This window comes from Catenibacillus scindens (assembly GCF_014202115.1).
Taxonomy (GTDB): domain Bacteria; phylum Bacillota; class Clostridia; order Lachnospirales; family Lachnospiraceae; genus Catenibacillus; species Catenibacillus scindens.
On record NZ_JACHFW010000009.1, the window covers coordinates 1 to 115,343 of the forward strand.

98 protein-coding genes, 1 tRNA gene, 1 pseudogene and 1 other annotated feature (1 of these 101 running past the window's edge) are annotated in these 115,343 nt (G+C 46.7%); of the genes and pseudogenes, 24 read left to right on the forward strand and 76 right to left on the reverse strand.

Translation table 11 applies throughout. From position 1 onward, the window contains the following. Positions 1-185: 185 nt before the first annotated feature. Both HNP82_RS10980 and HNP82_RS10985 read right to left on the reverse strand, forming a co-directional pair. Entirely contained in the window at positions 186-482 is a 297-nt protein-coding gene (locus tag HNP82_RS10980; RefSeq protein ID WP_183774550.1) for a hypothetical protein, read from the reverse strand. 133 nt (positions 483-615) lie between these two features. Further along, positions 616-1,404: a hypothetical protein gene (locus HNP82_RS10985; RefSeq protein ID WP_183774553.1), complete on the reverse strand. Its 789-nt coding sequence runs from the start codon at positions 1,402-1,404 to the stop codon at positions 616-618. Positions 1,405-1,682: 278 nt separating this feature from the next. Here HNP82_RS10985 and HNP82_RS10990 point away from each other — a divergent pair, with 278 nt between their 5' ends. From HNP82_RS10990 to HNP82_RS11000, 3 genes are all read left to right on the forward strand, one after another. Next, a complete protein-coding gene (locus tag HNP82_RS10990; protein WP_183774556.1) occupies positions 1,683-1,862 on the forward strand; it encodes a hypothetical protein in 180 nt (59 codons plus the stop codon). A gap of 101 nt (positions 1,863-1,963) precedes the next feature. After that, positions 1,964-3,454, forward strand: coding sequence for a serine hydrolase domain-containing protein (locus HNP82_RS10995; protein ID WP_183774559.1), 1,491 nt, complete (start codon positions 1,964-1,966; stop codon positions 3,452-3,454). A gap of 17 nt (positions 3,455-3,471) precedes the next feature. Continuing rightward, positions 3,472-4,026 (forward strand): DUF3592 domain-containing protein, encoded by a 555-nt coding sequence (locus tag HNP82_RS11000; protein WP_183774562.1) that lies wholly within the window; start codon positions 3,472-3,474, stop codon positions 4,024-4,026. A 33-nt stretch (positions 4,027-4,059) separates the two neighbouring features. Here HNP82_RS11000 and HNP82_RS11005 read toward each other — a convergent pair whose 3' ends face one another. The 3 genes from HNP82_RS11005 to HNP82_RS11015 all read right to left on the reverse strand — a co-directional run bounded on the left by HNP82_RS11005 (position 4,060) and on the right by HNP82_RS11015 (position 6,399). Continuing rightward, positions 4,060-4,482 carry a hypothetical protein gene (locus HNP82_RS11005; protein ID WP_183774565.1) on the reverse strand — a complete coding sequence of 141 codons (423 nt, stop codon included), beginning with the start codon at positions 4,480-4,482 and terminating at the stop codon, positions 4,060-4,062. 44 nt (positions 4,483-4,526) lie between these two features. Continuing rightward, positions 4,527-5,657, reverse strand: coding sequence for a hypothetical protein (locus HNP82_RS11010; protein ID WP_183774568.1), 1,131 nt, complete (start codon positions 5,655-5,657; stop codon positions 4,527-4,529). Positions 5,658-6,009: 352 nt separating this feature from the next. Next, positions 6,010-6,399 (reverse strand): hypothetical protein, encoded by a 390-nt coding sequence (locus HNP82_RS11015; protein ID WP_243164743.1) that lies wholly within the window; start codon positions 6,397-6,399, stop codon positions 6,010-6,012. A gap of 98 nt (positions 6,400-6,497) precedes the next feature. Here HNP82_RS11015 and HNP82_RS18820 point away from each other — a divergent pair. Beyond that, positions 6,498-7,238 (forward strand): annotated as a pseudogene (locus HNP82_RS18820) (recombinase family protein); the annotation flags it as partial. 682 nt (positions 7,239-7,920) lie between these two features. Here HNP82_RS18820 and HNP82_RS11030 read toward each other — a convergent pair. The 3 genes from HNP82_RS11030 to HNP82_RS11040 all read right to left on the reverse strand — a co-directional run bounded on the left by HNP82_RS11030 (position 7,921) and on the right by HNP82_RS11040 (position 10,702). Next, positions 7,921-7,994 (reverse strand) — tRNA-Pro (locus tag HNP82_RS11030). A gap of 275 nt (positions 7,995-8,269) precedes the next feature. After that, positions 8,270-9,613: an IS4 family transposase gene (locus HNP82_RS11035; RefSeq protein ID WP_183774571.1), complete on the reverse strand. Its 1,344-nt coding sequence runs from the start codon at positions 9,611-9,613 to the stop codon at positions 8,270-8,272. Positions 9,614-9,910: 297 nt separating this feature from the next. Beyond that, a complete protein-coding gene (locus HNP82_RS11040) occupies positions 9,911-10,702 on the reverse strand; it encodes a sulfite exporter TauE/SafE family protein (RefSeq protein WP_183774573.1) in 792 nt (263 codons plus the stop codon). 272 nt (positions 10,703-10,974) lie between these two features. Between HNP82_RS11040 and HNP82_RS11045 the strand changes: the two genes are divergently transcribed. Both HNP82_RS11045 and HNP82_RS11050 read left to right on the forward strand, forming a co-directional pair. Continuing rightward, on the forward strand, positions 10,975-12,894 hold the full coding sequence (locus tag HNP82_RS11045; RefSeq protein ID WP_183774576.1) for a DNA gyrase/topoisomerase IV subunit B: 1,920 nt from the start codon (positions 10,975-10,977) through the stop codon (positions 12,892-12,894). 38 nt (positions 12,895-12,932) lie between these two features. Beyond that, positions 12,933-15,176: a DNA gyrase/topoisomerase IV subunit A gene (locus HNP82_RS11050; RefSeq protein ID WP_183774579.1), complete on the forward strand. Its 2,244-nt coding sequence runs from the start codon at positions 12,933-12,935 to the stop codon at positions 15,174-15,176. Between the two features lie 145 nt (positions 15,177-15,321). Here the strand turns inward: HNP82_RS11050 and HNP82_RS11055 are convergent, their stop codons facing one another. The 10 genes from HNP82_RS11055 to HNP82_RS11100 all read right to left on the reverse strand — a co-directional run bounded on the left by HNP82_RS11055 (position 15,322) and on the right by HNP82_RS11100 (position 26,503). After that, positions 15,322-16,581 (reverse strand): glucose-6-phosphate isomerase, encoded by a 1,260-nt coding sequence (locus tag HNP82_RS11055; protein WP_183774582.1) that lies wholly within the window; start codon positions 16,579-16,581, stop codon positions 15,322-15,324. Positions 16,582-16,601: 20 nt separating this feature from the next. Continuing rightward, a complete protein-coding gene (locus HNP82_RS11060) occupies positions 16,602-18,080 on the reverse strand; it encodes a lactate racemase domain-containing protein (RefSeq protein WP_183774585.1) in 1,479 nt (492 codons plus the stop codon). A gap of 29 nt (positions 18,081-18,109) precedes the next feature. Next, positions 18,110-18,946, reverse strand: coding sequence for a triose-phosphate isomerase family protein (locus HNP82_RS11065; protein ID WP_183774588.1), 837 nt, complete (start codon positions 18,944-18,946; stop codon positions 18,110-18,112). Further along, on the reverse strand, positions 18,946-20,133 hold the full coding sequence (locus HNP82_RS11070) for a diphosphate--fructose-6-phosphate 1-phosphotransferase (RefSeq protein WP_183774591.1): 1,188 nt from the start codon (positions 20,131-20,133) through the stop codon (positions 18,946-18,948). Before HNP82_RS11070 ends, HNP82_RS11065 begins: the two co-directional genes overlap by 1 nt. Before the next feature lie 79 nt (positions 20,134-20,212). Next, entirely contained in the window at positions 20,213-21,349 is a 1,137-nt protein-coding gene (locus HNP82_RS11075) for an ABC transporter substrate-binding protein (RefSeq protein ID WP_183774594.1), read from the reverse strand. Positions 21,350-21,367: 18 nt separating this feature from the next. Continuing rightward, positions 21,368-22,159 (reverse strand): ABC transporter ATP-binding protein, encoded by a 792-nt coding sequence (locus tag HNP82_RS11080; RefSeq protein WP_183774597.1) that lies wholly within the window; start codon positions 22,157-22,159, stop codon positions 21,368-21,370. Then, a complete protein-coding gene (locus HNP82_RS11085) occupies positions 22,135-22,923 on the reverse strand; it encodes an ABC transporter permease (RefSeq protein ID WP_183774599.1) in 789 nt (262 codons plus the stop codon). The genes HNP82_RS11080 and HNP82_RS11085 overlap by 25 nt, the downstream gene beginning before the upstream one ends. Positions 22,924-23,363: 440 nt before the next feature. After that, positions 23,364-24,518 (reverse strand): class II fructose-bisphosphate aldolase, encoded by a 1,155-nt coding sequence (locus tag HNP82_RS11090; protein WP_183774602.1) that lies wholly within the window; start codon positions 24,516-24,518, stop codon positions 23,364-23,366. Positions 24,519-24,523: 5 nt separating this feature from the next. Then, positions 24,524-25,675 carry an N-acetylglucosamine-6-phosphate deacetylase gene (nagA, locus tag HNP82_RS11095; RefSeq protein ID WP_183774605.1) on the reverse strand — a complete coding sequence of 384 codons (1,152 nt, stop codon included), beginning with the start codon at positions 25,673-25,675 and terminating at the stop codon, positions 24,524-24,526. Between the two features lie 3 nt (positions 25,676-25,678). Then, a complete protein-coding gene (locus tag HNP82_RS11100; protein WP_183774608.1) occupies positions 25,679-26,503 on the reverse strand; it encodes a sugar phosphate isomerase family in 825 nt (274 codons plus the stop codon). 332 nt (positions 26,504-26,835) lie between these two features. On the opposite strand from HNP82_RS11100, the gene HNP82_RS11105 reads away from it, so the two are divergent. Further along, the gene (locus HNP82_RS11105) at positions 26,836-27,864 is read left to right on the forward strand and encodes a LacI family DNA-binding transcriptional regulator (protein ID WP_183774611.1); all 1,029 of its coding nucleotides are present in this window, start codon (positions 26,836-26,838) and stop codon (positions 27,862-27,864) included. A gap of 71 nt (positions 27,865-27,935) precedes the next feature. Here HNP82_RS11105 and HNP82_RS11110 read toward each other — a convergent pair whose 3' ends face one another. From HNP82_RS11110 to HNP82_RS11120, 3 genes are all read right to left on the reverse strand, one after another. Beyond that, positions 27,936-28,616: a GntR family transcriptional regulator gene (locus tag HNP82_RS11110; protein ID WP_243164744.1), complete on the reverse strand. Its 681-nt coding sequence runs from the start codon at positions 28,614-28,616 to the stop codon at positions 27,936-27,938. A gap of 23 nt (positions 28,617-28,639) precedes the next feature. Beyond that, positions 28,640-30,037, reverse strand: a complete 1,398-nt coding sequence (locus tag HNP82_RS11115) for a 2-isopropylmalate synthase (protein WP_183774613.1) — start codon at positions 30,035-30,037, stop codon at positions 28,640-28,642. 238 nt (positions 30,038-30,275) lie between these two features. Beyond that, a complete protein-coding gene (locus tag HNP82_RS11120) occupies positions 30,276-31,481 on the reverse strand; it encodes an NADP-dependent isocitrate dehydrogenase (protein WP_183774617.1) in 1,206 nt (401 codons plus the stop codon). Between the two features lie 228 nt (positions 31,482-31,709). On the opposite strand from HNP82_RS11120, the gene HNP82_RS11125 reads away from it, so the two are divergent. After that, positions 31,710-32,612, forward strand: a complete 903-nt coding sequence (locus HNP82_RS11125) for a S8 family peptidase (protein ID WP_183774621.1) — start codon at positions 31,710-31,712, stop codon at positions 32,610-32,612. 44 nt (positions 32,613-32,656) lie between these two features. On the opposite strand, the gene HNP82_RS11130 is transcribed toward HNP82_RS11125, so the two are convergent. The 3 genes from HNP82_RS11130 to HNP82_RS11140 form a co-directional block, all read right to left on the reverse strand. After that, a complete protein-coding gene (locus tag HNP82_RS11130; protein ID WP_183774624.1) occupies positions 32,657-33,586 on the reverse strand; it encodes a nucleotidyltransferase family protein in 930 nt (309 codons plus the stop codon). A 154-nt stretch (positions 33,587-33,740) separates the two neighbouring features. Continuing rightward, a complete protein-coding gene (locus tag HNP82_RS11135; RefSeq protein ID WP_183774627.1) occupies positions 33,741-33,977 on the reverse strand; it encodes a helix-turn-helix transcriptional regulator in 237 nt (78 codons plus the stop codon). Positions 33,978-34,080: 103 nt separating this feature from the next. After that, entirely contained in the window at positions 34,081-34,647 is a 567-nt protein-coding gene (locus tag HNP82_RS11140; protein ID WP_183774630.1) for a class I SAM-dependent methyltransferase, read from the reverse strand. A gap of 279 nt (positions 34,648-34,926) precedes the next feature. Here HNP82_RS11140 and HNP82_RS11145 point away from each other — a divergent pair, with 279 nt between their 5' ends. The 3 genes from HNP82_RS11145 (at position 34,927) to HNP82_RS11155 (ending at position 36,790) form a co-directional block, all read left to right on the forward strand. Further along, positions 34,927-35,148, forward strand: a complete 222-nt coding sequence (locus HNP82_RS11145; RefSeq protein ID WP_183774633.1) for a chorion class high-cysteine HCB protein 13 — start codon at positions 34,927-34,929, stop codon at positions 35,146-35,148. Between the two features lie 157 nt (positions 35,149-35,305). After that, entirely contained in the window at positions 35,306-35,986 is a 681-nt protein-coding gene (locus HNP82_RS11150) for a DUF554 domain-containing protein (protein ID WP_183774636.1), read from the forward strand. Positions 35,987-36,040: 54 nt separating this feature from the next. After that, positions 36,041-36,790: a hypothetical protein gene (locus HNP82_RS11155; protein ID WP_183774640.1), complete on the forward strand. Its 750-nt coding sequence runs from the start codon at positions 36,041-36,043 to the stop codon at positions 36,788-36,790. A 47-nt stretch (positions 36,791-36,837) separates the two neighbouring features. Here HNP82_RS11155 and HNP82_RS11160 read toward each other — a convergent pair whose 3' ends face one another. From HNP82_RS11160 to HNP82_RS11170, 3 genes are all read right to left on the reverse strand, one after another. After that, complete coding sequence (locus HNP82_RS11160; RefSeq protein WP_183774942.1) at positions 36,838-37,071, reverse strand: hypothetical protein; 234 nt, start codon at positions 37,069-37,071, stop codon at positions 36,838-36,840. A gap of 217 nt (positions 37,072-37,288) precedes the next feature. Continuing rightward, positions 37,289-39,700 carry a leucine--tRNA ligase gene (leuS, locus tag HNP82_RS11165; RefSeq protein ID WP_183774656.1) on the reverse strand — a complete coding sequence of 804 codons (2,412 nt, stop codon included), beginning with the start codon at positions 39,698-39,700 and terminating at the stop codon, positions 37,289-37,291. Between the two features lie 827 nt (positions 39,701-40,527). Then, the gene (locus HNP82_RS11170) at positions 40,528-41,055 is read right to left on the reverse strand and encodes a hypothetical protein (RefSeq protein ID WP_183774659.1); all 528 of its coding nucleotides are present in this window, start codon (positions 41,053-41,055) and stop codon (positions 40,528-40,530) included. Between the two features lie 209 nt (positions 41,056-41,264). On the opposite strand from HNP82_RS11170, the gene HNP82_RS11175 reads away from it, so the two are divergent. Beyond that, entirely contained in the window at positions 41,265-41,756 is a 492-nt protein-coding gene (locus HNP82_RS11175) for a Fic family protein (protein ID WP_183774662.1), read from the forward strand. A gap of 233 nt (positions 41,757-41,989) precedes the next feature. Here HNP82_RS11175 and HNP82_RS11180 read toward each other — a convergent pair whose 3' ends face one another. The 3 genes from HNP82_RS11180 to HNP82_RS11190 form a co-directional block, all read right to left on the reverse strand. After that, complete coding sequence (locus tag HNP82_RS11180) at positions 41,990-43,177, reverse strand: phosphopentomutase (protein WP_183774665.1); 1,188 nt, start codon at positions 43,175-43,177, stop codon at positions 41,990-41,992. Between the two features lies 1 nt (position 43,178). Then, complete coding sequence (gene deoD, locus HNP82_RS11185; RefSeq protein ID WP_183774668.1) at positions 43,179-43,907, reverse strand: purine-nucleoside phosphorylase; 729 nt, start codon at positions 43,905-43,907, stop codon at positions 43,179-43,181. A 165-nt stretch (positions 43,908-44,072) separates the two neighbouring features. After that, a complete protein-coding gene (locus HNP82_RS11190) occupies positions 44,073-46,160 on the reverse strand; it encodes an elongation factor G (RefSeq protein ID WP_183774672.1) in 2,088 nt (695 codons plus the stop codon). A 210-nt stretch (positions 46,161-46,370) separates the two neighbouring features. Between HNP82_RS11190 and HNP82_RS11195 the strand changes: the two genes are divergently transcribed. The 3 genes from HNP82_RS11195 (at position 46,371) to HNP82_RS11205 (ending at position 50,212) form a co-directional block, all read left to right on the forward strand. Continuing rightward, positions 46,371-47,474 carry a prephenate dehydrogenase gene (locus HNP82_RS11195; RefSeq protein ID WP_183774675.1) on the forward strand — a complete coding sequence of 368 codons (1,104 nt, stop codon included), beginning with the start codon at positions 46,371-46,373 and terminating at the stop codon, positions 47,472-47,474. 4 nt (positions 47,475-47,478) lie between these two features. Continuing rightward, entirely contained in the window at positions 47,479-48,777 is a 1,299-nt protein-coding gene (gene aroA, locus HNP82_RS11200) for a 3-phosphoshikimate 1-carboxyvinyltransferase (RefSeq protein ID WP_183774679.1), read from the forward strand. 244 nt (positions 48,778-49,021) lie between these two features. After that, positions 49,022-50,212 carry an iron-containing alcohol dehydrogenase gene (locus tag HNP82_RS11205; RefSeq protein WP_183774682.1) on the forward strand — a complete coding sequence of 397 codons (1,191 nt, stop codon included), beginning with the start codon at positions 49,022-49,024 and terminating at the stop codon, positions 50,210-50,212. Positions 50,213-50,432: 220 nt separating this feature from the next. Here HNP82_RS11205 and HNP82_RS11210 read toward each other — a convergent pair whose 3' ends face one another. From HNP82_RS11210 to HNP82_RS11225, 4 genes are read right to left on the reverse strand one after another with little or no spacing between them, the layout of a single operon-like run. After that, positions 50,433-50,966 (reverse strand): hypothetical protein, encoded by a 534-nt coding sequence (locus HNP82_RS11210; RefSeq protein ID WP_183774684.1) that lies wholly within the window; start codon positions 50,964-50,966, stop codon positions 50,433-50,435. Further along, positions 50,957-51,592, reverse strand: coding sequence for a J domain-containing protein (locus HNP82_RS11215; RefSeq protein WP_183774687.1), 636 nt, complete (start codon positions 51,590-51,592; stop codon positions 50,957-50,959). The genes HNP82_RS11210 and HNP82_RS11215 overlap by 10 nt, the downstream gene beginning before the upstream one ends. Next, complete coding sequence (locus HNP82_RS11220; RefSeq protein WP_243164745.1) at positions 51,589-52,497, reverse strand: DUF5685 family protein; 909 nt, start codon at positions 52,495-52,497, stop codon at positions 51,589-51,591. The genes HNP82_RS11215 and HNP82_RS11220 overlap by 4 nt, the downstream gene beginning before the upstream one ends. A gap of 54 nt (positions 52,498-52,551) precedes the next feature. Continuing rightward, positions 52,552-53,532: a Gfo/Idh/MocA family protein gene (locus HNP82_RS11225; protein ID WP_183774690.1), complete on the reverse strand. Its 981-nt coding sequence runs from the start codon at positions 53,530-53,532 to the stop codon at positions 52,552-52,554. A 253-nt stretch (positions 53,533-53,785) separates the two neighbouring features. Between HNP82_RS11225 and HNP82_RS11230 the strand changes: the two genes are divergently transcribed. Together HNP82_RS11230 and HNP82_RS11235 are read left to right on the forward strand one after the other, a co-directional pair. Further along, the gene (locus tag HNP82_RS11230) at positions 53,786-54,019 is read left to right on the forward strand and encodes a DUF3006 domain-containing protein (RefSeq protein ID WP_183774693.1); all 234 of its coding nucleotides are present in this window, start codon (positions 53,786-53,788) and stop codon (positions 54,017-54,019) included. A 200-nt stretch (positions 54,020-54,219) separates the two neighbouring features. After that, entirely contained in the window at positions 54,220-54,729 is a 510-nt protein-coding gene (locus HNP82_RS11235; protein ID WP_330599549.1) for an SEC-C metal-binding domain-containing protein, read from the forward strand. A 96-nt stretch (positions 54,730-54,825) separates the two neighbouring features. Here the strand turns inward: HNP82_RS11235 and HNP82_RS11240 are convergent, their stop codons facing one another. From HNP82_RS11240 to HNP82_RS11295, 12 genes are all read right to left on the reverse strand, one after another. Continuing rightward, on the reverse strand, positions 54,826-56,514 hold the full coding sequence (locus HNP82_RS11240) for a M3 family oligoendopeptidase (protein WP_183774696.1): 1,689 nt from the start codon (positions 56,512-56,514) through the stop codon (positions 54,826-54,828). A 30-nt stretch (positions 56,515-56,544) separates the two neighbouring features. Then, on the reverse strand, positions 56,545-59,031 hold the full coding sequence (locus tag HNP82_RS11245; RefSeq protein WP_183774699.1) for a transglutaminase-like domain-containing protein: 2,487 nt from the start codon (positions 59,029-59,031) through the stop codon (positions 56,545-56,547). Then, positions 58,976-60,103, reverse strand: coding sequence for a DUF58 domain-containing protein (locus HNP82_RS11250; protein WP_183774702.1), 1,128 nt, complete (start codon positions 60,101-60,103; stop codon positions 58,976-58,978). Before HNP82_RS11250 ends, HNP82_RS11245 begins: the two co-directional genes overlap by 56 nt. A gap of 17 nt (positions 60,104-60,120) precedes the next feature. Continuing rightward, positions 60,121-61,062 (reverse strand): AAA family ATPase, encoded by a 942-nt coding sequence (locus tag HNP82_RS11255; protein ID WP_183774704.1) that lies wholly within the window; start codon positions 61,060-61,062, stop codon positions 60,121-60,123. 279 nt (positions 61,063-61,341) lie between these two features. After that, on the reverse strand, positions 61,342-62,139 hold the full coding sequence (locus HNP82_RS11260) for an ABC transporter ATP-binding protein (RefSeq protein ID WP_183774709.1): 798 nt from the start codon (positions 62,137-62,139) through the stop codon (positions 61,342-61,344). Next, entirely contained in the window at positions 62,140-63,075 is a 936-nt protein-coding gene (locus HNP82_RS11265) for an ABC transporter permease (protein WP_183774712.1), read from the reverse strand. 200 nt (positions 63,076-63,275) lie between these two features. Further along, complete coding sequence (locus tag HNP82_RS11270) at positions 63,276-64,358, reverse strand: ABC transporter substrate-binding protein (protein WP_183774715.1); 1,083 nt, start codon at positions 64,356-64,358, stop codon at positions 63,276-63,278. 313 nt (positions 64,359-64,671) lie between these two features. Further along, positions 64,672-66,084, reverse strand: coding sequence for an oxaloacetate decarboxylase subunit alpha (locus HNP82_RS11275; RefSeq protein WP_183774718.1), 1,413 nt, complete (start codon positions 66,082-66,084; stop codon positions 64,672-64,674). A gap of 23 nt (positions 66,085-66,107) precedes the next feature. Continuing rightward, complete coding sequence (locus HNP82_RS11280) at positions 66,108-67,268, reverse strand: sodium ion-translocating decarboxylase subunit beta (RefSeq protein WP_183774721.1); 1,161 nt, start codon at positions 67,266-67,268, stop codon at positions 66,108-66,110. Positions 67,269-67,355: 87 nt separating this feature from the next. Next, positions 67,356-67,790: an acetyl-CoA carboxylase biotin carboxyl carrier protein subunit gene (locus HNP82_RS11285; protein ID WP_183774724.1), complete on the reverse strand. Its 435-nt coding sequence runs from the start codon at positions 67,788-67,790 to the stop codon at positions 67,356-67,358. 18 nt (positions 67,791-67,808) lie between these two features. Continuing rightward, a complete protein-coding gene (locus HNP82_RS11290; RefSeq protein WP_183774727.1) occupies positions 67,809-68,612 on the reverse strand; it encodes an OadG family protein in 804 nt (267 codons plus the stop codon). A gap of 17 nt (positions 68,613-68,629) precedes the next feature. Beyond that, entirely contained in the window at positions 68,630-70,084 is a 1,455-nt protein-coding gene (locus HNP82_RS11295; protein ID WP_183774730.1) for an acyl-CoA carboxylase subunit beta, read from the reverse strand. A 175-nt stretch (positions 70,085-70,259) separates the two neighbouring features. Here HNP82_RS11295 and nudC point away from each other — a divergent pair, with 175 nt between their 5' ends. Continuing rightward, complete coding sequence (gene nudC, locus HNP82_RS11300; RefSeq protein ID WP_183774733.1) at positions 70,260-71,150, forward strand: NAD(+) diphosphatase; 891 nt, start codon at positions 70,260-70,262, stop codon at positions 71,148-71,150. On the opposite strand, the gene HNP82_RS11305 is transcribed toward nudC, so the two are convergent. The 7 genes from HNP82_RS11305 to pyk form a co-directional block, all read right to left on the reverse strand. Beyond that, complete coding sequence (locus HNP82_RS11305; protein ID WP_183774735.1) at positions 71,125-72,348, reverse strand: D-alanyl-D-alanine carboxypeptidase family protein; 1,224 nt, start codon at positions 72,346-72,348, stop codon at positions 71,125-71,127. The two genes, nudC and HNP82_RS11305, sit on opposite strands and share 26 nt — an antisense overlap. A 69-nt stretch (positions 72,349-72,417) precedes the next feature. Next, on the reverse strand, positions 72,418-73,236 hold the full coding sequence (locus tag HNP82_RS11310; protein ID WP_183774738.1) for a D-alanyl-D-alanine carboxypeptidase family protein: 819 nt from the start codon (positions 73,234-73,236) through the stop codon (positions 72,418-72,420). Between the two features lie 269 nt (positions 73,237-73,505). Further along, the gene (gene scpB, locus HNP82_RS11315) at positions 73,506-74,075 is read right to left on the reverse strand and encodes an SMC-Scp complex subunit ScpB (protein ID WP_183774741.1); all 570 of its coding nucleotides are present in this window, start codon (positions 74,073-74,075) and stop codon (positions 73,506-73,508) included. A 19-nt stretch (positions 74,076-74,094) separates the two neighbouring features. Further along, positions 74,095-74,838, reverse strand: a complete 744-nt coding sequence (locus HNP82_RS11320) for a segregation and condensation protein A (RefSeq protein ID WP_183774758.1) — start codon at positions 74,836-74,838, stop codon at positions 74,095-74,097. Between the two features lie 57 nt (positions 74,839-74,895). Further along, positions 74,896-76,254: an MATE family efflux transporter gene (locus tag HNP82_RS11325; protein WP_183774761.1), complete on the reverse strand. Its 1,359-nt coding sequence runs from the start codon at positions 76,252-76,254 to the stop codon at positions 74,896-74,898. 204 nt (positions 76,255-76,458) lie between these two features. Next, positions 76,459-77,634, reverse strand: a complete 1,176-nt coding sequence (locus HNP82_RS11330; RefSeq protein WP_183774764.1) for a D-alanyl-D-alanine carboxypeptidase family protein — start codon at positions 77,632-77,634, stop codon at positions 76,459-76,461. Positions 77,635-77,825: 191 nt separating this feature from the next. Then, a complete protein-coding gene (pyk, locus tag HNP82_RS11335) occupies positions 77,826-79,565 on the reverse strand; it encodes a pyruvate kinase (RefSeq protein ID WP_183774767.1) in 1,740 nt (579 codons plus the stop codon). Positions 79,566-80,016: 451 nt separating this feature from the next. On the opposite strand from pyk, the gene HNP82_RS11340 reads away from it, so the two are divergent. Then, entirely contained in the window at positions 80,017-81,054 is a 1,038-nt protein-coding gene (locus tag HNP82_RS11340; RefSeq protein ID WP_183774770.1) for a 3-deoxy-7-phosphoheptulonate synthase, read from the forward strand. A gap of 139 nt (positions 81,055-81,193) precedes the next feature. Here the strand turns inward: HNP82_RS11340 and xerD are convergent, their stop codons facing one another. From xerD to HNP82_RS11375, 7 genes are all read right to left on the reverse strand, one after another. Continuing rightward, entirely contained in the window at positions 81,194-82,078 is an 885-nt protein-coding gene (xerD, locus tag HNP82_RS11345; RefSeq protein WP_183774772.1) for a site-specific tyrosine recombinase XerD, read from the reverse strand. Between the two features lie 231 nt (positions 82,079-82,309). Next, positions 82,310-83,113 (reverse strand): stage II sporulation protein M, encoded by an 804-nt coding sequence (locus HNP82_RS11350; RefSeq protein ID WP_183774774.1) that lies wholly within the window; start codon positions 83,111-83,113, stop codon positions 82,310-82,312. Between the two features lie 134 nt (positions 83,114-83,247). After that, complete coding sequence (locus HNP82_RS11355) at positions 83,248-83,976, reverse strand: YebC/PmpR family DNA-binding transcriptional regulator (protein ID WP_183774776.1); 729 nt, start codon at positions 83,974-83,976, stop codon at positions 83,248-83,250. Positions 83,977-84,152: 176 nt separating this feature from the next. Then, positions 84,153-84,497: a type II toxin-antitoxin system PemK/MazF family toxin gene (locus HNP82_RS11360; protein ID WP_408609659.1), complete on the reverse strand. Its 345-nt coding sequence runs from the start codon at positions 84,495-84,497 to the stop codon at positions 84,153-84,155. 208 nt (positions 84,498-84,705) lie between these two features. Continuing rightward, positions 84,706-85,893 (reverse strand): alanine racemase, encoded by a 1,188-nt coding sequence (gene alr / locus HNP82_RS11365; protein ID WP_183774780.1) that lies wholly within the window; start codon positions 85,891-85,893, stop codon positions 84,706-84,708. Between the two features lie 21 nt (positions 85,894-85,914). Next, positions 85,915-87,453: an NAD(P)H-hydrate dehydratase gene (locus HNP82_RS11370; protein WP_183774782.1), complete on the reverse strand. Its 1,539-nt coding sequence runs from the start codon at positions 87,451-87,453 to the stop codon at positions 85,915-85,917. Positions 87,454-87,641: 188 nt separating this feature from the next. Beyond that, the gene (locus HNP82_RS11375) at positions 87,642-88,304 is read right to left on the reverse strand and encodes a redox-sensing transcriptional repressor Rex (protein WP_183774785.1); all 663 of its coding nucleotides are present in this window, start codon (positions 88,302-88,304) and stop codon (positions 87,642-87,644) included. A gap of 170 nt (positions 88,305-88,474) precedes the next feature. On the opposite strand from HNP82_RS11375, the gene HNP82_RS11380 reads away from it, so the two are divergent. The 3 genes from HNP82_RS11380 to HNP82_RS11390 all read left to right on the forward strand — a co-directional run bounded on the left by HNP82_RS11380 (position 88,475) and on the right by HNP82_RS11390 (position 93,174). Then, entirely contained in the window at positions 88,475-90,424 is a 1,950-nt protein-coding gene (locus tag HNP82_RS11380; RefSeq protein WP_183774788.1) for an ABC-F family ATP-binding cassette domain-containing protein, read from the forward strand. A 25-nt stretch (positions 90,425-90,449) separates the two neighbouring features. Then, a complete protein-coding gene (locus HNP82_RS11385; protein WP_183774790.1) occupies positions 90,450-92,549 on the forward strand; it encodes a glycogen debranching protein in 2,100 nt (699 codons plus the stop codon). Between the two features lie 94 nt (positions 92,550-92,643). Then, complete coding sequence (locus HNP82_RS11390; protein ID WP_183774792.1) at positions 92,644-93,174, forward strand: TetR/AcrR family transcriptional regulator C-terminal domain-containing protein; 531 nt, start codon at positions 92,644-92,646, stop codon at positions 93,172-93,174. Positions 93,175-93,188: 14 nt separating this feature from the next. Here the strand turns inward: HNP82_RS11390 and HNP82_RS11395 are convergent, their stop codons facing one another. The 14 genes from HNP82_RS11395 to HNP82_RS11460 all read right to left on the reverse strand — a co-directional run bounded on the left by HNP82_RS11395 (position 93,189) and on the right by HNP82_RS11460 (position 109,960). Next, positions 93,189-94,202, reverse strand: a complete 1,014-nt coding sequence (locus HNP82_RS11395) for a hypothetical protein (protein ID WP_183774794.1) — start codon at positions 94,200-94,202, stop codon at positions 93,189-93,191. A 28-nt stretch (positions 94,203-94,230) separates the two neighbouring features. After that, a complete protein-coding gene (locus HNP82_RS11400) occupies positions 94,231-95,592 on the reverse strand; it encodes a radical SAM protein (RefSeq protein WP_183774796.1) in 1,362 nt (453 codons plus the stop codon). Positions 95,593-95,824: 232 nt separating this feature from the next. Continuing rightward, positions 95,825-97,144, reverse strand: coding sequence for a hypothetical protein (locus HNP82_RS11405; RefSeq protein WP_183774798.1), 1,320 nt, complete (start codon positions 97,142-97,144; stop codon positions 95,825-95,827). Positions 97,145-97,441: 297 nt separating this feature from the next. Next, positions 97,442-98,665 carry a tyrosine--tRNA ligase gene (tyrS, locus tag HNP82_RS11410; RefSeq protein ID WP_183774801.1) on the reverse strand — a complete coding sequence of 408 codons (1,224 nt, stop codon included), beginning with the start codon at positions 98,663-98,665 and terminating at the stop codon, positions 97,442-97,444. A 145-nt stretch (positions 98,666-98,810) separates the two neighbouring features. Beyond that, positions 98,811-99,112: a binding site (T-box leader), on the reverse strand. 73 nt (positions 99,113-99,185) lie between these two features. After that, complete coding sequence (locus HNP82_RS11415; protein WP_183774804.1) at positions 99,186-99,875, reverse strand: P-II family nitrogen regulator; 690 nt, start codon at positions 99,873-99,875, stop codon at positions 99,186-99,188. Positions 99,876-99,886: 11 nt separating this feature from the next. Next, complete coding sequence (locus HNP82_RS11420; RefSeq protein ID WP_183774807.1) at positions 99,887-101,431, reverse strand: DUF1538 domain-containing protein; 1,545 nt, start codon at positions 101,429-101,431, stop codon at positions 99,887-99,889. Between the two features lie 634 nt (positions 101,432-102,065). After that, positions 102,066-103,109 carry a Gfo/Idh/MocA family protein gene (locus HNP82_RS11425; RefSeq protein ID WP_183774810.1) on the reverse strand — a complete coding sequence of 348 codons (1,044 nt, stop codon included), beginning with the start codon at positions 103,107-103,109 and terminating at the stop codon, positions 102,066-102,068. A gap of 233 nt (positions 103,110-103,342) precedes the next feature. Beyond that, positions 103,343-104,122, reverse strand: a complete 780-nt coding sequence (gene trpA, locus HNP82_RS11430) for a tryptophan synthase subunit alpha (RefSeq protein ID WP_183774813.1) — start codon at positions 104,120-104,122, stop codon at positions 103,343-103,345. Beyond that, entirely contained in the window at positions 104,115-105,299 is a 1,185-nt protein-coding gene (trpB, locus tag HNP82_RS11435) for a tryptophan synthase subunit beta (RefSeq protein WP_183774815.1), read from the reverse strand. The genes trpA and trpB overlap by 8 nt, the downstream gene beginning before the upstream one ends. 14 nt (positions 105,300-105,313) lie before the next feature. Next, positions 105,314-105,925: a phosphoribosylanthranilate isomerase gene (locus tag HNP82_RS11440; protein ID WP_183774817.1), complete on the reverse strand. Its 612-nt coding sequence runs from the start codon at positions 105,923-105,925 to the stop codon at positions 105,314-105,316. Next, entirely contained in the window at positions 105,912-106,721 is an 810-nt protein-coding gene (gene trpC, locus HNP82_RS11445) for an indole-3-glycerol phosphate synthase TrpC (protein WP_183774819.1), read from the reverse strand. The genes HNP82_RS11440 and trpC overlap by 14 nt, the downstream gene beginning before the upstream one ends. A gap of 59 nt (positions 106,722-106,780) precedes the next feature. Further along, on the reverse strand, positions 106,781-107,800 hold the full coding sequence (gene trpD, locus HNP82_RS11450) for an anthranilate phosphoribosyltransferase (protein WP_183774821.1): 1,020 nt from the start codon (positions 107,798-107,800) through the stop codon (positions 106,781-106,783). Then, positions 107,793-108,401 (reverse strand): anthranilate synthase component II, encoded by a 609-nt coding sequence (locus tag HNP82_RS11455; RefSeq protein WP_183774823.1) that lies wholly within the window; start codon positions 108,399-108,401, stop codon positions 107,793-107,795. Before HNP82_RS11455 ends, trpD begins: the two co-directional genes overlap by 8 nt. Next, a complete protein-coding gene (locus tag HNP82_RS11460) occupies positions 108,398-109,960 on the reverse strand; it encodes an anthranilate synthase component I family protein (protein WP_183774825.1) in 1,563 nt (520 codons plus the stop codon). The genes HNP82_RS11455 and HNP82_RS11460 overlap by 4 nt, the downstream gene beginning before the upstream one ends. Before the next feature lie 930 nt (positions 109,961-110,890). Here HNP82_RS11460 and queA point away from each other — a divergent pair. Then, positions 110,891-111,916, forward strand: a complete 1,026-nt coding sequence (queA, locus tag HNP82_RS11465) for a tRNA preQ1(34) S-adenosylmethionine ribosyltransferase-isomerase QueA (protein ID WP_183774827.1) — start codon at positions 110,891-110,893, stop codon at positions 111,914-111,916. Between the two features lie 26 nt (positions 111,917-111,942). Here queA and HNP82_RS11470 read toward each other — a convergent pair whose 3' ends face one another. After that, positions 111,943-112,641, reverse strand: a complete 699-nt coding sequence (locus HNP82_RS11470; protein WP_183774829.1) for an ATP-binding cassette domain-containing protein — start codon at positions 112,639-112,641, stop codon at positions 111,943-111,945. Between the two features lie 331 nt (positions 112,642-112,972). On the opposite strand from HNP82_RS11470, the gene HNP82_RS11475 reads away from it, so the two are divergent. Then, positions 112,973-113,806 (forward strand): YihY/virulence factor BrkB family protein, encoded by an 834-nt coding sequence (locus HNP82_RS11475; protein ID WP_183774832.1) that lies wholly within the window; start codon positions 112,973-112,975, stop codon positions 113,804-113,806. A 27-nt stretch (positions 113,807-113,833) separates the two neighbouring features. On the opposite strand, the gene HNP82_RS11480 is transcribed toward HNP82_RS11475, so the two are convergent. Continuing rightward, a protein-coding gene (locus HNP82_RS11480; protein WP_183774835.1) for a SpoIID/LytB domain-containing protein crosses the window boundary here: on the reverse strand, positions 113,834-115,343 show its 3' portion. 794 nt of this gene lie beyond the right edge of the window; 1,510 of the gene's 2,304 nt are visible here — the last part of the coding sequence; its start codon lies off the right edge, out of view; it ends in the stop codon at positions 113,834-113,836.

The window sequence follows — 115,343 nt, forward strand, 5'->3', positions numbered from 1 at the left end:
AGTGCGGGAAAATCCGTCAGAATCTTTTACTCTGGGGGTTCGTTTATTTTGCAGGATTTGGGATAAAAAAGGTTGGTAGAAAGTGCCGGACAACATGAAGACTGCGCAACAAATCGCTAAGCACTTTGGGGTCAGCAAACAGGTTATCCTGCAATGCCTCAAAAAACACGGCGTTAAATTGCGGACTAGATGGGATTACCCAAAGGAAAAATAAAGGAAACATTTTGCCAGTCGTCGGACGAGATTGGCCATCGATATAAAGTATCCAAGAGAACAATTGGCAAGCATATTAAGAATGCTCTGCATGAAGAGTTGGCAAAAGACAGTTCAGTTGTCGCAAAATTTGCGACAACTGCCGTCGCCAGAGCAATAAAGGCGGCCGCACCCCCATAAAACGCAGGACTGCCTCCAGTGGCCGCACATAGGATAAATATAATTGCCACTATTGAATAAAGAATGGCACTTATTTTCATATTATCCATGCAAGTTTTTCCTCTTAAATATCTTTGAATTAGGGCTTGTATGATTATCTTATTTTACTAATGATATTCAAACGTATTCTATTTTTCTATCCTGCCATGGTGAAATCTGTGTAAAATTAGCGCGAGAAACAGCTCATTTATGTGTGTCAGGGTAAGCGTATATCTCACCATTATCTGGATTTAAATAAAGAGTAACCCATTGGCCGACTTCATAATTCTTGCTATAGACGATGGGCAGGGTAACTTCTTTTTCCTGACCGTTGACTCTGACGAGACAGAATGCGTAAACATCGCCCTCGCTGTCTTTGCGGAATCCGTGGACTCGCGCAGCGATAGGCTGAAATTCTCCCGATTCGATTTTGCGGCGGGTGCGGCGGGCTCTATAGATACGCACGACCAAGAATATAACAAGAAGCGGCGCTGCAAAAAATAACCATACTGTGCTTTCGGAAAGGATATGTCGCTCCTGCGGCAAATGAAAGAGCAGCAAACCAAACAACACTGACGGCACAAAAATAACTATGCCAATAACCAGTAGCAAAACCAGACGAGCATGTCGGATTTTTTGTTTCTCCGCCAGACTCGTGACGAGTTGGAAATCCTCCTTCTGCGGATGGTAGCGCAGTTGGAGAATATCGCCCGCTTTTGGAAGGTCATATATGCGAGGGAATATCCAGCTTCGGTGCCAGTCTACACCCTGCCATTGGAATACGAGATCCAGTTTATATTGCCGCGGCTCTAAAACGCCATCTCTATCTTTCTTGTCGATTTTCTCAATACGGAGAACGCGGGCTGTTATCAGTTTCCACTTTCGCTGTTCCAGCCGTCTTATAATGCGCCACAGCAGGAAGAATACAATAATTATGGCAAAAGGGGAAATTGTCGGGAATATAATGTTCCAAAATGCCGTTGAATTGTCCACTGACTGCTCCTCCTCTCAGATGTACATATAATCATCCAAGATAATTATACCTTTGTACTTGGCAAAATTGCCACCATTTGAAAGTAAAACCCAGATAAACTTTTGGTAAACAGATATTCTCCTGGTGAGGATATGAATTTTGTGTGGACACAAGCCTTTAAAATTATAAGTTGCCAGGCTATTTCCTTTCTGGTACAATACAAGTTGTAAATGCCTATAAGGCTTAAGACATTATCAACACGCCTCAGAGGCTCCCGGGCAGATCGGAGGTAAATACAATGTACAAAACAGTGGTAATAAAGTATTCCCCCAAGGTGAAAGACATGGCCGCAAAAGTGGAAGAGGCGGCCAACAAAATGGAGCGGGAAGGGTTTGAACTGATCTCCTGCTCAATCATGCCTTCTTCTAAAGGTATTCTGGTTTTCAAGAAAACCACCGTGGTTGGATCAATAGAATAAAGTCTTTCTCAAATAGGCCGTTTTCAGGAGTACTGGGAACGTCCATTTGTTAAATTCACGCCAGATACATGTTAAATATAGGAGAAGGTCGATAATAGCTTATGTTGAAGAAACGAACGATAGCATTACTTTTGTGTTTCTGTGTTTTTTGCTGCCTGAGTATTTTGATAGCAGCACAGCCCGTCTATGCTCAGGATGGATACCAGAAAAATCCTGTTGATTACCGTGAGATTGATGACTATCTGCGATCCGCCGTAGACAATGCCCATATTCCCGGAATGTCCGTGACGATTGTAAACAAAGATGCGGTACTATTTTCCGGGAATTATGGAGACTGCGAAAGCAGCGAAACGCCCTTTTATCTGGGTTCGGTCAGTAAATCCTTTACCGCCGTCTGTATCATGCAGCTGGTTGAGCAGGGGAAAGTTGACCTGAATGCACCTGTCTCCGCATATCTGCCGGGTGCAACCGATGGTGACAGGATTTCAGTGAGCCAACTGCTGAATCATACAAGCGGTCTTGGCCAGTACCAGACCTTAGAAAATTATAAGATCGTGAACGAGCAGGGTGTGCATCATTACGCCAATGTAAATTATTCCCTGCTTGGCGAAATAATCGAGGCTGTCAGTGGTGAATCGTACAGTGATTACATAACGAAGAATCTCTTCGAGCCGCTGCAGCTTTCCCATACTGCCGCTACGCAGGACGAAAGCGAGAAAAATGGTCTGATTGATGGCTATACAAACTATTGGGGCTTCAACATCAAAACAAGCCACAAATATCCTTCCTCCAAGGATGACTGGATTACCGTCCCTGCCGGTTACATCTCATCCTCCACAGAAGACTTGGGGAAATACCTACAGATGTATCTGAATAGAGGAAGCGGCATTCTTTCAGAATCCAGCATCGATACGATGTTTTATGGGGATACCATCTATGTGGATGGCGACATCCCTTATTGGTACGGGTACGGGTGGACGCGTATCGAGGCTCCTCTTTCTGAGCCGGTTCTGCAGCACAACGGCCTTGTCGAAACCGGGAACGCCTGCATCTTTCTGCTGCCGGAAAGCAGCCTTGCGATGGCTGTTACGGCCAATGTAAACGATTATTTTGCAGCAAACGCCATGATAGATTCGCTGGGGTGGGGCGTGGCGCTCATGCTCCTGGGGGATGCGCCAAATGAAATATCGGGCAGCACGTATGCCCTGAACCATCTCTGGCTCAACCTGACTATGTTGGCTGTACTGACAATAGCAATCATTCCGTTATGCCGACTTTCCAAATACCGGGAACGCGTACTGCTACTGCGCGGCAACAAATTGCCGGGAGTGTACTCTTTGATTGGCTTGCATTTTCTTTTACCCGCCTTCCTGCTGATGGCTGTTCCAGTATTTTTGAAAATTCCCCTCTGGGTCGTTCAGGCTTTTGTTCCTGACGTTTTCTTGACCATTATTGTTTCTGCTGTACTGCTTCTGGCCGTAGGCTTTCTAAAGGGAGGGATTCTATGGGCGCACAAGAAGACAATACGAACAAGACAAGTCTCCGGAGGAGGCCATGGATCCTCCGGCTATGCGCCGGATTGTTCATCCTGATTTTTACAGTTGGTTTTATGCTCATCGGTGGAGGGATTCTCTATTCGGCCCATCAAGAAGAGGCCGGTTATACTGGCACCACAACAGGCACGGTTGTGGGATACGAAAGCAGGATGGGAGATGCTGATGATTCCTTCCGATATTTCTATGCGCCAATCGTCCGCTATAAAACAACGAAGGGCAGCCTCTGCACAGGGATTGGGAACGTATGGACATCCAACCGCCCATTTGAAGTTGGGGAACAAATAGATATCCGATATAACCCGACACAAACAGATGTAGTCAATGTAGAAGGCTACGGCGTTTCCGTGAGCTATAAGCTGGGCATTGCCTTTTTCCTGTTTGGCTCTGCAGTATCCGTGCTCCTGCTGATTTTCCTGATTTTGACAAAGCTCATCCGCGATCCGGATAAAAGGGAGCAGATCATGGGCAAACTAGTGGCCGCCATTATTGCGCTGCTTATTGCCGGAGTATGGTGTATGCTTGCAGGGATAAAAATCACGCTGGCTGTTTTTGGGCTGCTGGGGCTATATGCCCTTTTCCAGCATTATAAAAAGAGGAGGGAACCATAAAGTCCTCTCCTCAGCTTCTGGATCTCCGGATATTTATTTTGCGACCTTCTCCAGTGCCTCGCATATCTTCTGCATTCCCAGTTTCTGGTCTTTCACTTTTGCGGTTATGGTGTTATTCACCAGAGAAAGCTTGAGTTTCGTTTTTCCACTTTTCATTTTAATAATCCGCTGGGATGGTACGAGCCCCTTTTTTATCTTCACTTCATCAAACTGATTGAAAGGAATACAAATCTTTCCATAAATGTGTGAGATATCGAATGTTTCAAGGACGGCAATGACCAGTGACTTCTCCGTCACGCCCACATAACAGGATACATTGCTCAGTGCTCCCAGTGCCAGCATCTCCGCAGTTCCTGACATAAGCGTCCCCCATGCTTCTCCCTGATAAGTTTCCCCTTCCGGGCGGATAGATTCCAGCATTTGTTTCATGTCCGTATCATTCATCAGTAGTGCCATTTTTGTTAACCTCCTTGTTTAGACATGTTGTCGCAAAAATCAACTTAATATTCTCGGTAATACTCATGGTTTTGAATCACAATACCACTCAGAAATCCGTTATAAAATGTCAGATCCAAGTGCTTTGTATATTCGGCTCCTTCCAACTCATAAGTTACGTTGTAATTTTCATATCTGTCTGATGGCTCGCCATATTGATCGATCACGTCCTCCACCGTAGCCCAGCCAAGCATCAGGCCACCCGGAAGCTGGATGTCAGCTCCATAAAAGTCCAGGCTGCCGTTGGATACCGACAGACGTCCGACCGTTCCATCTTCGATCGGTACCGATGATTCCGATGTGTTATATACCGTGACTGAAATGCTTTGCTCCTTATCATTGGTCAACGACAGCTCCCGATTAGGAAATTCGCCATATGGTTGATCAGCTCCAGCTAATCGGCTGTCAGGATCCCCCTCTGACAGCGACCATCCATTTTCAAGGAAATCGGAAAGCCTGCATGGGATCGTGTACACATCGTCATCGATCTGGATAGCAAAACTGTCCCAGTTGTTTGGCAGTTCAGGATTGGGCAGGTACATTTCCCGACCGGAACCATCAAGGTCTTCCAGATATTCCAGCGTGACCAATACAGATGTATGGGGCAGATAGACTGCTTTGGCAATAATATCTTTTTCTCCTCTCAGCTGGATCCCCTCATCATATCGATCTTCGGTGATTTCGAATGAGTGCTTTTTACCTTCTGCATCCCGACCGCGCAGGTAATATCGTGTCGGGGCATCCCCCGTTCCGGATGATCTGTCAAGATCAAACTGATGGAGATAGGTTAAGAGCGGATGGTCAAGGTATGGCGCGTCCAAAACAATCGGACGTACAGCAAAGAATATGACTGCAGCACATAGGAAGATTCCAGCAAAATATCCGATAATATGTCTTATGCGTTTCTCTGACAGAAAGAATTTTACCAGACAGACAATTGCGATAATCAGCACAGCCAAACTCAGCGCGCTTCGGAAAGCCACCTTTTGAGCGAAACCGGTTATTCCTATCACCAAATCTGTATCATTGATAAACCAGTCTAGCGCAATTAGAAGGATAATTGGCGCAAAAATAATGACACAAAGTATTACAACAAAAAGCTTTATTCCTCTTTCATGTCTTTTATTTTTCTCCACTTTGCCTTTCTCCTATTTTTTATACAGTATAGCATCGTTGAGAGAAGGCAACTAGCGCATTTTTGTAAAATTTAAGTAAATACCCATTTTTACTGCCAATCCTGCCGTTTCCAAGCGTTCCGCTTTATTCCGAGTCTTTCCACTTTTCTCCAAACCCCCAAACCACAGCCCATTTGCGGTATATTGGGGGCAACAAAATAACTTCTCGGAATCTCAATAAATGAGATTCCAACCGAAACTTGACAACTAAATATCGTGCAGGGAAAGAAATTTACGAGAAATGGACATAAACATTGGACATAGCGGGTACTATGTCTTGAAAAATCTTATGAATTCGCTTAAGATATCATTATTAGGCGGCTAATCCTAATAATGATTCTTGAAATGCCTCGACGGATGGCATTTCCCAGGCATCAAGATGTTGGAGCATCATGATGCCGTAGAGGCGGCAGTACCACATCTTTGTAGAGCGGTGCCTGCCGTCTTCTAATTTATAGTCCTCTTTCTCACGCTTATTCGAGCGTTCCACGGAAGTCCTTCTGTCATATTCCTTTTCCCATGCTTTAGAGTCCCTTGGCGGTATGTTAAATAACCTTGGATTGTCATCGGTAAAGATATGTACGGTCCTTCCGTATTTCGCCGGTGAACAGGGATGTTCACAAAAGCAGCCACGTTTTCGGTTTGCTTTTGGGCATCGGTATTTGGCCCGATGCTTGGCAGCCTCATATCCATCTTTATGCATACGTAAGCCCATCTTACAGATTGGGACGCCATCCTCATCAATGGTGAAATCGTCCTTATAAGTGGCTTGCCCGGAACCGGGGCGACGATATCGATATTATGCGCATTTTACGCGAATGTGGAGTGCAGCTGGTCTCAGCGTCAGAAAGTATTGACGATAGCCCTTCCGGAATGTTGCTTCATGGCATCATGAGCTCTATTGCTGAATTTTATTCACAGAACTTAGCAACGGAGGTCAAGAAGGGCATGGGTGAGAAGATCAAGAGTGGCGGCACCGTTGGCCGTGCGCCACTGGGATATATTAATGTTCGCCACGTTGACGAAAAAGGGCGAGAAGATCGCACTGTTGTTCCTGATCCGGAAAGAGCACCGCTCATCAAGTTGGCTTTTAAGGAATATGCTACCGGAAACTGGACTCTGGTGGATCTGGCAGAACATTTAGCCGCCTGCGGGCTTACCACTCGCTCAACCCCGAAGATATCTTCTCGTCCAATTACAGTTAGTGCGCTCAGTAAGGTATTGGGCAATTCATACTATAAAGGCGTAGTTCACTATAAGGATGTAGACTACCCGGGAAACCACGAACCGTTGGTTAGCGAAGAAACATGGAACAAAGTGCAAATTATTCTTGCCTCAAAAGTCAACGGCGAGCGCAACTTTAAGCATCCACATTTCCTTAAAAGTACCGTTTACTGCGCATATTGTGGCGAGCGATTAATCATATGCAATGAGAAGAAAAAGAATAGTACTGTTTACCCTTATTTTGTCTGCGCTGGTCGCCACAGCAAACGGCATCCAGAGTGCAAGACCAGAGCGGTACTGATCGAAGTCGTAGAAAATAAAATTGAAGAGTTCTATGACACTTATCAGCTGCCGCCAGAAGTGAGATACATGCTGGAGAGCCAAGTTCAGGGGATAATCGCAGCAGAAAGAGAAAAATACAGTGAAGAGCTAAATGGCCTTAAAGGGCAAAAAGCCAAGCTGGAGAACAAACGGCAAAAATTGCTTGAAGCTCATTACAACAATGCAATCCCTATTGACCTGCTTAAAAGCGAGCAACAGAAGATCGCCAAAGAACTGGCAGCGATTGAGCACGAAATCCGCATCCACAATACTACTTTTGAGGGGCTCACAGAAAATCTTCAGCTAAGCCTGGACATGATTGAGGATTGCGGAAAGTATTATCGCAATGCCGATAACGCTACTAAGCGCCTTCTCAACCAGGCTATCTTCAAGAAAATCTATGTGAGCAACGCAGAAGATGATGAGTTAAAGATTGAGCCTCAGTTCCGAGCGCCATATGATCAGATACTGGAGCCCATTAAAGATGATCTAGCAAAGATCAACCGGACGAAACAAACCATGTCAGATAGACTTCAACAGTTTATCGAGACGGCAAAAGGCCACATCCAAGCAATCTTTGGATGTGGCCTTAATGCGGACAATAATTCCAATTTTATCGAGAATACTTCGAACCAATCAAAATTTTTTGGTCAGATTAGTTCGAGTAAGAATATTCTAGTCGGAGTGACAGGATTTGAACCTGCGGTCTCAACAACCCGAATGTTGCGCGATACCAAGCTTCGCTACACCCCGACAGCAAAGTTATGATATCACGTTCCAAAAATAAAATCAAGTATTTTTTACAATTTTTTGAAAATTTTTGAAAATTCGGTTACTATTCACAGTCCAATGTCATTTAGTTTACGATAAAAGAAGTCTATCTTCTTTGGAATAAAGCAGTGATCACATCCTTGTGACCATAATTCAGGGGAATCGGAGACATTTTACGGTTTGTGGTACGAATTTTTTGTACGACAAAAAGACAGGTTGCATATCTGCCTTTTCAAGAGGTATAATGATGATGATGTTTATGCAGCCCGATATAGGAAATATCGTGGTCTCCGGAAATGAGCAGTTTGAAGTCTTGAATATTGACGATCTCTCCGGATGGGGATCAATTCCCTTTGCAATAGTGACATCACATCATACTGGTCTTTCTCCGTGGTCAGACGGAGGAAGACCCTGCATATATGTGCGGCTATTGTAAAATTGACTTTATATTCATGTTTTGTGTCATGGGTTTCCAGTACCGTACAGTTGACCATGGTTTCCGTTATATTATAGGCAATGAGTTTTGCCCAGATCTCCTGTTCAATATACTGTGGTTTATAGGAATGGAAATTGCTCAACCCTATGGTATATTTCAGCTTTCTGAAAGAAGATTCAATCCCCCATCGGGCATAGTACAGCGCCTTGATACGTTCCGGCGGGAATTCATCACGAGGCAGGTTCGTAACGAGACATTCATAAGAAGACTCCTGGAGATGGAATCTTACAATCCGAAACGCAAGTTCATAGGTGTCATAACTGCCGTAAGGGATGTAATCAAAAGTAGCCGCCTGATCCACAAAGCGCTTGTAAGTGCCGGGATTGACCGGAACTTTTCTTGAATGACTTCGGACCAGAGTAACCCGGACATCGATGTCAAAAGAGTCTTCTTTCGGGAAATCGAAATTGCCAACCAGTCCTTTGGAGTGGATGTCTTTGGTACGGAACACAAAGAACTGTCCTTGTTCCATTACGTGTGCCATGTTGTTGTAAGAACAATAGCCGCGGTCGCCGATATAGACATTCTTTCTTTTTTCGGGGATTACGTGGCGGTCAACCATGTCACAGAAAGCCCCGAATTCATTTTTGTAATGGACAGGCTGGATCAGGGCATCCGTATAAGTGTGGGTTGTGAGATCATAAAAAGCATTCAAATGCATACTGTAGACGCCTCTGATGGAATTGCCGGGTGAGCAATAATACTCATCTGGTGAAAACGATGGAGAGCTGAAATACGAAAAAGTCGAACCGTCCGCAGCCAGAAAACGATAGTTGCCATCACGTAAAGTATCTGGGAGCAATTCCGTGACAGAGGAATTAAAAAGCCTGAAGACAGCTTCCAAGGCGTTCGGTTTCAGTTTCTGACGCTGCTGGTTAAGGGCAGAAGAAGTCGGCATGGAATCCGCATCAATTCCCCCAAAGTCAAGCATTTCCACTCTGGTGGAGGAAGAACCTTGTGAAACGAGAAAAGAAATAAGGCTTCGGGCAGAAATCTTTCGGGTTCTTTTGAAATCAACATCCGGATGCATGGCATATTCCGAAATATCAGAACAAATATGTTCTACAGACGATTCAAACAGATCTTTAATTTTTTGATGAATCATAGAGATGTGCCTCCTTGAAAAAGCGATATATTGCAAATTCAAGGGGCCGCTCTCGCTGCCTCTTAAATATAATCAACAGCGAGAGCGGCCGCACATTTTGGGTATTTTGTCAATACCCTACAAAAAAATGGTTAGACCCCTAATAGGTACTCTAACCATTCTGGACACAAGGTGTTAACTAAATGACATTGGACTGTGAATAGTAACAAAATTTGCGTAACAGTTAAGCCCGCTCCTGCGCTGGGCCGCGCTTACGCAAGCATATGCTATCCCACGCATTCCTGATAGCTGAACTGTTCACCCCAAATATTTTACCGCATTATAAATATTGATCAGGATGATCACCGCCATCAGCATAATGAAAAGCTTGTCCACTACCTTATCATTAATCTTCTTATTGATCGCTCTTCCACACATTCCCCCCAGTAGTCCTGCGACTGCCATTCCCAGAAGAAGAAGCCAGGAAAACTCAGGCAGCCCGGTGAACAGTGTCTGCAAAAAACTTGTTGCCTGAGAAAACAGTATAATATAGAGAGAATTTTGAGCGGCCACCTTTGTGGTCATAGAGAAGAAAAAATATAAAACAACAAGGTTAATGGGGCCGCCGCCAATACCCAGGAAGGATGACATGATCCCCAGGACAAAACCAATAATAAGACACACCAGTTTACTTTTAATATGATATGTATGTATTTTATCCTTCTTTACAGTATAGATCAACGTCCCCAAAGTGATAACGCCCAGAGTGATCGCCTGTACCGCCCCGGCAGTATTGGGGTCCGGAAACAGAGATTCCACCCACTGAAACAGACTTTTGCCTGCAACCCCTCCGACAGCCGCACCTACCGCCAAGGGGGTTCCTACCGCCATATCAATACTTGAAGAATGGGATACCCTTGAGCGGACAACCGAATAGCAAGACATGACAAGAACAGTGCATCCAGACAAAAAACCGATGGTCGATACACTCAACACGCCGAAAGCATCCAGTACCGGCTTGATGATAACCCCTCCGCCAATTCCGCAGATAGCTCCGATAATGGACGCGCCGAAACTTACCGCAAAAAAGATAATGTACACCAAAAACATTTTCCCCGCCTCTTTTCACAAATTTTTTGCAGCCTTTCAGCCATCAGAGATGGCACGGGCCAAACTATTATAAATATTGTAACATGTATACATGCGGAAGTAAAATACTATCCAGTAAAACGATTGCTTTCTTCTTTTAAAATATGTTATACTTTTGTTTATTGCCAAATCGTAACCATTCAGCCGTAGATTTTAAGATTCTCGCAGCTAACACAGTTTTACCGCCATATCCAGCGGCTGAATCGGCAGATTATATAAAGGAGACTTAAAACATGTCAAAAACTACATACGATGCAGACAGTATTGCCGTCCTTGAGGGCCTTGAAGCGGTCCGAAAAAGGCCGGGAATGTACATCGGAAGTGTTTCCCGAAAAGGTCTGAATCACCTGATCTATGAGATCGTCGACAACTCTGTGGATGAGCATCTGGCAGGTTTTTGCGACCAGATCTATGTTTATCTTGAAAAAGACGGTTCTGCCACAGTATCGGACAATGGACGGGGTATCCCGGTGGGAATGCACAGCAAGGGGATTTCCGCCGAGCGCGTCGTCTTTACCACTCTCCATGCGGGAGGCAAATTCGATGATTCCGTCTATAAAACAAGCGGCGGCCTCCACGGCGTAGGTTCTTCCGTAGTCAACGCCCTCTCCGCCTATCTGGATGTCCAGGTTGCCAGAGACGGCCAGATCTACCACGACCGATATGAGCGGGGTGTCCCGGTTATTGATCTGGAGGACGGCCTTCTTCCAGTCATCGGGCGTTCCAAAAAGACGGGAACGACTATCAATTTTCTTCCTGACAACGAAATTTTTGAAAAAACCCGTTTTAAGGAGGACGAGATCAAGAGCCGGCTCCACGAGACGGCCTACCTGAATCCAAAACTGACTATTATTTTTGAGGACCGCCGCCAGGAACCGGCAGAACATATTGAATATCACGAGGAAGACGGTATTATCGGCTTTGTCCGGGACTTAAACCGCAATAAAGAAGCGATCCATGATCCCATTTATTTTAAAGGGGAGTCCGAAGGCATCACTGTGGAGGCCGCATTTCAATATGTCAACGAATTTCATGAAAATGTCCTCGGCTTTTGCAACAACATCTATAACGCAGAGGGCGGCACCCACATTACCGGCTTTAAGACCATGTTCACCACAGTCATGAACAATTACGCCAGAGAACTTGGGATTTTAAAAGAAAAAGATGGAAATTTTACCGGCACTGACATCCGCAACGGAATGACAGCGGTTATTTCCATAAAACATCCGGCCCCAAGGTTTGAAGGCCAGACAAAAACAAAACTGGATAATCAGGACGCCGCTAAAGCTACAAGCAAAGTGACCGGCGAAGAGATCCGGCTTTACTTTGACCGAAATCTTGAAGTCTTAAAAAATATTCTCGCCTGCGCGGAAAAAGCAGCCAAAATCCGCCGCACCGAGGAGCGGGCAAAAACAAACCTTCTCACCAAGCAGAAATTTTCTTTTGACTCCAACGGCAAACTGGCCAACTGTGAAAGCAGAAATCCACAGGAATGTGAAATCTTCATTGTGGAGGGAGACTCAGCCGGCGGATCGGCCAAAACGGCCAGGGACAGAAATTTCCAGGCTATCCTCCCTATCCGCGGCAAAATCCTTAATGTGGAGAAGGCCAGCATTGACAAAGTCCTTGCAAACGCCGAGATCAAAACAATGATCAATGCCTTTGGCTGCGGCTTTTCCGAAGGCTACGGCAACGACTTTGATATTACGAAACTCAGGTATAACAAAATTATTATCATGGCCGACGCGGACGTGGACGGCGCCCACATATGTACCTTACTTTTGACACTCTTCTACCGTTTTATGCCGGAGCTGATCTATGAGGGCCATGTGTACATTGCCATGCCGCCCTTATACAAAGCCATGCCCCAGAGGGGAAAGGAAGAATATCTCTACGACGACAAAGCCCTGGAAAAATACCGGAAAACTCACAAAGGCCCTTTCACCCTCCAGCGCTACAAAGGTCTTGGCGAGATGGACGCCCAGCAACTTTGGGAAACCACATTAAATCCCGAAACACGGATTTTAAAACTTGTGGAAATCGAGGACGCCCGTATGGCCTCAGATGTAACGGAAATGCTCATGGGCACAGACGTTCCTCCCCGCCGGGCTTTTATTTACAGCCACGCCCAGGACGCCCAGCTTGACATTTAAAACGGTGATTCAATACAGATTAAGAGGTTGATCAATCTATGAATAAAGAAGAACAGATTTTGCGCACAGAATACTCTGAGATCATGCAGAAATCTTACATTGACTACGCCATGAGCGTCATCATTTCCCGGGCCCTGCCGGACGTGCGGGACGGATTAAAACCGGTGCAGCGGCGCACCCTCTACGATATGTATGAGCTGGGCATCCGCTATGACCGGCCCTACAGAAAATGCGCCCGTATTGTTGGCGATACCATGGGTAAATATCACCCCCACGGCGACAGCTCCATCTATGAAGCCTTAGTCGTCATGGCCCAGGAGTTTAAAAAAGAACTGCCCCTGGTGGACGGTCACGGCAATTTTGGTTCCATTGAGGGGGATGGCGCCGCAGCTATGCGATACACCGAAGCCCGCCTGGCCAAAGTGACCCAGGAGGCTTTTCTCTCCGATCTGGACAAAAACGTAGTAAACTTTATGCCCAACTTTGACGAGACAGAAAAAGAGCCGGAAGTGCTTCCTGTGCGCATCCCAAATCTTTTAGTCAACGGTTCCGACGGTATCGCCGTAGGTATGGCCACCAGCATTCCCCCCCACAATCTTGGAGAAGTTATCGACGCTGTGAAAGCCTACATGAAAAATGACAAGATTACTACCCAGGAATTAATGACTTACGTCCAGGGACCAGATTTCCCCACCGGAGGGATTGTCATCAACAAAAATGAACTGGTTCAGATTTACGAAAGCGGTCAGGGAAAAATCAAACTGAGAGGCCGGGTTTGTGTTGAGAAGGGAAAAGGCGGCAAAGAGCGCCTTGTCATCACTGAGATCCCTTATACAATGATCGGCGCAAATATCGGTAAGTTTTTAAATGATATCTACACCCTTGTGGAAACTAAAAAGACGACGGATATTGTAGATATCTCCAACCAGTCCTCAAAAGAAGGGATACGCATTGTCCTTGAACTGAAAAAAAACGCAGACACAGACAAACTCATCAATATGCTCTACAAAAAGACCCGCCTTGAGGACACCTTCGGCGTCAATATGCTGGCTGTTGCCAACGGCCGCCCTGAAACTCTGGGACTAAAAAGTATTATTGAATACTTTTTAGACTTCCAGTTCGAGATCACTACCCGAAAATACCGCACTATGCTTGAAAAAGAACTGGAGAAAAAAGAAATTCAGGAAGGACTGATCAAAGCCTGCGATGTCATCGACCTGATTATTGAAATTCTCCGGGGCAGCCAGAACTTAAAACAAGCCAAAGCCTGTCTTGTGGACGGCATCACTGAGGGCATTCGATTTAAGACGAAAACGTCCCAGAAAGCGGCCTCCCGCCTTCATTTTACAGAAAAACAGGCCACCGCTATTCTGGAAATGCGCCTGTACAAACTCATCGGCCTTGAGATTGCCGCCCTTGAAAAAGAACATGAGCAGACGCTGAAAAATATCGCCACATATGAGGATATTTTGGAAAATCACTCCAGTATGTCCAAAGTTATCGAGAAAGAACTGAACGCTCTGAAAAAAGCCTATGGGGTTCCGAGAAAAACAACAGTGGAAAACGCCGCGGCAGCCGTATATGAGGAGAAGAAGTTTGAAGAAATGGAAGTCATTGTTTTAATGGATCGCTTCGGATACTGCAAATGTATTGACCCGGCCGCCTACGAGCGGAATAAAGAGGCGGCAGATTCAGAAAACCGCCACGTCCTGCGATGCATGAACACCGACAAAATTGCTGTCTTTACAAACACCGGACGACTCCATCTTCTCCGGGTGCTTGATATCCCCATGGGGCGCTTCAGGGACAAAGGCACGCCAGTGGACAACCTGTGCAACTACGACAGTTCCGGGGAGTATATGATCTACGTCAATACATTGAGCCATGTGATCACCTCACATCTTCTCTTTGTCAGCCAGGAAGGCTATCTGAAAGTTGTCTCCGGCTCCGAATTTGACGCCAGCAAGCGCACCATCGCTGCCACGAAGCTTATGGAAAATGACGCTATCGGGGCAATTCTCCCGGTGCAGGATGAAAAAAATATTGTCTTACAGACGAAAAACGGTATTTTTATCCGATTTTTAACGGAAGAAGTGCCGGAAAAGAAAAAAGGAGCCATCGGCGTGCGGGGAATACGCCTGACCGACGGGGACAAAATTGAACAGGCATGGCTCATAGCCAACCCAACGGAAGAAAACATTGTGTTGAAAGATAAAGAAATTCCCGCCTCACGGATAAAGCTGTCTAAGCGGGATACAAAAGGCACAAAGCTGAGGCTGTGATTATTGCCCGGCACATGTATGCACTGGAAATATTTATGCCTCCCCAGTTATGGCGGAGGCATAAATTATTTATTCCCGCAGGCAATTCGCCAAATGGACGCGCTCACGTGTCCATTTGGCGGTGCTGTGTGCCAGTGGCACACGTTTAGCATTTTCCCAGGCCCTCAAACATCCAGTTTTTATAAGCCTCCACACCGGGCTGATCAAATGGATTAACCCCCAGCATTTTTGCTGACAAATAGCAAGCAAACAGGAAGAAATAGAACATCTGCCCAAAATGATACTCATCCAAAGTATCTATGGTTAGAATCAGGCAGGGAAGTTTCTGGCAATGAGCCTTCACTGTAGCTTCAAATGCCGTCCGGTTAATGTTTTGAAAATCCATGCCGTCCAGATAATCGAAGGCATCTTTAATTCCGTCATTTTCAACAATGAGAGAGCCTGTAGCCTCTCTGACATTCAAAAAAGTCTCAAACATCAGCGGTGTTCCGTCCTGGACAAACTGTCCCACCGCGTGCAGTTCCTCAGAATATTCCCCGGTGACAGGAAACAGCCCCTTCCCGTCTTTGCCCTCAGTCTCCGCAAAAAGCTGAACCCACCATTTATAAAACCAGCGAAAGGCAGGCTCAAAAGAGGCCAGCATTTCCAGGGTATATCCCTGCTCAAGGTACATATTTCTCAGGCAGGCATACCTAAAAGCTGTGTTCTTTATGGCCGGAGCCTGGAGCAGCTCTCTTTCCATATCTGCCGCGCCTTTCACAAGCCTGCGTATGTCAATCCCCGCCACAGCCATAGGCAGAAGACCTACGTTTGTGAGAGCGGAAAATCTGCCACCCACATCCTCAGGAAAATCCAAAAATGTATAACCATGTTCCCTGCAGATTTGTTCCAGCAGGCTTCCCCGCGTTCCGGTGGCAATGATCCTCCGGGCCGCTTCCTGGCTGCCATAGGTATCATACATATATTTTCTCAGAATACGGAAGGACGAACCAGGTTCCAATGTTTCAAAATTTTTGGCGATACAGTCAATATAAATCCTCTTTCCCTGAACTTTATCCATCATCTGACCAAGGGCCGCCGGAGAAAGGGTATTTCCACCGTAAATGATCTGAGGGCTGTCCTCTGTCTTTAAAGCCTCAATTACAGATCTTGCCGCATTGTTTGAGCCGCCCACTCCAATCAAAACAAAAGCATCTCCGTCCGCGCGGATCTGATCCGCCAGGGCCTGGATACGGTCAAGGGTATCTTCCCCCGCCCACTGGCTGGTGTGGAACCATCCGAGAAAATCTTTATATTTTTCTTCTCCCGACACAACCTGAGAAAGGACATTTTCGTGGGCTTTTATATAGCTGTCCAGCCGTTCCCCGCCTCCGGTTTTTGTATCTTTAATATCCAGTGTGATCAAAAAAACACCCCCTGTAGTCTTCAGCCAGGAATATGACCGTACTCATCCATACAGTCTTTTTGCGGATCTTCCATGCACAGATGGACAGACGCCAGCTTAAAAGTTCTCGGCAATGCTAAAATATTAGGATTTTCGCCCACATATTTTTTCTTGGCATCTTCAAGAGCTTCCTCAAAAGTGGCTCTTGTCTTTAATCCCATACCTCTGGCATATCCCGGTTCCTGGGCCCCCACAATGTAGATAGCGCTTGTGTTCATCTCCGCAATGTGTCCGCAGGACATCATGCTGAACCCATGGAACGGATGGAAGGCATTGGTAAACCGGTATTTACGTATATATTCTTCATTTGTGGCAAAATATTCGCCGTACCGGTTCATATCTGGCAGTGTATTCATATAGTCATGCTGGAATACTGTGTAAAGTTCTCTCAAATAAGGCCACAGCTCATCGTGGAAAAATCCGTTACATGTGGAGGCGCAGATGATCACGCAGTGATCGCTCATAATTCTCTTAAATCGCAGAACCTGAGCGCTTAAAGCCTGCATCATCATAATCGGATTTGTCCCCATGCCATCGCCGTAGTGGAACTTCTGAGGCATACCAAAAACAAGGACATCGTATTTCTTTTTGGCCCAGTGAACATAAGTCCGCTTATCTGCAATCTTCCAGCTCACCGGCATCATTTCTTTAGCATAGCCGGAATAAATAGCAATCTGTCTGGAATAAGTGTCCAGCACCGCATCACAGCAGAAGAAGGGATGGCCCATTTTCTCCTCCATATGCATACTGATCTCGTCAAATTTAGTGCGCATCAGGCTTCCTCCATTGACCGGTGTAAAGTCTTTCCGGTGCATCACCGATGGCACATGATGGCTGGCGATACTTCTCCAGTTCGTGATCCCTGTAGCGCTGTGTTTATAGCCGCCGGAATATCCGCCGTAAGGATTGCCCTGGACATGGCCAATGAGAATCGGAACATCGCATTCATATACATATTTATTCATAAACACAGGGTCGCCCCGACGGGTTACGCCAAGATCCACCATATGATCCGGATCTTCGCTATCGTGGCTAATGATCTGGCCAGATGGCCAAAATTCCTGAAAGAGTTCTTCTCCGAAAATCGCCCTGGCATCGCTCTCTTTGCTTCTAGGATGAAGACCGTTGGAGATAATAAACAAAATATCCTTCTTTTCCACGCCAACGCTGTAGAGTTCCCTCAGAATATATTTAATACTTAACTTTCTGTGGCTTGTGGGCTGTTCGCCGCCTTTCACCCGGTCCGGCACCACAATACACACTTTGCTTCCTTTGTGGGCAAGCTCTGACAATCTGGGCATCCCGATGGGATGGGCCAGACTTTCAAGATATGCCGCCTCAAGTTGATCTTCAGGAATACAGGGCGGATCTTTTACTGTCTCTCCTGGGATAAAAATATCTGTATCGTCCGGCAAACACGCCGCCATAGTTCCCTGCCCATATTCAAATTCCAGATTCATGATCATTCCTCCTTAAAATTACTGATAAATTAACCTTCCATATAAAGACGTATAATCTCAAGATACTCCTGGGGATAATATCCGATCTCTCCAGAAAAACGGGTCAGGGCGATCAAACCTCCGTCAATTTCTTTAATGGAAGCCAGCATGGCCGCATTGTCCTGCTTTAGCCCTCCGCCGTAAACAATATCCATACCGCCGGTATGCTCTTTCACAAAGGTCGCGATCTTTGTAATGTAATCTTTTCCCGCCGGCGTTTTTCCCGGCCCAATGGACCATACCGGTTCGTAAGCAATTACCACCTTTGACCGGTCCACTCCTTCCAGGCCGATATCAAGCTGAGCCCCTAATACTTCCTGCCATTTTTCCTGTTCCTCACTTTTTTCTCCAATACAGTAAAGGACTTTAAGTCCTTGGGACAGAGCTGCGCGGATTTCTCTGTTGAGCAGACGGTTCACTGCCGCCGTGTCCGTCACACCGGCCTCAGCCAGTATGCCACCTTTATCATTGCGCTCCTCACAGTGTCCGATAATCACAGACTCGCAGCCTAAAGCTGCCATAGCTGCCGCCGGACGGTTTGTCGTAAAAGCGCCAAAATTACCTCCCACAGTCACATCTTCTCTGAATACGCCCTGGCAGCCGACCTGAACAGGGCTGTCCTCGTCTTTTGCCGCCGCGGCAGACAAAATGTGGGCCTCCGGGAAATACATGGCAAACTCTACAGCTTTCGGGTCATAGGCTTTTAAGGCTTCCTGAGTGTTTTTCACAATGTAACCGCCCCAGTCTTTCACGTCACAGATCCTGTTGACACCGCCCATAGAAGCCGGCACATCAAATCGTTTCAGGTTCAAGTAAATATGCTTCATTATTTTCCTTCCTTTCTGCCGGACAGCCGGTTAAATGAAATCATATCCGGAAGCGCTTCCCCTATAAGCGGCCGACACCACCGCAAAAATTCCTCTGTGACACCATTTCCGGCCTCATTAATAAAGTTATCGGGCATTGTCCGCTCAAACATCATCACCTGGTCAATATCTGCCAGGAAAGGTTCTATTTTATAAGGTTCATCGCTAATTCTTCGGAAAGCTGCCATTTTTCCGGATTCACCTTCAAACGCCGCTTCGCAGGCCATTCTTCCGGCCAAAACCGCCTCATCCCTGTCTACAGGGCTCTGCCAGGCAATGGAGGCCCGCCCCAAGAGTCCCGGTTTTTCTCCCCGTGCCTTGTATCCAAGACGGTCAATAACAAGATTAGCCAGATGAGAACTTACATCCCCAAAATATGTGGCCCGCTCCGTCTTAAATACCGGCTTGACAATAGGGTTTCCATCCTTGTCATGCAGCCCCTCGCTGGCGACAACGACAATCCCGCTTTTTTTCCTGAGGAGTGTTTCCACATCCCTGATAAAACAATCTTCATCAAAAGCCCTCTCCGGAAGATAGATCAGATCCGGACCATAGCCTTTCTCCCCTGCCAAAGCCGAGCTGGCTGTAATCCATCCGGCATTTCTGCCTGATGCTTCCATAACAACCACATGGATAGGAAGGGAACGCACATCAGCGCATAATTCCTGGACTGAGGCCGCCATATACCGGGCCGCGCTCCCAAATCCGGGACTGTGGTCCGTGATGGCTATATCATTGTCTGTGGTTTTGGGGATTCCCATAACTTTCACATCCATACCCTTCTGGACAAGAGCTTTATGCAATTTTCCGCAGGTATCCATAGTCCCGTTGCCTCCGGAAAAAAGCACATAGCCAATATGATGTTTTTCAATAAGTTTTGTCATTTGTTCATAATCATCCTGCCAGATCGGATCCCTGGACGTCCCTATGGCAGTTCCCGGAGTTGCCAGAAGCAGTCCAAGCTCCTCTTCCGAAAAAGCGCCAAGATCAATAAAATCTTCTTTTAAAAAACCTCCGGTGCCGTTGTTCGCTCCGTAAATATGGTCCACCTGTCCGGATGCCTTTGCCGCCTTCACAGCCCCGTAAAGGGATGCGTTTAATACCGCCGTCGGACCGCCGCCGTGGATAATCACAAGATTTTTGCCCATTTTTTTCCTCCATTTGACCAAAAAGCCCTGCGGCAGCCACTGCCGCAGGGTACTTTGGAATTGCTGCTTAAATTAAAGCTTATTGACCTGCCTCTTTCATAATATCAAATAACACGAAATCGGAAACCGGAGTCTGCCCTTCTTCTTCTGTCAGCTTGCCGTCAGCAACAAAGTTTGCTTCCTGGATAGCATAGTAGCCTTCGATAGTTCCATCATCTACATACTGTAAAAGTGTGGCGGAATCCAACCATGCACCGTCAGACGTCTGTTCCAGGGCGCTGGCTTTATCTGTTCCGCAGGCTTCTGCTACATATCCGGCAACTTCATCATAATTAGCTTCCTGTGAACCATAATCCATAGCTTTATAGAGAGCCCTTGTAAAGCTTACAAGAGTATCTTTGTTTTCCTCAGCGTAGGATGGAATACATACCCAGCTTGCGCAGTCTGCGGCTTCATCCGAGAAAGAAACATTGGTACATAAAACCTTAGCGTCATCGCCCATTTCCGAAAGAATTGTATTGGTACTTGGGGACCATGGAGCGCAGGCGTCCAGAGAACCGGAAACCATAGCGCTGATCATATTACTGATCTCCATATCATAAGCCTGAATATCATCCATAGTCAAACCAACAGAGGCCAACGCTCTTCTGAGGATTGTTTCAGAGGATGTTCCTGACGCATATCCTACAGTCTTTCCTTCCAGATCTTCCAAGGATTCCACACCGTGGGAAACAAGGCCCACAACACTGTCCGCGTTTCCAAGCTGCTGGAAGCAAAATACATCAACATTTCCCTGAATCGCCAGAGTATGGGCACCAGGTCCGATGTAAGCGACATCAATAGATCCTGATTCCATGGAGGCAATCTCTGTAGGACCATCCTGGAACATAACCATATTTACTTCGAGCCCTTCCTCTGCGAAATATCCTTTCTGATCCGCGGTGGCTACAGCCCACAGGGATGCATAGTTTGGCATAAATGCCACATTAACAGTCTTTAACTCGCCGGTGGAGGCAGCGGCCTCAGTTTCTCCAGCTTCGGCACTGCCCGCTTCAGTTTCAGCCTGGGTATCATCCCCTGCTGCCTCGCTCTGGGCACCTGTGGTATCCGCCGGTGCGGATGTGGTATCTGTAGATCCGGAACCCTGGCCGCATCCGGCGAGAAGGCCGATAGCCATTGTTGTTGCCACAAATAATGATAAAACTTTTCCTTTCATAAGTAAGAACCTCCTTTTTTACTTTCTGACAGCCAGATATTCCTGATAAACCTGACTCCAGATATGATTTTTAAGTTCAATAAAACGTTCGCTCATTTTTGTTTCCTGATCTCTCGGATAAGGGATGTCAATATCCACCACTTCTTTGATCCGTCCGGGTCTGGCGCTCATGATCACAACCCGGGTTGCCAGGACGATGGCCTCTTCAATATCATGAGTGACGAAGAAGCATGTTTTGTGTTCTTCTTCCCATGTTTTTAAAAGCTCTGTCTGAAGCTGTGTTCTCGTCTGAGCGTCGAGGGCGCCGAAAGGCTCATCCATTAAAAGTACTGATGGATTCATAGCGTAAGCTCTGGCGATAGCCACCCTCTGCTTCATACCACCGGAAAGTTCTTTGGGATAAGAATCTGCGAACTTTTCCAGCTCAACCATCTTCAGATATTTTTCCGCCGTAGCGTCTCTCTGGGCTTTATCCATGCCTTTTAACTTTAATCCAAACTCTACATTCTTGCGGACAGTCAGCCAGGGGAACAGAGCATACTGCTGGAACACAACGCCTCTGTCAGTTCCCGTTCCTTCTACTTTCTTTCCATCCACGATCACCTGACCCGCCGTAGGTTCCAGCAGTCCGGCAATAATATTGAGCAATGTGGACTTCCCACAGCCGGACGGGCCAATAACACAAATAAATTCATTTTCTTGAATGTCAAAATCAACGCCGTTAAGGGCCACAACTTCACCGTTTCTTGTTTTATATCTCTTCTCCACGCCCTGGATGCTGACTTTTATATTTCCCGTTTTTCCTGCCATCCTGTTAACTTCCTTTCAACTACTTTAAGAATTTTTTCTGCCGCCATACCGATAATACCAATAATAATGATATACAAAAGCATTGGCTGAGTTTCATAGGAGTTGGACAATGCCTTAATACGCATTCCAAGACCTGCCATAGCTCCCGTAGATTCTGCCGCAATCAGTGTCGTCAACGCTGTGGAAATACCAAGCCGCACCGCTGTAATAATAAATGGTGTCGTTGCCGGGAAGATAACTTTTACAAACAAGTTCACATCATTGGCTCCCAGTACCCTGGCCGCTTTGATCAAAGTCTCATCCACATTGATAACACCCTGGAATACTGTAACTGTCATGATCAGGAAAGTAGCCAGCCATATAACAATGATCTGAGGAGTACGTCCAACACCCACGCCGATAACTACCAGGGGAACGTATGCTAAAGGCGGGATATTACGGATGAACTGAATCCACGGTTCAAGTATGTAGCGCACCGGCCGGTACCATGCCATCAGGAAAGCTACTGGAATTGATGTCACAAAACCAATGGCAAATCCGGCGATTACCGAAATCAAACTGCTGGAAATATCTTTCAGCAAAAGTCCCCGCCCCATCATAGTTCCAATGGACTGGATAACTAAGACTACATTAGGAAAAACTCTTCCTGTACTTTTGCCAAAGGACAACACTGTCCACAAGATCAACGCCACCGCCAGCGAGATCAGCAGCCATACACCTTTAGGGATTTTACTAATCACATCGCTTCTCTTCTTCTTACCCATAGTGTAACCTCAACCTTCTTTCTGCGGATTTCCAACCGCTTTTGCATTTAGGAACTTTTTCACCGCTCCAAATGTTTTGTATAATTTATATAATTATAATGGCACACTCAAAAAATAATTACAATATTTGTTTAGACAAACGTTTGCATACATCTCTCTTTTTATGGTTTATTTAATCAATAAATTAAATGGTATCTCCAAAAAAGATATACATTATGTACAATTTTATTTGCGTAAAATATACAAAAACCACAATTTACATTTTTTTCACTCGCCGGGACAACTTTTTTTCTTGTGATTTTATCTATTTTTTTCTTCTATTTTTTTATGTTTTCCAAAATTAATAAATGTTCTCAATAAAAGTCAGAAAAAAACAAAGGCGAAAGCATTCTGCTTTCGCCTTGTACAAATTTTTCCGTAAAAATTTTTCCGCGACTTTTTCACGCCTCCGTTTTGTACCGTCTGGCCATCTCTTCAAGGGAAACCTGCTCCACTAAAGGTGCCTTCCCGTAAGAGCCAAATTCAACGATCAGTGTACCGATGGCTTCTTTAACGCCCATCTCAACAACAGACATCAAAGCTGCTACATCATCGTCAGGAATGCTTCCATACATAACTGTATCCATGATCGGCGGGAAAAATGCCCTAGGATCAAACTGTTCCCGCTTTTCTTCCAACAGCCGGCAAACACCCCCGATGGACGGGCTCTGCGCCATATCCGGATGGTTTTTGAAAAATTCCCTCATATTTCTTGTCACTGCAAGACGTATATCTGTGTCTACATTGATCTTGCCGATTCCGCAGGGGATAGCGGCTTTAAGCTCATCAATGGAAATACCATGGGCATTCTTTATATTGCCGCCCAGAGTGTTGATCTCATCTACAATATATTGAGGCACTGTGGAGGAGCCGTGAGATACTAAGACGCCAAAAATGTTTTCGTGCATCAGACACTCTTTTACCGCGATAGGAATTTCCCGTCGAAGCTTTACATCCTTCCCTTTGGAGGCGCCATGCATTGTGCCGTAAGATATGGCCAGGGCGTCGCAGCCGGTCTTTTTAAAAAATTCAACAGCCTTCAGGGGATTGGTATATGTGGAATTGGCGGCAAACACGTGGTCTTCAACGCCGGCTAAAACACCCAGTTCCCCTTCCACGGACACGCCTCTGGCATGGGCGTATTTCACAACTTCTCTCGTCAGCTCAACATTCTCGTCAAATGGCAGGGACGAGCCGTCAATCATTACAGATGTGTAGCCGCCTTCTATAGCCGCTTTACAAGAATCGAAATCCCGGCCGTGATCCAGATGAAGGACAACGGGAATCGGGGAATTTTCAGCAAACTTCTTAACCGCATTGGCAATATTTCTGGCACCAATCTTCTTGTCCTCCAATGTGGCATTCTGAAAATCTGTCCGTCCTCCCATAAATCCATTGGCCAGATCTGCTCCCTGAAGTATTGCCGCAGACCGAAACATTTCATGAACCTCAATGGCCGCTTTAGCCTGGGCAACGGCATTAACATTGAAAGCTCCCTGAGCAAAATGGTACTTATCGACAGTTTCAAGTAATGGTCTTAACGGAATTAATGGCATAAATTTTACCTCCTTTTAATAATCTTTTCACCTTTGATAAAAGTATCTTTCACAGAAAATTTCTGATCCAGGATAACCACGTCCCCGTCTTTTCCCGGCTCCAGGCTGCCCACTTTCCGGTCTGCACCCACAACTTTAGCCGGGTTGATGGTAAACATAGGCAACACCTGGGCAAGAGTCTTTCCGGTAAAACGGATCACATTTTTAAGCGCCTGTCCCGTAGTCAGCGTACTGCCCGCCCGCGTGCCATCTTTAAGTTTGGCGTCCCCATCAGTGACAATAACGTCGTTGACACCCAATTTATAGTTGCCGTCAGGCAGCCCGGCAGCCATAATAGAATCAGTGATGGCTACCATGCGGTCCATTCCTTTAACTTTTATAAGAAACCGTACTGTTCCGGGATGGAGATGGCGGCCGTCACAGATCGCTTCACAGTAGGCATCCGACTCAAGCAGCGCCCCCATAATCCCAGGAAAATGCTGGTGCATCAGCTTCATAGCGTTCATTACATGGGTTCCCGCGACAGCCCCGTTGCGGATGCAGCGCCAGGCTGTCTCGTAATCTGCCCCGGAATGGCCAATGGCCACAGCAATCCCCAGAGCTTTAATGTCTGGAATGGCTTTGGGCACTCCCGCCACCTCCGGAGATACCGTCATATACCGGATATTTCCCTGGGCCGCCTGCTGATATTTTTCAACAAGAGCCAGGTCCGGCGTTTTTAACAGATATTCCGGCATGGCGCCTTTATATTCTGATGAGAGAAACGGCCCCTCCAAGTGTATACCCATAAGGCTGGCACAGTTTTTGTGATCCCCCATATGGGCCAGCGCTTCCTCGATACATTTCGTCGTCTGCTCCTGGGTATCTGTCAATATGGAACAAAGCCATGATGTAGTTCCCTGGGTAGCAAAAAAATGACCGATTGTCTCAAAATCATCTTTGCAGGCAGCATTAACGTCAATACCAAATCCCCCATGAGTGTGAATATCAATAAATCCCGGTACAACATAAGCCCCCGCGGCGTCATAGACCTGATCTTTCTCTCCGGGCGCCGGTGAAGAACAAAAGCCTTCTACCTTTCCATCTTTTAAGACAAGGCCGGTATTTTCCATATGCCCCGCAATATATACCTGGCCACCGGTAATCCATGTTCTCATATTTTAATCCTCCAGTGCGGCCACATATTCCGTAATTTTCAGGTTAATATCCGGATGATCTCTCAGCAGGGAGACTGGGAAATCAGAGGTTGTCTCCCCATAAGCCGCCCGGCGGACTACCGCCCGGTGCCAGTTTCTAAAGCACCCCAGACGGATCTTTCTTGCGTGGGAAATTTCATACATCCCGATAGTAATACAATAATGAGGCATATCTTCCAGAGCGCCGTTAAAATCCCCGATGGCGTTTGCCGTCCTCGTCTCTTTTGTAATCTCAAGAACTCTTGTTTTCTGATCAAGGAACTGCTCCGGGGAGAGGGATGAATCGGCCTCATTAAAGGCCACATGGCCGTTAATGCCGATACCGCCAAAGCAAATATCCACGCCGCCAAGACGGTTAATCAGCTCGGTGACAGCCTGTGGATTTTCAGGGTCAGGAAACACTCTCTGCTCCTTCGGCATTATAAGCTTGGGATCAATCTTATCATAGACATTTCTCTGCATAAATCCCCGAAAGCTTAAAGGATGATCCACGGACACCCACCTTTTTTCATCATCCAGATACTCATCCATGTTAATAAACCACACATTTTTAAGGTCCAGCTTTTTCTCATTGACCATATCCACAAAATAGGGATACTGGCCTACCGGTCCTACAGGGCAGATAAATACCGTCTTTTTGCCCTCCCCGTTATTTTTTTCAATTTCCTGGACCATCTCCTGAGCCATGGAGGAAAAGACCTGGGCGTTGTCTTTCATTACAATCACCGGCAGTTTAGGACCATTTCCTACAAGCTGCTCTTTTGTGTACTGGTAATAGTCATGTCTCATATGTACCATCCTTTCTTTTATGCGTTTCGCATAGAAATTAATACCTGTCTCCAACTTTTTATGTATATTTTGATTATACGCCTCAGTCAGTGTTAATTCAATAATAGCCGCCGATTTTTTTGCGTATTTTTTCGTTATTTTAAGCAAACGTTATCCTTATTTCTATTGCTATTTTTCACGAAGTTTTTTATAATATAAAATGAAGGCGCCGAAAAGTCTTCCGGCACCTGTGTCTACATGTAAAAACTGAGGTTAAAAGAATTTCTGCCTCAGGTCTCCAGCTTTTATCTGAAAGAAATTCTGCATACCGATTATATTGGGGAGGTTATTTTATGACCCTAAAAGAAATCGCTCAGGAAGCCAACGTCTCTATATCGACTGTTTCCAGAGTCATCAACCAAAAAAAACCTAACGCCGCAAGCCCGGAAGTCGCCGAGCGGATATGGGAGATTGTCCGCCGCAACGGATATATTCCAAATAAAACCGCCCAAAATCTAAAGCTAGGACAGCAGGATGAGACGCAGGCCGTAGAGCCAAAAACAATTGCTATTATTTACGCCCGCTCAGACTCCATATCCACAGATTTCTTTTTCTCCCAGATCGCCAAAGCCATTGAACAGGAGCTTTTTAAGAGCAACTATTATCTAAAATATTCTTTTACATCGCTGGATGTTTCTAATCCTGTTACAGTGGGGCACATCGCCGCGCTGAAAGTGGACGGTATTGTTGTTCTTGGCCGTTATGATCAGAGACTCCTTAACTTTCTCACCCAACAGCACTCTACTATAATGTATGTAGGTCTGAATCCCTGCGATATGAAATTCGATCAGGTCATCTGCTGCGGTGGGGATATCGCCAAGGCTGCGGTTAAATACCTTCATGATCTGGGCCACACAAAAATCGGGTACATCGGGTCCCAGGATCATGAGATCCGTTTTAAAGGCTATAAGAGGGCTCTTGAATCCCTTAATCTTCCTTTCCACCAACGCAACACGGTAAATATCCGCCAGACAGCCGACGGCGGCTATAAGGCCGCCAATATTCTCATGGACACCGGTGCGGACATTACCGCTGTATTCTGTGCCAATGACAACGCGGCCATCGGCGCCATGCGGGCATTTAAGGAACGGGGAAAACATATACCAAAAGATATTTCAATTATCGGTGTGGACGACATAGAGACAGATCAATATCTAACCCCCATGCTCACAAGCATCCACATCCCCCTGGACGATCTTGGGAAATGTGCCGCCAGGATTCTTATTGACCGGCTGAAAGGCGGCCACTCTCTTCCCATCAAAACCATTCTTCCCTTCTATATTGCCAAGAGAGATAGCTGTGCCCGGCCAAATAAAAGATAACCCTGGGAGTACCGTTCAAAAAAGGCATACCCAAAGAATTTAAAAACCTGGGGTATGCCTTTACAGTGACTCTATTCGTCCATATTTAATTTTTCATGGATCATATTTTTAGCCGCCTTTTGAATATGCAGGCTTGCCAATTGGGCCGCCTTGTCAGGATCATGGTCTTTAATTGCTTTAAGGATGGCCTCATGCTCCTCCTGGCACAGCGTTGCCCGCTTCTCATCTTTTAATGCTGTCTGGCGCACACTCTGTACATATTCATGAAAATCCCGAAGAACGTGATTTAAGATCGGGCTGGCGCAGCCCCGGTACAGAACCTCGTGGAACTTTCCGTCATACTGGTAAAGCTGCTCAAAATGCTCATGTTCCAGATGATACCGGGTCACAAATAAAATCTCCTGGGCTTCCTCAATCTGATCCTCCGTCATATTTTCCGCTGCCCACCGGGCGCAGAGTCCTTCCAAAAGTCCTCTTATGGCGTAAATATCTTCCACGTCTTTGCGCTTAATACTGTTGACATAGGCTCCCTTATTGGGGACAGTGACACAAAGACCTTCCAGCTCAAGCTGGCGGATAGCTTCCCTCACCGGCGTCCGGCTGACGCCATACTCTTTGGCAATAGTATTTTCCCGAAGTTCTTCATTGTTTTTATATTTTCCTGACAATATATCATTGCGAAGCTGCCGGAAAACTTTCCCCCTAAGAGAAACAGCATCCCCCATCTCCCCAGCTCTTTCAGAGAATGTCATAATTTTTCATCGCTCCTGTATTTTCATTCATGGGCCAGCTTCTTGTTGCAGGCCTCGCAGGCACGGTCGATAGCCGCAAGCAGCTCGTCATCAGTCAGAACTGTCACGCGCCCCGACGCATACTCCTGGTCCACCCAGTCTTTCACATGGGCCACAATGGGATCGGTCTTTGCAATAGCGTCGTCCCCCTTTAACTTAAAATAAGTATTGATCCAGTGGGCGATTCCCGCCAGGCCGGAAGTATTGGAGACAGCTACAAGAACAGGACGGTTAAGGAATTTTTCTGTGTCGAATATATTGTAGATCTCCTCATTTTTCAACAGTCCGTCGGCGTGTATCCCGGCCCGGGTCACATTAAAGTTTTTCCCCACAAAAGGCGTTCTGGAAGGAATCTTATAGCCGATCTCCTTCTCATAATACTCCGCCATTTCTGTGATCACACGGGTATCCATACCGTCCAGCGTACCTTTAAGCTGAGCATACTCAAAAACCATGGCCTCCAGAGGGGTATTCCCAGTGCGTTCACCAATGCCGAACAAAGAGCAGTTGACGCCGCAAGCGCCGTAAAGCCAGGCAGTTGTTGAGTTGGTAACTGCCTTATAAAAATCATTGTGTCCGTGCCACTCGATCATTTCCGATGGAACGCCGGCGTGGGTGTGCAGGCCGTAAATAATTCCCGGAACACTTCTGGGAATGGCTGCTCCGGTAAAGTTGACGCCAAAGCCCATAGTATCGCAGGCGCGGATCTTCACAGGAATCCCATACTCTTTCCCCAGCTTTTCCAGTTCCAGGCAAAATGGGATCACAAAACCATAAATATCTGACCGTGTAATATCTTCCAGATGGCACCGCGGCCTTACTCCTGTCTCAAGACATTCCCTTACAACACTTAAATAGTGATCCATAGCCTGACGCCGGGACATTTTCATTTTATAAAAAATATGGTAATCAGAACAGCTCACTAAAATACCGGTTTCCTTAATCCCCATATTCTTTACAAGTTCAAAATCTTTTTTATTGGCCCGGATCCATGCTGTCACCTCAGGAAATTCATAGCCCCGCTCCATACATTTATAGGCGGCATCCCGGTCTTTTTTGCTGTAGAGGAAAAATTCGCTCTGGCGGATGATTCCGTTGGGGCCACCAAGACGGTGCATATAATCGTAGAGACGGACGATCTGTTCCGTGGTATAAGGTGCCCGGGACTGCTGCCCGTCCCGGAATGTTGTGTCAGTAATCCATATTTTTTCCGGCATATTTATGGGAACGACACGCTGGTTAAACACGATCTTTGGAATTTCATCGTAAGGGAAAAGATTACGGTATGTATTTGGCTCGTCAACATCCTGGAGGGCATAAAAATGCTCCTCGAAGGTCAGGAGGTTATTATGTGGATTTACTACGATATTAGGATTATCCATGATCAACATCTCCTCTGTAAATTCAAAATTTATTAAACCAGACATATGGCGCCAAGCCAAATTAAAGATTTAGCAGCGTTAGCGGCGGGAAAGCAGCGTTAACGGCGGGAATCTTAAAATGCATGGCTGAATAGTTACGATTTCTTTATAGGAGGGTTTATAGTAAATAACAAATATATTTGTCGTTTACTATAAAATTCCCCGCAGCCGTAAGCTGCGGGGGTATGTCCTTTTTTACTTACATTGTTTCCAGCGTAGCGCGGATTGCACGGATAAAATCAAGGCTGTTAAGCACTGTGACATCTTTTAATGTTGTGATCAGCGCCAGATCTTTTGTCATTTTTCCGGATTCAATGGTGGATAATGTGGCTTTCTCCAGCTTGTCCGCAAATTCCATAAGCGCAGGATTGCTGTCCATTTCTCCCCGTTTGCGCAGGGCGCCGGTCCATGCAAAAATCGTAGCCACAGAGTTTGTTGAAGTCTCCTCTCCAGCCAGATGTTTATAATAGTGACGCTGAACTGTACCGTGAGCGGCTTCATACTCATAGTAACCTTCCGGAGATACTAATACGCTGGTCATCATAGCCAGAGAACCAAAAGCGGAGGAGATCATGTCGCTCATTACATCCCCGTCATAATTTTTGCAGGCCCAGATATATCCGCCCTGGGATTTCATCACACGGGCAACGGCATCGTCAATGAGTGTGTAAAAATATTCAATGCCCGCTTCCTCAAATTTGGGGGCGTAATCTTTATCAAAGATCTCCTGAAAAATATCTTTAAATGTATGGTCATATTTTTTGGAAATGGTGTCTTTTGTGGCAAACCACAGATCCTGCTTTGTGTCGAGGGCATAATTAAAGCAGCTTCTGGCAAAGCTCTCAATGGAGCTGTTAATATTGTGCATCCCCTGTACAATTCCGGCTCCGGTAAAATCATGAACCAGCTCTCTTGTCTCATTGCCCTTTTCGTCAGTGTACACCAGTTCCACCTTTCCCGGTCCGGGAATCTTCATCTCTGTCCCTTTATATACATCTCCGTAAGCATGTCTGGCGATAGTGATCGGCTTTTTCCAGTTTTTCACACAAGGTTCGATGCCTTTGACAACAATCGGCGCCCTAAAAACAGTGCCATCAAGAATGGCACGAATTGTTCCGTTAGGGCTTTTCCACATCTCTTTAAGGTTGTACTCCTTCACACGGGCCGCATTTGGGGTAATTGTGGCACATTTTACAGCCACGCCATATTTTTTTGTAGCATTGGCAGAATCTATAGTCACCTGGTCATTGGTCTCATTACGTTTTTCAAGTCCAAGATCATAATATTCTGTATTCAGATCAATATAGGGAAGCAGCAATTCATCTTTAATGTATTGCCATAAAATACGTGTCATCTCGTCGCCGTCCATCTCAACAAGAGGCGTTGTCATCTTGATTTTTTCCATGCTTATCCTCCTTAAAGCAGTTTTATTGTATTATTGTATACCATTTTGTCAATGATTTCAACCCTTTTCCCGGAACAAAACGTAACAGTTCGTCCCCCGACTGGACGCTGACCCACTGCGGCCGCCGCTCCTTTACGCATATCCTGCGCCATGGTCATCACCAAAACTTCTTCCGAAATTTGACGTTTTTCTTCCGCCGTCATATATTAACAATAAAAAGGAACCATCATGGATTCAGTGCGCGCATCAATCCACGGCAACAAGCCGGACGTTCTTCCCTACACTGGCAAAGGCGTAGGCATTGCTGTTTTAGATACAGGGATTTTTCCTCATATAGATTTTTTACTCCCAATAAACCGTATCGCCGCATTCAGAGATTTTGTCTACAGAAATCCCGGTCCTTATGACGACCACGGCCACGGCACCCATATCTGCGGGATCTGCGGCGGCAGTGGGGCCGCCTCCCTTGGACGTTATCGGGGTATCGCCCCAAAAAGCCACCTGATTGTGGGCAAGATACTGGACCGAAGGGGGAACGGAAACCTCCCCGACATACTGGAAGGTGTCCGGTGGGTCATTGCCACCATGTCCCTCTACCATACGAGGATCTTAAACATCTCGGCCGGCACCTTCTCTCCAAGGAAGGCGGATTCTGTTCTTGTGCAGGCGGTCAATGAAGCATGGGAGGCGGGGCTTGTGGTGGTTGCCGCTGCCGGAAATAACGGCCCTGCCCCCATGTCTGTCACAGCTCCCGGTACCAGCCAAAAGATCATCACCGTAGGTTCCAGCGATGATCAGAAGCCCGTTTATATCCACGGTGAAAAAATCAGCGACTTTTCAGGCCGGGGCCCCACTTCAGAGCAGGTGTCAAAACCTGATGTAACCGCCCCCGGATGCTACATTATGTCTTGCAATAACCGCCTTTTTAACGGAAGATATACTTACACGCCAAGAAGCGGCACATCTATGTCCACCGCCATTGTCAGCGGATGCATCGCCCTTCTTCTCGAAAAGTATCCTTCCATGACCAATAACGATGTGAAGGAGCGTCTGAAAGACGGCTGCCAGGATCTTGGACTGGACAAAAATCACCAGGGATTTGGGCTCATTGACCTTGCCCGCTTTCTTTAAAACACCATAAATAATAACAGGGCTGCCAAAGGGCAGCCCTGTTATTATTTATGTTTCGGCCATAAAACCTGAGGATAATCCCCGCGGGCTTTCATGTCCTCAATAGCTTTTACAACAACCGGCTTATCCTCCCGGTAAGTGACACCATACCAGCGATCCTCCGAGGGCAGCACATTGACTGTGGCCTTCTTCTCAGCCAGCAGTTCGCCGACAACGCCGGGGAGATAATACTCACATTTGAGAGGGTTTTCTTTAAGTCCTTTATCGAGAAACATGGAAAACCGGTTTTTAAGTTCACTGAGCAGGCTCTCATTAAATCCCCACATGTTCATAGAAACAATACTTCCTGAAGGGATCTTTGTCCAAGTCCGACCGTCATCTTCGGTAAAAGCCGCTCCCTCTTCCTTTTTTTCAATGTGGGTGCGCTCCTGGATCTCCATAAGCATTCCCTGGTCATCTGTCTTGCAGACGCCTCTGGAAACATAGCCGAAATCCGTCAGAGTGTTCTCAATACGGTACCCCACCATGCCATAGCGGTAGCACTTGTCATCCGGATGGTCTTTGAGAAAACGGTAAAGTGTCTCAAAGGCATGGCGCCCGTAGAAATCATCGGCATTGATCACGGCAAAAGGGCCGTGAATGCTCTGGATACAGCTTAACACCGCGTGTCCGGTTCCCCATGGTTTTACTCTTTCTTCAGGGACTGAATATCCTTCCGGAATATTATCAATCTCCTGATAAACATATTCCACATCCATGTAAGGGGCAATCTTATTGCCGATCTTTTCCCTGAAATCCTGCTCCAGTTCTCTCTTAATAATGAAAATGACTTTTTTAAAGCCGGCCCGCATGGCGTCATAAATTGAAAAATCAATAATAATGTCCCCCTGGGCATTTAATGGGTCGATCTGTTTTAACCCTCCGTAACGGCTTCCCATTCCGGCAGCCATGATCACAAGTACAGGCTCTCTCATTCTTTTCTCATCCTTTCACACTTACTGGCGGCCAAACAAGACAGGATACAGTCCAGCAATCTTCCCGGCCGCCGGACAAAAACGCACACAAGTGCGCCCTTTATGTCCTCCATTATAAGCGATTTAAGAGTTGAATGCTATCCTAAAACACCGGTTACTTATAGATTTTTTTGGATTTTGTAATAATGTCCAGCAAAGGTTCATGTAAAATATCTGACAATATCAGCAGGGATCCCATGGATGGGCGGCACATTTTTGTCTCCCACAAATGAATGGTGTTGGTGCTGACGCCAATGAGATTTGCCAGTTCCTGCTGAGTAATGTTGTTCCGGATACGGTACTCCTTTAACGAATAACCCAATTCCGTCATTTTATAAGTTTCTTCAATCATATCTTCAACTTCCCTCCATATGTAATATTGCTTTCCTAATGCATTACATATTTTAGCATAAACAGATTGAATTATTTGTCGTTTCAGCACGAGAAGCAAAATTTTATCGGATCCGGCAAAGGCAGTATAAAACCGGCGGACAATTGGCTCTGTTGTGGTTTTCCAGACGAAAGACTTCAAATTTTTTTCCGGGAAGCGTCCGCAACAATTCATCGACATTTTCCATTTCTTTCCTGCCACCCTCATGTCCCCAGTAAGCGAGAATGCAGCCCACACCGCCGATTTTTAAAGCCTCCAGACATTTTTTTACCGCCGGAATCGTTGTCGACGAATGAGTGATCACCGCCGGGTTCCCCGAAGGGAGATATCCAAGATTGAAGCAAAATCCGGCGATCTCCCCTTCCACATAGACATCCATCTGGTCATGGGATGTCAGATGGAGACAGGCCTGGTCAAGAAGGCCAGCCTGGCTGAGGCGCTCACGGGTATTCTCCAAAGCCTCCGGCTGTATATCAAAAGCGTGAACGCAGCCTTTAGGACCTACCAGCCGGCACAAAAATTCCGTGTCCAGACCGTTTCCGGCGGTGGCGTCCACAACGGTATCTCCCGGACATATATATTCCATTAAGAGATCGTGATAGATCTCAACCATTCGCTTTCTAAAAAACACAGACTCACCTTTCCTTTTTCAGCTCATGGCTAAATCAGAGGATACAAAAGTTCAGCCCGCGCCATTGGCAAAGCCGCGCTTAAGCGCTGTCCGGCGGCTTACGCCGCTTCTTTGCTCATAATCGACGCTCTGCTCATCAGGAATAGGGCGGACTGATCCGTATGGAAGCATAAATCAGCCGCATATTCCTGATGGCTGAACTTTTTTAACAGATTTATTGTAGCAAATGAAAACGCCTCCGCATAGTATAAATCAAAAGCAAATTCAGGAGGAATTTCAATGAGTGATTTAGCGGCAACAAGCTGCTGCAACAATGATTGCGGATGTGGCGTTGATAATTATGGAGGCAACAATTCTTGTTTATGGATCATCCTCCTTCTTTTCCTCTGCGGCGGATGCGGAAATGGCAGCAACTTCCTTAGCAGCGGTGATGACTGCAACTGTATTATCATCATCTTGCTCCTTTTGTGCTGCTGCGGCGGTAACGGCCTCTGTGGCTGATCCACTGATCCCTCCGATCTGATCTGCGGCAGGGCCGGCTTTTGCCGGCCCTGCCATCTTTCCCTCTGCCGTCCTTTTTATTTTTTTCTTGACGTGTCCGCCATCAAATGTTTTAATAGATACATCACCACTTTAAAACGGCAAAGGAGATATACCTATGATCGGAACCATTGTAAACACATTGGCCATCACCGCCGGAAGTCTTTTCGGCGGACTTCTTAACAAAGGCATTCCAAAAAAATACGAAAATGCCATGCTGACAGCCTGCGGTTTGGCCGCTTTCGGCGTGGGGATCAACGCCATCGCTTCAAATATGCCGGACAGTCAGTATCCCGTCCTTTTTATTGTCAGCCTTGTCCTTGGCAGTCTGGCAGGAACATGGCTGCGCCTTGATGACCGTCTCAACGGTTTTATTGACCGCCACTCCAACGGAAAGCTGGGACAGGGCATTGTTACCGGCGTACTCATCTACTGTATCGGCTCCCTGTCCATCGTAGGCCCGGTTATGGCAGCCCTGAACCAGGATCATACCTTCCTGTTTACCAACGCCTCCCTGGATCTTGTGACCTCCACAGTTCTTGCCTCAGCCTACGGCATTGGCATGATTCTGTGCGCCGCTATTTTATTTTTGTGGCAGGGAAGCATCTATGTGCTGACAAAATATGTGTGGGCCGGTTTTTTTTCCGACGCCCTGGTCTGCGAGCTGTGTATTGTGGGCGGTTTCCTCATCGCCTGCACAGGTCTGGGCATTTTAAATATAAAAAAATTTAAAGTCCTGGACATGCTCCCCTCACTTCTTGTCCCTGTGATCTTTTTTATCCTGAGGATATTTTTTTAATAGTATCACGCACATACACGGCATTCTCATACATATACTATTAGTAATCATCCCATGGTAAAGGATGTGATCGCCGTCCGTCAGCCACCGAAACTTACCCCATTTGACGAACAGACCTTCGGAAATGTTTCTCAGATGATCAAGGCGTCTCTGCCATATATGAGCCGCCATTCTGCCAGGCCTATGGCCATGATGGCTCGATTCATGGAACTGCAAAATACCCTTCGGTATTTTCGCCATCCAGAGCCCATTCAGGCATGCGGGATCGGAACAAGACGCCCCACACCGGAGGAGATGCTTGGAGATCTTCGCAAATACTGTGGGGGGAAGGAAGCTAAAACGATTGACAGTCTGCTAAACCTGCTGAGATTCGGTAAGTTATATGAAAAATTTAAAGATATGGAAAATAGCCCGGATGTTTTGCAGCATACCAGCCCCATGAATTCCGGCGGTACACAGACGTTTACCTCAAATCTCCACGGAGGTGATCCAATGCAGTCATCTTTTAACCCTGAACAATTGCTGAAAAATATAAATCCGGAGCTGCTGAAAAACTTTGATATGAACAAGTTTGGCCAGCTTATGGAGGCTGTAAACTCCGGGAACTTTCAAAATTTCCAGGCTCAGCCCGCGCCTCCCAACTTTTCGGGGCAAAACCAAAACAGCGCACAAAAAAATCCGGCGCCCCAAAACCAGACTTCTCAAAATCCGCCCCCGTCAGGATTTGATGAGGAACGTTTAAAAGCCCTTTTAACGCCGGAACAGCTTAAATTGTACGAATCATTAAAACGGTCTATGACATAATCCGGTTAAGGGATGGATCTGCGTTTTGCCTGATCCATCCCTCCTTTTTAATCTTTAAACTCGCAGTGAACCGTCCACAGACTTTCCAGATCATCAATCTGAGTGACGACGCCGTGAAAATCATTAAGCTTATCTTTTGCGGGAATATTGCCGGACATGGCCACTGCCGGATGAATTGTATAATAGTACATCGTCCCCTGAAGAGTCTTTAAAACCGATTCCCGGACTTCAACCTCATCTCCGACTTTCACAAGCCCCGGCCGTTCCATACGAAATTCCATATGTTTCACCAGTTTCCCTCTCTTTCTGTAAAAATTCCGCCTGTCGCTGCAAAATAAAAGCAGGCACTTTATAATGACTTTATGTAACAAGTGCAGGCCGACGAGAAAAAGCAGGCAAAAACGGACGTTAATCTTGCTTAAAAGCACGATTTTATTATGACAGGGAGTGCCCGGCAAGGGGCAGCTCCCCATCCCTCAGTACAACACCGCTCCGGCATTATTTCATCACAATATTCACGATTTTTCCCGGAACATAAATCTCTTTCACAATATTTCCTGTGAGCTTCGCGCTTACCGCTTCTTTGGCCGCAGCGATGGCGTCCTCTTTCCCGATATTGGCGGAGAGCTGGATCACCGCCCGGACTTTACCGTTGATCTGCACAGCCACATTGACTTCGTCATCTTTCATAGCATCCTCGTCAGCCTCCGGCCACTGATTGTCAAAGACGCTGCCCGAATGTCCAAGCTGTTCCCACAGCTCCTCGCCAAGGTGAGGTGCAAAAGGCGCGATGAGAATAGTGGCAGTTTCCAGAGTTTCTTTGTCAATACCGCCTTCTTTTTTCGCCAGATCAGTCAGCTTGTTGGTATATTCCATAAAGCCGGAAACAACCGTATTTAAACTAAACTGCTCCAGACGGGTGGAAATATCGTAGGTCATCTTGTGGCGGAGCTTGATCATATTTTTTGAAGGCTCCACATTTTTATCTTTGTTGTCCATGACCATATTCCAGTAGCGGTTGATAAAACGGTAAACGCCCTCGATTCCCCGGTCATCCCACTCGGAATCCAGTTCCGGCGGACCTACAAACAATTCATAAAGTCTCAGGGAATCGCAGCCGTAATCCCTCACAAGGTCATCAGGAGAAATCACATTGCCCTTGGACTTGCTCATTTTAATACCGTTCTTACCGGTGATCATACCCTGGTTGAACAGTTTGATAAATGGCTCGTCAAAGTCGATCACACCGATATCATGAAGGAATTTTGTATAAAATCTGGAATAAAGAAGGTGAAGTACCGCATGTTCCACACCGCCGATATACATATCTACCGGAAGATACTTGTCCGCCTTCTCTCTGGACACAAGTTCTTTGTCATTTTTGCTGTCCACATACCGGAGAAAATACCAGGATGATCCTGCCCACTGAGGCATAGTGTTTGTCTCTCTCTTGGCAGGTCCGCCGCAGCATGGGCATGTTGTGTTGACCCACTCGTCGATAGCTGCCAGAGGCGATTCGCCGGTACCGGTAGGCTGATAGCTCTCCACTTCCGGAAGCAGGAGCGGAAGCTGATCTTCCGGCACGGGAACGCAGCCGCACTTTGGACAGTGTACAATAGGAATCGGCTCACCCCAGTAGCGCTGACGGGAGAACACCCAGTCCCGGAGTTTGTAATTGGTTGTCTTTTTGCCGATGCCCATTTTTTCAATAATCTCCGGAGCTTCTTTCTTCAGCACAGCGGAATCCATACCTGTCCATTCTCCGGAATTGATGACAATACCAGATTCTGTGTAAGCCTGAGTCAGATTTGGATTTTCCTTGCCGTCAGGTGAGATCACCTGGACAATGGGAATATTAAACTTAGTGGCAAATTCAAAGTCACGGTCATCATGGGCCGGAACACACATAATAGCTCCTGTGCCGTAATCTGCCAGCACATAATCGGACAGCCAGATAGGCACTTTTGCCCCGTTTAACGGATTAATGGCATAGCTTCCGGTAAACACGCCGGTCTTTTCCTTGTCCTGAAGGCGGTCTACAGATGATTTTAAAGATGTCTGATAAATGTAATCTTCCACGGCCTGGCGGGTTTCATCTGTGGCAAGAGATTTTGCCAGAGCGTGTTCCGGCGCAAGTACCATAAAAGTAGCGCCGTAAAGAGTATCCGGACGGGTGGTGTACACAGTGATCTTTTCATCCCGCCCGTCCACAGCAAAATCAATTTCAGCGCCGTAGGACTTTCCGATCCAGTCGGTCTGCATCTTTTTAACTTTTGCCGGCCAGTCCAGTTTATCCAGATCATTTAAGAGACGATCCGCGTATTTAGTAATTTTAAGCATCCACTGTTTCAGATTCTTCTTTGTTACATCCGCGCCGCACCGCTCGCACTTGCCGTTAACGACTTCCTCATTGGCAAGACCTGTCTTACAGGACGGACACCAGTTAATAGGCATCTCCTTTTCATAAGCCAGCCCGGCTTTAAACATTTTTACAAAAATCCACTGAGTCCATTTATAGAACTTAGGGTCAGTTGTGTTCACTTCCATATCCCAGTCATATACTGCGGCGATCTCCTGGATCTGACGTTTAATATTAGCAATGTTCTCCGCTGTGGATTTTTCCGGATGAACGCCCATTTTAATGGCATAATTTTCAGCAGGAAGGCCGAAAGCGTCCCATCCCATGGGATGGATCACATAATAACCATTTAATATTTTATAACGACTCCATACGTCGGAGATGACATAGCCTCTCCAATGGCCTACATGAAGGCCGTTTCCCGATGGATAGGGAAACATATCCAGACAGTAATATTTGGGTTTCTTCCCATCATTTACATTAATGGGATTCTTTTCCCAGTGATCACGCCATTTTTTTTCAATCACTTTATGATTGTATGATTTTGCCATGATTATTTTCCTTTCTTAAATTATTCCTTCGCTAAGTACCTTCGGCTGCTGCCTTCCTCGGTAAGGGTCGCGATGTGCGTTTTCACTAAACTCAGCCTTCGCCCTTAGGCTCGGCTTCGTTAAGTGTCTTGAAGTAACATCGCTCCACTAACCTCCCCTTCGGCTGTTGCCTTGCCTCGGTAAGGGTCGCGATGTGCGTTTTCACTAAACTCAGCCTTCGCCCTTAGGCTCGGCTTCGTTAAGTGAAAACAGCAAAATCCCCTTTTGTCTCTGGGACTGTCTCAGAGACGAAAGGGGATTGTTTTCTATCATTGTCCCGTTTCCGCGGTACCACTCTGTTTCGTCTTATATTTATATTTGGAAAAGTCTGCAGTGAGAGACTTTTACCACAACAAAATATAGGGCGCACTTTAAAATCTATAACGGTGATCTGCCGTTTTAAGCTACCCATGAGCGATAATCATTCCCCAGGAAATCTTTTTCGCCACTTCACTTAAAAAACTCTGAGGCGAGTTGGGAGCTTTCTCATGCTGTCTCGCATCACCCGGCAGCTTTCTGAAATGAGGACTGCTCTTAATACTCCTCTTCACGGTCTTTTTAAATATTTAAGCCACAGCTTATTTTATCATATTGTCCGCCTTTGTCAAGGTCTGAGTTTGAGTTTGCATCTCAAGAACCATTCACTGCTATTCACGGGCAGCCGGAAACACCTGCTGTTTCCGGCGAAAAAAAGTGATTCAGGAGTGCGCTTAAACCATTCGCGCAGCGAATTTTTCATGGTTTAAGCGCAAGGTACTGTTCATTTCGTGAACAACAGTAATAACAGTTCAGCCCGTATATTTTCCGGAGTTTTCCGAAGCCTTGATAAACAGGGCCGCCGGACTGCGTCCCCAGGCTTTTACCAGTGCCTCATTGACCATAGTTTTTGTCATACCATCATGGATATACAACACCATGACGCTGTAATCGTCAACTTTTCGTCCCAGGACTCCTTCCATGATCCCCTGGCTTCGTTCTACGTCCAGAAGCTTTGTGTAAAGAAGCTCGCCGGCCCGGTTAAAATCTTTGTATTTGGACAGATCATGATTGAGGATAAGAGCATCAAACAGAGCGTACTCGATCTCAAAAGCTAGTGCCTCGGCGTAAGTATCCGCCTGTGTCTCTTTGTTGGTCTCGAAATCTTCATAAGGCCCTTCTGCCGGAACTGTCCGATCCATATTAAAATCTTTATTCACAATATGGATCACAGGAGACCGGGGACTGCCCGACGCTTCCACACGGGTCACTCCAAATCTCCTGGCAACCATCGCATCTGTTTTTTTGGCAATATACTCCGCAAATTCCCAGATTGTCACAATAATCTTTTCCTTTCCCTTTGATTATCGGTTTATTTTATCATCTTTACTGGCCAAAAGCAAGAAAAAGGGTTGTCATGCATCCTTTTTTCATGTTAGCATAGATGCAACAAAGAAACAGCGCCGCAGGAGAAAGCACTTGAATACTCCCCTGCCGGCGCTGCCGACTGCAGCCAGCGAATAAATTGATACCTTCAGAAAGGAATACTATGAGCCAATTAAAAGATTATTTAGAAATTATTGATTTTCAGCAAAAAGAGTTCCTCAAACAGGAGTCTCCGATGAATGCGGACCATATTAAAGAACTTTACAAAGAAATCGCCAAAGAGCAGGCGCCGGCCTGGAGAATCCATGACCTTCCCCCGGTGCCTGGCAATCGTTTTCCCTCTCCCAGGGATATCCCCCATCTCATGGAACACTTTGCCAGCCAGATTCAGTATTCAAAAGGGGCTCTCCACCCGGTGGAACTTGGCGCTATGGCCTATAAGCGAATCGTGGACATCGCCCCTTTTGACGCAGACAATGAAAAGCTGGCCCAGGCAGTCATGAACCAACTTCTGTCCGGCGCCGGTTATCCAGTCCTCTCACTGCCCCTCTGTGACCAGGAAGGCTATGATGAGGCGCTCCTTTCGTCACGTTTAAAAAAAGATATGGACATCTTCTCAGAATTTGCGGCAAAGATTTTGGCAAAGAGCATTTGAACCATGCAGTAGAGCGTGTTGCTGTTCACAGATAAGTCAGTTAGTCAAAAGTCAAAATCCGGAGGAAAAATACAGTTTTACAGATGTAACCAGACATTTTCCTGTCAGGATCCGTACAATTTTCCTTGAGTTGGACCCTGTCACAGGATCATTTTATTATCTTAACGAACTGACATTGGTTCACAGAGTAAACAGTAACACGCACTCCCCCAGGCCAGAGGGCCAAATTGCCCCTAAACCAAATCTCCCAGCAGGCTCTCTCCTATGGTTCCTTCAGGCATAGCGGCAGAAAAATTATCAGCAATGGTCGCCCCGACACAGGCGAACGTATGGGTATCTTCCAGGCGGCGGCTCCCTTTCATTGAGGGACTGTACAGTAAAAGTGGAACCATCTCCTTCGTGTGATCTGTCCCTTTAAAGGTTGGATCATTTCCATGATCCGCAGTGATCATTAAAAGATCATCGTCTTTAAGCTTCTCAAGAACAATCCCCAGCTTTTCATCAAACCGTTCCAGTTCCTGCCCGTACCCCACAGGATTGCGGCGGTGTCCCCAGAGGGCGTCAAAATCCACAAGATTTACAAAACAAAGTCCGGAAAAATCTTCATCCATGGACCCTATTGTCTGCTCCATACCATGGGCGCTGCTTTTGGAGCGGAGGGCCTTTGTAATGCCCTCCCCGGCAAAAATATCGTTGATCTTACCAATACTGATCACATCATAGCCACGGTCTTTCAAAACGTTTAAAACTGTGGGTCCAAAAGGCTTTAAGGCGTAGTCATGGCGGTTGGCCGTGCGAACAAACTCGCCCCTTTTCTTTCCCACAAAAGGCCGGGCAATCACCCGCCCAACCTTCCACTGCGCCTTCATGGTAAGAGATCTGGCGATCTCGCAGCACCGGTACAGCTCATTCAGGCCGAAACTCTCCTCGCTGGCCGCGATCTGCAGTACAGAATCCGCTGATGTATATACGATCATTGCTCCAGTCTTTATATGCTCTTCCCCAAGTTCATCTAAAATAGCCGTCCCACTGGCGGCCCGGTTGCCGATGACTTTATGGCCGGTCTCCCGCTCCAAAGCTTCGATCAGTTCTAAAGGAAAACCCGTCTCAGTGAAGGTGAGAAAAGGCTGGGTGATTTTAAGACCCATTAATTCCCAGTGTCCGGTCATCGTATCTTTCCCTGTGCTTGCCTCATTCATCCGGGCACAGTACCCCACAATTTTTTCCGGCGATGGAGCGTGGATGACCGGATGAATACGGCCAAGACCTAATGACATAAGATTTGGAATGGAAAAAATCTCCATATGTTCATCAATGTGCCCCAGGGTATCCGCCCCTTCATCTCCATACTGTCTGGCGTTATCCATAGCTCCGATGCCGAAAGAATCAATAACAATAGTAAATACGCGGCGGTATTTCATACTAAATCGCCTCCCCGCATACCTTCGCGGTTTCCAGCGCAATCTTCATCATAGCGTCAAAGCTTGTCTGGCGTTCCTTTGCCGAAAGCTCTCTGTGGGTGACAAAAGAATCGGAAATCGTCAGCAGGCAGGCTGCCCTCTTTCCCAGGATTTTTGCGTTGTGGAAAAGGGCATAGCTCTCCATCTCCACACAGGCACAGCCGTGTTTTTCATAATAATCCCTATAGCTCCCCACGCACTCTTCATGATAAAATACATCGCTGGAATGAACCCGGCACATCCGCACCGGGATAGCCAGCTTTTCCGCCGTATGCCGTATTTCTTCATTGAGACTTTCTGTGGGATATTGAATATCCCCGGATACATTAGCCTGTGCCATGGCAAAAGTAGATTCACTCCAGGCGCTGTCGGCAAGGGCGATATCCATAATATCCAGGGCATCACAGTAAGCCCCGGCGCTTCCGATGCGTATAATATTCTCTACGCCGTAAAACTTATACAACTCGTAGGAGTAAATGCCAATGCTGGGCATTCCCATGCCGGAGCCCATGACAGATACCGGAATGCCTTTATAATAGCCTGTATATCCCAGCATATTCCGAACAGAATTAAACAAAACCGCCTGATCCAGATATGTGTCGGCGATATACTTTGCTCTGAGAGGATCTCCGGGCATTAAAACCGTCCCGGCAATGCTTCCCTCTTTTCCTTCATTATGAGGTGTCGACATTCATTCAACCTTCTTTCTTGCTTTTTTAACAATTCAGCCATCAAGCATAGGGCAGGCTGAACTGGTGCTTCCCTCCTGTTAAAGTTCAACAGGAAAAATCTCTTTCCAAAGGGCAATATTAGCCACAGCCCGAAAAAACAGACTGTGGCTAATATTTAACAAACGTTAATTTTCATTTTCTTTAGCGTTCTCAGCAATCACTTTATCCTGTACATCGGACGGTGCCTGCTCATAGCGGCTGAAGGAATAAGCAAAGTCCCCTCTTCCCCCGGTCATGGACCTCAGATCTGTAGAATAGCCGTACAATTGTGCCAGAGGAATGTCCGCCACAATTTCCGTTCTTCCAAAGTCCGACGGGTTCATACCAAGAACACGGCCACGGCGCTTATTCAGGTCGCCCATAATATCACCGGTATAGCTGTCAGGAACGTAAACACTCAAAGATGCGATGGGCTCAAGGAGAATGGGTGATGCCTGAAGGAAGGCGCTCTTAAAAGCCTGTTTCGCGGCAGTCTTAAAGGCCATTTCTGAAGAGTCTACCGGATGATAGGACCCGTCAAATAAGGTTGCTTTAATGCCCACAACAGGATATCCTGCCAACGGTCCCCGGTTGACAGATTCCGCGATACCTTTTTCCACTGCCGGAAAATAGTTTTTAGGAACAGCGCCGCCCACAACCCGCTCTTCAAAAACATAAGGTTTTTCCAGATCGCCGGAAGGTTCAAATTCCATGGCAACGTCGCCGTACTGTCCATGTCCTCCAGACTGTTTTTTATATTTTTCACGGACGGAGACTTTCTTGCGGATCGTCTCTCTGTATGGAATCCTGGGTTTAGATAAAACGATCTCAACTTTATACTTAGCAAGAAGCTTGCTGACAACAACATCCAACTGCTGATCGCCGATACCATAGAGGAGTGACTGATGATTTTCCGCGTCGTTAAAAACTCTCAGTGTCAGATCTTCCTCCATCATCTTGGAGAGAGCCTGGGAGACTTTATCTTCATCCCCCTTATTCTTCGCCTCATAACGTTTATATGTATAAGGCGCAGAAATCTCTGCCTGGTCGATTACAAGGGGATCGGATTTTAAGGAAAGTGTATCGCCGGTGGCTGTATTGCTCAATTTGGCAATAGCGCCGATATCTCCGGCTTTAAGTTCGGGAACCTCAATCAGTTCTTTGCCGCGCATCACAAACAGTTTGGAAAGTTTCTCCTCGGTGTCCTTGGCATAATTGTAAATCACCGAATCATTTTTAAGTTCACCGGAGCAGACTTTGACAAGAGAGTACCGGCCGATAAAGGGATCGACAATAGTCTTAAACACATAGGCTGAAAACGGACGTCTGGAGTCATAATCTACATTGTATTCTTTATCAGTTCTCGGATCTTTACCAAAGATCTTAATATGATCACGCATAGGAGACGGAAGGAACTCCACGCAGGTGGTAATCAGATTGGCAATGGCGTATCCTAAAAGTCCGGAACCGCACTGCACTGGCACAATACTGCCCTCATTGACATTAATACGCAGAGCGTCGATGATCTCATCAATAGTAAATTCTTCACCGCCAAAATACTTATCCATCAGTTCCTCGCTGGTCTCCGCAACTGCTTCCAGAAGCGCCTCACGGCATGTTTCAAGCTCCGGCTCAACATCATCAGGAATATCTCTGGCTTCCCACTTGCCGCTGTCGGTAAACTTACGGCCTTCCATCTTTACAACATTGACAGCTCCGGTAAACTTGCCGTCTTCCCGGATCGGCAGATGGAACGGGGCGATCTTCTTTCCGTACAGTTCTCTCAACTGATTGACAACGCCCATGTAATCCGCATGTTCATCATCCATATTCGTCACAAAAATAGTTCGGGGAATGCTGTATTTTTCGCAGTAATTCCATGCCTTGATAGTGCCTGCCTCAACACCGGACTTAGCCGATACAACAATAATAGCGGCGTCCGCCACGGAGAGAGCCTCCTCTACTTCACCTACAAAATCCATATATCCGGGAGTATCTAATAAATTGATCTTCCAATATTCCCATTCAATAGGAATGACTGTCGTGCTGATTGAAAATTTTCTGCGAATTTCTTCTTTATCATAATCACTGAGTGTATTACCATCGTCAACTTTTCCCTGGCGCTTTGTCACTCCCGCGGCATATGCCATTGCTTCAACAAGAGTTGTCTTGCCGCATCCGCCATGTCCTAAAATCGCAACGTTACGTATGTCCTGTGTTTTGTATACCTTCATGTCATACTCCTCCAATACTTTTTTTGATAGGATTCTGTTTTCGAAACAAAACCATGTATACATTTTACTAAATAACTAATCCATTTTCAATACTTTTAGTAAAATTACACAAAAAACTTCTTATTGCTTTTTTACCGTCAGAATGCTACCATTTTAAACAGGATACAGGTTATGCTATATCCTCAGACAGTATAAGCAGGAGGTTTTTTTATGACCATCACAACCATCGGTTTTGCGGGTCTTGGGCTCATCGGCGGTTCCATCGCGAAAGCCCTGCGCCGGGTCCGCTCCGATTTAAATATTATCGCGTTTGACCCGGACCGGGACAGCCTGACCGCTGCCCTGGCCGACGGCACGCTGAATCAGGCTCACGACACATTATCCCAGGGTTTTTCTCAGTGCGATATTATATTTTTATGTGCGCCTGTAAAAATTAATATACAAAATCTGCAACTGCTGGCCCAGGTTGCCAATCCCCGGTGTATTTTCACCGATGTGGGAAGCGTCAAATCTCCCATCGACCAGGCCGTTCACACAATGGGGCTGTCATCACGCTTTATTGGCGGACATCCCATGGCAGGTTCAGAAAAGAGCGGTTATGCCAGCGCAAACGACAGGCTCCTTGAAAATGCCTACTACATCCTGACCCCCACGCCAGACGTTCCCCGGAACGCAGTCGAAGCCATGACAGAACTTGCAGCGGCCATCAGCGCTATTCCCGTTTTGCTTGATGCCAACCGGCACGACTTTATCAGCGCGGCTATCAGCCATCTTCCCCATATGATCGCCTATGCCCTGGTCAACCTTGTCCGGGACCAGGATGACCACCAGCAGCATATGCGTATGCTGGCTGCGGGAGGCTTTAAAGATATTACCCGGATCGCCTCCTCCTCACCGGTAATGTGGCAGCAGATCTGCGGGGAGAATAAAGAAAATCTTTTAAAGATCATGGATACCTATATTCAAAGTCTCCAGGAACTTTCTCTTGATATAAAAAACGGCGCCGATGACCAGATTTTAGACTTTTTTTCTCAGGCCAAAGATTACCGCGATGCCATTCCAAAAACCAATGCTAAGGGTAGTCTCGCTCCCCTTTACGAAATCTACGTAGATATCATTGACGAATCAGGAGCCATCGCCACCATCGCCACGATTCTGGCTACCAACGGCATCAGTATAAAAAATATTGGCATTATCCACAACCGCGAATTTCAGGAGGGGGCGCTGCGCATTGAATTTTATGAAAATGATGCAGCTCAGAAAGCCATCGACCATTTGAGGAAGTTTCACTACACTGTATATGAAAGGAATTAAAGCCATGATCATGAATCCTGTACATCGTCTGGAAGGTGAAATTACCGTTCCCGGCGACAAATCCATTTCTCACCGCAGTGTTATGCTTGGCTCCCTTGCCAAAGGAACTACTGTGGTTACACATTTTCTGGAAGGGGCAGACTGTCTCTCCTCCATACAATGTTTCCGGTCTCTGGGCGTAAAAATCCACAACGATCCGGACAAAGGTCTGGTTCGCATTGAGGGCAGAGGCCTTCACGGACTCCAGGCACCGGAACAAATTCTGGACGCGGGAAACAGCGGCACAACCACACGGCTGATTTCCGGTATATTATCTGCCCAGCCCTTTACCTCAATGATCACCGGAGATGCGTCCATCCAGAAGCGTCCTATGGGACGGATCATCACGCCTCTGTCTATGATGGGGGCTGAAATTGAAAGTATCCGGGGCAACGACTGTGCCCCGTTAAAAATTACCGGGCAAAACCTTCACGGTATCCACTACACCTCCCCTGTGGCTTCCGCCCAGGTAAAATCCGCCATTTTGCTGGCCGGACTTTATGCTCAGGGAACAACCCGGATCACGGAGCCATCCCTCTCCCGAAACCACAGCGAATTAATGCTCTCCGCCTTTGGGGCAAAGGTTTCCAGCATTCCCGATGGCAGCAAAAGTTACACGGCGGCTATCCATCCAGCCGATGAGCTTTACGCCATAGATATTTCTGTCCCCGGAGATATTTCCTCCGCCGCATATTTCATCGCCGCCGGCCTTATTGTGCCAAATTCCTGTATCACTATAAAAAACGTTGGGATCAATCCTACACGGGACGGGATACTTCGTGTATGTAAAGCTATGGGAGCCAACATCACTATGGAAAACATCCACAACGAAGGGATGGAACCGGTGGCGGATATAACCGTCCGCTCCCAGAGCCTCCACGGAACAGTTATCGGGGGAGAGCTGATCCCCACTCTCATTGATGAGATCCCGGTCATCGCCGTCCTCGCCTGCTTTGCCAGCGGTACCACCATTATCAAAGACGCAGCCGAACTTAAAGTCAAAGAATCCAACCGGATTGACACTGTTGTTGAGGCCCTGTCCGCCATGGGCGCCAGGATCACAGCCACAGAGGACGGCATGATCATTGAAGGCGGCGCACCGCTTCACGGCGCAAAGATTCAAAGCTATGATGACCACCGCATTGCTATGGCATTTTCAGTGGCAGCCATGAACAGTGAAAGTCCCGTGGAGATTGTCGGCGCAGAATGCATCCGCATTTCCTATCCGGACTTTTTTGGTGATCTAAATGCATTAAGATATTGAGATGTTGAAGTCCAACTATGGTAAACGATAAATACATTTGTCGTTTACTAAAAATATGCTCCTGGCGTATTACATTGATAAAAAAGTAACAATTTTTCGTCCGTTTTTTTCTAAAATTGACTGTTTTTCACAAATTTTATTATAATGTTATTTTTTTCACAAAAAACTATTGCATATTCTCCGAAAAAGTCTATAATGGGTGTTGTTAAAAAAATATCAATACATATTTGGAGGAGTGACTCTTATGGCACGTTTTACATTACCAAGAGACTTATACCATGGAAAAGGAGCTTTAGCCGAACTGAAAAACCTGAAAGGGAAAAAAGCGGTTGTCGTTGTCGGCGGCGGTTCCATGAAACGTTTTGGATTTTTAGATAAAGCTGTGAACTACTTAAAAGAAGCTGGCATGGAAGTGGCCCTGTTTGAAAATGTTGAGCCGGACCCCAGTGTTGACACCGTTATGCGGGGCGCTAAAATGATGGAAGAATTTGGCCCGGATTGGATCGTAGCCATGGGCGGCGGTTCACCTATTGACGCTGCAAAAGCCATGTGGGTATTCTACGAGTATCCAAATACTTCCTTTGAAGACCTGATCACACCATTTTCTTTCCCCACACTGCGGACAAAAGCTCACTTCTGCGCCATTCCATCTACTTCCGGGACAGCCACCGAAGTGACCGCCTTTAGTGTTATCACTGATTACAATAAAGGCATTAAATATCCTCTGGCAGACTTTAATATTACGCCGGATGTGGCCATTGTCGACCCAGATCTGGCAGAGACAATGCCTAAAAAACTTACAGCACACACCGGTATGGACGCCATGACCCATGCCATCGAGGCTTATGTTTCCACTATGCACTGCAACTACACAGATCCTTTGGCCCTCCATGCCATTAAGATGATCCACGATGATCTGAAGAAATCTTATGATGGCGATATGGAAGCCCGCGACCGTATGCATGATGCCCAGTGTCTTGCCGGTATGGCTTTCTCCAACGCCCTCCTTGGTATTGTTCATTCCATGGCTCACAAAACCGGTGCTGCGTACAGCGGCGGGCATATTGTCCATGGCTGTGCCAACGCCATGTATCTTCCAAGAGTGATCCAGTACAATGCCAAAGTAGACTCCGCTGCCCAGCGCTACGCTGAAATTGCCGATTTCATCCATCTTGGAGGAAACACCACAGAAGAAAAAGTGGCGGCCCTTGTTGCTGAGATTAAAAAGATGAACGATGCTCTGGATATTCCTAAATGCATTAAAGATTATGAAGGCGGAATTATCGACGAAAAAGAATTTATGGACAAATTATCTGATGTAGCCGCCCTCGCTATCAGCGATGCCTGCACAGGCTCCAATCCGAGAGTGCCTTCCCAGGAAGACATGGAAAAACTGTTAAAAGCCTGCTACTACGGTGAGGACGTTGATTTCTGATTCCACTGCCAATTCCGGCCGGGTCATAACCCTTTGACCCGGAAAACCCTTTTTATGGTAAACGGCAAATATATTTATCGTTTACTATATATAGTATATTTTCCATTCCCTGAAAAGAGCGCGCCCGCAAATTTTGCGGACACGCTCTTTTTTTTAAACAAAGACATAGCTTACAGGATATGATTTTCATGCCCCGTCAGCTTACTGAGGGGTATTTGACTTACAATTTGAAGTTTTTTCGTAGCCGGTTCCATACAACCGCCTGAAAATAATCATAGGCTTTATCGTAGACAAACAGAACAACCTGTGCGCCGACGATGAGCCCGGCCAGTATTGCCGGCGAAATCGCCCCCGGATATATAAGCTGAGGGAGTAAAAATAAGATGGGCAAAAACATTACATTAAACATAATGTACCGCACAGCCCAAAATAGGGCGGTCCGGTGCTTTAATGTCTTAGCGTCGGCAATCTTTTCAAATGCAAATTCCCGCACATAAATATAAAGGCTCATTCCGCCATAGGTGATCATATAGAGCTTATTGGGAGCCAGGAAAAATCCCAGCAGGATACCGGCGATCAGAAAGGCAAAACCTGCGTAAAGGCCGCACTCCCGCACAGCAATCCCTGTACAGAAAGCGGCTGCCGCCATAAAAAATAATGTACTAGGCTCAAAATAACCGCCAATAAGGGTCAGCACCATAGCCACTGCCAGCAATAATCCCAAAAAGGCTGTCTTTTTTGCGTTTACATGCATGAGCAAAGATCTCCTCCCATACATTCACAGCAGGTATCCGCAATCCACAGATCACAGCAGCAGTTTCCCGTACTGAAAGGCGGCCTGCCGCCGTAGTTTTGTCCGGCTCCCTGATAACGGCTTGTGCGCCACTGCATCTGATTCAAGAAATTCCGATACTCCGGATTTCCCGGATCCATATTCACTGCCTGGGTAGCGTCGTTCATGGCCTGAACATTATTTCCTATACCGGCATTTGCCACGGCACTATAATAATACCACCGGGCGTCACGATTTCGGATACCGCTTAAAACATTTAAGGCGTCCCTGTAACGTCCATTGTTAATGAAGTTTCCTGCGGCAGTCAGCTCCACGTTGGCATCACCTGAGGACTGGTAACCGCCACTATAGCCGCCGCCATAATTTCCGCTGTTCCCACCGCTGTAACTCCCACCTCTGGATCGCTCATCCATGATCTGCTTATATGCATCCTGGACTTCTTTAAACTTCTCCTCCGCCAGATCAGCCAGCGGATTATCATTGTAAGAATCCGGATGATACTTTCTGCTCAGGTTGCGGTATGCTTTTTTAATTTCTTCATCCGATGCATTGGGGGACACCCCAAGCACACTATATGGATCTGTCATTGATAACTTCCTTCCTTTTCTTTCTCATCTTTCGGACATCTGCCCGGTCCGCATTTTTTACAACCGGACCTGCCATCCTGCCCCTGTGCGCGTTCCTCTGCTTTTTTGTCAAATTTTTTCCATACTCCGGCATATAAAATATTGCGCAGAATCTCCGCGTCCTGTATACAGGGCAATTTCTCAAATTCTATTGTACACTCTGCCATCATCAGATTCAACATGAAATTGCAATCTTGTGTGAAATTTTCGTGTTCAAACTGTTCTTTCAGAGGGTTATAGCTGCCGCTTTCTATGTCTTTTTCTACATCATCAAAAGCATCCATAATGTAAATAAACTTTCCCAGAAAAAATCCCAGACGTTTCAGATTATCTTCCCAGACATCCTTTTCGTAGACTAAAATCGTTTCCATGATCTTGCCAAAACATCCGGCAACCCGGTCAATACTTCTCTCATTCTCAAGCTCAAGCTCATGAAGCCGGTGAAGCCAATAAGCCATAGCCCGGCTTTTCTTCGGATATTTCTTTTTCAGTTTTCTGTAAGTCCCACGAAGAATTCCCGCGCCCACACAGCCGGCTTTGCTGCCCTCGTCTTTCCAGTCATCCATAAGATGATGATAGGTCAGCAGCATATTCATGTCTGCGCCATATTCTGTAAATTTGTTCATAAGCATTTTCTGCTTTCTCACAGGATGAACTTTACACCGGTGTTCTTCTGCCTTTGGTTCACACTCATATAGGCTTGTCAGCAGCATAATAAGAAATGTCATATCATAGGTCAGCGTCATCTGGCCCACAAAACCGTACTTTTTCTTTAATACATGACACAGGCCACAGTAATAAGCTTTATATTCCTGATATTCTTTTACTTTCAGTTCCGGCTCGTTAGCCGTCACATAACCAAACATAATGTATCCTCTCTTAAATTTTTTCCGCTGGATTTGCCGGGCAACTCACGACGTTTATTCACATGGGTAGCGAAGCCCCCACATTCCCCGGATGCGGTCCATAATACGCATATTTTCCAGGGTGACTACCCAGGGCAGCCTTGAACTTTCCAAGTCTCCCCGTCTAATACAAGACTCAGCTTCCCGGATGACATATTCAAAACCATTGACATCGTGAGGAAACTTAACCGTCAGTGGAGCCTCAAAATTTTTCTCCAGCACAACCTTCTCACACTTAGTAAAATGATCTAGGATGATCTTTCCATATTCCCCGGAGATCACCGCGCCGCAGCCAAGATCCGAGACAACAGAGGCGCTCAGATGGGCTATTCTGCGTCCTCCCCGATAAACAAATATAATGCTCTCATGTTCGTCCGTCTGTGCTTCCCCAATATACGCCTGTGTTTTAATATCCTCAATATCAAAGCCAAGAATCATTGTTGCCAGAGTAATCGGGTAAATACCAATATCAAGAAGGGCTCCGCCGCCAAGTTCTCGATTAAACCACCTGGAATCAGGAAAGCCCTGGGCCGGAAAGCCATAAAAGCAATCGACAAAGCGAACTTCCCCGATAGCGCCCTCGTCAATCCACTGGCGCACCTGTCCGATAGCCGGCAAAAACCGGGTCACCATATTTTCCATAAAAAACACATTATGGTCATAGGCCATATCAATCATATGCTGAATCTGTCCGGCATTCATCCCCACCGGCTTTTCACACAGCACATGCTTTCCCGCCTTCATGGCAGCCACAGCGTATTCGCAGTGCATGGGGTGGGGGACAGCAATATATACAGCATCAATGGCAGGATCTTTGAGCATCTTTTCATAACTTTCATAGGCTTTTGTCACATGGCTGCCTTTCGCGAATTTATATGCTTTTCCATAGTTTCGGGAGGCTACGCCGTAAACATTCACTGTATCCTCCATACGGTACACTGTTTCCGCAAATTTGCGGGCAATACGCCCTGTTCCAGCAATTCCCCAGTTAAGCATCTTTTTACCTCCATAACTTTGGATTTTACCGTACCTATTCAGCCGCGCAAACGGCGGTAAAGCAGCGTTAGCTGCAGGAATCCGAGATGTATGGCTGAATAGTTACGATTTTTCTTTTATACTACCACACTCTACCTGAAACCTCAATGCTGTTAAAACTATTGTCCCTTTTCTTTAAATCAGGTACAATAAGTCACATAGCCCGCAGCAAGCTGGCAGGGCATGGAAATCATGTGTAAAGGAGGCGTTAATTATGCTTACTATTGATCGTTTTGAGGGCAATTGGGCCATCTGTGAGAATGAAAACGGACAAACTGTCCGGATTTCCAGAAATCTTCTGCCTAAGGGCTGTTTGGAAGGGGATACCCTGGAGGAAGTCCAAGCTAAGGAAGATCGGGAAGATGCCGCCGGAAAGGTTTACAGGAAGGTGGATAACAGTCAGCGGCGCAAAGATATGCGGGCAAAAATGAAAAACCTGTACCACTAGCGAAAGAAAAAAACATAACCGTTCAGGCATCTAAACTGCCGCAGCAACTCCTCTGGTTTTCCAAAGGCCGGGTTGACAACAGCCCTGGAATTTAATATAATAGCCAAAGCATATCCTTGTTCCGGCAGCGGATATAATAAACCGTCCCGGCAGCTAAGGACAGCCAAAAACCAATGAAAATAAAGGAAAAGGTGAAGCAAATGAGCAACTTAATGCAGGAATGGGAGAAAATTGTTACCCAGTACAGTAAGGATGCGGCATCACAGCAGAAGTTCTGGACCAATTATTATTTAAAAGAAAAAGAAGTATATGAACAGCTCCTGACAGAACCGGTGGAAGTTGTCACCGGAACTGTGGAAGAACTGGCAAAAAAATACGGCATCGAGACACCCTTAATGTTAGGATTTCTTGACGGGATCAACGAGAGTATCAAAGACCCCAATCCCATCGAAGACCTGGAAGCGGACTCTACAGTAACTCTGGACATTGATCTTGAAAAACTGTATTATAATATGGTTGCCGCAAGAGCAGACTGGCTTTACAATCTGCCCCAGTGGAACAGCCTGTTAAGTGAAGAGCGCCGCAAAGAGCTTTACAAACAGCAGAAAAGCTCAACCACTGTTGTCAAGGGCAAGAAGATCGGTCGCAATGATCCATGTCCATGCGGCAGCGGCAAAAAATACAAATTCTGCTGCGGAAGAAACAAATAAATTTTCCGGCCACAGGTTCATATCCTGCGGCCGGATTTTTCATATCACAGGAAACTATTCCCTGTTCTTTAATTTCGTGTTCTTTAATTATCTGTTCTATCCGTTCAGTCGAAGATCCTCGCTGATCAGATCCATAACCCGCTCTACCGTGTGATCGTCAAAGGGATTGCTCAGTCCCCCGACCTTTAACAGATCAAAATAGCCTTTGCTCCCGCCGGCGCAGCAGAACTTATAATAGCCCTCCCAGGCTTTTTCCGGATCCTGTTTCATGCGGCCATAAAATTCAAAGGCGCCCATTTGGGCAAGGGCATAATCAATATAATAGAAGGGAAAAAGGAAAATATGCTGTTTTTGCATCCAGAAACCGCCGCTTTCGAGAAATTCATTGCCGTCGTAAGCTCTCCAGGGCATGTATTTCTTTTCAAGCTCTCTCCAGATTTTCCGGCGCTGCGCCGCGTTATCCGCCATCTCCTCAAACACCCGGTGCTGAAACTCGTCAACACAGGCCATATAAGGTATACAGCACAGGGAAGATACTAAATGGGCGTAGCGGTACTGATCCGCTTTTTCTCCAAAAAACAGTTCCATCCACGGATGGGTGAAATACTCCATGGACATCGAATGAATCTCACTGATCTCAGCCGTTGACCATACCTGCTCTGTCAGCGGGAAAATGCGGGATGCGCTGTAAGCCTCAAAAGCATGTCCGGCCTCATGGGTCAGTACATCCACATCCGCACTGGTTCCGTTAAAATTAGAAAAAATAAAGGGCGCCTTATATTTAGACAAAAATGTACAGTAACCGCCCTGACGTTTTCCCGGCTTTGTCTCAAGATCAAAAAGCTGGTTTTCCACCATAAAATCAAAAAATTCGCCCGTTTCCTTTGACAATTCCCCATACATCTTCTTTGCCTTAGCCACAAGTTCATGAGAATTTCCTTCAGGCACAGCGTTTCCCTCTGGAAATACAAGGGCTTCATCATAATAATACAAATGATCAATTCCCAGGCGCCGCCGCTGCTGATCGTACAGTTTTTGGCAGACAGGGACGATATGCTCCACAATCTGGCGGCGGAAATTAGCCACTTCTTCCCGGCCGTAATCAAAACGTCCGTTGTAATGATAAGCCATTTCAATATAATCCTTAAATCCCAAAACTCCGGCCATTTTCACCCGGACACGGACAAGCTGGTCATAAATATTATCCAATTCGCCGGCCACAGAAGCGTAAAGATTTGCCCAGGCATTAAAAGCTTCCCGGCGCACCGAGCGGTCTTTACTTTCCATATATTTTAAAAGTCCGTAAAAATTCACTTCTTCTCCGTGAAATGTTGTAGTACAGACCGCTGAAGCTTTAGCATACTGGCGAGTCAGGCGGTTTTCTTCCACCCGGTTGGCAACATTTTCCTCACTGGCAAATCGGATCTGGTTTTTAAGATTTTTAATGTATATATTCCCAAATTCCTTTTCAAAATCCTGTACAAAAGGTGACTGAAGAATGATCTGGCTGACCTCTTTCATCTCCACCTGAATCTGGGGAATGGCCTTCTCATAAAATTCCATCTCCTGCTCATAAAAAGGATCAGCGGTATCAATGGTGTTGCGTATATCCGCCACCGTATTCATTGTGTCCAGATCTATCTGGGCTTTTTCCAGAGCCAGGAAAAGATCCCTGGCCTGGGAATAATCTTTCGCTTTTGGAAATTCCTCTGTAAATTCTCTGATCTTTTGGGATAACTCCTGAATATCAGGACGTTTATAAACAATTTGTGAAAATTTCTCCATATATGATCATCCTTTCTTTTTGTGTTTTCTTCAGCAACAGTAAATATACCGGATCAATAGCCGCTTCCACCATTTCTGGCGCCGGATCAGCCGGTCTGAGATCCTCTGATAAAACTGCCAGCTCCAGCGCCACTGCTCCTCGCTGACACCGTCCCGGCTAAATGCCGCCGCGTTTGCCAGATCACTGAGTATTTTCAGATCGTCGGTCTGAATAAATTCAAAAGCCTGCTCCACAGATTTATAATATTCTTCCTCATCTTCCCAGGCCGCCAGATCAAATCCACAGATTTTTAAAAGTCTGCGAATATTTCCATAAATAGCCACAACCCCTTTACTTCTGTTTTTCTGGCGCATACGTCTTATGCGCTGCTTTCTCACGGCAGCAGCCCGAAACAGAATCAGCAAAGCTGCGAGAATAATAATCCCTGCTGCGGCAAGACCGAACCACAGAAATCTAAATAACACAGTGCCAAAATATCCCTGGCCGTTATCTCTGTTTTCCGAAAACGCCCCGTCATTACCATTATTATTACCGTTATCTCCTGTCTCATTCTCAGGCGCCTGTGTATCGGAAGATGCCTGAGTATCTTCAGTCATATTCTGAGCATCCTCAGTCTGGGTCTGGCTTTGGGATTCTGTCTCCGTGGAGTTACTTTCGCTACTTTCCCCGGTAAGCTCCTGTGAATTATAGTAAGTTGGAGTTACTTCTACCGGAACCCAGCCTACCTGATCCAGGTACACTTCTGTCCAGGCGTGGGCCTGATGGTCGTAAACAGTAGCCACAAATCCGCTGTCATCCGGTGAAAAATTCCCCGGAACAAGAATATACCCTTCCACGTAACGGGCCGGGACACCCATATTCCTCAGCAAAAGCGTGGCCGCTGTGGCAAAATGCATACAGTAGCCTCTTCGGTTTTCCATAAGAAAATACTCTGTATAATCATAGCCTTCCGGGAGATCTCCCGGCGTCAGACTGTAAGTACAGGTCTGCCCCAAAAGCTGGCGCACATAGGCGATCTTCTCCTGGGTAGTCCCTGGGACAACACCCTGGGTAAACTGGTCCAGCATCTCCTTTGTCCCCTGAGGAACCTGAACATAATGCTCTTTTACAAAAGTCTGGTAAGCACTTTCCAGCTCTCCTATAGCGGGATATTGCTCTATATAGGAGGCGGCGTAGATTTGCAGATCCTCAAAATCTCCGGCAAGGGGATAAATCATAGGCGCGTAATCAAAATCTGAAACATTATCCATCCCCTGAATATACAGATCGTTAACCCAGCCTGAACCACTGTCAATGGCCGCTCCATAGGGCATAAAAACATAGCTGCCAAAAACCGCCCTTTTCTCAATGGTTATATGAGCCGTTCCAAAGTTCTCCAGCAAAGTGTAGGGCAGCCCTTTCAAATAGTTTTCTTCCTGACCGTCAATCTGATTTTCACTGATAAACTGGGAATATTCCCCACCAGTCTCGGATTCCCACCGGCTATTTAAGTATCTATCCCCCACATAAGCTTTAATATACATATTTGATGTGGGATTTTGATCCACTGAAACCACAAGCTGCTCATCACCATGATAATACAGATCCCCGGAGGATGCCAGATCTCCGCCGCTGATACCTCCCTGGGGAGTACCCTGATCCGTTCCCCAGTTTTCAAACCAATGGAGATTTTCCCTTGTCCAGTCCCTTAGCGTTTGCTGATATTGCATCAGCCTCTGTTCCTGAGGCAGCCCGGTCATACGGGTGATCCCAAAAGATAATCCCACGACAGCCGCCAGGGTCAGAATCATAAAGATTGCCGCTTTCCCACCGATTTTCGCCGAGGCGGATTTATCGCCACGGATATAAAAGTGGCCGGCCAGCGCCGTCAGTGTACCGTATTTTCCAAAACGGTGACCGGTATAACTGCCCACTGCCAAAATACAGCCAAAGAAGCAAAAACCAGCCGTCCAAAAAAGATCTGGCACCTGACCTACTAAAAAGGCGCCTGCGATGGCCAGGGTACCGGGGAAAAGTCCAAAAATCCCGCTCTTTAGCCCCCAAAAACAGATGGAAGCAAATATAACCAACAGCATTGCTATGAAAAAATAGACCTCAAAAGCCAACTCTCCGGACCATACACCTTCATCCACTGTCCCCTGAGAATAATACTGATCTACAAGAAGAGCAATACGCTCATAAATACTGTTAAATCCCACTGCTAAAGTTTTCATACGTAACCAGGCAAATATCCCCGCACCGGCACAGATAATAATAACGCCGCCCCAAAAAAACTGCCAGCGGACAGATAAAAGGGAGAAAACAGCGCACAAGATCAGCATTGTCAAAAAGATCCTTACGGCCGGAAAAATCATCCCCAGCCCACGAAAAAAAACGCAAAAAGCAGCAAACTGGATCATGACCATACACAACAGGACAAAGGCATTCCACAGAGGCGTCTCCAACCGTTGTTTTTTCCCGTCATAATATGAAGTTTTTTCCAGAAAGTGTATCCCGGTCCAATCCTCTTTCTTCATAAATCTCTCCATCTTTTTCCATCGTCAAGTCGGTATTTACAGATAAAAATGTACAAAAGCTTTCCGCACCCCACACTCTTGTATAAAACGCTTCCGCATTGTGAACAGGTACATGAGAATGGACATACATAAGCCGCCCCATATAAGCGTAGACATCCTCCTCTGATTCGATGGCATGGCGCTCCAGCGTCATATCTTTCTTGCACCATGCAATATAATGCCAGCACCGGGCTCTCGCCAGAGCCAGACTGACAGACAGTCCTGTTTCTATAACCTTTGTCATCCGGTCCAGCAGCCCTGCACTGTGATTAACTTTTTTATCGTGTTCTTTATCATCACTTTGGATCAATGAAAAGTTAAAAAAGACAACAACAGGATAACCTATCGGCCGCGAAAATTCTTTAACCATCATATCATCTGTGCGTGCGGTTAACTTCCAGTGTATCCGCTGCATCCGGTCCCCCTGGCGGAAAGGGCGTATGTCAAATACTTCAGATGGGTCGTCGCCACTCTTCTCTTTTGAAAAAGTATCGCTATCCCCAATAAAATCCCGGATTTTAGCGCTGATCTCAAAATTCATAGAAAAAAGCCGGGGGAACACAAGGATATCCAATGTCTGACCGCATTTTTTTGAAAATCCGAAAACTCTGAGATAACCGCTAACCCTGAAACGCTCCACTTCAATCCAGAGAACGCCGCAGCAATCCGACGACAGCCGGATAGTGACGCAAGCCTTTGTCCGGGCGTCAGCGTAGGTGCATATCCACTGTTTCTGGACAGTTCCCCCCATTTTATTTTTATAATTGACTTTGATCCAAAGATGGCTTATGGGAAGGAAGCCTTTATTATGAATGTGTACTGTCACCGGGATAATATCTCCGTTATGGACAAGTTTATCCGGCATATCAGCCAGGAGAGTTACACAGTGGCGCAGATAAAGGGCTGTAAAAAATTCCCACAGGAGGATTAAAACCATTCCGAGAAATACAATAAAAAACATCGGCTCTGTGTACATAATCAGCACATACAGGCAAAGTATCATACCCAGTAAATATACTGGCAAATTTTTCATTCCGTCCCTCCGATCCCTTATCTTGGCACCGGCTTTTGCACCGCCGATAAGATATGATCCAAAACCATCCGGGCATCGTACCCCGCAAGGCCGGCCCTGCCATCAAGAATCAGCCTGTGGGCCGCTACGTCCTTAAACACATCCGCCACATCGTCAGGCAGAACATAGTCCCTGCCTGCCAGAAAAGCCGCGCTTTTTGCCATTCGGCACAGTGCCAAAGTTCCCCTGGGACTGACTCCCAGCTTGATCATATCATTATTCCGGGTGGCATTGACCAGGGTAGCAATATATTCATATACCGCGTCATGAATATAAATCTGCTCAACGGACTTCTGACATGCAATAAGCATCGGGCCGTCCATCACCGGACGTACATGATCTAAGGGGTTTTCCGTATTTCTCCGTTTAATAATCTGAATTTCATTTTTAATATCCGGGTATCCCAGGCTAAAACAGATCATAAAGCGATCCAGTTGAGATTCCGGCAAAAGCTGTGTCCCCGCAGACCCTGTGGGATTTTGCGTGGCGATAACAATAAACGGCTCCGGCACATCCAGAGTATTTCCGTCAATCGTCACTTTCCCCTCCTCCATCACCTGCAAAAGAGCAGACTGTGTCTTTGGAGAAGTTCTGTTGATCTCATCTGCCAGAAACAGATTGGTCATCACCGGCCCTGCCACATAGCGAAAACTTTTCGTCTCTTTTTGAAACATATAAAAGCCTGTAACATCGCTGGGCAGCACATCCGGCGTAAACTGGACCCGCTTCTGCTTTAAAGCCATTGCCCTGGAAAATGCCAGGGCCATGGTCGTCTTTCCAACTCCCGGAATATCATCCATTAAAATGTGTCCGCCGGCAAGGATCGCCAGCATCACTTTTTTTATATAAATATCTTTGCCCGCCACAACTTTCCCCACTTCGCGGATCACGCTGCGCGGCGCATTTGCAAGATCACTCATAATTCTCCTCCTATGCGTTGTCTTTCGGAAATTCTCGCAGCTAACGCTGTTTTACCGCCGCTTACGCGGCCCAGTAGCTACCAAATTTTATTATAGCAGGTTTATATGTACAGGGCTACTCTTTTTCGGAACTCTGTTGCAAAAACAGGCAGCCAGGATTTTTCCTGACTGCCTGTTTAGGGCAAGCGCCGGCAGGGTAATTTATGACTACTCAGAACAACGTCCTGAACTGTTATGGTAGCGTTAACAGCCCTGCCCGTATATTTTTTTGTAAACAGTTTACTGTCCAAGGAGCATCCGGTCATTGGCAAATTCGCCGCCGCTGACCTGTTCAAATTTAGCCAGGAGATCGGACACCTGAAGATGCTTCTTTTCATCACCGGATATATCATAGATGATCTTTCCGTCATTCATCATAATCAGACGATTGCCATATTTAATAGCGTCTTTCATATTGTGAGTAATCATCAAAGTCGTAAGGTGACTTCTGGACACAATCTCATCGGTCATTTCCAGAACTTTTTTGGCTGTTTTGGGATCCAGAGCCGCTGTATGCTCATCCAGCAAAAGAAGTTTTGGCTCTTTGATAGTGGCCATAAGAAGGGTCAGAGCCTGGCGCTGGCCGCCGGACAGGAGGCCCACCTTGGCGCTGAGGCGGGATTCAAGGCCGAGATCTAAAGTCTTTAAAAGGTCCACAAACTGTTCCCGCTCCTTATTGCTGATCCCCCAGCGCAGACTGCGGCGTTTTCCCCGGCGGCGCGCCAGAGCAAGATTTTCCTCGATCCACATATCCCCGGCAGTTCCTTTTAAAGGGTCCTGAAATACCCGTCCAATATAGCGGGCCCGCTTATAATCCGGGTCGCGGGTCACATCATTCCCATCAATTTTGATGGTACCTTTTTCTACGCCAAAAACTCCGGCCACTGCATTGAGCATGGTGGATTTTCCAGCGCCATTGCCCCCGATCACCGTCACAAAATCTCCCGGTTCAAGGTGAAGATTCAGGCCGGTCAGAGCGTCTTTCTGAACAGGAGTCCCTATGTTAAAGGATTTATAAACATTGATAATATCCAGCATTTATGCGTCCTCCTTACTGCGATTTGACAAAATCCATGATTTTATTGACGGGGACACAAGACAAATAACCACAATGATGGCAGTGATCAGCTTTGTATCATTGGCTTCAATCCTGAATCCAAGAGTATCTTCAAAATTCAGGCGCTGGCCAAGAAGGAGTACCAGGGCGATAATAATCCGGTATACAATGGAACCAATAATAACCCCGGCAAGCCGGTGAAAATAGGTTCGCTTTGAGAAAATAACCTCGCCAATGATCACCGCCGCCAGACCGAAAACGATTGTTCCCACGCCCATCTGAATATCTGCGTATCCCTGATATTGAGCCAGAAGGCCTCCGGACATGGCGACCAGTCCGTTGCCGATGACAAGGCCAAGGACAACCATAATCTTAGTATTTGTTCCCTGAGCCTTCACCATATCCGGATTATTTCCCGTGGCTCTCAGAGCGCATCCGATCTCGGTACCGAAAAAGCAATACATAAGGATTATAAGAATAATGACAAAAATAAGGCCAACAATTAGACCGGACCACTGGGAAGGCACGCCCAGCTTTTCAATCTGAGAAAAGATGGTGTCCACATTTAAAAGACTCACATTGGCCTTTCCCATGACTCTTAAATTTACAGAGTACAGGGCGAACTGGCATAAGATTCCCGCCAAGAGATCAGGAATTTTAAACTTTGTATGAAGGACGCCAGTCACCAGACCTGCGATCATTCCTCCCAATGTGGCCAGAAGTATGGATAATATGGGGGCGATTCCCGCAGAAATATATACTGCCGACATAGCGCCGCCCAGGGTAAAGCTTCCGTCTACCGTCAGGTCCGCGTAATTTAAGACACGGTAGGTCAGATAAACACCCAGCGCCATAATCCCCCAGATCACGCCCAGGGTGGCCGCGGATTGTATATTATTTAATAATATAATAACCATTACAAATCTTTCCTTATCTTAAACGTATTTGCCCTATTGATCGGACAGGGGAGATTTCATCTTTCCATCCGCTCCCGCGATACCTCGCTCATCTCACAGCTTACGCTTTTCGATGGTCTGCGCTCCGCTTAGGTCGGCGTATCGCGACAAATGCAGGCGGCAACGGCCGCCTGCCAGATGTTATCCACGTAGGGACAGTATTAATAAACAGTTACTGCCTGGGATAAAATATCCTCAGGAATTGTTACACCGACACTCTCGGCGAAGGACTGGTTGACTACAAGGCCACAGTCTTCCTGGTTTTCCACAGGAATAACGGAAGCACTCTCTCCGTTAAAGATACGCACCGCCTGATTTGCAGTCTGACGTCCAAGTTCATAGTAATTGATCGCAGTTGTGGCAATACCGCCTTCCTGAATCATCGCCTCCACGGCACAAAATACTGGAAGCTGGTTTTCAACCGCAATATTGTTTACGGTCCCCATAGCGCTGGCAAATCCGTTGTCGGAAGGAATATAGATAGCGTCAACATTACCTACCACAGATGTGATCGTCTGCTGAATCTCGTTTGTATTAGACGCTGTGGCCACAGTCACATTAAATCCCAACGCTTCCGCAGCAGCCTGAGCTTCTTTGGCTTGGATCTCAGAGTTTGCCTCACTGGACGTATAAAGGATTCCAAGGTTTGCAGCATCCGGAAGGATGTCCTTGATCACCTGGATCTGATCTGCGATTACCGGCATGTCCACTGTACCTGTCACATTTTTCCCCGGAGCTTCATTGCTGTCAACAAGCTGAGCCTCAACAGCGTCTGTTACAGCGGTGAAAAGCACCGGTACGTCTGTATCGCTGAATGTATTGACCGCGGACTGAGCAGCCGGCGTGGCAATAGCCAGGACAAGGTCTACGCCGCTGTTTTTAAATGTATCACAAATACTCTGAGCTGTGCTTGTATCGCCCGATGCATTTTGGAAATCTACAGTGAGATTTTCACCTTCCACATATCCGGCCTCCTCAAGTCCGGCGAGAAAACCTTCATAGGCTTCATCCAGGGAAGCATGCTGGGTATACTGGATCACGCCAATGTGTACCGGTTCTCCTGTGGCTGTACTGGCTGCATCACCAGATGCCTGGGAATCCGCTGCGGACTGAGGGCTTTCTGCGCCTGAGGTCTCTGTTGATGAAGCCGCAGATGTGTCGCCCGCACTATCACCGGAACCGCAGGCAGCCAGAACAGAGGCAGCCAGCGCCGCAGATAAAAGAATACTCATAAATTTTTTCATTGTTCGTCCACTCCTTAACAATTTATCACTGCATTAATGTGTAAAAGTCACAGCTTAAAGCAAAGCCGAATTATTACACTAATGTAAAAATTTTACCCTCTTTTATTTTAATTGTCAATGAAATTTTGTGTCAAAAAACAATCCGTATAAGCAGGAACCTCCATCAAAAGAGCAAAGGAGCGGCGCGCCAAAGATTTTTTCCTCTCTGCCAAAATGCGATCCTGCGCGAAAGGATTTTTATATCCTGGAAAACACCGTTGTCTGGGCTATAAAAAACGCCAAACCCCAAAGGGTCCGGCGTTTTTTATAGCGATCATACAGGATATACTTTATTTTCTGTGTCTGCCGCTGTTGGATCTATTTTTGTCTGCTGAGCCTCACGGTATTTGAAAAACTCTTCGGCAACCTGAGGGAACAGCGCATATGAAAGAACGTCCTCATCCTGCTGTTTCCACTGGGACATTTTTGCTTCGATCTCCTTCAACTGAGGTTTGATCAGATCCGCAGGACGGCAGGTAATAGGCTGTTCATCGCCGATGGCTTTTTTCTGGACTTCCGGATTAAAAGGCTTAACTGTCTGGCCGTATTCGCCGTGGAGAAGTGCCTTGCTCTCCTTCGTTACCATCTTATAGCGCTCACCCATAAGGACATTAAGAACTGCCTGAGTTCCCACGATCTGTGAAGACGGCGTTACAAGCGGCGGCTCGCCGAAATCTTTGCGGACTCTTGGGATTTCTTCAAGTACAGCGTCGTATTTATCCTCGGCATGTGCCTCTTTTAACTGGGACACCAGATTGGACAGCATACCGCCAGGAACCTGGTAAATAAGCGTCTTAATGTTAACGCCGAGAACTTTTGTACTCATCAGGCCGGAGGACAGCGCTTCCTCCCTAAGCGGCCGGAAATAATCGGCAATCTCAGCGAGAAGATGCTGGTCAATGCCTGTATCATAAGGGGTTCCTCTGAAAGTTTCCACCATAACTTCTGTCGCCGGCTGGCTTGTTCCCATAGCAAATGGAGACATGGCCGTGTCGATAACGTCCGCGCCCGCTTCAACAGCTTTCATATAGGTCATTGAAGCAACGCCGCTTGTATAGTGAGTATGGATCTGGATGGGAAGGTCTGTCGCTTCCTTCAGGGCGCTGACAAGCTCTGTTGCCGCGTAGGGAACCAGCAATCCGGCCATATCTTTGATACAGATGGAATGCGCGCCCATATCCTCGATTCTCTTGGCAATATCCTTCCAGTAATCCAGCGTATAGGCGTCACCTAATGTATAGGACAGGGCAACCTGGGCGTGACCCCCTTCTTTGATGGCCGCTTTAACAGATGTCTCAAGATTTCTCAGATCGTTTAAAGCGTCAAAAATGCGGATAATATCAATACCATTGGCAATGGATTTCTGTACAAAATATTCCACTACATCATCAGCATAATGGCTGTATCCAAGTATATTCTGGCCGCGGAAGAGCATCTGAAGTTTTGTGTTTTTAAAACCATCTCTCAGCTTGCGCAGTCTCTCCCACGGATCTTCTTTCAGGAAACGCAGGCAGGCGTCAAAGGTAGCGCCGCCCCAGCACTCTACTGAATGATAGCCAACTTTGTCCATTTTATCAATAATCGGCAGCATCTGCTCAGTTGTCATACGTGTGGCAATCAGAGACTGATGCGCGTCACGTAAAACGGTTTCAGTAATGCCTACCGGTTTTTTTGCTTGTTCTGACATTTTATTCTTCCTCCTTAATTATCTTACACCACACCAAAGAACGCCATAAATGCTCCGGCTGCTACAGCCGTACCGATAACGCCGGCCACGTTGGGACCCATAGCGTGCATGAGCAGGAAGTTGGTGGGATCAGTCTCCGCGCCGACTTTCTGGGACACACGGGCGGACATGGGCACAGCGGATACACCAGCGGAACCAATGAGAGGATTTACTTTGCCGTGGGTCACCGCGCACATAAGTTTTCCAAAAAGCACACCGGCGGCCGTACTGATGGCGAACGCGATCAGGCCGAGAGCGATGATCTTTAATGTTGTCAGATTCAAAAACGCCTCCGCGCTTGTGGTCGCGCCGACAGAAGTACCCAGCAAAATAACAATAATGTACATCATCGCGTTAGATGCGGTCTCTGTCAACTGTTTTACAACGCCGGATTCACGGAAAAGATTACCCAGCATAAGCATACCGATCAGCGGAGCTGTGGACGGCAGAATGAGAATAACGACAACAGCAACGACAACGGGGAACAAAATTTTCTCCAGCTTGGACACAGGGCGGAGCTGCTCCATCTTAATCGCTCTCTCCTTCTTCGTTGTGAGAAGACGCATAATTGGCGGCTGGATGATCGGCACCAGGGACATATAAGAATATGCCGCCACGGCAATGGGCCCCATCAGATCTGTCTGTCCCAGCTTTCCGGCCAGGTAGATGGACGTAGGGCCGTCAGCGCCGCCGATAATGGAGATCGCTGCCGCCTGTTCATTGGTAAAGCCCATTAAAATCGCTACAATGTAGGCGAAAAACACACCAAACTGAGCGGCCGCTCCAAGAAGAAAGCTCTTGGGGTTTGCGATGAGTGGACCGAAGTCCGTCATGGCACCTACGCCAAGGAAGATCAGTGAGGGCCAGATTCCCCATTCGTCTCCCAGATAAAAATAGTGAAGAAGTCCGGCGGATGTACTGCCATCGGCAGCCGCCTCCTCAATCGTTTTCATAATATCCGGATACAGGTTAACAAGCAGCATTCCAAATGAAATGGGAACAAGAAGCAGCGGTTCATACCCTTTTCTGATGGCAAGATACAGAAAAAAGCCGGCCACGGCGATCATGATAAAGTTCCCATAGGTCAAATTAAAAAATGCAGATTGATGAACCAGACTGTCCAGCGTTTCTAAAATGTAATCCATTTTTTAACCTCCCATGTTAGTCATAGCATCTTACTGTCACAAAATGGCAGCAGTCATAGCGGGATCGTTGTCCCAGTCTTTCGTTCATCAGTTTAAAGTAGCCAGAAGTGTGCCCGCTTCTACGGAGGCTCCGGCGGACACATCAATAGTAGCGATGGTGCCGTCTTCCGGCGCAACGATCTCGTTCTCCATCTTCATAGCTTCAAGGATCAGGATAACATCGCCTCTGCTCACGCTGTCGCCCACTTTTGCTTTAACATCCAGAATCTTCCCAGGCATTGGAGATGTGACGGAAATTGACCCTGGGGCACCAAAAGCAGCCGGAGCTGGCGCTGCGGAAGCTGCTGGAGCAGGAGCAGGGGCTGGCGCTGCGGCCCTTGGGGCGGGAGCTGGCGCTGGTGCTGCGGGAGTTGGCGCTGCAGGAGTTGCGGCGGCAAAAGGCATTACAGGAGCTGCTGTGCCGGCTTCCTCAACAGAAACTTCATAGCTTGTACCATTAACTGTGATAATATAATTTTTCATCTTAAAATCCTCCTAAAATCAGGCTTTCTGCCATTTATTCGTACTTCTCTTTTTAATAGAACGGACAACCAGGGAATCCACAGATGTATTCATGGATGCGGCAACAGCGGCTGTGATTACCGCCACAAGCTCCAGATCATCCACCTCTTCACTGGAAACAGGCGCCGGTGCCGGGGTTGGTGCAGCAACAGGAGCCGGTGCCGGTCTTTCCGGTTTCTGGCTTAAGGACTCTTTTTCTTTTTCCGCGCCTGCCGTACGGTTCTGGGCCTTATAGATAAATTTAAACAGGCTGATAATAAAGGCGATAAAAATCAGAACAATAAACACAATACCCATACCAAGCACTGTATTTAACGCTGCACTCTCAAGATTTTCCGCCAGGCTGTATACCGGTGAAAAAGCAAAAGAAACCATCTGCCCGGTCACATCATAACTTACAGTCACTGTAGCGTCCCGCTTTTCAAATACGGTTTCCAAAGTAACGGTGACACCGTCATCATCCTCGGTCACTGTGCATACATCGCTGTCCTGTGGTGTAAATGCGCCAAGTTCTTCCTTACTGTCCAGCCATGACTGATAGCTGTTTTTAATGGACAGGGCTGTTTCATCGTCATCTGCGATCAGCTTATTGTTCATATTAATAATAGACTCAATGTCGGAATCTGCCGTATCTTCCAGAGATGTAATCAGATTTTCAACATTATCCTGGAGCGTCGCCACATCATAATTAGATGAGGATGTAGCCTCGGTATCTGTCTGCGCACAGGCTGTCAGCGAAAGAATACAGATGAGCATGCACAAAAACGCAGTAAGCTTTTTCATGAAATATTCACCTCTTTCTAAATCGTACCATGTTTTTTAGCCGGCCGATCCTCTCTTTTTGTATATAACATTTCAAAGGCGGCAATGACTCTCTTGCGGGTCGCCGCAGGTTCAATAATGTCATCAACATATCCTCTGGCAGCCGCCGATACAGGACTGTTCTGCATTTTTTCAAATTCAGAAGCCTTGTCCGCGATGAGCTGTCTGGCGTTATCTGACTCCTTAATCTCATGGGCATACATAATCTTTACCGCAGACTGAGCATTCATCATTCCGATCTGAGCGTCCGGATAAGCATAAACCATATCCGCGCCGATATGGCGGCTGTTCATAGCCAGGTAAGCGCTGCCGAAAGCCTTATCAATGATGACCGTCACTTTAGGTACAGTAGCGTCGGCAAAAGCGTGGGTCAGCTTCGCACAGGCTTTTGCGATAGTCTTCTCTTCATCCATAGTCGCTTTGTAGCCTTCCACATTGACAAGGGTCAGCACAGGAATTGAAAAAGCGTCGCAAAAACTTACAAATTCCGCCGCCTTTACAGCGCCGTCACTTGAAAGGCTGGCAGGCTCTGTTTTAGCCACTGTCCCATCCTCACCTAAAAACTCTGTTCTGTTGGCCACCGCGCCCACAGTCATTCCGTTAAGACGGATGAATGCTGTAACCATCTCCGGGGCGTAATCCGGTTTAAGCTCAAAATAAACATGTCCGTCGGAAATATCCTGAAGAATATAGGCAGTATCCTTAACAGAGGCAAGCACAGAATTTTCCCGGTTAAGATCATCGGTACACACAACCGCTTCGCCCTCGTCATCACAGTTTGCAGGCAGCAGGGAAATAAGCATGCGGATTCTGGCGAGAACATCTTCTTCAGAATCTCCCACATAATCTACCGTGCCAGCAACGCTGCTCTGGTAGTCACAGGAAGATGTGTCGCATTTTGAAATATCATTATTTTCAAGAGCGTTTGGGGTATTAACAAAAAGACGGGCGTTCTCTCTTGTCATGAGAGTAAAATCTGTAAGGGCCGGAATCATAGCCACACCGCCGCCGCAGGCGCCAAAGATGGCCGAGATCTGGGGAACAACCCCTGATGCCATCGTCTGTTTAAAATAAAGCTCGCCAAATGCGTTAAGAGCGTCTGTTGCCTCCTGAAGACGCATACCCGCACAGTCGATCAGACCGATCACCGGCGCGCCCACTTTCAACGCAAGTTCGTACATTCTTGAAATCTTTTTTGCATGCATCTCACCGATAGCTCCGTTCATGACAGAGGCATCCTGGCTGTAAACATAAACCAGATTGCCGTCGATCACACCGTAACCGGTAATGACGCCGTCTGCCGGAGTATCAATGGATGTCATGTTAAAATCAGTGCTTCTGGCATGAACAAAAGCGCCAATCTCCACAAAACTGTTGTCATCAAGCAGTAAATTAATTCTTTCTCTTGCTGACAGTTGCTTCAAATTGCTCATTTTTAGCCCTCCATAGTTATAATATTTTATTAAATTTTATCAAATTCTCTGCCGATTTTATTCTATCGCTTTTATCCAATTTTTTCAAGGGAAATTTGTTGAAAAATACATGACAATCCCCAAGGGATATGTTATCATTTCCTGGAAATACCATTTTGAAAGGACAAAAACATTTATGATACAAGATATTTATCCCCATATTTACCATAATGAATACATACAAAAAAAGCCGTCCGGCGACAGCTTTTTTCTTTTCTATGATCAGCAGGCCATTCTTACCGGCAGCGGCAGCGACAAACTGCGCTATTTTACCATGGATGAGATTCTCAAAGAATTTCCTCATCTTAAAGATGATCTGACGACTCACGCCATCTATCTTTTTGCCATAGATGACCGGGATTTCTTTTTGTATTTTCCCCAAAACGCCGGGGAAGAGGTACCGTCCCACAGCGACGTTGGCGAAATGCTGGGCGCTCTGGGCACATTTAAGCCCCTGTCAATTCTTCGCAGCACAGAACCTGCGTGGCTGGCCTTTGCGGGGATCACCGGACATCAGCTTTACTCCTGGTATCTATCCAGAAAATTCTGCGGCCGCTGCGGCCATGAACTGGTTCATGCGGACAGGGAACGGATGATGCACTGTCCCCAGTGCAATGTGATGGAATACCCGGTTTTAAGTCCTGCGGTCATTGTGGGCGTCACCCATAACGACCGGCTTCTCCTCACAAAATATGAAGGCCGCTCCTTTAAGCGCTACGCCCTTATTGCCGGTTACGCCGAAATCGGCGAGACCATCGAGGAGACCGTTCACCGGGAAGTTATGGAAGAAGTCGGGCTGAAAGTCAAAAATATACGTTACTACAAAAGTCAGCCCTGGTCTTTCTCCGGCACATTGCTCTTCGGTTTCTTCTGCGATCTGGATGGAAACGATGAGATTACTCTGGATACCACAGAGCTTTCCACCGCCCGGTGGTTTAAACGGGAGGACATCCCCGCAGACGGGGAGAATACAAGCCTGACCAGAGAAATGATGCTTTACTTTAAAAGCCAAGGGCCTGCAACATAACTTTTTCAAGATAATATCTGTAGTTTACTGCCTCCACATTATCAGCGAAAGTAACCGGGTAACTGGCAAAAGTATCTGTGCCGATTTTATATTGAAGCCACCCGGCAGACTGACCCGCTTTTACTGGCGCCTGTACCCTTGACAGGACTTTCAAGGTGACTTGAGGCGTCTCATCCTCTCTGGCCAGAACTTTCAGCGAGGGCGCATCCACAGTCAGAGCCGCATTTGTCTGCTGGCCGTCAATAACGGTCACAGGCAACAGGCGGTCCGCCGAAAAACTCACTTCTTTAAGTTCATAATTTTCCTTGCCGTACTGAATCAGCTCCTGGGTATCTTCCCATTTCCAGCGTTTATCCGGCGGCCATCCGCATCCCAGCAGCGCGATAATAAATGTCCGCCCTTCACTGACCACCGCGCACACATAACAGTAACCGGCGTTTCCCGTAAATCCGGTCTTACCTGACAGGGCCTCATCAGTCATAGTCAGGAGGGCATTTTTATTATTCACTGTAAATTGTCTTTTTTTATCACAATCGGAAAAACTGTATGACATTGTCCCTGTAATCTCCAGAAAGCTTTCATTTTTCACAGCACAGGCCATAATCACCGCCAGATCCCTCGCCGTCGTGGCATGAACGCCCACATCGTCGGCGGCGTCCAGACCATTGGCCGTAATAAAATATGTAGACTCACATCCAAGCTCCCTGGCCTTATCATTCATCATTGCCGCAAAGTTTTCAACACTTCCCCCCACATGTTCCGCAATGGCCACCGCCGAGTCATTGTGAGATTCCAGCATCATCGAATACATAAGATCTCTAAGGACATATTTCTCCCCTTCCCTTATTCCCAACTGTACGTCCGGCATCGAGGCGGCATAGGAAGATACTGTGACAATATCATCCACAGATGAATTTTCCAGTGTCACCAGCAGAGTCATCACCTTTGTTGTACTTGCCATGGGAAGGATCTCCTCCGGGTTTTTTCCATAAAGAACTCTTTTGGTCTCCCCGTCCATCAATACCGCCGCCCGGGCGTGGAGAGACGGCAGCAGATCTTTTGTCTCATTGCCGTAGGTCTTTATTGCCGGAGAAAAAACAAGGAGGATTATCAGACACAAACACCATAATTTTCCCCGGCCTGGACACCGCAATCTCTCCCGGCCCCGGACACAGATTTTATATTTAAAAAAACTCATCTCATTTACATTCCCGTTTTTTTATAGTTTATGTGTAAAGCCGCCCCGTTATGACCAGACATAAGCTGGTCACTTTTCAATATGGCTGTACACCTCTACGGCGTCCATAACGTGATATGGCGCCGTCGAGGTGTCACCGCAGGCTCCCGCCGTAATGAGAAGATATCTTTTGTCGCTGATATCGGCGATAGTGGCCAGGCACAGACCGGCTTGCGGAGTATAGCCGGTCTTTCCGCCCAATATCCACCCCTGATCCTTTAGATACCCCTGACCGTCCACCCCGCTTTCCCCGCCCTCCCCCATTTTCTCAAACAAAGTGCTGGAAAGCATCATCCCCTGGGGATGCATGGACGTGGGCTGGCTCTGGTACTGGTGCGCCGTGAAAATCCGGTAAAAAACGCCGTTATCTAAGGCATATTCCAAAAGCAGTGCCAGATCATCCAGTGTTGTCACATGACTGTCATTATGGAGTCCTGTGGCATTGGTAAAATGAGTGTGGGCCATTCCCAGACTTCTGGCCTTCTCATTCATTAATTTTACAAAAGCCTCCTCGCTCCCGCTGACCCTACATGCCAGGGTAACAGCGGCGTCCGCCCCGGAGGGCAGCAGCGTCCCATAGAGCAAATCCCTGACGCAGACCTGCTCTCCAGGCAGGAAACCGGCCACAGAGGCATTTTTTTCCGCCAGGGATTTAAGTAAGGCCGGTGAGACCGTAACCGTCTCATCAAAATCATCCAAAGCTTCGATGGCAATGATTGCTGTCATAATCTTTGTCAGAGAGGCGGGATAGATCTCTTCGCTGCTTTGAAACGATAAAATCGTCTGATGGTCTTCCAGACTCATAAGAAGCATATGATCGCTGTAAAGATCCAAGATTCCCGATGACATAACACTGGCAGTCTGGGCTTTACCGCCGCCGGCCAGATGTACGGCGTAGGAGTACTGTCCCTGCCCCCTTCTGGTATAAGCGCCAAGGACCCCTGTTCCAAGAAAAAGGCAGGCAGCGAGGATTCCGGTAATATATACAATATATGGGTATTTTCTTTGTCTAATCCTAATAATAAAAACTTCCTTTCAGATGATACAGCCAAAAAATTCTGACTGTATTTTTCCCATTGTTTATGGAAATTATTCACTGAATGGAAGTTAAGATATCCTTATGTATCTATTTTTAAAGCGGCCTCTTCTTCGGCCTCGGTTTTAAACTCTGCCACCTTTACCGGATCAATCACCGGAAGTTCTTCTTTTGAGCGCACCCCGAAAGTTCTCAAAAAATCTTCTGTCGTGGCAAAGAGAATGGGGCGTCCGGGAGCATCCAATCGTCCCGCCTCTGTAATCAAATGATATTCCAACAGACGGTTAATTGCATAATCACTGTTTACCCCCCGGATCTGCTCTACCATAGACCGGGTTACCGGCTGTTTATACGCAATAATGGAGAGAACCTCCAGCATGGCGTCCGAAAGGGTATGCTTCTTTGGCTGATGCGTCAGTTTTATAATATAGTCGTAATACTCCGGAGCCGTACACATCTGAAACGCGTCCTCCAGCTCAATAATCTGAATGCCCCTGTGTTCCTCTTTATATTGATCCATCATCTGGCAAATCAGTTCCCTCACTGTCGTTTCATCAGCATCTAGCACTGCCGCAATATCTTTTAACGGAACTGCTTTTCCCATAGTAAACAGCAGGGCTTCGATCACCGAGGAAGCCTTCGCCTCTTCCATATTAATCTCCTCCTTAGCTTCAATCCACAACGTCGATCATTATATCGTCAAAAAGTTCCTTCTGAGCCACTCTGATCATCCCGCTTTTCATCAATTCCAGAACCGCGAGAAAAGTAACGATAATATTCATTTTTGTTTTCTGCTTTTCAAGGAGCTGACGGAAACTAAAATGTTTCCGGCCCCTGGAATATGTCTGGATCTCGCTGATTTTATCGGACAGATTAATTTCCTCCTGCTGGATCTTCCCGTACTTGCTGCGGATCGGATCAATCTTGTCATTGGCCCTTTTCATCACAGCCTTAAAGATCACATGGAGCTTATCCAAATCAAGCCCCTGGGTAAGTGCGTCCAGATCTACGGGAGGTTCTTCATACCTTAACCCCTCCGGCAGTGTTGTCGTTTTATAAAAGCTCTGGGCGGCATTCATCTGCATATCTTTCAGTTCCCCTGCCGCATATTTGTACATTTTATATTCTAAAAGCCGTTCCACAAGCTCCTGCCTCGGATCCTCCTGCTCCTCCTGGGGTTTATCCTCCACAGGAAGGAGCATCTTAGATTTGATCCGAAGAAGGGTGGCTGCCATTACCAGAAATTCGCTCATCACATCCATATCCTGATGATCCATCTGATGAATATATTCCAGATACTGATCTGTGATCAGAGCGATAGGTATATCGTAAATGTCAATTTTATTAATATCAATCAAATGGAGCAGCAAATCCAGCGGGCCTTCAAAAACCCGCAGTTTGACCGGAATGGCCATATCATCACCTCAAACCCTTTTCCTGTCCAAACAGTATACCAGAAAGACCGGCCATGGTCAATTGGATCTTCGGGAATACCCACCGCGGGGCTGAATCATCGCTTTTTTATAGACAAGGAAGGATACAACCGCTGTGACAATCTCTGTCAGCCAGAAGCCATGCCATACACCGGCTTCCCCCAAAAAGCGGCTGAGGATAAAGGCGGCAGGAATAATGATCACCACATACCGGCACAGTGAAATGATGAGGGACGGGGTTCCCTTTCCAAGCCCCTCCAAGGCTCCGGAGGATGCCACAGATACGGAAGATACAATAAAGCCCCCGCTGATGATCCTAAGCGCCATGGCCCCCGCTTCCACAGTCTCCTGATTTTGGGTGAATAATCCTATCAACTGTCCTGGAACAGCCAGACATATTGCCGTTCCCGCAACCATGATCACCGCGCACAATCCCAGGGTCACATTGTAGATCTTGCCTACCCGCTTATACTCCCCGGCGCCATAATTATATCCGATAACTGGCCGCATTCCCTGGATAATTCCATTGGCGGGGAGATAAAGGAAGGTCTGTAATTTATAATAAATACCCAGAATCACCACATAAATCTGCCCGTAAGCCGCCAGGATACCATTAAGGGCGGAGACTAACAGAGACGGAAGGGCAATATTTAAAATCGCCGGGATTCCTATGGAATACAGCCGGCCTACCATACGTCCATCCCAGGCCAGATATTTTTTCCCAATTTTTAGAGGCAAAGGGCGGATCTTACAAACTGCCAAATAGATGACCAGCGTCAGGACCTGTCCCAATCCTGTGGCGAGGGCCGCTCCCTCCATTCCCATTTGTGGAAAAGGCCCCAGTCCGAAAATCAGCAGGGGGTCCAATATAATATTGGCAATACATCCGCTCATCAGAGCTACCATTGTCACTTTCATCCGGCCAACAGACTGAAATATTTTTTCAAAAGAAACCCCAAGGACAATGACCAGTGAAAAGGCAAATGCAACGTAGCTGTATCTGAGGCCCAGTTCCACAACGTCACTGTCAGATGTAAACATTCTCAGAAAAGATGGCATAATCAGTATGCTCCCTGCGGTTAGCACAATGCCGTGAACACCTCCTAAAACCAGCCCGAGGGTAGCGGCTATGTTGGCTTTTCTCTCCTCCTTCGCACCAAGATAAAAGGCAATGACCGCATTAATCCCGATACCGAAACCAATCCCTACCGCATTGATAAAATTTTGTACCGGATAAACCAGAGATAGTGCAGTCATGGCATTTTCACTGATTTTGGCCACAAAAAAGCTGTCCACAATATTATACAGCGAGTTAACCAGCATAGAGATCACCATGGGCAGTGCCATTGACAAAATCAGCGGCAATACCGACTTCTCTTTCATAAATGTTTCATTCATTTGTATCCTCCTTCGCCCAGGGCAATTTTCCGGATAATATTGGAGCGTTTTTTAATGCCATAGGAAACAAAGTTTCCTATGGCATTAAAAAACCACTTGGCAAAAAACGCCAAGTGGCAAAAAGATGACAACGTCCGGAAAAGTCCACTGAAAAATTTTAACAATATCATTATACTTATATTTGCCGTTCTGTCAACAAAAATGTCATATTTTCACAAGGTGTTTCCAAATCTCTTTCATATAATCCAGATATCCGGCCTCGGCCACACCTTCACAGGCAACCACCGGGACGCTGCCAATCGTTGTCCCGTTTAGATAATAAACCACCGATCCCACAGTATCCCCGGCACAAACCGGCGCTTTAAGTTCCGGGTCCGGCTGAAATTCCCAGGTGATCTGTCCCAGATCTTCCTCTGATGTGGAAAGATAGGTAAACTGCTCTCCCCAGGCACATCCCACACTGTCTGAAATGCCATTTTTAACCGGGACATTCTCCAACGGCACAGTGATATCTCCTTTATACAGGGTACAGTGGGAAAACCCATAATTGAGCAGCGCGGCAGCCTCAGAAAAACGCACTTTATAATCCGGCGCAGCCATGATGACGGCGATCAGCTCAATATCATCGCGCACAGCGGTGGCTGAGAGACAATACTTTGCAAGACTTGTAGAACCGGTTTTAAGGCCGTTGCACCCCTCATACTGGCGAAGCAGTTTATTTGTATTGGCCAGAGTGAATGTGGACGTTCCCTGGCTGGTCACATGGGTAATATCCTCCATCCATATAGAAGAATAATTGTGTATCTGAGGATACTTGACCGACAGTTCCCTGGACATAACAGCCACGTCTTTTGCCGACGTATAATGATCCTGTGAATCCGTCAGGCCACAGCAATCTGTAAAATGGGTATCCTCCATGCCAAGCTGGGCCGCTTTTTCATTCATCTGCCGGACAAATTCCTGTTCGCTGCCACAAATATATTCCGCCATGGCCACAGAGGCGTCATTTCCCGACGCCACTACAATACATTTGATCAGCGTCTCAACGGTCTGCTTTTCCCCTTCCTCAAGAAACACCTGGGACCCGCCCATACTCTTGGCATAGGCGCTTGTGGTCACTTCATCCTGAAGGGTAATTTTCCCATCTTCCAATGCCTCAAAGATAAGGATCAGTGTCATGATCTTTGTGATGCTGGCCGGACTTAAACGCTGGGTACTGTTTTTTTCATAAATAATCTGCCCTGTATCTGCCTCCATCAAAACACATGCCTGGGCCGTAATCCCAAGGTCTGCGTCAGCCTCGCCGCCAAAAACCCTGGACGGCTGCGCAAAACACAGCAGCAGAACTGCTATCAGCGTTCCGGCAATCCATCGTCTCATCCCATCACCCCAAAAGTTCAACAATTCGGCCCGCCCATGCCTGATAGCCAAATTGTTGCCTCAAAATAATTCCTTATCATATTTTAGGACGCATCCCGCAGGATTATGACCATTTTTTCCAGATCCACCGAAATTTATTTTCAAGACAGCCAGATAATGAAAATCCCCCGCTTTAATCAGCGGGGGACAGATCAGTTACAGCACACCAGCCCATCTCTTCCGTTAATGGTGACAACGGCGCCGGATTTAAGGATTTTCACAGCGTGACTTGCTCCCAGAATCACAGGAAGATCCAGAGACAGTCCAACAATGGCAGCGTGGGAATTTAATCCCTCCTCCTCTACAATCAGGCCGGAGGCTTTTTTAATATAAGGCAACATTTCGTTATCTGTCTCTTTGATAACAATAATATCGCCCTCCTTAAAATTCTCGTCCAGATCCTCTTTGCTGCCGCATACACATAATGAGCCTGTAGCGTTCCGGTCGGATAAACCTTTGCCCTTGATGAGAATATGTCCGGCCACATGAACTTTGATCAGGTTTGTTGTTCCGGAAATACCTAAAGGTACGCCCGCTGTGATAACTACGAGGTCGCCCTGTTTTACAATATCTGTCTTTTGGGCAGCATCCACCGCATGTTCAAACAAATCATCGGTATCGCTCTCCTCCTTAATCAAAAGAGGTACAACCCCCCAGGACAGATTAAGCTGCCGGCATACATAATCTTCTGTTGTGCAACCGATCATCGGACATTCAGGGCGGAATTTTGAGATCATCCGGGCTGTCTTTCCGGACTTTGTAACCGTAATAATAGCAGAAGCCCCAAGATCAGTAGCCGTAGTACATGTAGCATGGGAAATCGCGTTGGTCACATCTGGGCGGTCGTTATTTTCCCGCATTTTAAACCGCTTACGGTAATCAATATCCTGCTCTGTGCGGACAGCAATCCGAACCATCGTTTTTAAGGCTTCCACCGGATAAAGACCAGCGGCAGTCTCTCCGGAAAGCATAATGGCGCTTGTGCCATCGTAGATGGCGTTGGCCACATCTGTTGCCTCAGCACGGGTAGGTCTTGGATTTTTCATCATAGAGTCCAGCATCTGTGTGGCGGTAATGACCTGTTTTCCTGCCTCACAGACTTTTTTAATGATCATCTTCTGGATAACAGGGACATCCTCCAGGGGGATCTCCACACCCATATCGCCCCGGGCGATCATGATGCCGTCGGCAACACGGATGATCTCGTCAATATTTTCCACGCCCTGCATATTTTCAATTTTGGCGATAATATTCATGGAATGGCAGTTTTTCTCCTGGAAAATCCGGCGGATCTCAAGAATATCATCCGCAGTCCGGGTAAAGGAAGCGGCAATAAAATCAAAGCCATTCTCAATACCAAAAATAATGTCGTCGTAATCCTTCTGGCTGATAAATGGCATGGACAACTTTGCGCCTGGAATGTTGACGCCTTTTTTGTCACCGAGAACGCCGTCATTGACAACTTTACATATAATATCTGTGGATGTCATCCTTTCAATTTTAAGGGCGATTAGACCGTCGTCCAGCAGGATTGTCATCCCCTCTTCCACATCTTTGAGCAGATCTTTATAAGAAATAGAAACCTGATCCTGATTACCGGTGATCTCCTTTGTGGTCAAGGTAAAAAGCTGTCCTTTTTTCAATTCTACTTTGCCATTCTCAAACTTTCCAATACGTATCTCCGGACCCTTCGTATCCAAAAGAGCGGCTACAGGAAGACCTAACTCCTCCCGGATACGTTTTAGCCGGTCCAAACGGCCCTTTTGTTCCGCGTGATCGCCGTGGGAGAAATTGAACCGGGCCACATCCATACCTTCCAGCATCAATGTGCGGATCATCTGGTCACTTTCCAGCACAGGTCCCATTGTGCAGATAATTTTAGTTTTTCGCATTTTATTTCCTCCATATTGCTCAATTGCATCGCTGCCATGAAAGCCGCTTAAAGCAGAGTCCAACAGCAAGGCAGGCTTTCATCTGTCATGGCGGAGCCACGCTGTCTGCGGCATTATAACCACCAATAGTCAACTTATTTTAACACTTTTACAGGTGTTTTTATAGTAGTTAATTTATTTTCATCGTTTTGTTTAAGAATCACAGGGAATTTTGCTTTTTCTTCCAAATTTTGACTAATTTTTAACAAAGTGTAAAAATCTCGTAAAATTTTCTTCTTATGCCACTTCTCTCAACTCTCTAAAAGTATTTTGACACATTTTTTAAAATATATTATAATGAAAAACATACGATAACCAAAACGCCAAAAGATATTGTGACATCTGCGATTCACGGATCGCACTGTGCCAACGCCCTGACGCGATCCTAAAATATATTAAAGGAGTCTGAAAAATGAGTTTTACATTTAACCAAAAGCTGCCGGTACCAAAAGAGATCAAAGCTCAGTACCCGGTATCTGAAAAGCTTGCCGCCATCAAAGCGGGCAAGGATAAAGAACTGATTGACGTTATCTCTGGAGCTTCCGACAAATTTTTGGTCATTATCGGCCCCTGCTCCGCAGATAATGAGGAAGCGGTCTGTGACTATATCAGCCGCCTGAAAAAAGTTCAGGAAGAAGTTGCCGATAAGCTGATCCTTGTGCCAAGGATTTATACCAATAAACCCCGGACCACCGGTGAGGGCTATAAAGGAATGCTCCACCAGCCGGATCCTGAGAAAGCTCCGGATCTTTTAAATGGTCTCATCGCAATCCGTAAAATGCACATGCACGCTCTTGAAACTTTTGAAATGCCTATTGCCGATGAAATGCTTTACCCCGAAAATTACTGGTATCTGGCCGATGTCCTTTCCTACGTGGCTATCGGTGCCCGCTCTGTTGAAAATCAGCAGCACCGTCTTGTCAGCAGCGGTATCCATGTGCCTACAGGCATGAAGAACCCCACCAGCGGAGACTTTTCGGTAATGCTCAACTCCGTCATCGCCGCTCAGCACAGCCACAATTTTCTCTTCCGCGGCTGGGATGTAACCACCACCGGCAATCCTTACGCCCACACCATATTAAGGGGCGCTGTTAATAAATACGGCCAGTCAAAGCCCAACTATCACTATGAGGATCTGATCCGTCTTTTTGATATGTACAGCCAGCTCGGACTGAAAAACCCGGCATGTATCATTGACGCCAACCACTCCAACTCCGGTAAAAAATTTAAAGAACAAATCCGTATTGTCAAAGAAGTCACGCACAACCGGAAACACAGCGCGGATATCCGCACTCTTGTCAAAGGCGTCATGATCGAAAGCTATATTGTAGAAGGGAATCAGAAGATCGGCGGCGCCAACCATGTTTATGGACAGTCTATCACGGACCCCTGCCTCGGTTGGGAAGATTCACGCCAGCTCATCTATGAGATTGCCGACCGCTGCCTGTAACATTGAAGGAGAAAATTTTATCCGCAGAGGGAATTTTCATAAGTTTCCCTCTGCTTTTTTATATCATATCGCCGCAGCGTACCGCCAGACGCACTCGCAAAAAAAGCGGCCACAAAAACCATGTTTTTATGACCACTGTTTATGCTCTCGGATGGGCCTTGGCGTAGACCTCTTTGATCCGGTAATTTGAAAATTTAGCGTACATCTGGGTTGTGGAAACATCGGAATGTCCCAGCATTTCCTGAACCGCGTGGAGATCCGCCCCATTCTCCACAAGATGAGCCGCAAAGGAATGGCGCAGGGTGTGTGGTGTTATATCCTCCTCGATCCCCGCCCGCTTGGCGTACTGTTTAAGGACTTTCCAGAAGCCCTGGCGGCTCATAGGCTGTCCATTACAGTTTGTAAACAGAGACTTCTCATCCTCAGAAGCGATCATTCCCTCTCTGGCATTATCAAGGTAATTTTTCAACGCCTGTCTGGCTGCGGTGCCAAAAGGTATAATCCGTTCCCGTCCACCCTCATGGACTCGGATATAGCCGGAGGTCAGATTCAGATCATCCACCGTCAGGGAAATCAGCTCACTGACTCTTATTCCCGTGGCATATAAAAGTTCAAGCATAGCTTTGTCCCGGATCTCTTTATTACTGCTGCCTGAAGGCTGGCTTAAAAGGAGAGTCACCTGGTCGACAGTAAGGATACCTGGAATCTTTTTCTCGATCTTAGGCGCCTTTAAAAGCTGAGCCGGATCCTGAGAAATCCGGTTCTGCTTAAACAGAAAATTAAAATAGGCTTTCAGTGTGGCAATATTGCGGGATACCGTGGAAGGCGCAAAATTTTCTTTTTCCATATAGAGAACATAAGAGTTAAGATTTGTGTGATTCACTTTTTCAATACTCTGAATATGGACGCTTTCCAGATACGAAAAAAACTTACGTAAATCTCGCTCATAGGACAATATAGTATTTTTTGAGGATTTTTTTATATCTGTCAAGTATTTTATAAATCCCTCGATGTAAGTTTCCATTGCGCACCCCTTCATTTGTATTTCAGATATGCCTATTATAATCAATTTTTTCAATAAAATCAAACAAAAAAAATCTGTCAAACACGGGCAAATACAGGTTTTTTCACAAAAAAATACTAGATAATGTAACGTTTACCGATTATGTCTACTACATATTGTTAAAAAAAATTCTTTCCTGCCATCCCAGAAGAAAAAAACTTACACAAATTTACTTGCTTCGTTTTTTCTTTCTCAGCCCCATGGCTGAATAGTCACAAAAAAATGTGCCCACACCGGATTGGCGTAACATTCCAGGACGCATCCCACAGCCAGTGTCAGGAAAGCGAAAAACAGCAGGCTTCCCCGGCCTTTTAAATAAAGAGCAGGATATTGAGCCTGACTCCATCGGATCATCATAAGATACGATGGAATATACAAAAGAAAATGGGGAAGGAAAAACTCCAGGAGCAGCCAGAGGCCCTTGGCCCCGTAAGCCACTGTCGCCCATGAAACGATCACTCCCAGACAAAACCCAAAATATGCCGTAGATAGATATAATATCAAACTTCTCCGGCAAAGTAAAGTCATTCCCACAAGAAAAATAAAAAACAGACCTCTTTTTGCTAAAATATACAAAAAATATCCCACATCCGGCGTTAATTCCTGTATTTTTATGGATAACTCTGCCATCCATTCCCCACCAAGCCCGTTTTCTCCAAAGGCCGCAATATTTATAAATCCTGTTCCGGCCAAAAGTCCAGCCAAAAAAACCACTAACCATGACCAATATCCTTTTTTGCGTCGGGTGACTGTTTTCATCACCTTTTGCTCCGGAAAGGACCGGACAACCGGCGGATAAGGCAGATCATGATCCAGACTCTGCCCGCCCTGATCTTCCTGACTCTCCTGTGCTTCCCCCTCTTTAGATTCCTCTGATTTATTTTCCAAATGACTGTCATCTGGATTTTCACCACGGAAATCCTCATACAACGGCCTATGCCCTTCTGTTCTCGGCGGCTGCACGCCTGCGGCCATCGCCCAGTCCATACTTCCCATACATGTCCCCCTTTTATCCCCTGCTACGTAACTGTTTGACCCCAACATCATTATATGAGGCGGGAGGACAAAAAAGACCACCTTTTAAGGCTACAAACTTAAAAGGCGGTCTTCTTTACTATCCACGGTGAAATTTACTCATCCCAGTTGTGGTAAACATTCTGAACATCATCGTCCTCATCCAGCAGGTCAAGGATACGGTTCATCTTTTTAATATCTTCCTCGTTGGTCAATGTATTCCATGTCTGAGGGATCATTGTCACTTCCGCTGAAGCCATGGGAATCCCGGCAGCTTCAAGATTTTCACGGACAGTACCCAAATCATCAGGCGCTGTGGTGATCTCATAGCTGTCTTCTTCCTCCGAGAAATCTTCCGCTCCCGCGTCTAACGCAGCCATCATCAGCTCGTCGGCGTCGCCCTCGTACTCTTCTTTATCCACGATGATCAGGCCTTTGGTATCAAACATATAGGATACACAGCCCATGGCGCCTACAGAGCCGCCGCCCTTTGTGAATGCGTTGCGCACGTTGGCAGCCGTACGGTTACGGTTGTCAGTCAGCGTTTCAACGATAATGGCAATTCCGCTGGGGCCATAACCTTCATATGTAGCTGTCTCATAATTTACGGCACTGAGATCGCCTGCAGCTTTTTTAATACCGCGTTCAATAGTATCATTGGGCATGTTATTAGCCTTCGCCTTAGCGATCACATCCCGCAGCTTACTGTTATTGTCCGGATTTGGTCCGCCTTCCTTAACAGCTACCGCGATTTCTTTTCCGATAATAGTAAAAATCTTACCTTTGGCCGCATCGTTCTTTTCTTTTTTATGCTTTATGTTGGCAAATTTGGAATGGCCTGACATAATAACACTCCTTTTCTTAAATGTATATCAGCTAATGCTGACCCTAATTCCGCGCCAGGACCCGCCAGGGATTCCTGAATCTGTTACGGTTCACTGAGTGAACGGCAACCTAAATTTTTACGCTCACACTAACTTATATAGTTTATCACTAAATAACACCACTTGCAAGACTGTTTTTATGTATCCAGTTCAAGACTGATGATCAGTGCCTTATCCACTTTTCTCAGAATCTCGCAATCCAGATGGCATACTTTTTCTTTCAGCCTCTTTTTATCAATGGTACGCACCTGTTCCAGCAAAATAACCGAATCTTTCACCAGATCATACCGGCTGGCCGACAGCTCCACATGCGTCGGCAGTTTCGCCTTATTCATCCGTGACGTGATCGCCGCGCAGATCACTGTGGGGCTGTGCTTGTTTCCTGTGTCATTTTGTATGATTAACACCGGACGCACGCCCCCCTGCTCAGAACCGATCACGGGACGCAGATCCGCATAATAGATATCTCCACGTTTTATCATCAATTCAATCACTCCTGATAACCTTTTCAATCATTATTTCCAATTAATCGCATGTATATTCATACAGCAGTATACAGTTATCAAAAGTGCATTGATCCGAGCCCGGCCTTTCACAAAAAAAGGCGCTTTCTCATATTTTTGCGGGTCAAGTAGACATGCTTTTTCATACAAGTATGAAACACATGTCTATTTGGCCCTAGTATCATATTTATGCCAGGGGCGCAGTCCTGCTCCGGCACACAGAAATTTCCACCGGCACTTTGTCTTTTATATAGACTCTGGGAACCCTCCGCCCCACATCACAGACCAGCTCATAGCTGATGGTACCCGTCAGATCCGCCAGCTCATCCATGGAGATCTCTTCGTCTCCGTCTTTTCCCACCAGAGTAACCAGATCCCCCTCATGGACATCTTCCAGTCCTGTAATATCAACCATAAATTGATCCATACATACGCGGCCGATAATTGGGACGCGGCGGCCATGGATTAAAACACAGCCCTGGTTGGACAAAAGTCTTGGATAGCCGTCGCCGTAACCTACAGGAACCGTAGCGATCACAGTCTCCTTCTTTGTAACATAGGTATGACCATAGCTGATTCCCTCTCCTCCGGCTACCGTTTTAATATATGTAATATGGCTGGTCAGGGACATGACCGGCAAAAGGTCCAGTTCTTCCCTTGGCATCTCCTCAGATGGGTAGAGTCCGTATAAAATAATACCTGCCCGCACCATATCCTGATGCATCCATGAAGCGTCCATAATCCCCGCGCTGTTAGCGCAGTGTCTAAGTGGGATATGAAGTCCCATCGTCTCAATCCACTGCTCCATCCGACAAAAACGGTCATACTGAATTTTGGTCACTTTTTTATATTTTTCATCCCCCATATCCGCACAGGCAAAATGGGTAAAGATCCCTTCCACATAAATATGGGGGAGCCGGCTGATCTTGACAATCTCCTCAGCGCTCTCCCGGACAGGAGCGTATCCGATCCGTCCCATCCCCGTATCTATTTTGATATGGACATTTATAATCTTGTCACGAGCCGCCCCAAACTCTTCCAGCGCTCTGGCCATGTCCATAGAAAAAACTGTGGGGGTAATGTTATATTTAATCAGATCGTCATACTGATCCGGCGATGTAACGCCGAGAACAAGAATTGGCAGTGCGATGCCGCTGTCTCTAAGTTCAATGCCCTCATCCACACAGGCCACAGCCAGCCAGGAGGCTCCAAGGCGCTCAAGTTCTCTGGCCAGGACAACCGCGCCATGGCCGTAGGCATTGGTTTTGATCACTGCCATAAGTTTTGTATGTCTCCCGATTTTATTTTTAATTTCTTTTACGTTGTGTTCAAAGGCGTCCAGATTGATCCGGGCGCACACTCTGTAGGTACTCATAGTTTTATAACGCCTTTCTTCCTATCGGATAATCTTTGACATGTATTGTATAATATCCGAGGCTAAAAGTCCATAGGCCCCTTTCTCTTTCCGGGCCGCGTCCCCCGCCAGTCCGTGGACAAAACACCCGAAAGCGGCGGCTGTAAGCGGATCCATTTTCTGGGCCAGAAATCCGCCGATGATCCCCGACAGCACATCTCCGCTGCCGCCGGTGGCCATACCATCATTTCCGGACAGGTTAATAAAACAGTTGGCGCCATCGCTGACTATAGTCCTGGCATCTTTCAAAACACAGATAATCCCATGATTTTTGGCAAATTCTCTGCATGTTTTTGGGAGATCCAGGCACATCTGCCCCACAGGCATGGAACTCAGACGTGACATCTCACCGAGATGGGGCGTGAACACGGTATTTTGGGGAACACTGTCCCACAGGCTCCCGTTCCCGGCAATAATGTTAAGACCGTCGGCGTCAATAACCAGGGGCACTTTACAGTGTTTCAGCGTATAGGCAACAATATTTACAGCATAAGGGGCGCATGTAAGCCCCGGTCCCAGAACGACGCTGTCCGCCCACTCAATGGCCTGGTCAAGAAGATCCATATCCACCAGAGTGCTGTCATAAGTGGTCAATACCGCCTCCGGCAGCTTTTCAAGGATCACATCATGGTTTTCTTGCACTGTAAATACGCGCACCAGTCCGCATCCGCAGTTGTACGCTGCCCTGGCTGAAAAGAAACAGGCTCCGGCCATATTCTTGGAACCGGCAATGACAAGTACCCGCCCATAGCTGCCTTTATTGGAGTAAGCCTGACGCTTAGGAAGATACCGGACAATATCTTCCTTCTCAAAAGCAAATGTATGTATACGCGCCTGATCTGTTGCCTCTATCGGGAAACCGATATTCTCAACAAAAACCTGGCCAGAGTGACAAGCTCCCGGATAAAGAACAAGACCAGTTTTTAAAGTTCCAAAGGTCACTGTAAAATCCGCCTCCACCGCGCATCCCAGAACCTGGCCGGTATCTGTACTGATCCCTGACGGAATATCTACCGCACAGACAGCAGCGCGGCCTATGGCTCGGCATCTGTTGATCGCTTCCACAGTTCTGGCAAAATTGCCCTCCACCGGACGGGTAAGGCCGATGCCAAAAATAGCGTCTACAATAAGATCCGCCTGAGTCAGTTCATCAAGGCTTCTACATCTGGGAACCTTCATATTTTCCAAAATTTTTATCTGGAGAGCGGTCTCTTTAGTGGCCTTCGCCGTGTCCCCGGCCATATACCAGGCGCTGGACACGCCCATGGTTGTCAAAATACGGACAACAGCCAGGCCGTCTCCCCCATTATTCCCGCTTCCGCAGACGGCAATCACTTTTTTTCCCTCAGTATCTTTAAGAACTTCACAGATACGCACTGCCGTGGCATAGGCAGCGCGTTCCATTAACACCGCTGAGGGAATACCCAGTGTCTCAATGGAATAGGTGTCAATGGATTTCATTTCTCTGCTGTTAGCCAGATAGATCATGATATACCTCTTCTTTCTATAGCAATAATACATTTTCCTCTCCGCTTGCGGCGGACCGCGTCAGCGGTATTTTCTGTTCCGCCTCAGTGCGATCTTTGCGCAGAGCGCTTTCATGTCACAGGAAAAGCAGTTTCCTGTGGTATGATGATATAAAAAACAACGAATTAAAAAAGCCGTCCTTACCGGCCTTTTTAATCCGTTTCCTGTCACAAGTCCTTCTATTAATCCTCCATATAGGATTTATAGCTGTATTTTTCTTTCCCGCGATGGCGCAGATTATAGGATAATGTCATCAGACTTTCATCCAGATGGACATTCTTCACACACACATCCTCCGAGAGGTGAAGATCTGTGGGTGCAAAGTTCCAGATAGCCCTGATCCCCCAGGTTTCAAGCTGTTTTGCGATGCTTCTGGCCTGCTTTTTCGGCACAGTCAGCGTTGCCACGTGAATCTCATGGTCTTTAATAAACTGTTCAAGGGTATCAACCATCTGAATCTCTACCCCCCGCACCGCAAGCCCTTCCAGTCTTGGGTTTATATCAAAAATACCGATCACCTTAAACCCAATGCGGTCAAAATCATAATTTGCCAGCGCCTGACCTAAATTGCCCGCTCCGATGATGATCATATTCTGAGTGGCATCCAGACCAAGGATTTTTCCGATTTCGTCATGAAGATACTCCACATTATATCCATAGCCCTGCTGTCCGAACCCACCGAAATTATTCAAATCCTGACGAATCTGGGATGCAGTTACTTTCATCCTTATACTTAATTCCTTAGAAGAAATACGTACAACGTTATTCTCAAGAAGTTCTCCCAAATATCTGTAATATCTGGGCAGTCTGCGGATAACAGCCGATGATATTTCTCTCTCGCTCACACCTATGCACTCCCTTACTTCAATCATTTGTAACGACTATAGTTTATTATATAGAATGGTTTTATAATTGTCAAATCCGTTTATCCCGGTGTCTCTGGTTTTTCTTTACTTCTTCTATTATAAATGATATGATAAATGACATGTGAAATATTACAGAAAGGCGGATTTTTATGATACTTTCATGCCAGAACATTTCAAAAGCTTTTGGCACAGATGAAATTTTAAAAAATATTTCTTTTCATATAGAAGATCACGAGAAAGCAGCCATTGTAGGGATCAACGGGGCCGGAAAATCCACCCTCCTCAAAATCATTATGGGGGAGATGGCTCCCGATGAAGGCCAAGTCGTTATTTCCAAAGGAAAAAATCTGGGATATCTCTCTCAGCTTGCCACGGTCTCTTCGGGAAATACGATTTATGAAGAAGTTATGGAGGCCAAAAAAGATATTATTGACCTTTATCACCGGATGAAGGCCCTTGAACAGGAGATCGCCGCCACCTCTGGCGATGCCCTTGAACCTCTTTTAAATACTTACTCCCGTCTGACCCATGCCTACGAGGATGCCAACGGCTACGGGCTCAACAGCGAGGTCAGTGGTGTCCTTATCGGTCTGGGTTTTAAGGAAGATGAATTTGAAAAGAAGGTCGATACCCTCTCCGGAGGCCAGAAAACACGGGTATGTCTTGGCAAATTACTCCTCTCTAAACCGGACATTCTGCTTCTGGACGAGCCCACCAACCACCTGGATATGAATTCCATAGCCTGGCTGGAGACCTTCCTCCAAAATTATAAAGGAGCGGTAATCATTGTTGCCCATGACCGCTATTTTCTTGACAGGATCGTCACCAAAGTGATTGAAATTGAAAATCATAAAGGCCAGGTCTTTTCGGGCAATTATACACAGTACGCCGAGAAAAAGGCCCAGCAGCGGGAAATTTTATGGAAAGCCTGGCAAAATCAGCAGCAGGAGATCCGCCATCAGGAGGAGGTCATCGCCAAACTCAAGTCCTTTAACCGGGAAAAATCTATTAAGCGGGCCGAGAGCCGTGAAAAGATGCTGGCGAAAGTGGAACGCCTGGACAAACCCGTGGAGGAAAATGCCTCTATGCATCTTGTACTCCACCCCAATGTTATCAGCGGCAACGACGTCCTTGACATTGAGGATCTGTCTAAATCATTTGGCAGCCATCAGCTTTTTTCCCATGTAGATATCTCCATTAAACGTGGGGAGCGGGTGGCTCTCATCGGCAGCAATGGCACCGGAAAGACTACTATATTAAAGATCATTAATGGTCTTCTCTCACCAGATACGGGGGATATCCATCTGGGAGCCAAGGTCCATATCGGATATTACGATCAGGAGCATCAGCTTTTGTCCCAGGAAAAGACAATTTTTGAGGAGATCTCTGATGCCTATCCAACACTTGACAACACCCGCATCCGTACAGTCCTGGCCGCTTTTTTATTTACAGGCGACGATGTTTTTAAACGGATCAAAGAACTCTCCGGCGGAGAGCGGGGCCGGGTTTCTCTGGCCAAGTTAATGCTGTCCGACGCAAACTTTCTCATCCTGGATGAGCCTACCAACCATCTGGATATTGTATCCAAGGAGATCCTTGAAAACGCCCTCCGCAGTTACACCGGAACTCTCCTTTATGTCTCCCACGACCGTTACTTTATTAATAGAACGGCCACCCGTATTTTAGAACTTTCCCAGGGAGGCATTAAAAACTATCCGGGAAATTACGATGACTATCTGGAGAAAAAAGACACCCCTGTCATCTCCGGCACCGGCCAGTCTTTTTTCCAGTCCGTCGAAAGCACCGGGGAAGGGACGGCGGATAACGCCAAAATCTCCAACAGCAAATCCGATTATCAGCAACAAAAAGAGCGGGCCGCACGCCAGCGAAAAATTCAGAATGATATTGTCAGGACCGAAAAACGGATCGAGGAGATTGAACAGCGCACCGCCCAGCTAGATGAACTTCTGACCCAGGAAGAAGTTTATACCAATGTGGAACGCCTTATGGAAATTAATAAAGAAAAAGAGGCTCTGGATACAGAACTTACAGCCTTAATGGAAAAATGGGAAGCTCTTCTCTCCCAGGAAAATAGCTGAATGAGCAGCAAAGGAGGATTTGAATATGGCCGATGAAAATAATAATGTATCACTGCCGGAATTTCCTGCCACAGGTAAAATCGGCGATTTTTATATCCGTCCCGGTCTCTTCCGCCTAAAAGGGGCCAATATTGTTCCCGGCGGCGTCAGCTTTACCATATGCTCCAACAAAGCTACCCGCTGTGAACTCTGTCTTTTTCACCGCCGGGAACAGATCCCCTTTGCTGTACTCCCATTTCCGGAATACTGTCGTATTGGCGATACCTTCTCCATGATCGTTTTTCATCTGGATATTGAGGAGATCGAGTACGCTTACCGTCTTGACGGTCCCTATGACCCGGACAAAGGACTCCTTTTCGACCCCTCCAGGTTTATTTTGGACCCTTACGCCAGGGCCGTCACCGGGCAGAGCGTGTGGGGACAGAAACAGCCTGAGACCGCCGCTTATCACGGGCGTATTGTCCAGGATGATTTTGACTGGGGAAGTTTTCATGACCGTCATCTCGCCTTCTCAGATATGGTCATCTACGAACTTCATGTCCGCAATTTTACTATGAGTCCTTCCTCAGGAGTGACTAACCGGGGCACCTTTGCCGGGCTTTTGGAGAAGCTCCCCTACCTTCTGGAACTGGGAGTAAATACGGTGGAACTTATGCCGGTCTTTGAGTTTGACGAGGTTGCCGAGGAACGTACCTATGACGGACATGCACTCTTAAATTGCTGGGGATATAATACAGTGTGTTACTTTGCCCCAAACACCAGTTACACAGCCGCGACAGAGTTTAACAGGGAAGGCACTGAGCTGAAACACCTCATCCGTACCTTAAACAGCTACGGCATTGACGTAATCCTGGACGTTGTGTTTAACCACACCGCCGAGGGCAATGAACAAGGGCCCTTTTTCTCCTTTAAAGGACTTGACAATAACATCTATTATATGCTCACCCCCGACGGCAAATATTACAATTTTTCCGGCGTTGGAAACACTTTAAACTGCAACCACCCTGTTGTACGGGAATTTATTTTAGACTGTTTAAGATATTGGGTTGTTGAGTACCGTATTGACGGATTCCGTTTTGACCTGGCATCTATTTTGGGGAGGGATGAAAACGGCGCTCCCCTATCCCGCCCGCCCCTTCTGGAAAGCCTTGCCTATGATCCCATACTCAGCCATGTCAAGCTCATCGCCGAGGCATGGGACGCCGGCGGGCTCTATCAGGTGGGCTCCTTTCCATCCTGGAACCGCTGGGCCGAGTGGAACGGGAAATACAGAGATGACCTGCGCCGGTTTCTCAAGGGCGATGCCGGCTTCGCCGCCGCGGCAGTCAACCGGATCTGCGGTTCCCCGGATCTTTATCCCCCCAGCATGCGCCAGAATGCCTCGGTAAATTTTATTACCTGCCATGACGGTTTTACCCTTTACGACCTGTACGCTTACAATGAAAAACACAATGAGGCCAACGGCTGGAACAACACTGACGGTGCCAACGACAACAACAGTTGGAACTGCGGCGAAGAAGGGGACTCCCTAGATCCAGAGGTGAACGCCCTGCGGCGGCGGATGCAGCTTAACGCTTTCACTGTTCTTCTGTGCAGCCGGGGCGCTGTCATGTTCCCTGCCGGTGATGAATTTGGAAATACCCAGTTTGGAAACAATAATCCGTACTGTCAGGATAATGAAATTTCCTGGCTGGACTGGACCCTTCTTGAAAAAAACCAAAGCCTTTTCCATTTTGTCCGAAAGCTGATCCGTTTTCGCAGCGCTCATCCCGTCCTTCGCGGCAGGACTGCTCCGGCTCAATGTGGATGGCCGGATATTTCCTACCACCACGGCACTGCCTGGAATGAGGCCGCCGATGACAATGCCCGTCAAATCGGCCTTTTATTCTGCGGGCGGCAGGAAGATCCGGATGTTCGGGACGATTTTATCTTTCTCGCCGTCAACGCTCACTGGGAGCCTCACCGCCAGGACCTTCCCTTCCTTCCATCCGGCTATCAGTGGCGATTGTTTATTCACACAGCCAACGAAGACGCCTTTGGCCCGGAAGCTTCTTTTGACGGAAATTCCATGACCGTCGGTCCCCGAAGCTGTGCCATACTCATCGGCGTCAAGACTGATTTTTAATAGTAAAAAACATTTGAAATTTCTCTATCTGTAACGTATAATACTATATCAGGAATTCATTTGACTTATTTAAGATACAATCCGGAGGTGACCTATGGCTGATTCAAATATTACAAAGCATGCCCTTGCTCAGGCTTTAAAAGAGCTTCTTCGGGACCGCTCCCTGGAAAAGATCAGCGTGGGAAGCATCTGTGAAGCCTGCGGCATGAATCGTAAAAGTTTTTACTATCATTTTAAGGATAAATATGATCTGGTCAATTGGATCTATTATACAGAATTTATTGACCGCATGAAGACTAAGACTTATACCGCCAGTTGGGATGTTATCGACGATTTGTGTGAATATTTATTTGACAATAAAGAATTTTACCAGAAAACCCTTCAGATGGAAGGACAGAACTCCTTTTCCGATTACCTGAGGGATATTCTCATCGCGTTTTTTATGGAAGATCTTGAGGAAGCATTTTCCAAAGAATCTTCTGTACGGCCTTTCGCCGAATTTTATGCCGACGCGATCATCTGTGCCCTGAAAAAATGGCTGGTGCAGAGAGACTGCATCAGCCCATTGGAATTTTCTTCTTTTATAAAAAAATGTATTTCAGGTATTGCCGACCATCTGTTGTAGCCGCCTGAGACATATTAACAATCTGAAACAGATTTTAATATGTCTTCCAGGCGGTTTTCAAAAATATTGTATGTCTTCTGCCGGTGCGCACAGCCATTCATGTAAAGCGTACCTTCGCAGTCAAAGCTGACTGCGCAGCCATGAGCGGACACCATTGAGTCAATGGTAAGAACATCTTGAAGGACGTCCATAATGATCAACGGATACTTTTGCGATTTCCGAACATCCACCACATGTCGGTAGACCTGCATTTGGGTTTTCTCACTGCATGACCCGTCAGATAAAACAAAAGCAAACTGCGGGTGTGCGTACAAGATCTCCGGTATCCACTGCCCTTTTAAAAGTTTCTGGCTGTCATTCTCGCTGTAACGGGTATAGATGCCGTAGAGAAGCTTCTCATCCCGCATAATTCTGCAATTTTCTTCAGTCATATCATTATCATGCACAACCGGCATGACGTTTTTACAGTCCCTTAACCTTTGAGCAATATCAACGGAAAGCTGCTGATCTTTCAGGAACAGGACAAAAGCACTCTTGGGATGTCCGCCAAAAAGCGGAAGAATATGAGAAATATCTTTGTCTTTGTAAAAGATCAGGTAGGTATAGATTCCCAAAGTCTCTCCCTGATCTACAATATCATCATATATCCGAGATTGGGACAAAAGGCGCCGGCCGGAAATATGAAGGGAGACGGCCCAAGGTATATTATAGCCTTCCCGCTTTTCAATTTCCCGCATTTTTTTAACGCCTTTTGTGCAGCCATTATAACCAATATTCATTCCAAAGGTCAGGAGCATATTCTGATCCACATGAGAGAGTATATCTTCCAATCCGTCATAATAGGCGCTGTTCTCCTGCTGGAGCATGGTCTGAGCCATGTCAAGGAAATGATTTTTAGAATCGCCCTTTGAGCAACGCACGCCCCAGTCCACAAGATTGCGCACCGCCCGGCGGGGTGATGACGCCATATCCGCCATCACCCTTTTTACCATCCCCTCAATTAGTACCCGGTTTATATCCCCTTGCATCCGTATACCCCTTCTTAACCTTTAATGATCAGTCTTTTTTAGCTTCTAACGTTTTCTCCCAGATCTGCTCTGCTTCTGGTTTCCAGTTTTGCGCATAAGGAACACATCTGTCGCAGAGAGTATCAACGTCTTCCGGAGATTCATAATCTGTGGACTTAGCGTTGCTATCTTTAACCATTGCTCTTAACTTCTCTGGATTCTCAAGCATCGGGCAAGGACGGAGCATATTATCATTAAACGGCTGTCCGTCATGATATGCCATAAAGAGCGGGCTCTTTAACGCATCAAGCAGTGAAGACTCACGGATATTTGTGTTGGAGTAGTGAATAAATACACACGGTTCCACGTCACCTCTGGCGTTAATGTGGAGGTAACGGCGGCCGCCGGCGATACATCCGCCAACATACTCGGCATCATTCTGGAAATCCATGGAAAAGATGGCTTTTGTCCCTCTGAACTCACGGATGCGCTGATATACCTCCGCTCTCTGATCCGGTTTCGGAAGAAGATCTGTAGCCGCGCCATTGCCTACCGGCATATAGTGGAAGAACCAGATAAACAGAGCGCCGGCGTCAATGATCATATCGAAGAACTCCTCGCTGGTGAGATCCTTATAATTCTGGCTTGTGTAGCATGCGGAAATACCAAAAGGCAGTTTATGCTCTTTGAGCAGTCTCATGGCATTTCTTACTTTATCGTAAACACCGTTTCCACGGCGTCCGTCATTGGCAGTCTCAAAACCTTCCAGGCTGATTGCCGGAACAAAGTTTTTCACACGAAGCATTTCTTTGCAGAACTCTTCGTCAATAAGTGTACCGTTTGTAAAGCTCAAGAACTCACAATCAGAATGTTTTTCGCAAAGGGCGATAATGTCTTTCTTTCTTACAAGAGGCTCGCCGCCAGTGAAAATATACATATATGTACCTAATGCTTTACCCTGAGTAACAATGGAATCCAGCTCCTCAAAACTTAAATTCAGACGGTTGCCATACTCAGCGGCCCAACATCCTGTGCAATGAAGGTTACATGCGGAAGTAGGATCGAGGAGAATCGCCCATGGCACATTACATCCTTCTTTTTCCATAATCTCTTCCTGAACAGCACTTCCTGAAAGGCTGGCGTTAACAATGAAGTTTTTAAAGAAGGCATTCCGTACACCTGGATCCAGTTCCCAAACTCTGAGCATTAACTGATACCAGTTTCCTTTTTCCTCAATAACATTTCGGAATGCGTTTCTCTGAGACACATACCATCCGTCCGGAACAACCTTATCTACAAGGTTCATAACTTTAGGAATGTTTGTCTCAGGATCTTTATCCAGATACTGCAGCGCTTTTGTCAGCGCAACACCAATTGCGGCATTTTTGGCTTTTTCTACCAGACTGCTCATACTTAATCTCTCCTTTTAATTAGCTATCTTTTGTAACCATGTCTTATGATAAATCTCAACTTCAAAAAAGTCATGGGACATTTTGGAAAAACTGTCCAAAAATCGGACAAGAGAAAAAATCTGGGCAATAATCGGATAAACAACGCTCTTACAGGCGTATTTCACAAAAACAGACGCCTGCAAGGTACACTCCCTCACAGACGTCTGTGACTTTTATACAACAGTAAATATTTTATTCACTTTCAACCAAGGTCTCGGTCTCTTCCGTCTCGGAAGCGCTGCTGTCCACGGTCTGATTCTGAGTATCTGAAGTTTCTTTGCTGTCTGCAGTCTCCTCAGTATCTGCGGTGTCACTTGTATCCGTCTCATCATTGATATAGAGATAATTCAGATGATGTCCGTCATCAATCACTTCATAATCTCCCAGAAGTCCGTTGATATATTCAGTAACCCGCTCAGTCGCCAAAGTTCCGGCGATATCTGAGGAATCTGTCTCCAGATCATATGGAGTTTTGCTGTCAAAAACAACGATAAAGCAGGCGTCATTACTCTCATCCCGGTAAACCATAATATCGTTTGCCTGACGGCTATCATCAGAGAGCCAATCAAAATAATTGGAGCTGATCGTCGCGGATGTTCCTCCGGTAACTACTGTAGGATCACTCTCATTCTCAGGATCGTAGCTGTCCTTGGCGCTTTCCCTGGCATACTCATAACAAAGTTCCCGCCAGTCCTCGCCGTCACTGAAACGGTCGGCCATCTCGTTGGCCCGCTCCTCCACTTCGTCCAGAGCCGCTTCTCTTTCTTCATCTGTAGCGTCATCTTCTACATCCGCCGGCATGGAATAGAGACGGTAATCAATAGTATCATAGCTTTCCGGATCAGCCTCATAAGCCTCCTGCACTTCTTCATCTGTGGCCGCGTTATCTTCAATGAGCTGATTGTAATAAGCCTCATAGGTGAGATATTCTTTTACGAAAGGCTCTATACGCTTCTCAGTAGCAAATTCTCCAAAAGCATGCTCATAGTAATAACTTGCACTTACGCCCTGGCTGCTGATGGTTGAATCAATAGCACTCATATAAGTATCATAGTCGCTGGTCACATCATATTCAAATCCCTGAGCCGCCGCATCGTCATTTAACGCTTTTACCGTCTGGATGGCAGATACGGCATTCTGAGTAAAATAATCCGCCCAGGTCATATTGCTGTCATAAATATATGCCTGCTCGTCCAGAGGGGAGGATGTATCCAGGCCCATAAAGAGCAGTGAGTCTGAGTTCTGGGAAAGGAAATTATTAGTGATGGTATTATAATAATAGTCAAATTCCACCTTTGTAACTTCGTGATCTCCCACCTTTATATAAGTTCTGTCCAATGCATTGTAGCGCTTAACAAAATAGACACACACGACCACAACAGCGAACACAACGATCACGCCAACAATAAACCAGAATGTCCAGTCTTTTTTCTGTTCAGTGCCTTTCTTCCGGTTTCCGGATGCTCCCGCACCGAATACGGAGCTGTGATTTGCCTTACTACTTGTTCCCATAATATTATGCGGCTTATGCCACGCCTCCTTTATATTTTATCATTTTGCATTTTCTTATCATACCATGAATCCGGCAATTTTTAAAGACATTTCACCATTTTTTCAAAAAAGGGCGTAACTATTCAGCCATGCGGCTGGTTTAATAAAAATACGGCGCAAGTTTACTTGCAGAGGATTTTTTTATTAAACCAGACATATGGCGTTTAGCCATAATCGAGGATTCAGCCGCGCAAGCGGCGGTAAAGCAGCGTTAGCTGCGGGAATCCGAGAGGCATGGCTGAATAGTTACAAAGGCCATCACTTTAACACAACTCTCTTAAAATTTTTCTTTCCCCGTTTTACAATAATGCCTTCGCCCTCAAGAGCTTCCCCGGCAAACACCTTTTTAAAATCGTCGATCTTTTCGCCGTCAACAGTGACGCCTCCCTGCTGCACAGCTCTGCGGCCTTCGGAGCGGGATGGTACAAGTCCGGATTTTACAAGAATGCTGACAATATCCAGACCGCCATTTTCCAGGTCATCTTCCGTCAGGGTACTTGTGGGCATTTGCTGAGAGTTTCCGGAAGCAAAAAGGCTGCGGGCGCTGTCCATAGCCGCCTGTGCTTCCTCCTCACCGTGTACAAGCTTTGTCAGTTCAAAAGCCAGGATTTCCTTGGCCTTATTTAACTGGCTGCCTTCCCAGGAATCCATAGCGTCAATCTCTTCCAGCGGAAGGAATGTAAGCATGCGGATAAAGCGAAGAACATCTGCATCCGCCACATTGCGCCAGTACTGGTAAAAATCAAAAGGTGATGTCTTTTTCGGATCCAGCCATACGGCACCTTTCTGAGTTTTACCCATCTTTTTGCCCTCGGAATTTAATAAAAGGGTAATCGTCATAGCATAGGCATCTTTGCCCAGCTTTCTGCGAATCAGCTCAGTTCCTCCAAGCATATTGCTCCACTGATCATCCCCTCCAAACTGCATATTACATCCATATTTCTGGAACAGCATGTAAAAATCGTAGCTCTGCATGATCATGTAATTAAACTCAAGGAAGCTCAATCCTTTTTCCATGCGCTGCTTGTAGCATTCTGCTGTCAACATCCGGTTGACGCTGAAATGCGCGCCCACTTCTCTTAACAGCTCTATATAATTTAATTTTAAAAGCCAGTCAGCATTGTTGACCATTAACGCTTTTCCATCGGAAAAATCAATAAAACGGCTCATCTGCTCTTTAAAACAGTCACAGTTGTGCTGGATCACTTCCGGTGTCATCATGGAGCGCATATCCGTTCTTCCCGACGGATCGCCAATATAGCCTGTACCGCCGCCGATCAGGGCGATCGGCTTATTTCCCGCCATCTGAAGACGTTTCATCAGGCAAAGGGCCATAAAATGTCCCACATGGAGACTGTCGGCAGTTGGGTCAAACCCAATATAAAATGTTGCCTTTCCGTTGTTTACCAGTTCCCGGATCTCCTCCTCATCTGTAAGCTGAGCCAAAAGACCTCTGGCTTTTAATTCCTCGAAAATTTTCATTTAATCTACCTCCTGTTTTATACACATTTTTCACGGGGATTTTAGCTTGTTCTCCACAGGAGCGCACTCCCCGCAAAAGAGTTTTATATCACAAAAAGCGCGTTTTCCTGTGATATAAAAAAGTCCTTTTATATGATCTCTCATATAAAAGGACGAAAAATTTCGTGTTACCACCTTTTTTCACAGCCGGCTTGCACCAGACTGCCTCAGAAAGTACGGCTTGATCCCACACTTTAACACTGTAGGAAAACTGCTAAAGTCTGAAAAAAAACGATACTCCTGCCTGCTAACGGTAGCACTCCGTCACATCCTAATCACCGGCCAAAGCCAGGCTTTCAGTGTGAAGCTTGGGGATGTATTCATCTGTGTCTATGCCTGCGCCTCTCACCATCCGGCAACTCTCTGTAGGTGTCCACACAAATTACTTATTCCCTTCACAGCCTGTAACTCATATAAAGTTTCTGAAAAACATTCCGCTGTGTAAAGACTGTTTTAAATCTATCACAAACATCCCGGATTGTCAAGCGTCATCTTCAGTTTCTTCCTGTCTTAATCCAATAGCGCTTGTCACAGGAAGTGAGAAGACAATCGTATGGTTTTTAGTGCCAAGGCCGCATTTTTCCATGATCGCCCTCATAATATCATTCTTCTGACTCGTCTTTGTAACAATAAGTACCATCTCTTTCTCCTCAGCCAGAGATATGCCCAGGAACTTTTTCGCCCTCTCCATACCTGTGCCCTTGGCATGAAGGACTGTACCGCCGCCGGCATTAGCCCCGCGGGCCGCGTCCATAACTTCGTCCATACTTCCCTGATCGGCAATAGCCACTAACAGCTCATATTCTGTTCCTTTCAACTGCGATTCCTCCTCTTTTTCATAGGGCTGATTCTGGATCAGAAATTGGAGTACTTTCTTCCCCCCAACACTTCCCATGGGAATAATAAAGGCAATACCTGTACCTGCCACGTCAATCTGCATCTCCTGAATCAAACCGTGTTTTAATTGCTTCCACATCTGTCCGGTCACAACACAGGCCGTCACCACTTTTTCAGAGGCTTCCAGGCCGAAATAATCCAGTATAGCACTGTTGGCCGTCCCTCTGGCAAGAGATCCGAAAACAACGAAGCTCCCATGTCTTTGAAAGAAATCCTGAAACTTATTCCTCATATTACGATTACTGATGGTCACCATTAAATATAATCTGCTCATAGGCATCTCCCTTATAATTCGATAATATCATCATCACCATAAGCTTCCAGAGGAAGAACTTCATATACGACAGTTCTTGAAATATTTTCCGACTTGCGTGTATCTTTGATCTTGTAGATCAAACCCAGGATCTGTATAGTGATGAGCGGCGTCATGGCAACCATGGCTACAACGCCAAAAGCATCCGTAACAACATTTCCGCCGGCGGCCTCACAGGCGCCCATAGCAAAAGGCAGCAAAAATGTGGCTGTCATCGGTCCGGAGGCAACCCCGCCAGAGTCAAAGGCAATCGCAGTGAAAATCTTTGGCACAAACTTTGCCAAAATCAGCGCCAGCAGATAACCAGGAATCAAAAACCAGAATATGGAAATACCTGTAAGTACCCGGATCATCGCCAGGCCCAGGGATATAGCTACGCCCACAGAAAGGCTCAGACCCATAGCTTTTCCGGAGATGGCCCCGGAAGTCAGTTCTTCTACCTGTTCCCTGAGGACATAAACAGCCGGCTCGGCTCTTACAATAAAATAACCGATGAGCATTCCGATAGGAATAATGACCCACGCGTAGGGAAGTCCGGCGATCACCTGACCAAGATAATTTCCGGCAGGCATAAAGCCTACATTGACTCCGGTAAGGAACAGAACCAGACCGATGTATGTATAGGCAATACCAATAATAATCTTCACAATAGATTTCTTGTTCAGATGAAGTGAGAAAAGCTGAAACAGGGCAAAAAAGACAACAATAGGCAGCAATGACACAAAAATCTCCTGCATGTAGTGGGGAATCCCTTCCGCAAAGAGCCGTCCCATCTCTATGGAATTGTCCGCATCAGGAATAACCGTCTGAGTATACACGCCCCCATCGGGATGATAGATCATTCCCAGGACAAGCACCGCAAGGATCGGCCCGATGGAGCATAAAGATACAAGGCCGAAACTGTCATTCTCCGCGTGTTTATCGCTTCGCACCGCGGAAAAACCAATACCCAGGGCCATAATAAAAGGCACTGTCATAGGGCCTGTGGTCACGCCGCCCGAATCGAAGGCCACTGCAATAAAGTCCTCCGGCACAAAAAACGCGATAATAAATACAATAGGATACAATATCCAGAGCATATAAGACAGGGGAATCCCCAGCAGCATTCTTAAAATAGCCGCCACAAGAAAAATTCCCACCCCCGCCGCCACCGCCACGATCAGCGTCATGTCAGGCACCGACGGAACCTGTCCGGCCAGAACCTGAAGATCCGGTTCAGATATGGTGATTATAAAACCGAGGATAAAACAGATAAGGGCGACAATACCAACTTTCTTTGTCTTTGCCATCCGGGTACCCATCCGCTCCCCCATGGGCGTCATGGCCATCTCAGCTCCCAATGTAAAAAACATCATTCCGACAATCAGCAAAACAGCTCCAATAATAAAAGCCATTAAAATACTGTTGGATATGGGCGCTATGGTAAAACACAGCAGCATCACAATACCAATAATTGGCAGCACAGCCTCAAGGGCCTCTTTGAGTTTCTCAAGCAATTTTGTTTGGTATGATCTCAATACGCGCTCATTCCTTTCTCTTTTTGGCAGTATATAATCTAAGACTGACCCGCCGTTTTTTAGGTGGGATTTGGACCAGCTTTATCTGGCACAATACATCTTTTGTCTGATATATACTGTGGTTGTCGGGTTACAAAGAGTATAATACAAAGAACAGTCCTCACCTGGGGATGTGTGCCAAAGGCACTGTAGGAAAAGCCAAATGGACACGCGAGCGCGTCTGCTTGGCTCACTGCCCGCGAAAATAAAACACCTTTGTTTGGGAAATATTTAGATGAATAAATATTGAAGACAAAAAACTGCCTGTTTATCTTACGAAAAACGAGAAAAAAGAATGTTTTCACACAAATTCACGAACGCTCTGCTCACTTGGAAGAACCGTTCCTGCATAATACATTTTTTATTATACACGAAAAATCACTTTTGGAAAAGAGGCTTTTTTGTTTTTTTGAAAAACACGCATCAGCCCACGCCATCTGCGAAACCGCGCCGCTCCTTGCTTATGCCCTTTCTTTGCGTATATCCCGTCCCGGCCTATCAGGCAATGATGTCTGTTGAAAAGAAAAGCAGGGGCCAAAAGCCCCTGCTCAAAGTATCTGTCAAAATCTAACAATCACAGCAGATTTTAAACCACTTATTCAAATTTAATTGCTTTATTTGTTCTGGCAGATTCTCTGACAGCATCCAGGAAGCGGAGAATACGGCGCACCTGATCATTTTTAACCATCAGTTCTTCTTTGCCATAATAAGCGTTAATGAAATTTACAAAATAATCTCTGTGGGAACACTCTACATCCGGCAGCGGCTCTTCATAGAGAAGACCTGGTTCTGGCGGTCCAAAGCTTCTTGTGGGGCCTGCGGCTGTCATAGTGATCTTTCCGGGAACATTTTCCAGAAGATGTTTTGTGCGGACGATCTTGCCTGCGCCGGAGAAATCGTCGATTATAGCGCTGCCCTTATTTCCGCCGATAAACCATCCGCGCTTCGGTGTGAGATAGTATGTACCAAGCTCAATCTCAGCAGTAATATTATTTTTAAAGCGAACGATAATGTTAAAATAGTCATCTACTTTCTCATTGATAACATTTTTAACATCGGCAAAAATGGTGTCAATCTCACTTGGAACCATCTGGAGAATCTGGTCGATGAGATGTACGCCCCAGTCATAAAGCATTCCGCCGCCCATCTCAGGGTAAATATGCCAGTCATGCATATTTCCGTTAACACCATAAAGCTGAGATTTGATAATATAAACATCGCCCACAAGGTTCTGATCAAACACAGCTTTCATGCGGCGGTAATCATAATCCCATCTTCTCTGATGATGGATGGTAAACATGACATTACACTCTTGTGTCACTTTAACCATCTCGTCAAATTCCGCAACGCTCATTGCCGCCGGTTTCTCGCAGATAATGTGCTTGCCTGCTCTGGCAGCTTTGACCGTCATCTCTTTGTGCAGAGGATTTGGAACTGAAATAATAACAACATTAATATCCTCTTTTAATAAATCATCAGCGTTATCATAGATCTTAACGCCTGCTGGAACATCGGTGAGCTGTTCTGGGTTTGTATCACATACAGCCACAAGTTCCATTTCGTCAAAACTCTGAACCATGTCCGCATGATTGTGCCCCATAAAACCAAAGCCAATGATACCAACTTTAATCTTCTCCATGTCACTTACCTCCTGTTTTACAAATCAGCACGACTGGGAATCCTATGAGTTGCCTGACAAATGGGCATGATATACAAACTGAATAAATTTCCCACTCCATGCACTATTATTATAATACCATTTCACCAAGGGTACGTCAATGAAATTTCTGAAACAGAAAAGTAAATATATCACCTTTCGTTACTATTCGCAGCAGTGGGAAGCACTTGCTGTTTCCCGCATAAAACAGAGATTCAGTCTGCAGACAATACGGCCGCTTTCATCTTCCTCACATAGTCGGCCACATAGGGAACGCAGTCTTCCTTATACTCCTCACAGATTTTGACAATGGCGCTCCCAACAATAACGCCGTCACAGACTCCGGCCATCTTTTTTGCCTGGTCGGAAGTAGAAATTCCAAAGCCGACGGCACACGGAATATCCTTCTGCGCTTTGACAAGGCCTATCATCTGGCCTATATCCGTAGTAATCTCGCTGCGCATCCCCGTAACTCCCAGGGAAGATACGCAATATACAAATCCCGAAGCTTCCCTTGCGATCATTGAAATACGCTCATGGGATGTCGGGGCGATGAGGGAGATGAGATCCAGGCCAAATTCTTTACATACCTGGTCAAACTCTTCTTTCTCCTCATAGGGCACATCCGGCAGGATCAGGCCGTCCATACCAAGGGCCGCCGCCCGCTCTATAAACCGGCGGGTACCATAGGAAAATACCACGTTGGCGTAAGTCATAAACACCATAGGCACCTGAGTCTCTTTCCGGATCTGTTCCACCATCAAAAAAATCTTATCTGTTGTCGCGCCGCCCGCCAGGGCCCGTGTGCTGGCCGCCTGGATCACGGGACCTTCCGCCGTAGGATCGGAAAAAGGAATTCCAAGCTCAATAAGATCCGCACCAGCCTCGGCCATAGCCAGCACAAGCTGACGGCTCACATCAAGGTTTGGGTCACCACAGGTAATAAACGGTATAAATGCTTTTTTATTTTCAAAGGCTTTACCAATTTTACTCATAAATATCCTCCCCTCTGTATCTGGCAATGGCCGCACAATCCTTATCCCCCCGGCCTGATAAATTAATGACCATGATCTTGTCCGGCCCCATTTCCGGCGCCAGTTTCTTTGCGTATGCCACAGCGTGAGCGCTCTCAATCGCCGGGATGATCCCCTCCGTCCTGGAGAGATATTCAAAAGCATCCACAGCCTCGTCATCGGTGACAGCCACATACTCTGCCCGGCCTATATCATAAAGATGCGCATGTTCCGGCCCTATACCCGGATAGTCAAGGCCTGCGGAAATGGAATACACCGGAGCAATCTGTCCATATTCGTCCTGACAAAAATAGGATTTCATGCCGTGGAAGATACCAAGTTTTCCCGTGGCGATAGTGGCCGCCGTCTGAGCCGTATTCACGCCGCGGCCCGCGGCCTCACAGCCAATGAGGCGCACACTTTCATCTTCAATAAAATGATAAAAAGCGCCGATGGCGTTGGAGCCTCCCCCCACACAGGCCAGTACCGCATCCGGCAGCCGTCCTTCTTTTTCAAGGACCTGCTCTTTAATTTCTTTGGAAATCACCGCTTGAAAATCCCGGACAATGGTTGGGAAAGGATGGGGGCCCATCACTGAACCGAGGACATAATGGGTATCTGAGATACGGTTCGTCCACTCTCTCATCGTTTCAGAGACAGCATCCTTTAATGTCCCTGTCCCGGAAGATACCGGATGAACCTTGGCCCCAAGAAGACGCATGCGGTACACATTCAGCGCCTGACGTTTTGTGTCTTTCTCGCCCATAAAAATTTCACATTCCATATCCATAAGCGCCGCCACCGTGGCTGTAGCCACACCATGCTGCCCTGCTCCCGTCTCGGCAATCACCCGGTTCTTTCCCATTTTTTTCGCCAAAAGCACCTGTCCGATCACGTTGTTGATCTTGTGGGCCCCGGTATGGTTTAAATCTTCCCTCTTTAAATAAATCCTGGCCCCGCCAAGATCCCTGGTCATACGTCCGGCATAATAAAGCCTTGAAGGCCGCCCCGCATAGTTATTCAGCAGATCTGTAAGTTCCCGGTTAAAGTCACTGTCATTTTTATAGTGATCATAGGCTTCTTCCAGCTCAATGACTGCGTTCATCAGTGTTTCGGGAATATACTGACCGCCGTGTATTCCAAATCTTCCTCTTGACATTTTCCTACTTCCTTTCATCTGTTTTTTCGGAGAATATCTACGATCCGACAGATCTTATCTCCATCTTTTCTTCCATCAGTCTCTACGCCGCTGCTCACATCCATTCCCCAGGGATGGAGCGCCTCCCGCGCCTGCCAGATGTTTTCTTCATTTAGGCCGCCTGCCAGAAAGTAAGGGCGGTCCATCATTTTCGGCAAAGTCCAGTCAAAAACCTTGCCATCCCCGGCGCCGCCGTCTAAAAGTACCATATCCGCGCTGCTCTTTCCGGCGGCCAGTATATCTTCCTTGCTTTTTATTTTAAAAGCTTTAATGATCACTGCTCCTTTTGGCACCAGCCCCCTGAGGCGGCGAATATAATCTTCATCCTCACTGCCATGGAGCTGTGCGGCTCCGATAATCCTCTCATTTAATAGCTGTCCCACCAAAGCCTCATCTTCATCCACAAAAACCCCTACGGCCACAATCCGTTTATCCAGCATGGATGAAAGCAGCCTCAGCCGGCTGGGTGTAATATTTCGTTTACTCTTTGGATAATTGACAATAAATCCGGCATAATCGGGAAGCGCCATGTTGACACAGGCAATATCCTCTTCACGGCTGAGCCCGCATATTTTAATCCGGGTCATAGGCACTGCTCCTTCCGGCAAGATAATCAAGCATCTTCTTTTTATTTTTCGCCCGCATCAGTGTTTCACCGATCAGCACCGCGTCTGTGCCGTTAAGCTTTAGAGCTTTCACATCTTCCGCTGTCTTTATACCGCTTTCGGAGACAAACAGAGTATTTTCCGGTGCCAGATCCTTCAGCCGCCGGCTGTTTTCAAGGTTCACTGAAAAATCTTTAAGATTTCGGTTGTTAACGCCAACAATCTTGGCCCCCGCCTTTGCGGATCTTAAAACCTCCTCAGGGGTATGAGCCTCCACCAGGGCGTCCATCCCAAGTTCATTTGCGAGCTGGATGCCATCTTTAAGGCAGGCGTCGTCCAGTATGGCGCAGATGAGAAGCACAGCGCCGGCGCCCAAAGCCTTGGCCTCATAAATCATATATGGATCGACAGTGAAATCTTTTCTCAAAACAGGAATACTGACTGCGGCGGCAATTCCTTTTAAATAATCATTCCTTCCAAGAAACCAGAAAGGCTCTGTAAGACAGGAAATAGCTGCCGCCCCGGCAGTTTCATAATCCAAAGCGATGGCCAGCCATGGGAAATCTTTGGCAATGATCCCTTTGGACGGGGATGCCTTTTTAACTTCACATATAAAGGCCAGCTCCGGTCCATTAAGAGCGTCAAAAAACCTGTGGGTCCGGGGATCTTCTTTCAGGCGGCAACGCGCTTTTTTCTCCATCTCCTCTAAGGATATCTTTCTTTTTTGTTCTTCCACCCGATCTTTTGTCTTTTTTGCTATTTCCTCAAGTATATTCATAAAATCTCCTATCTTTTTATCTGCCGGTATGTATCCCGGCCAGGCTTTGATTCATTCCCTCAATCCGCTGTCTTATTGCTCTCCCGGACAAAATCTTCCAGCACTTTCTTTGCCGATCCATCGTCAATAAGCTGTTGGGCCATCCTAACGCCTGATGCCATATCCGGCGCCGCCCCTGTAATATAAAGGGCTGCTCCCGCGTTTAAACACACGGCCTGGCGTTTCGGTCCCCGTTCCCTGCCATCCAGGATATCCCGTGTGATCATGGCATTTTGGGCCGGTGTACCTCCGGTCAGCTCCTCTTTTGAACAGCGTTCATAGCCAAACTGTTCCGGTGTAATCACATAGGACTGGAACCATCCGTCTTTGATCTCGCAGACCGATGTTGGCGCGCTCATTGAGATTTCATCCAGCTTATCCTGTCCGTAAACAACCATTCCCCGGACAACGCCAAGCTTTGCCATAACCTGGGCCAAAGGCTCCACCAATGCTTCCTCATAGACGCCCATAAGCTCCATATTGGCGCCCGCCGGGTTGGACAGCGGCCCCAATATATTAAATACCGTCCGTATGCCAAGTTCTTTTCGTATGGGCGCCACGTATTTCATGGCAATGTGATAATTCTGAGCAAATAAAAAACAGATATTGATCTTTTTTAACAGTCTGGCACTGTGTTCCGGGGAAAGGTTGATCTTTACCCCAAGAGCCTCCAAAACATCGGCTGCCCCGGATTTCGACGATGCTGCCCGGTTGCCGTGTTTTGCCACGGGAACCCCCGCCGCCGCAATAACAAGAGCGCTTGTGGTGGAAATATTAAATGAATTGGCCCCGTCGCCTCCCGTCCCAACAATTTCCAGAACATTCATATCATGGAGAAGTTTGATACAGTGAGCCCGCATTCCCGCTGCGGAGGCGGTAATCTCATCAATTGTCTCGCCTTTCATGGAGAGAGCTGTCAGGTAGGCAGACATCTGCACATCTGTGGCCCGCCCTTCCATGATCTCGTCCATAACAGTCTGAGCTTCCTCAAATGTCAGATCCTCTTTCCGGGCTAATTTAATAATTGCATCTTTAATCATTACCTTGACCTCCTTTAAATTCCGTCTGCAACCTTGCGATATTCAAAAAATTTTGGATCATGGTCCTGCCATCCCTGGTCATCACGGACTCAGGATGGAACTGTACACCATACACCGGCAGGTCCTTATGAGCGATAGCCATGATCTCCTGATCATCGGTCCAGGCTGTCACCTGAAGACATCGTGGAAGATCTTCCCTGACAGCACACAGTGAGTGGTAGCGGGCCACAGGAATCTGCCCCGAAAGCCCCTGAAACAGCGGGCAGCTCTGATCCACAAAAATTTCAGAAACTTTGCCGTGCATTAATTCTTTTGCGTAAGATACATGGCCTCCGAAAGCCTGGCAGATGGCCTGATGTCCCAGACACACTCCAAGGACAGGGATTTTTCCGGCAAAATATTTTATAGCGTCAACACTGTAACCGGCGTCATGAGGGTGACCCGGTCCCGGAGAAATGATCAGCGCCTGGGGATTTAATTTTTCCATAGCTTCCGGCGTCATGGCATCATTGCGGATAATTTTTATATTTCCGTAAATGCTGCCGATCAGCTGATACAGGTTGTAAACAAAACTGTCGTAATTATCAATCATTAATATCATCGTATACCTCCCTGGGCAGCGGTCAAAGCCCCGATCACAGCCTGCGCTTTGTTCCGGCATTCCACAAACTCTTTTTGCGGAACACTGTCAGCCACGATCCCCGCGCCGGACTGAACGCAGATTTTACCGTTTTTCTTATAAGCCAGGCGAATGGAAATACAAGTGTCCAGATTTCCTGTAAAATCCAGGTATCCGATGGCCCCGCCATAGACGCCCCGCCGTCTTCCCTCTAGCTCTCTGATGATCTGGCACGCCCGGATTTTCGGGGCTCCGGACAAAGTGCCCGCTGGCAGGATCGCGTCCACAGCGTCCACGGCGTCTTTTCCCTCTTCAATCTCCCCGGAAACAGTAGTTCCGATATGCATAACATGGGAAAACCGCTGGATTTGCATATATTTTTCAACTTTCACACTTCCAAGGCGGCTGATCTTTCCCAGATCGTTCCGCCCCAGATCTACAAGCATGTTATGCTCCGCCCGCTCTTTCTCGTCGGCCAGAAGTTCTTTTTCAAGCCTGTCATCCTCCACATCTGTCTTTCCCCTTGGCCGGGTCCCGGCCAGAGGGAAAGTGTGCAGTACGCCATTTTCAAGCTTTGCCAGCGTTTCTGGGGATGCCCCGGCAATTTCAATATTATCGCTGGTAAAATAAAACATATATGGGGACGGATTGGTGGTGCGCAGCACCCGGTAGGCGTCAAAGAGGCTCCCTGTCGCTTTAACCTCCATAGGATTAGAGAGAACCACCTGGAAAATATCGCCCTCACGGATATAATGTCTTGCCTTTTCCACCATCGCACAGTACGCTTCTTCGGAGAAAACAGTTTCAAGATTTCCTTCCATGTGAAGAGGCTTAAAATGTGCCTTAGCTTGGCTGTCCAAAAGTTCTTCAATCCGGTCAAGCTGCCTCTCTGCCTCCCTGTAAGACATCTCCACATTTCGGGTGTTTACACCTGCAATGAGAATCAATTGCTGGCGGTAATGGTCAAAGGCGATCACCCGGTCAAAAAGCATTAAATCCACATCGCAAAAAGGACCGGATTCATCAAACAAGGCTCTTAATGAGGGCTCACCATACTGAATGTACTCATAGGAAAAATATCCCACAAGACCTCCGGTAAACGTGGGAAGCCCTTCCAGATGAGGCGTTTTATAGGCATTCAATATTTCCCGTATCATTTCTCCCGGATGCTGTGTATTAAAATACCATGTGCCCGGCCTGGAGATAATATCCATAACATCCTCCGGCAGTTCATTAAATGTCTCTGTCGCAGGGGAGAATTCCTCACTGGACTCCTCATCCTGAAAACCGGTCCGTATCCGCATTTTTCCGTTAGTACAGGTCAGCTCCAGCAGCGGGTCAAATCCCAGGAACGTATATCTTCCCCATTTTTGATGACTGTCGGCGCTCTCTAAAAGATAACAATGCCTGCTGGCAGCCCGAAGCGTACGCATCACTTCAATAGGGGTAAACCGGTCGCTGAGCAATTCCCGATACACGGGAATGCGCCGGTATGCTTTGTTTTTCGCTAATTTTCTTACTTCTTCTAAAGCCGGTTTCATCTTTGACCTCCTTGTTTAATCGCCATATCTGCTGCAGCGCGAGCTTCGCAAAGCGGTTTTTATGTCATTTCATTTGGAAACGCAGTTTTCTATGCGTCAAATACCCCGCTGCAAGCAACGGGGCAGCAAGCTAGCAGTGCCCCAAAGGGCAAAGTATTTGTTCTTTGCTCCGCTACAGTCGGTGCTAAACGTGTGCCACCGGCACACAGCACCGCCAAATGGACGCGCAAGCGCGTCCATTTGGCTCGCTGCCTGCGGGAATAAAAAAATCCGCCCATGACATAAGATATAAAATCTTATGTCAAGGACGGATGTACAATACTTGCAAATGCACTTCTTCCGCGGTGCCACCTTGATTTACGAATTAATCGTACCCTCAGCGAGATACTGACATATCTCCGGCAACTGACGTATGCCCCACGTCGCAGGATAATAAGGAAAATCTTCCCGTTCACTGCGCCCTCAGCGGTCCATTTGGCAACTTGCATCTCCATCCGGCTCTCACCTTCCCGGACTCTCTGTGGGCGCATCATTACTTTGATCTCCGCTTCAACGGTTTATCATGTAAAATTTTATTTGATTATATACTACCGCGTTAAAGTTTGTCAAGAAATTTTCTGTGTAATTTTTGTGAAAATGTGTTACAGTTCAGCCATCAGGGATAGGTGGGATGATTTATGCTTGCATAAGGATCAGCCCGCCCCATTCCTGATGAGTCCGGCGCCGGATCATGAGCAAAGGAGCGGCGGCAGCCGGAAACAAGATTCAAGACTTGCGCAACACAGACACACATGCTAGAATAAGTCGTTGTAATCTTCGCGCCGCCAGGCTGCGGCTTTGTCATATATTAGCGCCGGCTCTTTGTACATTTGCACAGCGTCCGGCGAACTGAACTATTACTCATTTTTCTTTAACAGGAGGAAATTAATATTGAAAACTTCAGATTTTTATTTTGATCTGCCCAAAGAACTCATTGCCCAAGACCCGCTCAAAGACCGCTCCGGCTCCCGGCTCATGGTATTAGATAAAAAAACAGGCGGTGTTTCCCACCACATTTTCAGGGAAATTATTGATTTTTTAAATCCAGGAGACTGTCTTGTCATTAATAACACCAAGGTGATTCCCGCCAGACTCCACGGCATCAAAGAGGATACCGGCGCTCATGTGGAAGTCCTCCTCTTAAAACGTCTGGAAAATGATGTGTGGGAAACTCTGGTAAAGCCTGGACGCAAACTCCGTCCGGGAGCGAAAATTTCTTTTGGGGACGGTCTTTTAAAGGCTGAAGTTCTGGATATTGTAGATGAGGGAAACCGGCGCATTCGCTTCACCTACGACGGTATTTTTGAGGAAATCCTCGACCGTCTGGGCGAAATGCCCCTGCCCCCTTATATTACCCACAAATTGGAAGATAAAAGCCGTTATCAGACCGTTTACGCCAAGTATGACGGTTCCGCCGCCGCTCCCACCGCCGGCCTCCATTTTACAAAAGAGCTTCTTGACGCCATCCAGGCCAAGGGAATAAAAATTGCCAACATTACTCTCCATGTTGGTCTGGGCACATTCCGCCCGGTGAAGGTGGACGATGTCACTTTGCACCACATGCACTCCGAATTTTATATGGTGGACGAAGAGGCCGCGCAAATCATTAATGAGACAAAGGATAGCGGCGGACGGGTCATCGCTGTAGGCACCACAAGCACCCGGACTCTGGAAACTGTGGCCGATGACAATGGCCATGTGCGCCCCTGCAGCGGCTGGACACAGATCTTTATCTACCCCGGCTATACCTTTAAATGTATCGACGCTCTGATCACCAATTTTCATCTGCCTGAATCCACACTCCTGATGCTGGTGTCCGCTCTGGCCTCAAAGGATATGATCTTAAACGCTTACCACATCGCCGTGGAAGAAAAATACCGTTTTTTCAGTTTTGGCGATGCCATGTTTATCCACTAAAAATTTCACCGGCCATGGATAGCCCTCTATCCATGGCGGAACCGAACCTTTGACCGCGGAAGGCGGCGCTCGTTTTCTCCGCCCCTGGAGCTGTTCCAGGATGAAATACATCCATTTTCCAATACAACGATCCGATCTCCAAAAGCACATACATCGGTATATTTTGATGCGGTCACAAGGGCGCACAGGTGATAGTGACGCACCAGTTTTTTTATGGATTCCCGCACTTCATCGCTCCTGCTCCGCTCTAAAAACTCAAAAGGAGCATCTAAAAGAAGAACCTTTGGCTTTGTGGTCATTATCCGGGCCACAGCCACTTTCAGCCGCTGTTCCCCTGAAAGCTGTGTGATCTTTTTGGTCAGAAAATCCTCCAGTCCCAGAAGCTGAATGATCTCATTCACGTCAGACATGGAAGATATGGGCCTGTACCGGATATCAGAAATAATATTTTTATATACGTTCATGTCCCATAAGAAGTCAAAATCTCTGAAAACAACATTCACAGGTCTCTCCTCCGGGGGAACGCCGATAATATTATACCCGTCAATGATAATATTGCCACAGTCGCCATTGTAGACGCCCAATATGAGATTTAATAATGTTGTTTTTCCGCTGCCAGGCCGGCCTAATATGGATACAATCTCCCCGCCGGCCACTTTCAGATCTATGTGATCCAAAACAAGATGGCCGTCAAAAGATTTTCTTAAATTTTCCAGCACTAACATCTTATTTTGCCTTCCTCCATCAAAACATTCACTTTTACAGAAGATCCTGTTAAATCTTCTCCCGCATCTTACAGATAATAGAATATTTTATCAATTAGGACAGTCCTATGCTATCACATTTCAGAAAAATAATCGTAAAATTACTGTAAAGGCAAAATGCAGCCTCGTTCAGCCATCAAAAGACAGGCAGACCAAACAGTTACACAGTGTAACCGTAGAAAAGATATCCGCATGGACATTCTCAAAAATTCATGTTAAGATGATATAAAATAAGCTAAGATCGTCAATCATAATAGAGTGAGCAAATATTATCCCAAAGGATCGGTGGACAATGGCGGCATTAATCAAATGGATCAAAGGTATCTTGAACAAAATCAAAGATGATCATGTCTCTGCTTACGCGGCTCAGTCCGCTTTTTTTATCATATTATCAGCGGTACCCTTTTTAATGCTGCTTCTGATTCTGCTGAAATATGTTCCCCTAGAGACAGAAACACTCATCGACAATATCGGCGATTTTTTTCCGGCGGACACAGGAAAATTTATTATTTATATCATCCAGGAGATCAATACAAAGACCTCCGGAACTGTACTGTCTATCACTATCATCGCCCTGCTGTGGTCCTCAGGGAAGGGAATCCTGTCGCTGAGCCGGGGAATGAACTCCATCTATGGCATTAAAGAGACCCGCAACTATGTTCTTCTTCGGATCATCTCCACCATATACACCCTGATTTTCGCCTTTATGATCATCTTTACTTTAGTTGTCCTCGTATTTGGCAACCGGATCTACCTGTGGATCTGTGAAAAGCTTCCCTTCTTAAACGACGTGGCTGCTTTTCTCATCAGCATACGGACCATCTCTGCCATGGCAATACTGACCCTGTTTTTCCTGATCTTTTATAAGGTTCTTCCCAACAAAAAAGTCAGTTTTTACCATCAGCTCCCCGGAGCTGTATTTTCCGGCCTTGGATGGATGATCACTTCCTACATTTTTTCTATCTATGTGGATTTTTCCGGCGGTCTGTCCAATATGTACGGCAGTCTTACAAGCATCATCGTCACCATGCTCTGGCTCTATTTCTGCATGAACATCTTCTTTCTCGGCGCCGAGTTAAATATTCTATGGTTTTCCCCCGACCGGAAAAAAATACTCTCCATTTAGATTTCAAGGAAAAAATCTCCGGGTCCTTTATGGTTCCCGGAGATTTTCTATAGCCACGTCCTCAAAATAAAAATGGAGGATCTCATAGCAGTCCAGCCCACGATTGGCCAGCATCAGCACTCCATTCTGGCTCATACCTGTACCGTGACCGTAACCTCCGCCCCGGAGAGTGTAGATCTGATCCCCTTGGGCCTCAATGTAAAAATAGCCGCTGGGAAGCATGGTCATCGTCCCTGCGTCAGTGCCGTCATGACACAGAACTAAAGATTCCAACGGGGCCAGAAGCAGACGGATATTATACTCTCCCTGGACCAAGATCACCGCCTCAGTTCCCTCGATTACCATCGACTTAATGACGCCGCTTTCACTCCGTTCCCTGACATAGAGATCAATAATATCTCCCACTGTGGATATTTCTTTTTCCACAAAACTTCCGCCCTCATCCATAACAAGGATCTGGGAAGGCACCGTCCGGATACGTGTAAGGAGACTTTTATCAACTGATTCCCGGATATTCACGGAGGATAAAGTCGTCTCCCATCGGAACCAGGATATGTCTTTCTCAAAATAATCTTTTGAGGCATAGTCATCAATAAAGGATTTAAAAACATCTTCTGATGACAGATCTCTCTCTTCTTCTCCCAAAATCTGAAGGCGTCCATGGATATAGGGCACACCGTTCCCGGAAATCCACACATCCTCCGGATCCGAGCTGCTTCCGCTAGACGTAGAATAAAAATAAGCCTGAACCGGCTCCCCCTCCCATACAAGGGCCTGACCGGCGGTTTCATCCACAGCCTGACAAGTTCTTGAATCCTCATCGGCGTTATTGTACACCTGTGTGGCCATGCTGTCATCCACATCGGCGTCCCACTGGGGGAATCGGGGATTTTGAATCGAAGCGGCGGCAAAACTTCTGGCACAGACCGCCTGGGTCTTTAAAGCTTCCATCTCGTAGGAGGCTGGCATCTCACTGGGAATGACCCCATATAAATAATCTTCCATGAGTAACTCATTGACAAGAACAAGCCCCTGATCATCGGCAATGATCTCCAGGGCGCCTCTGTACCGGGGATGGCCCTGACTCCGGTTTAAAGACAAAATCTCAATGGTTCCCGCCGTGGCTGATGTAAATACTGTCATCGACGGCTGTCCCGCAAGAGCAGAAAGATCTATAGTCAACATCTCACCGGCCTGGTATTCCCTGCGCTCGCCCTGGCAGACAGTCCAAAAAGGAACGCTGCTTGTCAGGGTAACACCGGAATGAATATAACCTGTATAGCCGTCACAACTTAAAAGCACCCGGATCGTCTCTTCCTGGGAGGAGGCCCGGATCAGGGCCGCACATATCTTCTGATCCTCCACAACAAATTCCGTATACATGCTTCCTGCAGACAGGCTGTCTCTCCCCTGGCAGGTAATCCCCTGCTCCATATTCAGAACAATAAAATCCTCTGTCGTGGCCACTTTCCCGTAGTTTTCAATGTCAATAGATTCATCGTCCACAGAGAGGATCGTTCCCTTGATCACCGTTGGC

What these genes read in the sequence shown, in the direction of transcription:
- HNP82_RS11135 (WP_183774627.1), bottom strand. Translation starts at nt 33,977, where the DNA reads ATGATTGAAGAAACTTATAAAATGACGGAATTGGGTTATTCGTTAAAG.
- HNP82_RS11130 (WP_183774624.1), bottom strand. Translation starts at nt 33,586, where the DNA reads ATGAGAGAGCCTGTACTTGTGATCATGGCTGCCGGAATGGGAAGCCGT.
- HNP82_RS11180 (WP_183774665.1), bottom strand. Translation starts at nt 43,177, where the DNA reads ATGAAATACCGCCGCGTATTTACTATTGTTATTGATTCTTTCGGCATC.
- HNP82_RS11090 (WP_183774602.1), bottom strand. Translation starts at nt 24,518, where the DNA reads ATGCCATTAATTCCGTTAAGACCATTACTTGAAACTGTCGATAAGTAC.
- HNP82_RS11005 (WP_183774565.1), bottom strand. Translation starts at nt 4,482, where the DNA reads ATGGCACTACTGATGAATGATACGGACATGAAACAAATGCTGGAATCT.
- HNP82_RS11285 (WP_183774724.1), bottom strand. Translation starts at nt 67,790, where the DNA reads ATGAAAAATTATATTATCACAGTTAATGGTACAAGCTATGAAGTTTCT.
- HNP82_RS11115 (WP_183774613.1), bottom strand. Translation starts at nt 30,037, where the DNA reads ATGGATAATCCTAATATCGTAGTAAATCCACATAATAACCTCCTGACC.
- HNP82_RS11330 (WP_183774764.1), bottom strand. Translation starts at nt 77,634, where the DNA reads ATGAGACGATGGATTGCCGGAACGCTGATAGCAGTTCTGCTGCTGTGT.
- HNP82_RS11255 (WP_183774704.1), bottom strand. Translation starts at nt 61,062, where the DNA reads ATGAGTGATCTTGCAAATGCGCCGCGCAGCGTGATCCGCGAAGTGGGG.
- HNP82_RS11000 (WP_183774562.1), top strand. Translation starts at nt 3,472, where the DNA reads ATGCTCATCGGTGGAGGGATTCTCTATTCGGCCCATCAAGAAGAGGCC.
- pyk (WP_183774767.1), bottom strand. Translation starts at nt 79,565, where the DNA reads ATGCGAAAAACTAAAATTATCTGCACAATGGGACCTGTGCTGGAAAGT.
- HNP82_RS11050 (WP_183774579.1), top strand. Translation starts at nt 12,933, where the DNA reads ATGAATAAAGAAGAACAGATTTTGCGCACAGAATACTCTGAGATCATG.
- HNP82_RS10995 (WP_183774559.1), top strand. Translation starts at nt 1,964, where the DNA reads ATGTTGAAGAAACGAACGATAGCATTACTTTTGTGTTTCTGTGTTTTT.
- HNP82_RS11110 (WP_243164744.1), bottom strand. Translation starts at nt 28,616, where the DNA reads ATGACATTCTCTGAAAGAGCTGGGGAGATGGGGGATGCTGTTTCTCTT.
- HNP82_RS11215 (WP_183774687.1), bottom strand. Translation starts at nt 51,592, where the DNA reads ATGACAGATCCATATAGTGTGCTTGGGGTGTCCCCCAATGCATCGGAT.
- HNP82_RS11070 (WP_183774591.1), bottom strand. Translation starts at nt 20,133, where the DNA reads ATGGGCAAAAATCTTGTGATTATCCACGGCGGCGGTCCGACGGCGGTA.
- HNP82_RS11160 (WP_183774942.1), bottom strand. Translation starts at nt 37,071, where the DNA reads ATGGAATTTCGTATGGAACGGCCGGGGCTTGTGAAAGTCGGAGATGAG.
- HNP82_RS11320 (WP_183774758.1), bottom strand. Translation starts at nt 74,838, where the DNA reads ATGGCCATTCCGGTCAAACTGCGGGTTTTTGAAGGCCCGCTGGATTTG.
- aroA (WP_183774679.1), top strand. Translation starts at nt 47,479, where the DNA reads ATGATCATGAATCCTGTACATCGTCTGGAAGGTGAAATTACCGTTCCC.
- HNP82_RS11350 (WP_183774774.1), bottom strand. Translation starts at nt 83,113, where the DNA reads ATGGGAAGTATGGACTGGGCGATGGCCGCAGGCGTGCAGCCGCCGAGA.
- HNP82_RS11260 (WP_183774709.1), bottom strand. Translation starts at nt 62,139, where the DNA reads ATGCTGGATATTATCAATGTTTATAAATCCTTTAACATAGGGACTCCT.
- trpD (WP_183774821.1), bottom strand. Translation starts at nt 107,800, where the DNA reads ATGATTAAAGATGCAATTATTAAATTAGCCCGGAAAGAGGATCTGACA.
- scpB (WP_183774741.1), bottom strand. Translation starts at nt 74,075, where the DNA reads ATGGAAGAGGCGAAGGCTTCCTCGGTGATCGAAGCCCTGCTGTTTACT.
- HNP82_RS11040 (WP_183774573.1), bottom strand. Translation starts at nt 10,702, where the DNA reads ATGTTTTTGGTGTACATTATCTTTTTTGCGGTAAGTTTCGGCGCGTCC.
- alr (WP_183774780.1), bottom strand. Translation starts at nt 85,893, where the DNA reads ATGAGTACCTACAGAGTGTGCGCCCGGATCAATCTGGACGCCTTTGAA.
- HNP82_RS11340 (WP_183774770.1), top strand. Translation starts at nt 80,017, where the DNA reads ATGAGTTTTACATTTAACCAAAAGCTGCCGGTACCAAAAGAGATCAAA.
- trpA (WP_183774813.1), bottom strand. Translation starts at nt 104,122, where the DNA reads ATGAGTAAAATTGGTAAAGCCTTTGAAAATAAAAAAGCATTTATACCG.
- HNP82_RS11265 (WP_183774712.1), bottom strand. Translation starts at nt 63,075, where the DNA reads ATGGTTATTATATTATTAAATAATATACAATCCGCGGCCACCCTGGGC.
- HNP82_RS11235 (WP_330599549.1), top strand. Translation starts at nt 54,220, where the DNA reads ATGAGCAACTTAATGCAGGAATGGGAGAAAATTGTTACCCAGTACAGT.
- HNP82_RS11360 (WP_408609659.1), bottom strand. Translation starts at nt 84,497, where the DNA reads ATGATAAAACGTGGAGATATCTATTATGCGGATCTGCGTCCCGTGATC.
- HNP82_RS11230 (WP_183774693.1), top strand. Translation starts at nt 53,786, where the DNA reads ATGCTTACTATTGATCGTTTTGAGGGCAATTGGGCCATCTGTGAGAAT.
- HNP82_RS11045 (WP_183774576.1), top strand. Translation starts at nt 10,975, where the DNA reads ATGTCAAAAACTACATACGATGCAGACAGTATTGCCGTCCTTGAGGGC.
- HNP82_RS11440 (WP_183774817.1), bottom strand. Translation starts at nt 105,925, where the DNA reads ATGACCCGGATTAAAATATGCGGGCTCAGCCGTGAAGAGGATATTGCC.
- HNP82_RS11355 (WP_183774776.1), bottom strand. Translation starts at nt 83,976, where the DNA reads ATGTCAGGCCATTCCAAATTTGCCAACATAAAGCATAAAAAAGAAAAG.
- HNP82_RS11080 (WP_183774597.1), bottom strand. Translation starts at nt 22,159, where the DNA reads ATGGCAGGAAAAACGGGAAATATAAAAGTCAGCATCCAGGGCGTGGAG.
- HNP82_RS11390 (WP_183774792.1), top strand. Translation starts at nt 92,644, where the DNA reads ATGGCTGATTCAAATATTACAAAGCATGCCCTTGCTCAGGCTTTAAAA.
- HNP82_RS11305 (WP_183774735.1), bottom strand. Translation starts at nt 72,348, where the DNA reads ATGAGTTTTTTTAAATATAAAATCTGTGTCCGGGGCCGGGAGAGATTG.
- HNP82_RS11455 (WP_183774823.1), bottom strand. Translation starts at nt 108,401, where the DNA reads ATGATATTAATGATTGATAATTACGACAGTTTTGTTTACAACCTGTAT.
- HNP82_RS11105 (WP_183774611.1), top strand. Translation starts at nt 26,836, where the DNA reads ATGACCCTAAAAGAAATCGCTCAGGAAGCCAACGTCTCTATATCGACT.
- trpC (WP_183774819.1), bottom strand. Translation starts at nt 106,721, where the DNA reads ATGAATATACTTGAGGAAATAGCAAAAAAGACAAAAGATCGGGTGGAA.
- HNP82_RS11085 (WP_183774599.1), bottom strand. Translation starts at nt 22,923, where the DNA reads ATGGGTAAGAAGAAGAGAAGCGATGTGATTAGTAAAATCCCTAAAGGT.
- HNP82_RS11380 (WP_183774788.1), top strand. Translation starts at nt 88,475, where the DNA reads ATGATACTTTCATGCCAGAACATTTCAAAAGCTTTTGGCACAGATGAA.
- xerD (WP_183774772.1), bottom strand. Translation starts at nt 82,078, where the DNA reads ATGGAAACTTACATCGAGGGATTTATAAAATACTTGACAGATATAAAA.
- HNP82_RS11415 (WP_183774804.1), bottom strand. Translation starts at nt 99,875, where the DNA reads ATGAGCAGATTATATTTAATGGTGACCATCAGTAATCGTAATATGAGG.
- HNP82_RS10980 (WP_183774550.1), bottom strand. Translation starts at nt 482, where the DNA reads ATGGATAATATGAAAATAAGTGCCATTCTTTATTCAATAGTGGCAATT.
- leuS (WP_183774656.1), bottom strand. Translation starts at nt 39,700, where the DNA reads ATGGCAAAATCATACAATCATAAAGTGATTGAAAAAAAATGGCGTGAT.
- trpB (WP_183774815.1), bottom strand. Translation starts at nt 105,299, where the DNA reads ATGTCAAGAGGAAGATTTGGAATACACGGCGGTCAGTATATTCCCGAA.
- HNP82_RS11460 (WP_183774825.1), bottom strand. Translation starts at nt 109,960, where the DNA reads ATGAAACCGGCTTTAGAAGAAGTAAGAAAATTAGCGAAAAACAAAGCA.
- HNP82_RS11395 (WP_183774794.1), bottom strand. Translation starts at nt 94,202, where the DNA reads ATGCAAGGGGATATAAACCGGGTACTAATTGAGGGGATGGTAAAAAGG.
- nudC (WP_183774733.1), top strand. Translation starts at nt 70,260, where the DNA reads ATGATACAAGATATTTATCCCCATATTTACCATAATGAATACATACAA.
- HNP82_RS11250 (WP_183774702.1), bottom strand. Translation starts at nt 60,103, where the DNA reads ATGAAAAATTTGCCAGTATATTTACTGGGTATGATACTTTGCCTGTAT.
- HNP82_RS11175 (WP_183774662.1), top strand. Translation starts at nt 41,265, where the DNA reads ATGAGCCAATTAAAAGATTATTTAGAAATTATTGATTTTCAGCAAAAA.
- HNP82_RS11210 (WP_183774684.1), bottom strand. Translation starts at nt 50,966, where the DNA reads ATGCATGTAAACGCAAAAAAGACAGCCTTTTTGGGATTATTGCTGGCA.
- HNP82_RS11125 (WP_183774621.1), top strand. Translation starts at nt 31,710, where the DNA reads ATGGATTCAGTGCGCGCATCAATCCACGGCAACAAGCCGGACGTTCTT.
- HNP82_RS11225 (WP_183774690.1), bottom strand. Translation starts at nt 53,532, where the DNA reads ATGCTTAACTGGGGAATTGCTGGAACAGGGCGTATTGCCCGCAAATTT.
- HNP82_RS11280 (WP_183774721.1), bottom strand. Translation starts at nt 67,268, where the DNA reads ATGGATTACATTTTAGAAACGCTGGACAGTCTGGTTCATCAATCTGCA.
- HNP82_RS11100 (WP_183774608.1), bottom strand. Translation starts at nt 26,503, where the DNA reads ATGAGACATGACTATTACCAGTACACAAAAGAGCAGCTTGTAGGAAAT.
- HNP82_RS11195 (WP_183774675.1), top strand. Translation starts at nt 46,371, where the DNA reads ATGACCATCACAACCATCGGTTTTGCGGGTCTTGGGCTCATCGGCGGT.
- HNP82_RS10990 (WP_183774556.1), top strand. Translation starts at nt 1,683, where the DNA reads ATGTACAAAACAGTGGTAATAAAGTATTCCCCCAAGGTGAAAGACATG.
- HNP82_RS11035 (WP_183774571.1), bottom strand. Translation starts at nt 9,613, where the DNA reads ATGATTCATCAAAAAATTAAAGATCTGTTTGAATCGTCTGTAGAACAT.
- HNP82_RS11060 (WP_183774585.1), bottom strand. Translation starts at nt 18,080, where the DNA reads ATGAATCTGGAATTTGAATATGGGCAGGGAACTATGGCGGCGTGTTTG.
- HNP82_RS11190 (WP_183774672.1), bottom strand. Translation starts at nt 46,160, where the DNA reads ATGAAGGTATACAAAACACAGGACATACGTAACGTTGCGATTTTAGGA.
- HNP82_RS11275 (WP_183774718.1), bottom strand. Translation starts at nt 66,084, where the DNA reads ATGTCAGAACAAGCAAAAAAACCGGTAGGCATTACTGAAACCGTTTTA.
- HNP82_RS11220 (WP_243164745.1), bottom strand. Translation starts at nt 52,497, where the DNA reads ATGTTTGGTTATGTGACGGCTAACGAGCCGGAACTGAAAGTAAAAGAA.
- HNP82_RS11290 (WP_183774727.1), bottom strand. Translation starts at nt 68,612, where the DNA reads ATGAAAAAGCTTACTGCGTTTTTGTGCATGCTCATCTGTATTCTTTCG.
- HNP82_RS11150 (WP_183774636.1), top strand. Translation starts at nt 35,306, where the DNA reads ATGATCGGAACCATTGTAAACACATTGGCCATCACCGCCGGAAGTCTT.
- deoD (WP_183774668.1), bottom strand. Translation starts at nt 43,907, where the DNA reads ATGTCGACACCTCATAATGAAGGAAAAGAGGGAAGCATTGCCGGGACG.
- tyrS (WP_183774801.1), bottom strand. Translation starts at nt 98,665, where the DNA reads ATGAAAATTTTCGAGGAATTAAAAGCCAGAGGTCTTTTGGCTCAGCTT.
- HNP82_RS11310 (WP_183774738.1), bottom strand. Translation starts at nt 73,236, where the DNA reads ATGTCATCGGGAATCTTGGATCTTTACAGCGATCATATGCTTCTTATG.
- HNP82_RS11065 (WP_183774588.1), bottom strand. Translation starts at nt 18,946, where the DNA reads ATGAAGCATATTTACTTGAACCTGAAACGATTTGATGTGCCGGCTTCT.
- nagA (WP_183774605.1), bottom strand. Translation starts at nt 25,675, where the DNA reads ATGAGAACATGGATTACCGGTGGCCAGGTATATATTGCGGGGCATATG.
- HNP82_RS11270 (WP_183774715.1), bottom strand. Translation starts at nt 64,358, where the DNA reads ATGAAAAAATTTATGAGTATTCTTTTATCTGCGGCGCTGGCTGCCTCT.
- HNP82_RS11405 (WP_183774798.1), bottom strand. Translation starts at nt 97,144, where the DNA reads ATGGGAACAAGTAGTAAGGCAAATCACAGCTCCGTATTCGGTGCGGGA.
- HNP82_RS11075 (WP_183774594.1), bottom strand. Translation starts at nt 21,349, where the DNA reads ATGAAAGGAAAAGTTTTATCATTATTTGTGGCAACAACAATGGCTATC.
- HNP82_RS11155 (WP_183774640.1), top strand. Translation starts at nt 36,041, where the DNA reads ATGGTAAAGGATGTGATCGCCGTCCGTCAGCCACCGAAACTTACCCCA.
- HNP82_RS11470 (WP_183774829.1), bottom strand. Translation starts at nt 112,641, where the DNA reads ATGTTAGTGCTGGAAAATTTAAGAAAATCTTTTGACGGCCATCTTGTT.
- HNP82_RS11240 (WP_183774696.1), bottom strand. Translation starts at nt 56,514, where the DNA reads ATGGAGAAATTTTCACAAATTGTTTATAAACGTCCTGATATTCAGGAG.
- HNP82_RS11370 (WP_183774782.1), bottom strand. Translation starts at nt 87,453, where the DNA reads ATGTATTATTGCTATAGAAAGAAGAGGTATATCATGATCTATCTGGCT.
- HNP82_RS11325 (WP_183774761.1), bottom strand. Translation starts at nt 76,254, where the DNA reads ATGAATGAAACATTTATGAAAGAGAAGTCGGTATTGCCGCTGATTTTG.
- HNP82_RS11205 (WP_183774682.1), top strand. Translation starts at nt 49,022, where the DNA reads ATGGCACGTTTTACATTACCAAGAGACTTATACCATGGAAAAGGAGCT.
- HNP82_RS11245 (WP_183774699.1), bottom strand. Translation starts at nt 59,031, where the DNA reads ATGAAGAAAGAGGATTGGACCGGGATACACTTTCTGGAAAAAACTTCA.
- HNP82_RS11120 (WP_183774617.1), bottom strand. Translation starts at nt 31,481, where the DNA reads ATGGAAAAAATCAAGATGACAACGCCTCTTGTTGAGATGGACGGCGAC.
- HNP82_RS11385 (WP_183774790.1), top strand. Translation starts at nt 90,450, where the DNA reads ATGGCCGATGAAAATAATAATGTATCACTGCCGGAATTTCCTGCCACA.
- HNP82_RS11015 (WP_243164743.1), bottom strand. Translation starts at nt 6,399, where the DNA reads ATGCATAAAGATGGATATGAGGCTGCCAAGCATCGGGCCAAATACCGA.
- HNP82_RS11295 (WP_183774730.1), bottom strand. Translation starts at nt 70,084, where the DNA reads ATGAGCAATTTGAAGCAACTGTCAGCAAGAGAAAGAATTAATTTACTG.
- HNP82_RS11425 (WP_183774810.1), bottom strand. Translation starts at nt 103,109, where the DNA reads ATGGAGAAGATTAAAGTTGGTATCATTGGCTTTGGTTTTATGGGGCAC.
- HNP82_RS11475 (WP_183774832.1), top strand. Translation starts at nt 112,973, where the DNA reads ATGGCGGCATTAATCAAATGGATCAAAGGTATCTTGAACAAAATCAAA.
- HNP82_RS11400 (WP_183774796.1), bottom strand. Translation starts at nt 95,592, where the DNA reads ATGAGCAGTCTGGTAGAAAAAGCCAAAAATGCCGCAATTGGTGTTGCG.
- HNP82_RS11145 (WP_183774633.1), top strand. Translation starts at nt 34,927, where the DNA reads ATGAGTGATTTAGCGGCAACAAGCTGCTGCAACAATGATTGCGGATGT.